This is a genomic window from Ancylomarina subtilis (assembly GCF_004217115.1).
Taxonomy (GTDB): Bacteria; Bacteroidota; Bacteroidia; order Bacteroidales; family Marinifilaceae; genus Ancylomarina; species Ancylomarina subtilis.
The window spans coordinates 730467-845809 of sequence record NZ_SHKN01000001.1; the positions used below are offsets into that span (position 1 = coordinate 730467).

97 protein-coding genes and 2 tRNA genes (2 of these 99 cut by a window edge) are annotated in these 115343 nt (G+C 37.2%); 36 read left to right on the top strand and 63 right to left on the bottom strand.

Annotated elements, in window-relative coordinates:
• Positions 1-283: the 3' portion of a hypothetical protein gene (locus EV201_RS03020; RefSeq protein ID WP_130305920.1), read on the top strand. Its footprint begins 29 nt before the window's first position; only the last 283 of its 312 coding nucleotides appear in the window; its start codon lies off the left edge, out of view; its stop codon occupies positions 281-283.
• A gap of 84 nt (positions 284-367) precedes the next feature.
• On the opposite strand, the gene EV201_RS03025 is transcribed toward EV201_RS03020, so the two are convergent.
• From EV201_RS03025 to mnmE, 11 genes are all read right to left on the bottom strand, one after another.
• Positions 368-1378 carry a hypothetical protein gene (locus tag EV201_RS03025; RefSeq protein WP_130305921.1) on the bottom strand — a complete coding sequence of 337 codons (1011 nt, stop codon included), beginning with the start codon at positions 1376-1378 and terminating at the stop codon, positions 368-370.
• Between the two features lie 12 nt (positions 1379-1390).
• The gene (locus EV201_RS03030; RefSeq protein ID WP_130305922.1) at positions 1391-1840 is read right to left on the bottom strand and encodes a hypothetical protein; all 450 of its coding nucleotides are present in this window, start codon (positions 1838-1840) and stop codon (positions 1391-1393) included.
• Between the two features lie 117 nt (positions 1841-1957).
• The gene (locus EV201_RS03035) at positions 1958-2341 is read right to left on the bottom strand and encodes a hypothetical protein (RefSeq protein WP_130305923.1); all 384 of its coding nucleotides are present in this window, start codon (positions 2339-2341) and stop codon (positions 1958-1960) included.
• Between the two features lie 173 nt (positions 2342-2514).
• Positions 2515-4308 carry a DUF3987 domain-containing protein gene (locus EV201_RS03040; RefSeq protein WP_130305924.1) on the bottom strand — a complete coding sequence of 598 codons (1794 nt, stop codon included), beginning with the start codon at positions 4306-4308 and terminating at the stop codon, positions 2515-2517.
• Between the two features lie 149 nt (positions 4309-4457).
• Positions 4458-5408 carry a BT4734/BF3469 family protein gene (locus EV201_RS03045; protein WP_130305925.1) on the bottom strand — a complete coding sequence of 317 codons (951 nt, stop codon included), beginning with the start codon at positions 5406-5408 and terminating at the stop codon, positions 4458-4460.
• Positions 5395-5691 (bottom strand): helix-turn-helix domain-containing protein, encoded by a 297-nt coding sequence (locus EV201_RS03050; RefSeq protein ID WP_130305926.1) that lies wholly within the window; start codon positions 5689-5691, stop codon positions 5395-5397. The genes EV201_RS03045 and EV201_RS03050 overlap by 14 nt, the downstream gene beginning before the upstream one ends.
• Entirely contained in the window at positions 5688-5990 is a 303-nt protein-coding gene (locus EV201_RS03055) for a helix-turn-helix domain-containing protein (protein ID WP_130305927.1), read from the bottom strand. Before EV201_RS03055 ends, EV201_RS03050 begins: the two co-directional genes overlap by 4 nt.
• A 205-nt stretch (positions 5991-6195) precedes the next feature.
• The gene (locus EV201_RS03060) at positions 6196-7212 is read right to left on the bottom strand and encodes a hypothetical protein (protein WP_130305928.1); all 1017 of its coding nucleotides are present in this window, start codon (positions 7210-7212) and stop codon (positions 6196-6198) included.
• Positions 7209-8303: a site-specific integrase gene (locus tag EV201_RS03065; RefSeq protein ID WP_130305929.1), complete on the bottom strand. Its 1095-nt coding sequence runs from the start codon at positions 8301-8303 to the stop codon at positions 7209-7211. The genes EV201_RS03060 and EV201_RS03065 overlap by 4 nt, the downstream gene beginning before the upstream one ends.
• The gene (locus EV201_RS03070) at positions 8300-8668 is read right to left on the bottom strand and encodes a helix-turn-helix transcriptional regulator (RefSeq protein WP_130305930.1); all 369 of its coding nucleotides are present in this window, start codon (positions 8666-8668) and stop codon (positions 8300-8302) included. The genes EV201_RS03065 and EV201_RS03070 overlap by 4 nt, the downstream gene beginning before the upstream one ends.
• A 213-nt stretch (positions 8669-8881) precedes the next feature.
• Complete coding sequence (gene mnmE, locus EV201_RS03075) at positions 8882-10279, bottom strand: tRNA uridine-5-carboxymethylaminomethyl(34) synthesis GTPase MnmE (RefSeq protein WP_130305931.1); 1398 nt, start codon at positions 10277-10279, stop codon at positions 8882-8884.
• 207 nt (positions 10280-10486) lie between these two features.
• Between mnmE and EV201_RS03080 the strand changes: the two genes are divergently transcribed.
• The 7 genes from EV201_RS03080 (at position 10487) to EV201_RS03110 (ending at position 16282) form a co-directional block, all read left to right on the top strand.
• A complete protein-coding gene (locus EV201_RS03080; protein ID WP_130305932.1) occupies positions 10487-10840 on the top strand; it encodes a hypothetical protein in 354 nt (117 codons plus the stop codon).
• Between the two features lie 201 nt (positions 10841-11041).
• Positions 11042-11123: transfer RNA gene (locus EV201_RS03085), tRNA-Leu, on the top strand.
• 376 nt (positions 11124-11499) lie between these two features.
• Positions 11500-11581 (top strand) — tRNA-Leu (locus EV201_RS03090).
• Positions 11582-11727: 146 nt separating this feature from the next.
• Positions 11728-12954 carry a threonine/serine exporter family protein gene (locus EV201_RS03095; RefSeq protein WP_130305933.1) on the top strand — a complete coding sequence of 409 codons (1227 nt, stop codon included), beginning with the start codon at positions 11728-11730 and terminating at the stop codon, positions 12952-12954.
• A 69-nt stretch (positions 12955-13023) separates the two neighbouring features.
• The gene (locus EV201_RS03100; protein WP_130305934.1) at positions 13024-14427 is read left to right on the top strand and encodes a tetratricopeptide repeat protein; all 1404 of its coding nucleotides are present in this window, start codon (positions 13024-13026) and stop codon (positions 14425-14427) included.
• Positions 14428-14500: 73 nt separating this feature from the next.
• Positions 14501-15436, top strand: coding sequence for a polyprenyl-phosphate transporter (locus EV201_RS03105; RefSeq protein ID WP_130305935.1), 936 nt, complete (start codon positions 14501-14503; stop codon positions 15434-15436).
• A 105-nt stretch (positions 15437-15541) separates the two neighbouring features.
• Entirely contained in the window at positions 15542-16282 is a 741-nt protein-coding gene (locus EV201_RS03110) for a shikimate dehydrogenase family protein (RefSeq protein ID WP_130305936.1), read from the top strand.
• 7 nt (positions 16283-16289) lie between these two features.
• On the opposite strand, the gene truA is transcribed toward EV201_RS03110, so the two are convergent.
• Positions 16290-17051 carry a tRNA pseudouridine(38-40) synthase TruA gene (gene truA / locus EV201_RS03115; RefSeq protein WP_130305937.1) on the bottom strand — a complete coding sequence of 254 codons (762 nt, stop codon included), beginning with the start codon at positions 17049-17051 and terminating at the stop codon, positions 16290-16292.
• Positions 17052-17616: 565 nt separating this feature from the next.
• Between truA and EV201_RS03120 the strand changes: the two genes are divergently transcribed.
• The 4 genes from EV201_RS03120 (at position 17617) to EV201_RS03135 (ending at position 21723) form a co-directional block, all read left to right on the top strand.
• Positions 17617-18288, top strand: coding sequence for a TatD family hydrolase (locus EV201_RS03120; RefSeq protein ID WP_130305938.1), 672 nt, complete (start codon positions 17617-17619; stop codon positions 18286-18288).
• Positions 18289-18350: 62 nt separating this feature from the next.
• The gene (locus EV201_RS03125) at positions 18351-19076 is read left to right on the top strand and encodes a tRNA threonylcarbamoyladenosine dehydratase (RefSeq protein WP_130305939.1); all 726 of its coding nucleotides are present in this window, start codon (positions 18351-18353) and stop codon (positions 19074-19076) included.
• A 172-nt stretch (positions 19077-19248) separates the two neighbouring features.
• Entirely contained in the window at positions 19249-19758 is a 510-nt protein-coding gene (locus EV201_RS03130; protein ID WP_130305940.1) for a methylated-DNA--[protein]-cysteine S-methyltransferase, read from the top strand.
• A gap of 174 nt (positions 19759-19932) precedes the next feature.
• Positions 19933-21723, top strand: coding sequence for a hypothetical protein (locus EV201_RS03135; RefSeq protein ID WP_130305941.1), 1791 nt, complete (start codon positions 19933-19935; stop codon positions 21721-21723).
• Positions 21724-21798: 75 nt separating this feature from the next.
• Here the strand turns inward: EV201_RS03135 and EV201_RS03140 are convergent, their stop codons facing one another.
• The 3 genes from EV201_RS03140 to EV201_RS03150 all read right to left on the bottom strand — a co-directional run bounded on the left by EV201_RS03140 (position 21799) and on the right by EV201_RS03150 (position 26506).
• Positions 21799-23109, bottom strand: a complete 1311-nt coding sequence (locus EV201_RS03140; RefSeq protein WP_130305942.1) for a citrate (Si)-synthase — start codon at positions 23107-23109, stop codon at positions 21799-21801.
• Between the two features lie 89 nt (positions 23110-23198).
• Positions 23199-25463, bottom strand: coding sequence for an aconitate hydratase (locus EV201_RS03145; RefSeq protein WP_130305943.1), 2265 nt, complete (start codon positions 25461-25463; stop codon positions 23199-23201).
• A gap of 542 nt (positions 25464-26005) precedes the next feature.
• The gene (locus tag EV201_RS03150) at positions 26006-26506 is read right to left on the bottom strand and encodes a metallophosphoesterase family protein (protein WP_130305944.1); all 501 of its coding nucleotides are present in this window, start codon (positions 26504-26506) and stop codon (positions 26006-26008) included.
• A 281-nt stretch (positions 26507-26787) separates the two neighbouring features.
• On the opposite strand from EV201_RS03150, the gene EV201_RS03155 reads away from it, so the two are divergent.
• The 6 genes from EV201_RS03155 (at position 26788) to EV201_RS03180 (ending at position 31803) form a co-directional block, all read left to right on the top strand.
• The gene (locus EV201_RS03155) at positions 26788-28362 is read left to right on the top strand and encodes a peptide chain release factor 3 (RefSeq protein ID WP_130305945.1); all 1575 of its coding nucleotides are present in this window, start codon (positions 26788-26790) and stop codon (positions 28360-28362) included.
• 83 nt (positions 28363-28445) lie between these two features.
• A complete protein-coding gene (locus tag EV201_RS03160; protein ID WP_130305946.1) occupies positions 28446-28820 on the top strand; it encodes a thioesterase family protein in 375 nt (124 codons plus the stop codon).
• A gap of 105 nt (positions 28821-28925) precedes the next feature.
• Positions 28926-29450, top strand: coding sequence for a DUF4251 domain-containing protein (locus EV201_RS03165; protein WP_130305947.1), 525 nt, complete (start codon positions 28926-28928; stop codon positions 29448-29450).
• A gap of 397 nt (positions 29451-29847) precedes the next feature.
• The gene (gene asnA / locus EV201_RS03170) at positions 29848-30885 is read left to right on the top strand and encodes an aspartate--ammonia ligase (RefSeq protein WP_130305948.1); all 1038 of its coding nucleotides are present in this window, start codon (positions 29848-29850) and stop codon (positions 30883-30885) included.
• Positions 30886-31030: 145 nt separating this feature from the next.
• On the top strand, positions 31031-31555 hold the full coding sequence (locus EV201_RS03175; protein WP_130305949.1) for an SRPBCC family protein: 525 nt from the start codon (positions 31031-31033) through the stop codon (positions 31553-31555).
• 41 nt (positions 31556-31596) lie between these two features.
• On the top strand, positions 31597-31803 hold the full coding sequence (locus EV201_RS03180; protein ID WP_130305950.1) for a YgaP family membrane protein: 207 nt from the start codon (positions 31597-31599) through the stop codon (positions 31801-31803).
• A 69-nt stretch (positions 31804-31872) separates the two neighbouring features.
• Here the strand turns inward: EV201_RS03180 and EV201_RS03185 are convergent, their stop codons facing one another.
• From EV201_RS03185 to EV201_RS03205, 5 genes are all read right to left on the bottom strand, one after another.
• Entirely contained in the window at positions 31873-33885 is a 2013-nt protein-coding gene (locus EV201_RS03185; RefSeq protein WP_130305951.1) for a monovalent cation:proton antiporter family protein, read from the bottom strand.
• Between the two features lie 231 nt (positions 33886-34116).
• On the bottom strand, positions 34117-34401 hold the full coding sequence (locus EV201_RS03190; protein WP_130305952.1) for a hypothetical protein: 285 nt from the start codon (positions 34399-34401) through the stop codon (positions 34117-34119).
• A 4-nt stretch (positions 34402-34405) separates the two neighbouring features.
• Entirely contained in the window at positions 34406-35113 is a 708-nt protein-coding gene (locus EV201_RS03195) for a hypothetical protein (RefSeq protein ID WP_130305953.1), read from the bottom strand.
• Positions 35113-35541 (bottom strand): nucleotide triphosphate diphosphatase NUDT15, encoded by a 429-nt coding sequence (locus EV201_RS03200; protein WP_130305954.1) that lies wholly within the window; start codon positions 35539-35541, stop codon positions 35113-35115. Before EV201_RS03200 ends, EV201_RS03195 begins: the two co-directional genes overlap by 1 nt.
• Before the next feature lie 110 nt (positions 35542-35651).
• Positions 35652-36089, bottom strand: coding sequence for a DUF4469 domain-containing protein (locus EV201_RS03205; RefSeq protein WP_130305955.1), 438 nt, complete (start codon positions 36087-36089; stop codon positions 35652-35654).
• 934 nt (positions 36090-37023) lie between these two features.
• Here EV201_RS03205 and EV201_RS03210 point away from each other — a divergent pair.
• Entirely contained in the window at positions 37024-37764 is a 741-nt protein-coding gene (locus EV201_RS03210) for a hypothetical protein (RefSeq protein WP_130305956.1), read from the top strand.
• 204 nt (positions 37765-37968) lie between these two features.
• Here EV201_RS03210 and EV201_RS03215 read toward each other — a convergent pair whose 3' ends face one another.
• The 4 genes from EV201_RS03215 to EV201_RS03230 all read right to left on the bottom strand — a co-directional run bounded on the left by EV201_RS03215 (position 37969) and on the right by EV201_RS03230 (position 44360).
• Positions 37969-38400: a DUF4469 domain-containing protein gene (locus tag EV201_RS03215; protein ID WP_130305957.1), complete on the bottom strand. Its 432-nt coding sequence runs from the start codon at positions 38398-38400 to the stop codon at positions 37969-37971.
• A 478-nt stretch (positions 38401-38878) separates the two neighbouring features.
• Positions 38879-41755, bottom strand: a complete 2877-nt coding sequence (locus EV201_RS16530; protein ID WP_242610450.1) for a fibronectin type III domain-containing protein — start codon at positions 41753-41755, stop codon at positions 38879-38881.
• Between the two features lie 345 nt (positions 41756-42100).
• Entirely contained in the window at positions 42101-42460 is a 360-nt protein-coding gene (locus EV201_RS03225; protein WP_130305958.1) for a TehB-like domain-containing protein, read from the bottom strand.
• Between the two features lie 103 nt (positions 42461-42563).
• Positions 42564-44360, bottom strand: coding sequence for an ABC transporter ATP-binding protein (locus tag EV201_RS03230; protein WP_130305959.1), 1797 nt, complete (start codon positions 44358-44360; stop codon positions 42564-42566).
• A gap of 273 nt (positions 44361-44633) precedes the next feature.
• Here EV201_RS03230 and EV201_RS03235 point away from each other — a divergent pair, with 273 nt between their 5' ends.
• Positions 44634-45410: a Mut7-C RNAse domain-containing protein gene (locus EV201_RS03235; protein WP_130305960.1), complete on the top strand. Its 777-nt coding sequence runs from the start codon at positions 44634-44636 to the stop codon at positions 45408-45410.
• Positions 45411-45634: 224 nt separating this feature from the next.
• Here the strand turns inward: EV201_RS03235 and EV201_RS03240 are convergent, their stop codons facing one another.
• Together EV201_RS03240 and EV201_RS03245 are read right to left on the bottom strand one after the other, a co-directional pair.
• Positions 45635-46177 (bottom strand): hypothetical protein, encoded by a 543-nt coding sequence (locus EV201_RS03240; protein ID WP_130305961.1) that lies wholly within the window; start codon positions 46175-46177, stop codon positions 45635-45637.
• A gap of 222 nt (positions 46178-46399) precedes the next feature.
• Positions 46400-47800 (bottom strand): ATP-binding protein, encoded by a 1401-nt coding sequence (locus EV201_RS03245; protein WP_130305962.1) that lies wholly within the window; start codon positions 47798-47800, stop codon positions 46400-46402.
• A 672-nt stretch (positions 47801-48472) separates the two neighbouring features.
• On the opposite strand from EV201_RS03245, the gene EV201_RS03250 reads away from it, so the two are divergent.
• On the top strand, positions 48473-49117 hold the full coding sequence (locus EV201_RS03250) for a PQLLE family protein (protein ID WP_479722810.1): 645 nt from the start codon (positions 48473-48475) through the stop codon (positions 49115-49117).
• A 72-nt stretch (positions 49118-49189) separates the two neighbouring features.
• Here EV201_RS03250 and EV201_RS03255 read toward each other — a convergent pair whose 3' ends face one another.
• The 3 genes from EV201_RS03255 to EV201_RS03265 form a co-directional block, all read right to left on the bottom strand.
• Positions 49190-51793 carry an ATP-binding protein gene (locus tag EV201_RS03255; RefSeq protein WP_130305964.1) on the bottom strand — a complete coding sequence of 868 codons (2604 nt, stop codon included), beginning with the start codon at positions 51791-51793 and terminating at the stop codon, positions 49190-49192.
• A 346-nt stretch (positions 51794-52139) separates the two neighbouring features.
• Complete coding sequence (locus EV201_RS03260) at positions 52140-53405, bottom strand: RidA family protein (protein WP_130305965.1); 1266 nt, start codon at positions 53403-53405, stop codon at positions 52140-52142.
• A 400-nt stretch (positions 53406-53805) separates the two neighbouring features.
• A complete protein-coding gene (locus EV201_RS03265) occupies positions 53806-54678 on the bottom strand; it encodes an SDR family oxidoreductase (protein WP_130305966.1) in 873 nt (290 codons plus the stop codon).
• Between the two features lie 160 nt (positions 54679-54838).
• Here EV201_RS03265 and EV201_RS03270 point away from each other — a divergent pair, with 160 nt between their 5' ends.
• Positions 54839-55204, top strand: coding sequence for a winged helix-turn-helix transcriptional regulator (locus EV201_RS03270; protein ID WP_130305967.1), 366 nt, complete (start codon positions 54839-54841; stop codon positions 55202-55204).
• A gap of 116 nt (positions 55205-55320) precedes the next feature.
• Here EV201_RS03270 and hemE read toward each other — a convergent pair whose 3' ends face one another.
• The 17 genes from hemE to EV201_RS03355 all read right to left on the bottom strand — a co-directional run bounded on the left by hemE (position 55321) and on the right by EV201_RS03355 (position 76317).
• Positions 55321-56352 carry a uroporphyrinogen decarboxylase gene (hemE, locus tag EV201_RS03275; protein ID WP_130305968.1) on the bottom strand — a complete coding sequence of 344 codons (1032 nt, stop codon included), beginning with the start codon at positions 56350-56352 and terminating at the stop codon, positions 55321-55323.
• A 94-nt stretch (positions 56353-56446) separates the two neighbouring features.
• Positions 56447-57436, bottom strand: a complete 990-nt coding sequence (gene hemB / locus EV201_RS03280; RefSeq protein ID WP_130305969.1) for a porphobilinogen synthase — start codon at positions 57434-57436, stop codon at positions 56447-56449.
• 80 nt (positions 57437-57516) lie between these two features.
• Complete coding sequence (hemC, locus tag EV201_RS03285) at positions 57517-58443, bottom strand: hydroxymethylbilane synthase (RefSeq protein WP_130305970.1); 927 nt, start codon at positions 58441-58443, stop codon at positions 57517-57519.
• 182 nt (positions 58444-58625) lie between these two features.
• On the bottom strand, positions 58626-59882 hold the full coding sequence (gene hemA / locus EV201_RS03290) for a glutamyl-tRNA reductase (protein ID WP_130305971.1): 1257 nt from the start codon (positions 59880-59882) through the stop codon (positions 58626-58628).
• Between the two features lie 245 nt (positions 59883-60127).
• Positions 60128-60415 (bottom strand): tetratricopeptide repeat protein, encoded by a 288-nt coding sequence (locus EV201_RS03295; RefSeq protein ID WP_130305972.1) that lies wholly within the window; start codon positions 60413-60415, stop codon positions 60128-60130.
• A 180-nt stretch (positions 60416-60595) separates the two neighbouring features.
• The gene (locus EV201_RS03300) at positions 60596-61468 is read right to left on the bottom strand and encodes a fructosamine kinase family protein (protein ID WP_130305973.1); all 873 of its coding nucleotides are present in this window, start codon (positions 61466-61468) and stop codon (positions 60596-60598) included.
• Positions 61455-61970 (bottom strand): low molecular weight protein-tyrosine-phosphatase, encoded by a 516-nt coding sequence (locus EV201_RS03305; protein WP_130305974.1) that lies wholly within the window; start codon positions 61968-61970, stop codon positions 61455-61457. The genes EV201_RS03300 and EV201_RS03305 overlap by 14 nt, the downstream gene beginning before the upstream one ends.
• A gap of 55 nt (positions 61971-62025) precedes the next feature.
• Positions 62026-62235: a zinc ribbon domain-containing protein gene (locus EV201_RS03310; protein WP_130305975.1), complete on the bottom strand. Its 210-nt coding sequence runs from the start codon at positions 62233-62235 to the stop codon at positions 62026-62028.
• Positions 62236-62358: 123 nt separating this feature from the next.
• A complete protein-coding gene (gene lgt, locus EV201_RS03315) occupies positions 62359-63159 on the bottom strand; it encodes a prolipoprotein diacylglyceryl transferase (protein WP_130305976.1) in 801 nt (266 codons plus the stop codon).
• Between the two features lie 70 nt (positions 63160-63229).
• Positions 63230-66526, bottom strand: coding sequence for a preprotein translocase subunit SecA (secA, locus tag EV201_RS03320; RefSeq protein WP_130305977.1), 3297 nt, complete (start codon positions 66524-66526; stop codon positions 63230-63232).
• Between the two features lie 149 nt (positions 66527-66675).
• Positions 66676-67065, bottom strand: a complete 390-nt coding sequence (locus tag EV201_RS03325; RefSeq protein WP_130305978.1) for a hypothetical protein — start codon at positions 67063-67065, stop codon at positions 66676-66678.
• Positions 67066-67166: 101 nt separating this feature from the next.
• Positions 67167-68189, bottom strand: coding sequence for a hypothetical protein (locus tag EV201_RS03330; protein WP_130305979.1), 1023 nt, complete (start codon positions 68187-68189; stop codon positions 67167-67169).
• A gap of 64 nt (positions 68190-68253) precedes the next feature.
• Positions 68254-69636, bottom strand: a complete 1383-nt coding sequence (locus tag EV201_RS03335) for an alpha-amylase (RefSeq protein WP_130305980.1) — start codon at positions 69634-69636, stop codon at positions 68254-68256.
• 359 nt (positions 69637-69995) lie between these two features.
• A complete protein-coding gene (locus EV201_RS03340) occupies positions 69996-70508 on the bottom strand; it encodes a ferritin (protein WP_130305981.1) in 513 nt (170 codons plus the stop codon).
• A gap of 159 nt (positions 70509-70667) precedes the next feature.
• A complete protein-coding gene (locus EV201_RS03345) occupies positions 70668-72272 on the bottom strand; it encodes a fumarate hydratase (protein ID WP_130305982.1) in 1605 nt (534 codons plus the stop codon).
• A 224-nt stretch (positions 72273-72496) separates the two neighbouring features.
• The gene (gene gshAB, locus EV201_RS03350) at positions 72497-74806 is read right to left on the bottom strand and encodes a bifunctional glutamate--cysteine ligase GshA/glutathione synthetase GshB (protein WP_130305983.1); all 2310 of its coding nucleotides are present in this window, start codon (positions 74804-74806) and stop codon (positions 72497-72499) included.
• A 122-nt stretch (positions 74807-74928) separates the two neighbouring features.
• Positions 74929-76317 carry an MATE family efflux transporter gene (locus EV201_RS03355; protein ID WP_130305984.1) on the bottom strand — a complete coding sequence of 463 codons (1389 nt, stop codon included), beginning with the start codon at positions 76315-76317 and terminating at the stop codon, positions 74929-74931.
• Between the two features lie 316 nt (positions 76318-76633).
• On the opposite strand from EV201_RS03355, the gene EV201_RS03360 reads away from it, so the two are divergent.
• On the top strand, positions 76634-78562 hold the full coding sequence (locus EV201_RS03360; protein ID WP_130305985.1) for a RecQ family ATP-dependent DNA helicase: 1929 nt from the start codon (positions 76634-76636) through the stop codon (positions 78560-78562).
• A 20-nt stretch (positions 78563-78582) separates the two neighbouring features.
• On the opposite strand, the gene EV201_RS03365 is transcribed toward EV201_RS03360, so the two are convergent.
• On the bottom strand, positions 78583-79287 hold the full coding sequence (locus EV201_RS03365) for a LytR/AlgR family response regulator transcription factor (protein ID WP_165389571.1): 705 nt from the start codon (positions 79285-79287) through the stop codon (positions 78583-78585).
• Between the two features lie 9 nt (positions 79288-79296).
• Positions 79297-80370, bottom strand: coding sequence for a sensor histidine kinase (locus tag EV201_RS03370; RefSeq protein WP_130305987.1), 1074 nt, complete (start codon positions 80368-80370; stop codon positions 79297-79299).
• A gap of 344 nt (positions 80371-80714) precedes the next feature.
• Here EV201_RS03370 and EV201_RS03375 point away from each other — a divergent pair, with 344 nt between their 5' ends.
• From EV201_RS03375 to EV201_RS03435, 13 genes are all read left to right on the top strand, one after another.
• Entirely contained in the window at positions 80715-81086 is a 372-nt protein-coding gene (locus tag EV201_RS03375; protein WP_130305988.1) for a MotA/TolQ/ExbB proton channel family protein, read from the top strand.
• 189 nt (positions 81087-81275) lie between these two features.
• Complete coding sequence (locus EV201_RS03380) at positions 81276-82589, top strand: MFS transporter (protein ID WP_130305989.1); 1314 nt, start codon at positions 81276-81278, stop codon at positions 82587-82589.
• Positions 82590-82865: 276 nt separating this feature from the next.
• Positions 82866-84089 carry an IPT/TIG domain-containing protein gene (locus tag EV201_RS03385; protein ID WP_130305990.1) on the top strand — a complete coding sequence of 408 codons (1224 nt, stop codon included), beginning with the start codon at positions 82866-82868 and terminating at the stop codon, positions 84087-84089.
• A gap of 219 nt (positions 84090-84308) precedes the next feature.
• Complete coding sequence (locus tag EV201_RS03390) at positions 84309-85133, top strand: carboxypeptidase-like regulatory domain-containing protein (protein ID WP_130305991.1); 825 nt, start codon at positions 84309-84311, stop codon at positions 85131-85133.
• Positions 85134-85369: 236 nt separating this feature from the next.
• Positions 85370-86503, top strand: a complete 1134-nt coding sequence (locus EV201_RS03395; RefSeq protein ID WP_130305992.1) for a PAS domain S-box protein — start codon at positions 85370-85372, stop codon at positions 86501-86503.
• A 382-nt stretch (positions 86504-86885) separates the two neighbouring features.
• Positions 86886-87881, top strand: coding sequence for an AAA family ATPase (locus EV201_RS03400; protein WP_130305993.1), 996 nt, complete (start codon positions 86886-86888; stop codon positions 87879-87881).
• A 141-nt stretch (positions 87882-88022) separates the two neighbouring features.
• Entirely contained in the window at positions 88023-88892 is an 870-nt protein-coding gene (locus EV201_RS03405; RefSeq protein ID WP_130305994.1) for a DUF58 domain-containing protein, read from the top strand.
• Positions 88893-88984: 92 nt separating this feature from the next.
• The gene (locus EV201_RS03410; RefSeq protein WP_130305995.1) at positions 88985-90016 is read left to right on the top strand and encodes a BatD family protein; all 1032 of its coding nucleotides are present in this window, start codon (positions 88985-88987) and stop codon (positions 90014-90016) included.
• A gap of 111 nt (positions 90017-90127) precedes the next feature.
• On the top strand, positions 90128-91120 hold the full coding sequence (locus EV201_RS03415; RefSeq protein ID WP_130305996.1) for a vWA domain-containing protein: 993 nt from the start codon (positions 90128-90130) through the stop codon (positions 91118-91120).
• Positions 91121-91233: 113 nt separating this feature from the next.
• The gene (locus EV201_RS03420) at positions 91234-92265 is read left to right on the top strand and encodes a vWA domain-containing protein (protein WP_130305997.1); all 1032 of its coding nucleotides are present in this window, start codon (positions 91234-91236) and stop codon (positions 92263-92265) included.
• 33 nt (positions 92266-92298) lie between these two features.
• On the top strand, positions 92299-93093 hold the full coding sequence (locus tag EV201_RS03425) for a tetratricopeptide repeat protein (RefSeq protein WP_130305998.1): 795 nt from the start codon (positions 92299-92301) through the stop codon (positions 93091-93093).
• 193 nt (positions 93094-93286) lie between these two features.
• Entirely contained in the window at positions 93287-95098 is a 1812-nt protein-coding gene (locus tag EV201_RS03430) for a BatD family protein (RefSeq protein WP_130305999.1), read from the top strand.
• 2 nt (positions 95099-95100) lie between these two features.
• A complete protein-coding gene (locus EV201_RS03435; protein WP_130306000.1) occupies positions 95101-95856 on the top strand; it encodes a tetratricopeptide repeat protein in 756 nt (251 codons plus the stop codon).
• A gap of 82 nt (positions 95857-95938) precedes the next feature.
• On the opposite strand, the gene buk is transcribed toward EV201_RS03435, so the two are convergent.
• From buk to EV201_RS03510, 15 genes are all read right to left on the bottom strand, one after another.
• A complete protein-coding gene (gene buk / locus EV201_RS03440) occupies positions 95939-97063 on the bottom strand; it encodes a butyrate kinase (protein ID WP_207224368.1) in 1125 nt (374 codons plus the stop codon).
• Positions 97064-97075: 12 nt separating this feature from the next.
• On the bottom strand, positions 97076-98221 hold the full coding sequence (locus EV201_RS03445; protein ID WP_130306001.1) for an acyl-CoA dehydrogenase family protein: 1146 nt from the start codon (positions 98219-98221) through the stop codon (positions 97076-97078).
• Between the two features lie 96 nt (positions 98222-98317).
• Positions 98318-100111 carry an acyclic terpene utilization AtuA family protein gene (locus tag EV201_RS03450; protein ID WP_130306002.1) on the bottom strand — a complete coding sequence of 598 codons (1794 nt, stop codon included), beginning with the start codon at positions 100109-100111 and terminating at the stop codon, positions 98318-98320.
• A 60-nt stretch (positions 100112-100171) separates the two neighbouring features.
• Positions 100172-102148: an acetyl/propionyl/methylcrotonyl-CoA carboxylase subunit alpha gene (locus tag EV201_RS03455; protein WP_130306003.1), complete on the bottom strand. Its 1977-nt coding sequence runs from the start codon at positions 102146-102148 to the stop codon at positions 100172-100174.
• Positions 102149-102157: 9 nt separating this feature from the next.
• Positions 102158-102946 (bottom strand): enoyl-CoA hydratase-related protein, encoded by a 789-nt coding sequence (locus EV201_RS03460; RefSeq protein ID WP_130306004.1) that lies wholly within the window; start codon positions 102944-102946, stop codon positions 102158-102160.
• Positions 102947-102977: 31 nt separating this feature from the next.
• The gene (locus tag EV201_RS03465; protein WP_130306005.1) at positions 102978-104585 is read right to left on the bottom strand and encodes a carboxyl transferase domain-containing protein; all 1608 of its coding nucleotides are present in this window, start codon (positions 104583-104585) and stop codon (positions 102978-102980) included.
• Positions 104586-104848: 263 nt separating this feature from the next.
• Positions 104849-105676: a mechanosensitive ion channel family protein gene (locus tag EV201_RS03470; RefSeq protein ID WP_130306006.1), complete on the bottom strand. Its 828-nt coding sequence runs from the start codon at positions 105674-105676 to the stop codon at positions 104849-104851.
• 58 nt (positions 105677-105734) lie between these two features.
• The gene (locus EV201_RS03475; protein WP_130306007.1) at positions 105735-106532 is read right to left on the bottom strand and encodes a (Fe-S)-binding protein; all 798 of its coding nucleotides are present in this window, start codon (positions 106530-106532) and stop codon (positions 105735-105737) included.
• A 37-nt stretch (positions 106533-106569) separates the two neighbouring features.
• On the bottom strand, positions 106570-107829 hold the full coding sequence (locus EV201_RS03480; protein ID WP_130306008.1) for a 4Fe-4S dicluster domain-containing protein: 1260 nt from the start codon (positions 107827-107829) through the stop codon (positions 106570-106572).
• A gap of 61 nt (positions 107830-107890) precedes the next feature.
• Entirely contained in the window at positions 107891-108856 is a 966-nt protein-coding gene (locus tag EV201_RS03485) for an electron transfer flavoprotein subunit alpha/FixB family protein (protein WP_130306009.1), read from the bottom strand.
• A gap of 49 nt (positions 108857-108905) precedes the next feature.
• Positions 108906-109655 carry an electron transfer flavoprotein subunit beta/FixA family protein gene (locus EV201_RS03490; protein WP_130306010.1) on the bottom strand — a complete coding sequence of 250 codons (750 nt, stop codon included), beginning with the start codon at positions 109653-109655 and terminating at the stop codon, positions 108906-108908.
• 92 nt (positions 109656-109747) lie between these two features.
• The gene (locus EV201_RS03495) at positions 109748-110887 is read right to left on the bottom strand and encodes an acyl-CoA dehydrogenase family protein (RefSeq protein ID WP_130306011.1); all 1140 of its coding nucleotides are present in this window, start codon (positions 110885-110887) and stop codon (positions 109748-109750) included.
• 81 nt (positions 110888-110968) lie between these two features.
• On the bottom strand, positions 110969-112219 hold the full coding sequence (locus tag EV201_RS03500; protein ID WP_130306012.1) for a thiolase C-terminal domain-containing protein: 1251 nt from the start codon (positions 112217-112219) through the stop codon (positions 110969-110971).
• Between the two features lie 344 nt (positions 112220-112563).
• Entirely contained in the window at positions 112564-114072 is a 1509-nt protein-coding gene (locus EV201_RS03505; RefSeq protein WP_130306013.1) for an SLC13 family permease, read from the bottom strand.
• A 205-nt stretch (positions 114073-114277) separates the two neighbouring features.
• A protein-coding gene (locus EV201_RS03510; protein ID WP_130306014.1) for a 3-hydroxyacyl-CoA dehydrogenase family protein crosses the window boundary here: on the bottom strand, positions 114278-115343 show its 3' portion. 266 nt of this gene lie beyond the right edge of the window; only the last 1066 of its 1332 coding nucleotides appear in the window; its start codon lies off the right edge, out of view; it ends in the stop codon at positions 114278-114280.

The following is a 115343-nucleotide window of genomic DNA, read 5'->3' on the forward strand; positions in this document are numbered from 1 at the left end:
TAAGTTAGTTGAAAGATTTGAAAATTATTTAGAGCAGGTTAGGGTAGATTCGCTAAGACAACAAGAAAGAATTCAGAACATGTTTGAGAAGGATAAGCAAAAGTCAGATGCTAGAATTCACGAATTAATAAAAGGGTTTAAACAGCCTAAGCTTGATCCTAATATAACCAGAATAATAGATAACATGAATAGAATGCAGATACTATACTCGCAAAACCTTACGAGGTGTGCAACACAGGGATTAAGAGTAAGGTTTGAAATTGTAAATGATGCAAAGATTTAATAGCATCAATTATGGGTACGTAGAAATAAGTGAAGCTAGAAAGCACCTAGAGTTAATACTTTAGGTGCTTTACTTTAGAGTGAATCAGTCATAGTATTCTATAGACCGTTCAATGTAATATTTAGGTGTTTTTTTAGGTGTAATCTCTTTTTTTACAAAATTGCCATTTTCATATACTGTGTCAAAATCAGGAGACTTTTTTTCTAACTTAACCTGTGTTACCCAATTTCCTTTATCGTCATAAGTATATAAATAGTCAATTTCTTTTACATATCCATTCCCTAGAATATGGCCAGTATCAGTTTCAATTACCTTAATCAAATTACTTTGTTCGTCATATTGATATGCAAATGTCTTCCATGGTTTTTCTCCACTAGCTATCATATTCTTTGATATTATATTGTTATTGCTGTCATATTTGTACCTTTCTTTTGTGAATCTACGTCCTTCATCACCTGAACCATATTCGTCATTAAAGGAATGAAATAACGAAAATTCTATTAGATTACTATTACCGTCGTACTTATAGTTTTTTTTATAAATAATCCCCTTACCTGCCCTGTAGCCAACTGTTAATATCTTGCGATCATTATCATCATAAACATATTCTATATAACCATAGGGACTCCCATTTGCATTATCGATAACTTTCTTCTTTAGAAGATTCTCATCATTATATATATAATTGGATATTTTCGCTAACTTACTACTGTTGTATTTATATTCGTATTCAGTAATCCTCTTATTATCCTTATCATATTCGTACCTATTATTGTAGAAAATAATATCACCATCTGTAAATAAATTTATTTTTTCAATACAACCTTGTTCATTAAAGAACAAAATATTGTCATTGTTTAGTGATGTTTCTTCAGGGTAGTACTCTTCAATTTCCTCTCTTTTTCTTTCTGCTTTTAGATATGTAACTGAATCTCCAATAAGTTTGCTTTTGCATGTATAGGAAAATTCTTTTATAGACTTGACTTTTCCTTTTAAATTTAGTTTGCTTATGTCGCTATTAGTCGACTGATGAGTGCAACCATACATTATAACTATCGAAAATAATGCAATTACTATTTTGTTTGATTTTTTCATCTTTTACTAAGCTTATAATTTATCAATTTTCACGTCTTGCTTTTGACCTATTTCTCTATAGCAAATCATTAGCATATGTAAATTTTCTGTATAAGTAAGACTAACAAAAGTCTTGTGTCTTTTATATGTATTATCTCCAACTCGTGAATATTTCTTCTCTAATTCTTTTTGGATTTTATCAAAATAATTCTTGTCAGCATTTAGGATAATATAGTCACCAGCTACAAGTTCGTCATTATTATTAAATTGATATGTAACTTTAGCTTTTTTTCCAAGCAACATATCATTAGTGGTAAGATCTCCAAATGCATCTATATGACAATTATCTAACTTGACTATCTCTTTTTTTGTTCCCCATTTATGTTCCCTGAAACCTGAATCTCGATTATTCAATAAATAGAATAAGACTGGTATTACTACCACCAGTACCACAACACTCAAAGCTAGTTTGTTTTTTTTCATTTCGTTTTTAGATTATCTCTTTTTAAACGCTATTATTAAAAAGAGAACTGCAAGGACAAATGTTATTACAATAATATTAATTGTTTAATCTAAGTTCTGATGGGCAATAAGGATATACTATTGTTTAATGTATTTTGCGTAATAGTCATTTTCTTCAGCTCCAACTCGTATGAAGGTTCTAGTATCTTTAAATATGAAATCTGCTTTTTTGTTATCTTCTTTTGTGATAGTAAGGTTTGGGTATTCTAAGGTGTATGAATAAGTTCCATCGGTATCAACGATCTTTCCATTTTTAGATGTGTATTGTTCAACTTCGGTAGAAGATATAAATTCATATACTTCATATGCAGTCCCACCATATATTATGCTGTAAGCTAAATCATATGTTTCCCATTTTGTATTAACTAACCTTTCGTCTAGTTTTGGAGTGACGTCTTCATCATCTTTAGAACAAGAAAAACAGATACTAGCTAAAGCTAGAATAAGCAATATTTTTTTCATTTTGTTTTATGTTATTTTAAATAATCTATAAATGTATTGATAATCAACGAAAATCTATCCTGTCAAGTTTGTCAAGTTCAATATTTATGAAAAAAAACAAAGTATCCTATTGAAATTTGAGCGAATTATTATTGGTACCCTCACTGAAAAGTGAGAGCACCAAGTTTTTATAATTATTCGTTTTTTGTGTAGGCGTTGTGTTCGTGCGTGAGCAGATTGGCTTCACGAAACTGTGTAATGTACTTTTCTGCTGTTTTATCTTTTATGCCCAATTTATTTGCGGTTTCGAGATAGCCTTGTCTGTTGAATTCTTCTGGGAGTGTGTCAAAAAACTTTAGTTTAGCTCCCTTTAGCTTATTGTTGGGGAGGTTCTGAAATACTGCCAGTGCGTGTTTCTCTAATGTAAAGACGATACCCAAAGCGGTTTGGTAATCGGTTTGGGTACAAATAATAGGGTTAGAAATATCGCCTGTCTCCAATATTCTGAGAGCCGATAACACCATGGCAATACGGAAAGTCACTAATCCTAGTCTACGAGAATTGGCGTTAAAATCGTTACCTACCATCATTTTATTACGAGTAAACAATACTTTAAACTGCTCGGTAAAATCTACGCCTTGTTCCTGGCTAAATTTAAAACTTATTGGCTTTGGTTCCTGGCTTAGCATTTGATTAAGTTCAAAAATACGCTTGCCTTTCTCTTCGAAAAATGCCACATAGTTGACTGAACGATGCGAGATAAATGGGTTTTTAAAGTCGCTGTAATCCTCGAAAGCATAGTAAAGGAAACGGCTAAAGAGTCCGTTCTCAACATCGGGCATCATATTATGAACTTGCTTGGGTGTGCCTGATAGGGCTATTGCCAAATGTGGGTCTTCAATTTCGATATGCTCATTGTCTTTTCGACGAAACATATTGGTGCTTTCGTGATGGAAAGCCTTGCGCAGAATGTCGCTAAAATTGCCCCATTCCTGTTTTAATGTTCCTGCGAGTGTATCGGCTTCAGTTTCGAAAATAAGTCCCTTAAAATCGTTATCTGCTAATGCCTGAATAAAAGCTGACGAGCTACTATTGGCTGGTATAAAGAACATTTTTCGCTTTGGTTGTTTGGGCTTCTCAGCTCCTTGTCTTTGCGTTTTGTTTAGGTTATTGTAGTCCTCCATTTCTCTTTCAAATTCCTCATACTCAGCCATTGATTGCTGAACGACATGCTTGTGAATTTCCTGACCGAAGGCTTTTGCCCACTTGAGCTTTCCTTTTCCTGATCCCGCTGGTGCTGTAATAAAAGCATAAAGATGAGGTGATACTGGCTCATCAAAATAGATACCTTCGATATTGGCTAGGCATGCGCTTAATACTGCAATGGATCCAATAAGAAATACATCTTTCTCGGTAGCATCCTGAAACATATCGGTGCTTTGGATTAGGATTTCGGGTAATTGCGTATAGATGTGAGCAGGAAAATTTGGGGTGTTGAAGATTACTTCTGAATTGATTACAGATGCACCCCTCCGACCTTCGGCCACCTCCCCTAAATTAGGGGAGGAAATAGGAATTGAAATATTGATGCCTGCGGATTTTGCAAGGTGGAATAAGGTTTTGATAGTGATGCCGTGTCCTTTTGCTTTTAGGCAATTGTCGTATTGCGTATTGCAATCATCGCTAGCATAATCAGTATTGAATCGGCTGAGGCGGTGAAAATAGTCGCGTCCTGATTCTGCGAGTTCGTCCGCCAGGGCAAAGCCTATGTCGCGCCAATCTGCATAATCGGCTGTAAGGTCAGTTTGGCTGGATTCGATGCGTTGGGTGATTTGCTCGATATCAGTATCGGAGACGCAAGGCATTGCGTCTGTACTTGGATCCGTGATTTGCTTTGTGGGATTCGAGACGTAGCGTGCTACATCTTTTCTTGAATCAGTGCTATCATCTATGTTTAGCCATTCTTGTGGCTTGAATATTTTTTTCATCGGTCTATTTTTAAAAGATTATTTGAAATAATGGTGAGCTCTTAGAAAATTGTACTGAATAGAATAAGAGAAAGGGTACGACTGCCCACCATGGTGACCAATGGGATGATACTGATTTCATTAAACTTGAAATTAGATACTTGAAATATTTATATGCTGTCATGATCTTTTGTATTTGAATGATTACTACTTGTGTATTTTGGATTGATGTATGCTTCCGAATCGTGAGGTAGAAAACACGATCTTGAAATATCTCTGCCTGATTTATCGACCTCGATATTGTAAGTGTGTTTGAGGTAATTGGCGATTGCTTGAAAATTCTCAGCATGAGTCGCCAATGATAAATCGATAGAAATAATCCACTTTAAGCCATCGCCCGAAGGTGAAACAAACATGAGCTCCGTTTCGAAATACTCATCGGCTAATAACAGCTTTTTGAGTTTGTCGAGATTCGGGATGTGATCGAAGTCGATGGTTAGTAAGCCTGAATGTTTTTTCAGGTCGGCATCTTTCCTTTTTGAAAATGTGCCTGAAAAGGTCACGTAATCGAAATTGGATGCTTTATACTTACGTGCTTGTTTGGGATCTTCAATTTTGCGAAGAGTTTTTGTTTTATCGGCAAAAGCATTCCCAATGATAATTTGATAAACATCGAGTAAATTCATCTCCAATGAAGGACGAATGTTGCTTATGGGCTTTTTGAAATATGAAAATCGAGTCATGCTCAGTTTTCTTTGAATCAAGTCTAACTCTTCTCCTGCATTTGAAGTTTGATTATCATCCTTATCGATATGCAAATTCAAATCATCATTGATTGCCTGTAAGAGTTCTTGCCCCTGTAACTTATAATAGAGCTCAGCAAAACCAAAGGCATCTCCATCGGGTATCGCCTTGTCAGAATCGGTATGTCTGGCACAATTATCTACTACTTTAACCATCAACGTTGATTTGTCTTTATTGAATGGGTTCGGACTTGGAGTGCAATCCTTCCCCGAAAGGGAAAGGACTGTTTTTCCAGGATAATACTGCCTAAGCAAATGAGCGTAAATATTTAGCCCGTAGCTAGTCTTATCGAGTATGGCTTTTCTACTTATTTGCATGGCGATCCGATTTTGATGGTGAATAGTTGGATTCCAACAAGCTTTCTATATCAGAAAGCTTGTAGTAGAATTTGCCATTGATTCGGCTGTAGGGAAGTGTTTCATTATCCCTAAGCGTTTGTAGGGTTCTTTTGCTGATGTGTAAAATATCCATCACATCTTGTCCATCAATCCAGGTTGCATTTAGCTTCTCGAGATTGTTTTTGCGAAAAACTTCGACATAGGCTTTTATGGTCTTGATCTCCTGAGAGAGTTCGAGCATCATTTTTACTATCTCTTTCATAGTCGAACCCTCCCCCTTTTAAGCATGTAATCGGCAGCCTTTTGATCCAACTCATCGCTTGAACTGGTGCGATTAGAAAGTAACCAAGAGTCTAGGTCTTTGCGATTGAAATAGATTTTTTTACCGTTTGGCTTATAGTGGGGTATTGCACTACTACTTGTAAGCTTATACAAGTGTGAGGCTGAGAACTCCAAATATTCGCAAGCGTCAGTGAAGTTCAGGACTTCTTTTTTGAGCATATTTTGCTCCTTAAGCATCTTCTCAATGCTTTCCAGTTTCTGTAAAATAATACTGTCCATTTGTATTTGTATTACAAATTAGAAATGGACTTAAGCGCTCAAGTCATTACTGATTATCAGTAACACTACAAATTTCGGAAGAAAGCAGAAGTAGTATAAATCGGGCATAGCAATACCACTCAAACCAACTAAATGCTAGCCTGTTATAAAAACAAGTGGTATTAACTATGTGTGCAAAATGGTATAAAAGACACTTAATACCATATTAACGAATGGGATATATTTTATCTAACCAGGGCAATTTGACTTTTGCATCGTTAATTTGCTCTTCGGTTATTCGTCTAAATTGCTGGGTGGTGTCAACACGATAGCGAGCATCCAGATATTTCCTAAAATCGATATCTGTACATCGCTTTTTTTCACCTAAAATATTCCTGCGGAAGTAGTTATTTTCTATGAGAACTTTATATATGGCTGCTAGCAATGTGTTATTAGACTGTTTTCTATTCTTTATAAAACAAGATTCAATATCAATTATGCCAAAATCGTATAGATTACATTCAACTTGGGCAAATGCGTCCTTATTCAAAATCATATCATAATCAATCAACGAATAACCAATAGGTTGTATGTCTCGGCGTATTGGTTCGAAAGAAAACTCTTCTTTAGGCTTCTTCTTTACAATCGGGGTTTCGATCTTCTTGGATGGCTTTATGAATGATGGTTCGGGGACAGATTCCTGAAAATATTTTAGATAAATATCTTCTTCATCTAATTTTTCGACCTTTAAGTACTCTTCAAATTGAACCTGTAAATTTAAATAAAGCACTATCAAATGCAATTTCAGATACTGATATATATAAGTTTCCTCACATAGAGTTGTGTCCTTAAGCTTGTGAGCCTGTTTAGGATCTATATTACTTATTGGGTAATTTAATCTTTCAATCTCACCAGCAATTTGGTTTAATTTATCAACAAGTATGTTTGAAAGAGTGGTATGAACCCACATTGCTTTTACATCCCCATCATTAGCATTAGACACTAGTTCATTAACATGATTAAAATACTTAATAGCTTCGTTCTTTATTAGATCTCGGTAATATTTTGACTTATCGGTATGTGGCTTTAAAAATCTAAGTTCATAAGCTGGTTGGTAATTAAAGTTTACCTTTTCAATACCCTTCAACAATTCACGATATTTATTCTGCGAAATTGAACGAGTTCTATATGGTCGTTTATTCAAAAAAAGAATACTGTGATATAATTCAAGTTTATTATTCATAAATCTAACTTAATACGATTAGCGGCTTCTTTTTTCTTCCCATCTATAATCTTGGCATAAACCTGAGTCGTTTTGAGATTTTTATGCCCGAGTAATTTTGAAACAGTGTAGATATCTGTTCCTAAAGTTAATTGTAGAGTTGCATATGTGTGGCGTGCACAATGAAAGGTGATATGCTTCTCAACGCCTGCCCTTATCATCCACTCGCGAATTTTTGCGTTATTGTATTCGCTGTACGTTAAGCCCTGGAAAACTTTATCATTGGCTTCTCCTCTTTTTCCTATCAATTTAATTGCATCTTCAGGTATCGGAAGAGTCTCCTGTCCTTTAGTTTTCTTTTGTCTGAATCGAATGTAATAGCCGTTATCTTTTGAATGCTGAATTTCAGACCAGGTCATTTTTTCAATATCCGAATATCGCAAACCTGTTAATGCACTAAATAAAAATGCAGTTTTCACAATCTCGACATCACACTTAGCATTCACAGCTCTTTTTAATTCTTCGAGAGTTAAAAATTCCCTTTGTGATTCAGCCTCTTTGATGCCTGTCACATTAACAGCAGGATTACGCTCAATAATGCCATCCTTCACAGCCTGTTTCAAAGTAGCTAACACTTTATTGAAGTAAGAAACACATGTATTTTGAGAAAGACTTCTGCCCTGCTTTGTTTTAGCTTCGTGCACAAAGTAGTGCTTAAGGTCTTCAAGCCATATGTTATCAATATCTGAAAAACTAACATCGGAGTATTCCCATTTTTTCAAGTAAGCAAGAGAACTCAACCAATTCCCATAATTCCCCTTACTCTCTTGACGCTTTTCGGTGAGCATTTCGAAATATAAAAGAAATCTCGAATCAGCTCTTTCAGCAGTTTTAAAACCAAATCTTTCGTTCTCGAACTCTAACAAACTTTTAGCTCTAATCTTATTGGCTAGATCAAGGGTCTGCTTGTTGGTCGCTCTTTCAAGCTTAGTACATGGCTCGGGAGTTAAATATAAACCTAAATAATCAAACTTGCGTTTGCCTTTATTATAATAGTCGAGATAAAGGCTGATTTTGCCATTCTTCTTACGCTGTCTTAAAGTCACACTCATGATTGAAAGAGTTTATCGATTACAGAACGTTTGATAATTGTACGTTTTCCAAGCTTTGTAGCTTGAATAGTTCCAGCTTTCATGAGTCTGTAGAAAGTTCGCTCACTAACGCCAAGTAGAGTGTAGGCTTCTTTGATGGAAAGAAAATCTTTTTGTTTTATCGCTTCAAGATGGAGGTCTTTTACAGAAAGTAATTTCTGCTTGTTGGTTTCTACAATTGCTCTACCAACTTTATTTTCTCTTTTGCGTTTTTTATAAGATTTGGCTGCACATTTCTGATTACAAAAACGAGTCACAGTCGTTTTAGCGGTAAATTCCTTACCGCAATGCTCACATATTTTTTGCAACTCAATTGTACTATTCATGCCATCAACTGCCTTTAGGTGTCCTTAACTGACATAGACTGTCAATTACTGCCATAATCTCACCGCGCCAATTTTCGGGCAACAAATTGGTGAAATGGGCAACAAATACACAACCAAAATAGTGAAAAAAGTGCAAAATGACAACAAATAAGAGAAAATAGAAAACAACAAACCCCTTAATATGAGCTATTAAGGGGTTTGTGTAGGTAGAACCTATTTGCCGATACAAAAGTTCTTGAAGATGTTACCAAGCACCTCATCAGTACTGATATCTCCGGTAATCTCGCCAAGGAAGTGTAGACATTCGCGAATATCCTGAGCCAGAAAATCGGTTGGGATCATATTTAGCAAACCGTCGTTTACACGTTGAATACTACCCCGTGCAGAATTTAGTGCTTCGAAATGGCGAGCATTGGTCACAATCACATCCTGCTCATTAATAGTATCCATATTCACCACCTTCAAAAGTTCGGAAGCCAACTCGTCAGTATGGGTTTGTTCTTTGGCTGAAATAAACATCAGCTTATCCTCTCCATTCAAGCCAATAAGTTGCTTGCTCAATGCTTCCGTATCCTTACACAAGTCAATCTTATTCAAACAAACAATAAGCTTTTGCTGATCACGATCGATAATATCGTTGACTTTAATAATGGATTCGTTTAGCATCTCTACCGGACGATTTGCATCAATTAAAAGCATTACAATCTGAGCTTGACGCATCTTCTGAAAAGTACGCTCAATACCCATGTTCTCAATCTTATCAAGAGTAGTCCGAATACCAGCCGTATCGATAAATCGGAAGGTCACCCCTCCCAAATTAATGGTATCTTCAATCACATCGCGGGTTGTTCCCTCAATATCTGAAACGATGGCTTTGTCTTCTTTTAGTAAAGCGTTCAAAAGAGTCGATTTACCCACATTGGTATTCCCAACAATGGCAACGGGAACCCCATTTTTAATGGCATTACCCAACTCAAAAGAATTCACCAATTTGTTGATGATAGTCTCAATCTCATTGACCAAAGCCTGTAGTTGCGTTCTATCAGCAAACTCCACATCCTCCTCACCAAAATCGAGTTCCAACTCAATCATCGAAATAAAATGCAACAAACGGCCACGCAAATTGGCAATCTCGTTTGAAAATCCGCCTCGCATTTGTTGCAGAGCCACCTTATGTGCCGATGCCGAACTCGACGCAATCAAATCGGCCACTGCCTCTGCTTGCGAAAGGTCCATCTTACCATTCAGAAAGGCACGCTGAGTATATTCACCGGGATTAGCCATTCTGGCTCCGGATTTAAGTAAAACCTGTAAAATTCGTTGTTGAATATAGGGCGCTCCGTGACAAGCAATTTCTGCACTGTTTTCACCCGTATAAGAATAAGGGGCCTTAAAAACCGTTACCAATACCTCATCCACAATCTCTTCCCCATCCATCAAATTCCCAAAGTGAACCGTATTGGCTTTTTGTTCGCTTAGTACCTTATTCCCTTTTGATTGAAATATCTTATCACATATAGTAAGTGCATTCTCCCCTGAAAGTCGAATAATTGCAATGGCTCCATGCCCCGCTGCAGTGGATATGGCACATATAGTTGATTGATCGATCATCTTCGTATAGCTTATTTTATTAAAATATGTGAGAGATAAAGCTCACATTCTATCACTTCTATTCCAGACCAATTGATTAAGCTGGAAATGAATCTACAAATATACGATAGATCATAAACATGAAAGCCAAATACCTGAAATTTATAAACTGTTTCTTTTTTTTCTATGTTTGCAAAAAGGAATTAATAAACATTTAAGACTTCATATATGAACACTATTAGCGGACGCTGGTCATTTACCGAAGATTTTGGATTTGGTAAAGATGAAGGTTTTGCAGAATTCACTCAGGAAGGTGAAAATATAAAAGGCGTATTGGTTTACACCGAAAGAATAGAAGGTGAAACCCCTTTTCGTGTGCAACAGGAAATCGAGGGCACTTTTAATGGCCAACAATTAAAAATTACAGGCACAGCTGTTGAAATTTTAGATGCCGAAGAAGAAATCGAATATCATTTAGACACCTGGGAAGGTATTTTAAATGACAAGAACCAGATTGTGGGACATTCTTATGACGATCATGAGTGTTTTGGTGTCTTTGTTATGGAAATGATTCAAGCGTAAAGTTAAAAAGGTTAAAGGATAAGGGAAAAAGAGTTTTACCTGAAAAAGTTTATCAAAAAAAAGATTGACTCTTTAAATACTATTTCACAAGCACTTACTTCCACAAAGCCCGTAAACACTGATTTTTCTGATAATTATTTTGCAAAAACATTTGGAGCTTATATAAAAACACACCATCTTTGCATCGCAATCAAGAGAAACGCGGATGTGGCGTAATTGGTAGCCGCGCTAGACTTAGGATCTAGTGCCGAGAGGCGTGGGGGTTCGAGTCCCTTCATCCGCACAAAAAGGATCAATACAAAAGTATTGATCCTTTTTTTATCTCAACATCCCAGAGACACTCCCAACCTTCCAAAATGAAGTTCGTAATTTATTAATGAGCGAGGCACAAGCGAATAAATATGCTAATAACGAACGTAGTGAAGAGTAATCTCGTATCCTTTTTTATTTTCACAAAACCATTCATCACCTCCCATCACCAATGAGCTACACTCCCACCTTATTTTCGTAAAAAAAAAATAAACAAAGCTTAACAATTGAATATCAACCCACTTCCCTCTATAAAGCCCATAAACACTGATTTTCCTGACAATTATTTTGCAAAAACATTTGGAGCTTAAAGAAAAACACAGCATCTTTGCATCGCAATCAAGAGAAACGCGGATGTGGCGTAATTGGTAGCCGCGCTAGACTTAGGATCTAGTGCCGAGAGGCGTGGGGGTTCGAGTCCCTTCATCCGCACAAAAGGATCAATACGAAAGTGTTGATCCTTTTTTTTATTCCCAATATTCCAAAGACGTTTAAGCATCCATCATTTCCCAAATTTATTTAATTAAACCCTCCTCCACTCCAAAAGACTTATCTATATTTGTTCCACTTAAAAATAAATGAAACCAAGCGCATTGAAAACACCCAAACAATATCAATTTATCATTCAATTAGGAAGAGCCTTGCACATCTATGGTGTCCCTTCTTATAAAATCCAGATTTATTTATCTGAGGTAGCTCAAACAAAAGGCATACGTGGGAGTTTTATGGACACGCCGACTTGGATAAACTATGTTTTTTATAGCGAAGACGAGGAAGAATCCTACAACTATATAGAATGCGTCTCTCCCGGAGGCCTAAATTTAGGTGCCCTATCAAGAGCCGTTGAAATCACCGATCAGGTACTTGCTGACAAGATCGATTTTGAAGAAGCAAGTTTGATGCTGCGATTGGTTTACAAACAAACTCAGAAAGTCAACCACATCATACTGTCACTTGCTTTCGCTTTAGGGGCTGCATCTTTTAATCTACTAATGGGAACCAATTGGATTTCATGTCTGGTTGCATTTTTCATGGGGATGCTCGTTTATGGCCTAAGCTACCTGGGACTAAAATCTCAATTTGTGAACAATACGCTTGAAGCACTTGCGGCATTTGTTGTAACAATACTTATTGGCTTATTATCCATATGGCTACCAACACTAAATATTCCGCTTACAATTTTGTCAGCCATCATCATCTTTATACCCGGGCTGGCAATTACAACTGCCCTGGAAGAGATTACTTACAAAAGTCTGGTTTCGGGTTCAGCCAAACTCTTTGATGCCTCAATCTCCCTCTTCAAGCAGTTCTTTGGTACCATACTCGGCTTATCTGTACTTCCCTTATTTATCGATATCAATATTGATCCAGTCGTATCCAACCTACCCCAATGGATCAGTCATTCAGGTATCCCTCTACTAGCCATATGTCTGCTCCCCATCTTTCAAGTCCGTCGAAAAGACATAATTTATGGCGTTCTCACAAGCATTATTAGCTATACAGTAACCGTTTTACTAGCACCCTCAGGCATTTTAATCAGCACATTTATTGGGAGTATTACAGTTGTTCTAATCAGCAACCTCTTTGCTCAAATCACAAAATCACCCCGACATGTATTTATCACTCAGGGTATTATCATGTTGGTTCCTGGTAGTAAAGCCTTTATCGGTATCAGTACGGTTTTTCTGAGCACACCTATCGAAAATGCAAGTAATCTTGGTTCTCAAATTGCTTACATTCTGATGGGAATCGTTGGAGGTCTTTTATTCTCAGGCAGTTTTAACACAAAAAAGATCAATTGTTAATAACTAAATCTTGAAATTTCCCAAATAAAAACTATTTTTGTTTCAAGAATTATCACTTCACAAAAATAAATGATAGATAATACTGATAATTATTTTGACGATGATGCTCTTGAATCTGTAGACAGATTCGAATCGATGCTCAAGAATAACAAGCCATGCTACTTCGATGTGCATGAGTTTGAAAACCTCGTCGACCACTACCTTGAAACACATAAACTGGCCAAAGCTTCCAAAGCTTCAGAATTAGCCATACAGCTACACCCATCTTCCATATCACTTCAGCTTAAACAAGCACAAGTGCTTATTAGCCGAGGGGAAGAAATAAAGGCGCTTAATATTCTTAAGAAATTAAAGGCTATAGAAAGCACCAATAAAAACATTTACATCCTTATTGGGAATATTTACAATATCCTTAAGAAACCTCAGAATGCAAAAATTCAATTCGATATCGCTTTGGATTTATGCTACGACGATAAGGAAGATTTGTTATTTCGAATTGCTGTATCTTTCGAACAATTGGGGTTATACGATTTGGCATTACCCTACTTTAAGGAAGTTCATCAATTGAATAGTGAGGATGCAGAAGTCCTTTTTGAAATTGCTTATTGCTACGAAAAATTACATCAAGATAGAGAAAGTATTGAAGCCTATCTGGCTTACCTCGACCTGGATCCCTTCTCAGACAATGCCTGGTATAACCTGGGTATTCTCTACAATAGAAACAACCAGGGACTCAAATCTATTGAAGCCTACGATTTTTGTATTGCCATCAACGAAAAACACAGCAAAGCCTACTTTAATAAGGCCAACGCCTTAGCTCTTTGCGACAAATTCGAAGAAGCCATCAAAAGCTACATCGAATATCTGGAATTCGAAGATGATCATGCCTCTACCTATTCATACATTGGTGAATGTTTCGAAAAGCTTGAGGAGTATGATCAGGCAATGCTCTACTACGAGAATGCTATTCAGGAAGATGAAACCTTTGCTGATCCTTGGTTTGGTATGGGTCTAATTCTGCTTTATCAGGATAAAATTGACGAAAGTTTAGTGTATTTAAACGAAGCCAAAAAGCTTGATGATACAAACCCGGATTATTGGTTTGCCTTAGGTTCGGCCTATGCACGATTGCCTGAAGCTCAAAAAACAGTTGAATGCTTCCGTGAAGCAATCAATCTAGATCCTTACGATCCAACCTATGCGATCACGCTAGCTGAGTTTTACCATCAAAACAATAAGGAAGAAGCTGCTATTGATATTTTACTCGAAAGTCTGGGCTGCTGCCCTGACGATATTCAACTTCAGAATAATCTGGCCGCATATTATATGTTAGCTTCTGACACCAATGCAGCAGAGCATTATCTACGTAAAGCCATGGCAGATCCTGAAAATAAGATCGAAGACATCTTCATTCAGTTTCCTGAACTGGAAAACAACAACAAATTCAAACAAATTATTAAGGCTAATCAATAGAATTAGCTTTTTTTTTAGGTCTTGCATTTTCAGCACGAAAATTCATTTAAGGCCATTCATACGCACAAAAACAATGACACGATCAATTAAAGATTATATTATAATTGCCCTGAAAGGCATGGGAATGGGAGCTGCAGATGTGGTTCCAGGTGTTTCAGGAGGAACCATTGCATTTATAACCGGTATTTACGAAGAACTTATCGAAAGTATCAAATCTGTTAACCTAAAATCTATAAAGCTTTTATTGAATTTTAAACTGGCTGATTTTTGGAAAGCTATCAATGGTAATTTCCTGCTTTCAATTATCCTTGGAATCGGAATTAGTTTCGTTTCATTGGCAAAACTAATCAAATACCTTCTTGAGCAACACCCAATTCTAATATGGTCCTTCTTTTTTGGTTTAATCGTCGCTTCAGCTTTTGTTGTTGCAAAAAAAATCACCGAATGGAAACTCAGAAGCATCATCGCAATGCTTATCGGTATAGGAATTGCCTATATGGTTACAGTCGTCACTCCGGCTGAAACACCCAATGCCTATTGGTTTCTTTTTCTTTCTGGTGCTCTGGCCATTTGTGCCATGATTCTTCCTGGGATTTCAGGAGCCTTCATTTTACTACTATTGGGTAAGTATGAATTTGTTTTATCTGCTTTAAGTCAATTTAAATTAGATGTGATTGCTGTCGTCGGTTTAGGTGCTGTTACAGGCCTGTTAAGCTTTTCGAATTTATTAAGCTGGTTATTGCGAAAATACCATAACATGACCATTGCCCTCCTGTCTGGTTTTATGATTGGATCCTTAAATAAGGTTTGGCCCTGGAAAGAAACCCTTTCAACCTTTACTGATCGACATGGGGTAGAAAAACCACTACTTCAGGGCAATATCTTACCACAAACCTTTGAGAACCTAACAGGTCAGCAGGCAAATTTACTGGCAGCAATTGGACTTGCGGTTTTGGGGTTTGCTTTAATTATCGTCATGGAAAAATTTTCACCTGAATCAAAAGACTAATTGGGTGATATAATAATGCAATAATTTGTTTATCAAAGAATAGAAACCTTCATCTTAAACTGTTCTGTTATTTATTTTTAACCTTTACACTTCAGCCTTATCATCATGAAAACATACGGCATTATCGGTAATCCTTTGGGACATTCGTTCTCGAAACAATACTTTACAGATAAATTTAAAGACGAAAAGATTGATGCTCAGTTTTTAAACTTTGAGATTCCAAGCATCGAAAAAATACTTGATGTTGTTAACGACAATCCGCAACTAAAAGGTTTATGTGTCACAATCCCTTACAAGGAGAAAGTGATTGCTTATCTGGATGAGATTGATCCTTTAGCCAAAGAAATTGGTGCCGTAAATTCAATTCAAATTAAACACAAAGATGGTAAGGTGTATTTGAAAGGTTATAATACGGACATTATTGGCTTTGGAGAGTCTTTAAAAAATTTTATCGAAGGGAAAGATTTAAAAGCGTTAATATTAGGGACTGGTGGTGCTTCAAAAGCTGTCGAAACAGCTCTTCGAAATATGGGTATCGACTTCACATCTGTTTCACGTAAGAGAAGCCAAAAATCAATCTCCTATGAAGACATTACTGAAGGAATCATCTCAACACACAAACTCATCATCAACTGCACACCACTAGGCACATTTCCCAAAACAGATGCGTGTCCTGATATTCCATATACACACTTAAACAAGGAGTATTACCTGTACGATTTGGTATATAACCCCAACACTACCCTTTTTATGACAAAAGGATTAGAACGAGGAGCCAAAGCTCACAATGGTCTAAAGATGCTTCACCTACAAGCCGAGAAATCATGGGAAATATGGAACGAATAAGAAAAGCTTAGATTTCTTTCTTCAAACCTTTCGGATACTCAATGGCACAAAGAAATAAGCCATGCCCTGGCACAGATGTTCCTGCATTACTCCTATTCTGACTCTCGATTACCTGACAAAAACCAGCTAGATCGAGTTTGCCACGCCCCACCTCAATCAAAGTTCCAACAATAGCTCTAACCATATTCCTTAAAAAACGGTCGGCACTAACCGTGAATACTAACTCATCGCCACGATCCTCCCATTCTGCCTTGTATATTTTGCAGATATTGGTTTTAGAATCTGTATGCAGCTTACTAAAGCTCGTGAAATCCTCGTAATTGAAAAGAAGTTTTGCTGCCTCGTTCATCTTAGCCACATCAAGCTGATGTGTCATATTCCAATGCGACTCTGAACGGAAAGGATTCTTATCCTTCGTAATAAAATATTGATAGGTTCTGGCTAAAGCATCAAAACGCGTGTGCGCTTCAGAATGGACAGGAAACATCGATTTTACAGCAATATCATAAGGTAAAAAACGATTCAAACGGAAAACCAGCTTCTCAGCCTCAACATCTCTAGCTTCATTCAAATCGAAATGAGCCATAAAATCACTGGCATGAACACCCGTGTCCGTTCTGCCACAACCAACAACATTAACCTCTTGATTCATAATTGTACTTAGAGCTTTATTCAAAACTTCCTGTACAGTAATGGCATTGGGCTGTACTTGCCAACCATGGTAATTGGTTCCCTTATAACTAAGTTGTATAAAATATCTTTGAGTCAAAACAGATGTGTGTTTATAATTAGCCCGTAATAAGGCACAAAAATAGCAATTCCATGGAGAATCTCTAAATCAATATTAAATATATGGAGGGTGCTAATATTTGGATATGGCTTAAAATAGGACATAAAAAAGCGCACTAGCTAATGGATTTTAAACTCCTATAAAACAGGATTTGAGTGCCCATCTGGTCAAGTTTCCCCTGTGTCCAAAAACAACCCGAAGGTTGGGGCCTGCTTTTGCAGACGTGTAGCTTTCTCGGTAACTTGTAAGTGTTGAGTTTAACAATCGATAACTAGTGCGATTATGCTTTTATCTTATATGTAAAGAACGTTCTATCTTGAGTGCAAAGTAAGTAATTTTTTCTGTGTTTACAAGGGATACAGAAGAAATTCCTCTAGTTTGATATAAAGCTTTTATGAGTCAACTTAAAACCTTACCTTTATTAAATGTGAAGTAATAAAATGAGGATCATAGGTATAAACCTAAATCCACCCTCCCAATCTGTTCTGCAATAAAAGATACATCTTCCGATATTTTTATATTTTTGCCGAGCTAATAAGTGATAATGCTGGAAACACCCTATATAGATACACACACACACCATTTGAATCATTCTGATGGTGTCATTTCTGTAATTAATTATTCCCCGGAAAAATTCAATCAGGATGAACATGCTGATTATCTAATTTCTTTAGGTATACACCCCTGGCATGTGGAAAAGAAAAATGCGGATTTAAATCTGGAGCTGGTTCGTGAATTTGCTTCAAACCCAAGTGTTATGGCGATTGGAGAAATCGGTTTGGATAGAGCTATTAAGACGCCATTGAGTCAACAAGAGCTGTTTTTCACCCAACAAATTGAAATCGCTGAAACCTATAAAAAGCCAATTATAATTCATGCCGTAAGATGTTTTCCGGAACTTATCTCAATAAAAAAAAGAGTAAAAGTATCAACTCCATGGTTGATTCATGGTTTTAGAAACAACTTGCAAATCGCTCAGGAGTTGTTAAAACACAATTGTTATATCTCTTTTGGTGAAGCCTTATTATTTGATAGAAAAAATCAAGATGTCTTTGTTGACATACCAATAAACAGAATATTCCTGGAGACTGATGAAAGCAAACACACCATCATCGAAATATATGAGAAAGCTGCCAGCTTAAAGAAAATGAAACTGGCCGATTTTAAAATTGCACTTTTAAAAAATTACAATACTGTATTTAAGAAACCGATTTAAAGCAAACTCGTTTTTTATGATTCAATAACAAGAACTTTAAATCTATAATTATTTGGATTAAGATGAATACTGAATGGTTGAGCAGAACAGAACTTCTGCTCGGAGAAGAAAGATTGGAGCAGGTAAAAAATGCTCATGTATTAGTCGTTGGACTGGGTGGTGTTGGAGCCTACACAGCAGAATTACTTTGTAGGGCCGGAGTAGGTCAAATGACCATCGTTGATGGAGATGATATTGAAGCTTCGAATATCAATAGACAAATGCCAGCCACAACTCAAACATTAGGCAAGGATAAAGCAGAGGTAATGGCAGAGAGACTACTTGCTATAAATCCAAATATAAAACTCAGGGTCATCAATGAATTCTTGCGTGATCAAAGAATGGTCGAAGTACTTGCTGAGGCTCAATACGATTATGTAGTCGATGCTATTGACACTCTTGCACCAAAAATTTTCCTGATTTACCACAGTCTTCAAATGAAATACAAAGTCGTGAGCTCTATGGGAGCCGGGGGTAAAATGGATCCAAGCCAAATCCAAGTCAAGGATATTTCGAAGTCATACAATTGCAGACTAGCTCGTATGCTTAGAAAGAAACTACATCAGAAAGGTGTTAGGAAGGGTGTTAAAGTTGTTTTTTCGCCCGAAGATGTCGATAAAAAAGCTGTGGTGATAGCTGAAAGCCAAAATAAGAAATCTAATGTGGGTACCATTTCGTATATGCCTCCAATCTTTGGTTGTTTTATTGCTTCAGTCGTCTTACGAGATTTAGCGAAAAATGAAGAATAGTATTTAAGTTTATAGGCCCTGTCTTTCTTTCAAGATGGGGCTTTTCGTTTTCAAACAAGTCCTAAACACAAGATTATCAATTTTAAAAACGCAAAAAATTAAATCCGTAAAATATACTTAATCCACCTTTTTCTTATCTTCGGTAAATCATCACACAATAAACCGAAAAAGAATGCAATACTATTTTGATATCCTCCCCTCTCCAATAGGAGACTTACTTATTTTAGCTCAGGAATTTGCCTTAAAAGAGATTGTCTTCCAGCCCAAAGATCAGGCTCACCAAATTCATCCGCAATGGATTCGCGGGTCAGAATTGATCGCACAAACTAAAAATGAACTTACAGCTTATTTTTCAGGCCATTTAAAAGAATTTACGGTACAAGTAAACCCCAGCGGAACCCCATTTCAAAAAAAAATATGGAAAGAAGTCATGTCTATTCCTTATGGAAAAGTCTGTTCCTATCAGGATGTTGCCAATAACATCAATCACGCTTCAGCTTGTAGAGCTGTTGGGAGGGCTAACGCCCAGAATCCAATTCCAATTATAATTCCCTGCCACAGAGTGATCGGTAAAAGTGGCAAACTAACGGGATACGCGGGAGGATTAGATCGGAAACAGAAGCTTCTGAGTGTTGAAGGAATTGAAACAGAAGAGAATCCCAATCAATTCAAACTTTTTTAATTAACATTTAAAGACATCTTATTCACTCATTCCTAAAAATACCTTAACAAAACAACTTCTTTTCATTATTCTATTTGATAAACTGGCTAAAAACAATACCTTGCGGGCTGTTCAAATCAAAAAAACAAAAAGTTGTTGTGACAAATGATAACAACGAACAAAAAACAAAACTAAATGACCAATAAAACTGCACATACATTCCATATTCCTGTCATGGGAACGGGATATACTGTGAACACACCATTACATGTAGCTCAGTATGGTATTTCATCAGTTGTTTCCATTGTGGATGATATGCTTCTAGAGAATTTACGTGAATTTTACAGCAAGCAACATAGCTTACCATTTCTACCCATTTCGGATAAGACCCTGGATTGCAGAGCTCAAAGAATCACGGCTTACCTTAACCTGATGGATAAAATGGTTAAGAATAAATTCGAAGAAGTCAAAGAATCATTTCTTGAAAAGGGAAAAGAATTTGAGAAATACATGGACTTACTTCCTGATGTTTCGTCCCTAAAAAAAGAAATTCAGAACAAACTAAATAACAACCCTATTGTCAAGGATATCAAAAACTGGTTGAATGACAATCTTCCTATGGGAACCATTGATGTTAACATCATGACCAAGGTAGATAAGGAAAATACATTTGAGGGAGAAAAACTACCCCATGAATACAACGATGCTCATGCAGCACTTAGAGGCTTTGCCAACAGTACACTTGAGTCATCTTTAGTTCTTTCAGCCGGTATGAATCCACGCCTGTATGGCTATTTGGAACAATTTGATGATTTCTTCCCAAACGAAGAGGGCTACATTAAAAAGAAGATCGTTCTCAAAGTGAGTGACTACCGCTCAGCGCTGATTCAAGGAAAATTTCTTGCTAAAAAAGGAATCTGGGTTTCTGAATACAGAATTGAATCGGGACTTAACTGTGGTGGACATGCCTTTGCTACAGAAGGCCATCTAATGGGTCCTATTCTAGAGGAATTCAAAGCAAATCGTTCAGACTTAATTGCAGATACAAGTGAGCTCTTGTTTGCTGCCCTTCAAACTAAAAATCGTCCTGTACCCAAAGAGAACCTGGAACTTAAAATCACCGCACAAGGCGGGGTCGGAACTGCCGACGAACAAGAGTTCTTAATGGATTATTATGGCATTGATTCAGTTGGTTGGGGGTCACCTTTTCTTTTAGTCCCTGAGGTTTGTGATGTGGATGAAAAAACGTTTAAAACCCTTGCTGAAGCGAAAGAAGATGATTTGTACTTGAGTCATTCGTCCCCACTTGGTGTTCGTTTTAATAATCTAAAAGGAAATACCCGTGATCAAGGAAAACTTGAAATGATTAAGGCTGGCAAACCTGGAAGCATTTGCACCAAACGCTTACTAGTGGCAACTAAGGAGTATACGGATGAACCCATTTGTACAGCCTCAAGACAATATCAAAATCTTAAGATAAAGGACCTAAAATCTCAAAACCTAAGCAAGGAGGAATTTGATGCTGAAATCTTAAAGATGAGTCAAAAATCATGTCTTTGTAAAGGACTATCGGCATCTTCGTATTTAGTAAACAAATTAGATACAACTGCTGATGGTGAAGGTGTCTCGATTTGCCCAGGACCAAACATGGCCTATTTTTCTGAAAAAGCGAGCTTTAAACAGATGGTTGACCACATTTATGGTCGTATGAATTTGATTAAACGCACTGATCGTCCCAATATGTTTGCAAAGGAGTTGAATATTTACATCGATTACCTAAAGGAACAAATTGCTGATTTAAAGGATCCTGATAAAAAAGCTCTTAGAAATCTTGAGAAGTTCAAAGGCAATCTTTTAGCTGGTATTGAATATTACAATTCATTATCAGAAAAGATAAAAGGTCAATTTGATCAATTCAAAGGCCATATTCAGGATGATATCACCAGATTAGAAACTGAACTAATACAGATCAAACTACTTTCTTAAAAACAACCATTTAGATACAAGAATCCCCATTTAACATCTGTTAAATGGGGATTTTTTAATACCAATGTTCAAGACTTATTTTTTAATCCCAACCATTTTCTCCAACATATCCGTAGTTACCGATTTGGGACGTTCCAAAGGATAACTTAAAGCTCTATCCCAGATAATATTGGCACAAATACCTATGGCTCTTCCAATACCGAATAATACAGTATAGAAATCATACTCCGTCACACCATAGTGCCACTGAATTACACCCGATTGCGCATCCACATTTGGCCAAGGATTCTTAGCTTTCCCATGTTCCTGCAAAATTGGAGGTACTACTTTGTACAATAAGTCAGCATACTTAAAAATCGGATCATCCGGAAGATGTTTCTTGCTGAACTCTCTTTGCAACATATATCGAGGATCGGTTTTTCTCAACACTGCGTGACCAAAACCTGGGATCACTTGCCCGGAATTCAACGTATCCCACACAAATTGTTGCATCTCTTCTTCAGTTGGAAGCTTATTATCCATCTTCTCCATCACTCCCTGTAGCCAACGTAAAACTTCCTGATTGGCCAAACCATGCAGTGGTCCTGCCAAACCATTAATCATTGCAGAAATCGAAAGGTAAATATCCGACAAGGAACTGGCAACCAAATGACCGGTATGAGCACTCACATTACCACTTTCATGGTCAGAGTGAATAATAAAATGCAAACGCGATACATCATCATAAGGCTTATCAATCCCCATCATATTTGCAAAATCAGCTCCCATATCCAGATTCGGATTGGATTGAATTTTTTCACCTTTTCGATATAGCTTATTATAAATGTAAGCCGCAATTTCAGGTAGTTTTGCCAATAAATTTAAGGCATCTTCATAGGTTGGTTCCCAATAGTCTTTCTTTTTAAGTCCAGCGTGATATTCACGATTAAATTCAGACTCACGATTTAAAGTCAGAATGGCTGTTGAAAATATTGCCATGGGATGACTTGATGTAGGGAAAGAGTCGATCACATCATAAACGTAACGTGGTACAATTCGACGTTTATTAAACTGTTCTACCACCTGCATCACTTCTTCTTCATTGGGGAAATCACCCGTCAAAAGCAAATAAAACAACCCCTCAACAAAAGGCATTTCAGCGCCTTTGGGCTTTGGTAAATGATCTATAACTTCTTGTAAGGTATACCCTCGGTAGCGAATCCCTTCTTCGGGATCAAGATATGAAATATCGGTAACCAGTGACTTTATACCCCTCATACCTCCAAGTACCTGTGAAACGGTAACACTATCAACCTGAACATCGCCAAATTCTTGTAACAGGCGTTTTGTTCTGGGACGGTGTTCTTTGATTTTTTTTGATAACTTGTATTTTAGAGTTCCTCTCATATAGCTAGTGTGTTAGTTTAGTATTGTTTCGTTTGATTTTGATCTATATTATTTTTATAGATAGTGTTCATTCAAATTTCATTTCTGTATTAACAATTTTGTTTTCGAATTAAATTCAATGCACTTCCTGCTTTAAACCATTCTATTTGCACATCGTTATATGTGTGACAAGCCTGTATTTCGTCCAGACTTCCATCTTCATGTTTTAATACCAGGGTGAGATTCTTACCGGCTTGAAAATCTTTCAAACCCAGAATATCGATCACATCCTTCTCCTGAATCTTATCGTAATCAGCCTTATCGGCAAATGTTAATGCTAATACCCCTTGTTTTTTCAGGTTGGTCTCATGAATTCGTGCAAAAGAACGAACAATCACAGCCTTAATGCCCAAATGACGGGGTTCCATGGCTGCATGCTCTCGCGAGGATCCTTCTCCATAATTCTCATCACCAACGACTATCGAGGCCAATCCTTTGGCTTTAATTGCACGAGCTGTTGTTGGAACTTTCTCATATTTTCCGGAAACCGGATTATAAATTGAATTGCTTTCATCATTAAAATAGTTGATTGCACCAATCAACATATTATTTGATATATTATCCAAATGACCGCGGAAACGTAACCAGGGACCTGCCATCGAAATATGATCTGTTGTACACTTTCCCTTAGCTTTAATCAGAAGCTTAAGTCCTGTGTAATCTTCGCCATCCCATTCATTAAAAGGTGCCAATAACTGTAAACGTTCCGAATCGGGATTAACCTCAACTTTAACAGCACTTCCATCTTCCTGAGGTGCCAAATAACCAGCATCTTTCACATCAAAACCACGTGGAGGTAATTCAAAACCTTGAGGCTCATCCAATCTAACTTCTACCCCATCTTCATTGATCAAAGTATCAGTCATCGGATTAAAAGTTAGATCACCAGCTATTGCCATGGCAGTTACCAACTCAGGTGAAGCCACAAAGCCATGTGTATTAGGGTTACCATCATTCCGTTTGGCGAAATTCCGATTGAAAGACGTGATAATAGAGTTCTTACGAGTTGGATCATCGGTGTGGCGTTTCCACTGACCAATACAAGGTCCGCAGGCGTTTGACATGATCACACCACCAATATCCTCAAATTCACTTAAAATACCATCTCGGGCAGTTGTATAACGAACCATTTCAGACCCCGGAGTAACGATGAATTCTGATTTCACCTTTAAATTTTTATCTTTTGCTTGCTTCGCTAATGAAGCTGCTCGAGACAAATCTTCGTAAGATGAATTGGTACATGAACCAATTAACCCCACTTCTAATTTTTGTGGATAATTGTTTCTTTTAACAGCCTCAGCAAAGGCTGAAAGCGGATGCGCTAAATCCGGAGTAAATGGACCATTGATGTAGGGCTCCAATTCTGAAAGGTTGATTTCGATTAACTCATCGTAATACTTTTCCGGATTCATAGCAACTTCTTCATCAGAACGCAAGTGTGGCATAATGGCATCAGCCAAATCAGCAATTTCCTCACGACCAGTGTGTCGCAAGTAGGTACTCATATTTTTGTCGTATGCAAAAATTGAAGTTGTCGCTCCAATTTCAGCGCCCATATTACAGATCGTCCCTTTCCCAGTACAAGACAGAGCATCAGCACCTTCCCCAAAATATTCAACAATTGCTCCAGTTCCTCCCTTTACAGTTAGGATACCTGCAACTTTCAAAATAACATCCTTAGACGAAGCCCATCCACTCAATTTACCCGTCAACTTCACACCAATTAACTTAGGCATTTTCAGCTCCCAGGCCATACCTGCCATCACATCAACGGCATCAGCACCGCCAACTCCAATAGCAACCATTCCCAAACCTCCGGCATTAACCGTATGCGAATCGGTTCCAATCATCATTCCACCAGGGAAAGCATAGTTTTCAAGTACCACTTGATGGATAATCCCAGCTCCAGGCTTCCAAAAACCAATACCATATTTATCAGATACTGTTTGTAAGAAATTATAAACCTCATTGTTTTGTAAAAGGGCATCCTGTAGGTCTTCATCTGCACCCACTGAGGCTTGAATAAGGTGATCACAATGTACGGTTGAAGGAACAGCAACTTTCGACTTACCCGCATTCATAAATTGCAACAGAGCCATTTGAGCTGTCGCATCCTGCATCGCAACACGATCTGGAGAGAAATTTACGTAGGCGTCTCCTCTTTTAAACGCTTGTAAGGATTCACTATCGTGTAGATGAGAATATAAAATTTTCTCACTTAAGGTCAGAGGACGACCTAAGTTGTTTCGGGCAGCCTCAATTCGGGCCGGCATATCTTTGTAGACAGATTTAATCAGTTCGAGATCAAAAAGCATGTTTTTAAAATTTTGGTTTGATATAAATAATAAAAGAGAAACTCTCTTTTATGTGGTTATTTTTTTCGAATCCCTAAATTAATAAAAAATCCCAAAATAAGACATAAGGATCTTCTTTTATTAAATTCTTAACAGCTGCTTTTCCCCTCGTACTTCAGTTCAAATCTTTCACCCAAAGCATTCACATATCTAAATATACTAAAAGCAAGTAAATAATTCAATTCAATGGAAGATTATTAACAACTAATGAATTGTGACATAGGAAGTCTACATAAATCAGCGATTATGATTTATGACTAACTCGACTTGAATTAGCTAGAAATCTTTGAATTGAAAAGTTTAAACAATGCTTAAACCCAGTTTCTGAAAAGATAAAATATTTGAAAAAAAGATAATGAAATTATTCTCTAATCGGGATGAAAAGAGGGAATATCGGTTAAAATTGGAAAGACAATTCTACACAAATAAGTAAAAGAATCAAGAGCCCATCATTAAAACCTCAAATGGGCACATAAAGTGAAACATTTGTAGTTTTGAGCCGACTATTTTCCTTTACGACCGAACTCAACGACTTCCAAATCCTTAATTTGCTTGCCATCTATAGTAAAACGGATTAAGGTTTGAACCTGATGAAAACCTTGCAAGCCAGCAGCTCCCGGATTGATGTGCAGCAAGTTGAGTTCCTTATCGAACATCACCTTTAATATATGAGAATGGCCTGAAATAAACAGTTGAGGTGGGTTTTGCCTAATTTGGTCGCGTATATTTTGATCATATCGCCTGGGATAACCACCTATGTGAGTGATCCAAACATCAACATCTTCGCATTTGAAACGCTGGTGTAAGGGATGTACCAAACGAACATCCTGCCCATCGGCATTACCATATACGGCCTTTAAGGGTGCACATTCAGCCAGGCGGTTTGCGGTTTCAATATTGCCTATATCTCCGGCATGCCAAATTTCATCACAGCCCTCAAAATGCTTAAATATATTCTCATCGAGGTATGCATGTGTATCCGAAAGTAAGGCTATTCTTTTCATTGAAGTCTCTTTGATTTTGACAGCTTAAAATTAGTGCAAATTATGCTTATCGTGTATGGAAAAACGAATAATAAATTCATGAGCGCACCATTCTGGTAGGGAACCTCAAGAAATTGACGAATTTAAGCCAAAGTCAAACTTAAATTCCAGCTAAAATGCTTAGTTTTGCATGCTTTTTTATATAGGATGAAATAGCAGCCAGATGTTTTGTGATGAAAAATCTCCCTAGAGTATCTTCACAAACCTGGTAAAAGTAAAATAGAAAGTAAACACAATTAGCTATGGCTTTTATAGACGAAATAAACAGACGACGTACCTTTGGTATTATCTCTCACCCCGATGCCGGTAAAACAACTCTAACTGAAAAACTTTTGTTATTTGGTGGTGCTATTCACGTAGCAGGTGCTGTAAAATCGAATAAAATTAAGAAGACAGCAACTTCCGACTTTATGGAAATTGAGCGACAAAGAGGGATCTCTGTTGCAACTTCGGTAATGGGTTTCGAATACAAAGGGCATAAAATCAACATCCTGGACACTCCTGGTCACCAGGATTTTGCTGAGGACACTTTTCGTACTCTAACGGCTTGTGATTCGGTTATTATTGTGATAGACGTAGCCAAGGGGGTTGAGGCACAAACCCGTAAGTTGATGAAGGTTTGTCGCATGAGAAAAACGCCTGTGATTGTTTTCATTAATAAAATGGACCGCTCAGGTAAGGATGCTTTCGATTTGCTTGACGAAATTGAAGAAGAGTTACAACTGAATGTAAATCCTTTGAGCTGGCCAATTAATATGGGACCCGATTTCAAAGGGGTTTATAATATCTATCACAAGAATTTAAGTCTATTTACACCAGCTACACAAACCGTTCAGGACACTATTGAATTCGACGACCTATCAAATCCACAGTTGGAAGAGTACATTGGTGACGATGCTGAGGTGCTTCGTGATGAATTGGATTTGGTATCCGGAGTTTATCCTGAATTTAATGTTGAAGATTACCTGAATGCTGAAATTGCACCTGTTTTCTTCGGTTCTGCACTAAATAATTTTGGTGTACAAGAACTTCTTGATGTTTTTGTTAAGATTGCCCCTTCTCCACTTCCATGTCAAACAGTTGAACGTCTGATTCAGCCTGAGGAAGAAAAATTCTCTGGTTTTGTCTTTAAGATCCATGCCAATATGGATCCGAACCACCGTGACAGAATTGCCTTCGTGAAAATTGTATCGGGTACATTCAAAAGAAATACCCCCTACCTTCACGTTCGCAATGGGAAAAAAATCAAATTCTCTAGTCCAACAGCCTTTATGGCAGAGAAAAAATCGATTGTAGAAGAAGCTTATCCTGGAGATATCATCGGTCTGCACGATACAGGAAACTTCAAGATTGGTGATACCCTAACTGAAGGTGAGAAAATCAACTTCAAAGGGATTCCTTCATTCTCTCCCGAACTTTTCAAATACATCGAGAATGCAGATCCTATGAAATCGAAACAATTGGCGAAGGGTATTGACCAATTGATGGACGAGGGTGTTGCCCAACTTTTTACCTCTCAGTTTAACGGTCGTAAGGTCATTGGAACTGTTGGTGCACTTCAGTTCGAAGTGATTGAGTACCGCCTATTGCACGAATACAGCGCTTCTTGTCGTTGGGAACACATCAACCTTCATAAGGCATGCTGGATTAAATCCAACGACGATGAAGAATTAAAGGAATTTAAGAAAGCCAAATACCAATATATCGCAAAAGACAAGCATGGACGTGATGTTTTCCTTGCAGACTCGGGTTATATGTTGCAAATGGCTCAAAACAATTATAAGAATTTAGAGTTCCATTTCACTTCGGAATTTTAAGCTGATGTGAAAATGTTCTGATGTGCGAATCTGATGATTCCACAAATTAACTCAAATCTCATTTACTAAATTACAAGATAATTATGTCTTTAGAAGAAGGATTAAATTTCACTCAGGAATTAACTGTTGAAGATAATAATACGGCTATCGCACACGGTTCGGGTAAATTACCTGTATTTGCGACACCTGCAATGGTCGCATTTATGGAAAACACAGCTGTAAAATGCATAGAAAAGGGCTTGGATAAAGGCTTGGATACAGTTGGAATTCAAATTGACACCAAACATATTAAAGCCACTAAAGTGGGTAAGAAGGTGACCTGTACAGCAACTCTAACGAAAGTGGATGGTAAAAAACTGACTTTCCAAATTGAAGCGACAGACGAAGATGGCCCAATTGGTTCATCACTCCACAAGCGCTATATCATCGATCCTATTAAATTTATGGAAAGAGCCTAACTAGTTAAAATATATAAAATTGCCCGTTCATATAAACTTTGAACGGGCTTTTTTTATGATCTGTTTTTTGATTATCTTATAAGTTGAAAATTAACAATCAGAGCCATGAAAACAATATTCAAAAAACTACTGGGTTCATTCTTATTAATCGTTCTGGTAACAAGCCTTTCAGCACAAAAAAAAGAGGAACGAAAAGCTCAAAAAATTAAAGTCTATCAAGAATGCCTGCAACTAATTAAAAGTGGCGAATTCAAATTCGAAGCTGACAAAGCTTATCCTCAAAGTGGATCTTACATCGATCTTACTACGAATTATGGCTTTATTAAAGTTTCTGAGAATAATTGTCTATGCGATTTACCTTTTTTCGGCCGCGCTTATCATGCGGATTATGGTGGTGATGCCGGAATGGATTTCGAAGGTGAAATGCTAAACAAAGAACTCACTCGTGATGATAAAAAAATGAAAGTGACTTATACCTTTGATGTCAAAGATAAAGAGGTTTTCACTGTAATTATCGAGGCGTTTTCAAAAAAATCGGTATCCACAATTGTTCGATGTAACAGCAAAGCTCACATCTCCTATTCAGGACAAATTGTGGAACTTAAAAAGGATGATCCAGATGCTGAATAAGCAGTATAATCCATTTTCATTTTAAGAAAATAGACAAAATCAATTTTGTTATTCAAAAAAACTTGTCTAGTTTAGCATCCACAAATAAAGAAATCTAATGAGATCATTCAACAACAATAATGCTTTTAATAATTTGATGACTAATTGTTCATCGAAAATGGAAAGCTTATAGTTGATTGTCAAAATATACCTACACTATCTAAAGCCTTCCCCTACCGGAAGGCTTTTTTTATAAACTCATATTGCAGAACCATGTCTTTTTTCAATTCAAATAATAATATCAATAATAATTTTCCCTGAGGGTGAGAAAAGATATCGACATGCACTTGTTTAGCCTTTCCTCACTACGGAAAGGCTTTTTTTATAATCTATTTTTAAAACTATTAACTGAAAAACCATGAAAGATTTAATTATTCCAAAGGATTACAAGAGTTCACTCGACTTGGATCAAACTGAAAAAGCAATTAAGCTCATTAAGGATCAATTCCAATTGCAACTGTCTTCAGAATTGAGGTTAAAAAGGGTTACAGCTCCATTAATCGTAATGAAACATACAGGTCTTAACGATGATTTAAACGGTGTGGAACGTCCGGTTGCCTTCCCAATTAAGGCTTTAGGAGATGACAAAGCTGAAGTGGTCCATTCACTTGCGAAATGGAAACGCTACATGCTTGGGGAACTTAGTATTCCTGCCGGACAAGGACTTTATACCGACATGAATGCCCTTCGTCCCGATGAGGATTTCACCAATATTCATTCCTTATATGTCGATCAGTGGGATTGGGAGAAAAGCATCACTAAAGAAGAACGAAGCTTGGATACACTGAAAGAAACCGTTAAACAAATCTATGCCGCACTGAAACGCACAGCCTATATTCTTCAGGAATACTACCCAAGTATTCAAGCTCAGTTACCCGAAGAGATCTGCTTCATTCATGCAGAAGAACTCTTATTACAATATCCCGAATTGAGCCCCAAAGAAAGAGAGACTAAGGTCGCCAAAGAATTTGGAGCTGTCTTTATTATCGGCATTGGAAGCGAAATGGTCAATGGCGAGCCACATGATGGTCGTGCTCCTGACTATGACGACTGGAGCACGCCTACTGTAAGCGGGTATAAAGGTTTAAATGGTGATATTATTTTATGGAACCCTGTGCTTGAAATTGCTTTTGAAATCTCATCAATGGGGATTCGTGTAGATGAAGAAGCTTTAGAAAAACAATTGATCCTTAGAGGTGCCGAAGAACGAAAAACGCTTATGTTTCACCAAAAGCTGCTGGCAGGAGAATTGCCTTATTCAATTGGTGGAGGAATTGGACAATCGCGTCTGTGCATGTTTCTGCTTCAAAAAGCTCATATTGGCGAGGTACAATCAAGTATCTGGCCTGAAGAGATGAGACAAAAGTGTCAGGAATCCGGTATTTTCATTCTCTAATAAAACATTATTATCAAAAGAGTTTTATAAGGTTAAAGACAAGTAAATTCCTGATTGAGAAAATTTTTCTTAAATTTAGGAGGCGCTTGTCTTTTTATTTAGGACTTATGCCAGCCTAACTTATAATTAACCAAAAACTTATTTTATGAAAAAAGCTCTTTTAATTGTAGGTATCTTAGTTGTTTTGGTATTGATTCTTCATCAGGTAGCTCCCAAACATTATCAAGTAGAACGTAAAGTTGTTGTGTCAACACAAATCGACACCGTATTTAAAAGTCTCTGTTCATTAAAAGAACAACAACTATGGTCCCCCTGGGCTGAGATGGATCCCAATATGAAAGTTGAGTATCGAGGTATGGATGGAGAGATCGGATCTGTTTCGCATTGGGTTGGTAACGATAAAGTTGGTGAAGGAGAACAGGAGATTAAAAAAATTGAAAGCAACACGTATATTGAAACAGAATTGCGCTTTCTTAAACCCTTTAAATCCACAAGTATCGGTTTCCTTAAACTAAAACCCGTAGACAGCCAGACTGAAGTCACATGGGGATTTAAGGGTGAGCATAAATTCCCAACTACAATTATCATGTTGTTTATGGATATGGATGAGCAAATTGGTCCTGATTTTGAAAAGGGACTAAGCAAATTCAAAACTTATATCGAGAAATAACGGTTTAAATTCAACATATTTTATCACTAAAAATTATACAAATGAAAAAAAATATGGGTCTTGTTGATCGTATCTTACGTTCAATAGTTGCTATAACATTAATTGCCTTGTATATCTTTGATGTTATCACTGGTACAATTGGTATAATCCTTGTCGTACTTTCTTCTATTATGCTTCTTTCAAGTATTATTGGCAATTGCCCTCCATACTCACTAATAGGCATTAATACATGCAAAAAGAAAGACTAATACCCTTTCATAAATCTAAATACTAAAGGCTGCTTATTGAAGCAGCCTTTAATATTTAAACATTCTTATTTAAATAAAGTCGCCTCCCTTAGGAGACTTAATCTTAGTTAAGAGTTTCATCTTGACACCTCTGAGCTGCCTAAAATCAGCTTCAGACTGTTGTCCCAATTTGAGTTTAACCTTCTCCAAACTCTCTTTTGAACCAACCAAAGTTAGAACATCTCCCCGCCTTAACCGAGTATAACCAGTTGAGATAATTGGATTCTCATTACGTTTGGTTGCAAGAATAATCACATCAGATGGCAATTTTAGGTCGCGCAAACTTAAACCATGTAGATCCGCATTTTGCATTTCAACATCCACTGTATCCTGACTTTCATCCATACCCAGAATGATAGATGTTGCGATTGGAGAGCGAACCAAGTGATCCATTAAACTAATCAGCATAGAAGCTGGTTCCACAATAAGGGCTCCTAATTCCTGAAAACGTTTCATGTATTTTCTATCGTGTAAACGCACGACCAAATGTCGCGTACCAAATTGTTCATAAGCCAATTCGCATATCTCTAGACTCTCTTCATCTTGATAAAAAAGAACAAAACTATCAGCAGAATCAGCCCCTATTCGTTTCATCTCCTCCATTCCAAAATCCTTAATATGAACGACCGGAATCCCCTGATATTCATGTGATGCTTTTTCCTTATCCCGGGTTGCCATCTTAACTAATATATCACTACTCATCAACTGTCTGGCCAGAGCCAGAGATTGCCCCTCTAAACCAAAAATAAATACTTTTTTATCGCGTTTTTCGTGTAAAACATCATGCTTACGATGACTTTCGCCTACCTTTAAAATTGCCCATTTAAAAAGCGGTGGCCCCACAATCTGATTAATAACAATTACTGTAATCAAAACAGTTGCAAACTCTGCTCCCCAATCCGGATATTTCTGGCTGACAATTGAAACCAAACCTAAAGCGACACCTGCCTGAGTGACATAAGGCGTCCATGATATTCGATTATACGATTTGGGATCACCTGCCAATCGTCCGCCTACATAGGCCCCAATTGCCATACTAAAAAGGCGAATAAAGAAAAATACAAGAGCAATACTAAAGGCTTCAGCAAAACTATCAAGAGAGAGAGAAGCACCTGTTAAGGTGAAAAACAGGATATATATTTTAGGAACGACACGTTCTATAATCTTATTAAATTCCCGGCGAGAATTACCAAAATTAACCACATAAAAACTTGCCAGGATACAAACCAAAAGAGGTTCCACATAAATATGAAATCCAAGATACTCCTGACTGTAATAATGTAACTCGTGCGCAAAAAGAAAAGAGAGGTAGCCAAGTATAATAAGAACAAAGGCTTTTAATCCTGTAGTCATATTCAGCCCCAAAACAAAATTCATTAGTTTACCCAAAACCCACCCCAGAAAGAATGACAGTAGCAACTCTCCCAGAAGAATAACCGTAAGAATAAAATCAATGGGGATTCCTGATATTAAAGCATCTGATATTGCAAAACAAAGAGTAAACAAAATGATAACAAGAACATCCTTTACGACCGTTACACCAATGGCCGTTTTTACAAAAGGGCCTTTGGCTCGCATTTCGTTAATAATTGCGATGGCTGAAACCGGCGAACGAGCTACAAAAATAACGCCGATCAATATAGCCATTGAAATTTTCACCTCATTCGTGAATCCTGACATAAACGGAATACGCTCACTCAAATAATAAATGGCAATGGCACTCAAAACAAAAGTGAAAAAAAGCTGTCCAAATGTCATCCATTTAATACTTTTCATACGCCCTTTCAATTCGGCTAAATAAAGCTCTGCTCCGGCAGCAAAAGCAATGAATGAGAGAGAAATATCATTTACAAAAGTAAGTTGATGTAAAGATTCGCCTGGTATCAGCTTTAAAACAAAAGGACCTGCGATGATTCCAATTATTAACAAGCCTGTAATAATAGGCAGTTTTACTTTCAAAAAATAGAGAGACAACCGACTAGCTGCAACACTTACGATTAAAAATCCGGCTAAAAAAGGAAGAATGTCGAAATAAGTATTCATCGGCAAATTTGTCTATTGGTGATTATATCACATAAGATAATTATTTTTTTCATTCTTTAAGATGGATAATCAGTCTTAAAGTCTCAAGCATGAATAAATCCGTTCTAATCTGAGTAAAAAAAAACGCCCAAACTTAATTCAAAGCCCGGGCGTTAATATATTCTATAAAGTTTAGTAGCAAACGATTTTTACACTTTGCGCTTTCATCATTCTTCAATAAAATAGGAAAAACTACAGAAGCTTTGCAAAACTGGGAATCTTCTTGGCCAATTTGATAGCAATATCGCCCAGATCCTTTATCCGACCAATCAATTGAGCCTGTGATAAATTCTGCTTTGATGCTTCTTCAACCAACGCTATCAAAGCCAAATAAGTTTCTTCAACTGTTGTATCCGGACAAAGCGCATCAATTTCATCCTTAGTCATTCCTTTTAACTCACCCAATTCTTTTTGGTATGTCTCATCAAAAGCTGCATCAGCTTCACCAAACAAATCATCAAATCTATTTTCAGTCATAATGCTATTTTTTAGATGTTAACTTCATAATTTTATTTGAAAGCTCCTGTAATTGCTTATATGCATCATCCGATTTCACATCAATCTCTTTCCCTTTTTTAAGAACCTCTTCAATCTGTTCAGACAAACTCGCCAATGAGTTGCTAACTAAAGTGTCCGCTCCAGTCAAGCCAACAATTGAAAGGGCCTGCTCCTGTTCCTCTTTTAATTTTCGAAGCGATTGCAGATAAACTGTAATGCTTGTATTTGCATTACTCACCTGCAGATAAGATTTATTTATAGCCTTCAATAGCTCCGTTTCCTGTATTAATATGGGTTTAAGCAATTCTGTCCTCTTTTTCTCAATCTGTTTACGAGCTGAGTTTAGAAAATCTGCCATTTCATCAACAGCGTTCTCCGACTCCAACTTCCCCACCTTCTGAGCAGCTAGCTCCAATGTTCCATATAGTGATGGCTCACCCTTTTTAAAAGATTGCAGTTCCTTATTCAAGACATAGTGAATCACAAAAGGAGCATAAACATCATCCACTAAAGTGTTGATATCGGTTTTTATTTTATTGAAGTATAGTTCGGCAAGATTCTGATGCGATTGTTGCAGAACCTGCAAATCGTTTCCTATGGTTTGTGATAAAAGAACGGTCTCTTTGGGAACAGATGCACATCCTGCAAGCAGGAAAATGAATAAAATGCTGACAAGGTTTTTCACTCTCATTAGTCTTTAATTTTAGATGAGGTTATTGGGTTATAATTGTTTCTTTTAAGATTCTGAATAGTCATAAAAATTGACTGGGGAAGATTGTTCCAGTCAAACCACTCCCAGCGTTCACACTTGTCAGGTTCCATCAAATTTACATCTCCGAAATCATAATCTGCCAGCATAACAATAGTGACATAATGCTTTTGCTCTTCCTGAAAAATATCATTGGTTACAGTTCCATATCGAACATTCTTTATTCTTAAGCCAGTTTCTTCAAGGATTTCGCGAATAGCACAATCTTCCCAGCATTCCTGATATTCCAAATGACCTCCCGGAAAGGCCCAGGTACCATCACCATGAGCATTTTTCCGCTTACCCAACAACACTCTCCCCTCTTTTATCACGGCAACTCCAACTCCTACTTTAGGACGCTTACTTTCCATATATTATGATTCAATTTTCAAGAACACTATCAAATTTACATAAAAAAACAACAAGCAAGAATTTTTATTTAAAATAAAGCAATCATAAAAAAAGCCAGCTTAGCTGACTTTTATTTTAAAACTATATTTAATAATTCCTTTAACTTAGCCCGGCGTAAGGCTTTATTACCTCTATGCAAAGTCCGTAATTCCAACTTATATCGACCAGAATCTATGTTCTCAGGAATTTGAAAAATCTGTCTACTGGGCCTATTCGTTATATATACTGAAACCCTGTATTCTGAACCTCCTTCTTTAAGAAGAAATATCCCCTGATAGTTATCAGTGCTATCAAATTTTAAGGACTTACCCCGGAGTTCAACGATAGAACCAGAACCTAAAGCTGAAAAAAGAGAATTTGTACCATACTTTTTGAAACTACTGATTTTAATCTTTAGATCATCAGTTATTCTATTATTTTCTTTACTATCACTCTTTAGGTGATGTAATTTATCCAAACAATTATCTGCTATTTCCTGCAAATAATCAGTATTCAAACAATATTCCATATCCTATTATTTGAAATTAAAAAAATACTGTCAATAAACTTATTTATAAAAAATAAATGAGAGAAAATGAGCAATCAAGGAAGGAGCAATATACTGCCCACGTGGCATTTTAACACCATACACAATCCAATTGATATGAATTTCTTTCACAGAAGAAATTTCCCTAATTTTTGCCCAACGGGGTCCAACTTTTTTTAAGGTTTCTATCTATGGCAGCTAAAATATTAAACTCTGGTCTAGCGTAAATTGATGTTCTAAACTGTATGATATTGCTTCGTCCTACTTTTCCCAGAGGATCCTTAGCTTCAATCGTTCTCTTAAAAAATTAGGACGTTGAGATGGTGTGTTGCTTATCCAACCATATAGCCTCATATCAGTTTGGCTCATTTTTGCTGATTTTAAAAGATATTAACTAGCTCACGAGTTCGATAATGTTTATCAATACAAGAGTTTGTTATCTCTCTTCCTTTAATACACGAATCACTCCAAAGCAGCTTGCGACTTACTAATTGTTATTCACAAGATAAAATATCAGGTGTTTTTTATTGCTCCTCAAGATCAAATATAACCTCTGCGCATATAGGACTCGCACCATATAAGAATAACATATTTATTATTATTACTTTAATAAAAAAACACTATATTTAACATCAAACATTACTTATAGATAATTACATTTGTTCGTACAGAACAAATACAACAAATTCATTGCGATAAAACACAAATAAAACTTAACACAGACTTTTAGTACACTCAGTAACGACCAAAACATTTGCAAGTATAAGAGATCTAAGTAGCATAATTCTTGTCATAATTACAACTTATGATGTTATATATTACTGGAACCCTAAACACATTAATAGCTATCCTACAGGATAATAGTCAGTATTTTCAATTATTTCACTAACACTAACGCAGTATTAATTTTAATCCTATGAAAACAAAATTATTCTTCTTTATCATTTTGCTTTGCAATTTTGCTGCAACAGCCCAAACCTATAATCCCGAAGGAAAAACAGGTCAAGAGGCATTACTACAAAAACAACTAGCCGAAGTTCAATCCTTCTTTAAAACCGCGGAAGAGAACGATGCCAATGTAGACCGTTACGCATACAACCGTTACGAAGGAAGTCCATATCTTGATAAAGAATTTCAGACAGGAAGTCTTATAAAAAAAGATAGTTCTATATTCGATAATCTGAAATTAAGGTACAATATCTACAATGACCGTGTCGAATTCTTAAAAAAGGACATTATAAAGATTGTGCCTAGTAGAAATTTCACGAGTAAAGTCATAATTGGTGAAAAAACATTTAAATTAAGCCAATACCTTATTAAGGGGCACCCTAAATTTGGTTATTTGGAACAATTGACGCAAGGTGATTGTTGCCTCTATTACAGACACAAAGTAAGTCTAAATCCGGCAGTACAAGGAAATGCATACCAGGAACCCAAACCCGCAAAATTTGTTAATGCCAAGGGTATGTTTTTTATTCAACTTAAAGATGAACCAATCATGCAAATAACAAAGAAAAAACATTTGATTGTTCAACTCTCAAACAATAATAATGACATACAGAAGTTTTATAAAAAAGAGAAAATTAATATAAAAATGAAAGAGGATTTTATTAAACTGGTTCAGTACTACAATGAACTAAATGAATCATCAAAATAAATAATAAAACAGAAGGTGTTGCTAGTGGGCAACACCTTCTGTTTTATTATCTATTTTTCTCTAATTTGTAAAATTATTTAAAACGACAAGACTTTTTAAGTTATTGCCTCAAAACCATCATCGAGGACTTATCTCCTGTATCACAGTCCTCTTCCCTGCGAAAAACCCACATAAAAAGAAAGCCAGCAATGCTGGCTTCACTCATTAAACGATTTTTAAGGTTTTTTTTAACTTCGCCCGACACAACGTTTTGTTACTTTTATTCAAGGCTCTTAATTCTAACTTATATCGACCTGATTCTAAGTCAACAGGAATTTGGAAAACCTGCCTATTAAGCGTGTTGCTTATATATAAAGAAACCCTGTATTCGGAACCGTCTTCTTTGAGAAGAAATATACCCTGATATGTATCTGTACTATCCAGTTCCAAAAACTCACCTTGGATTTCAACTATAGAACCTGATCCCAAAGCAGAGAAAAAAGAATTTGAATTAAAACTTTTAAAACTGTAAATTTTGATCTTTGGATCATTTGTTCTACCCAATCGTTTTTTACCAACACCTTTAAGAAGGCTCAACTTATCAAAACAATTATCTGCTATCTCTGTCAAATAATTTGTGTTCAAATAATATTCCATATCCAATTATTTGAAATTAAAAATTTATCAACTAAACATATTTACAATATCGTAAATGAGAGAAAAATGACCAATCTATTCAATTGGTCACATAAATATTGAATATTAAATCAATAATAGATACTTCTACATAAAAAATTAATCGACTATCTATTTTTTAGATACAATACACAAGTTAAAACATAAATATTTACAAAACAACTCAAATTTAAATCACTCACTTAATTATCAATCATTTACCTAAAAAAAAGACTCCGTTACAACTTAAACTTTCAAAATTCTTATACTATTAAATCACGATTCAAACAGCCCCCTTTTAAACCTATCTAAGTCCAGTGTTTATGGGTATAGTCAGTGATATCGAATCGTAATTTAAGCTCTGTTACAAAAAAAAATCCCCCACAATTCTATTTATATCCATAAATAAATCCCGATCTAATAATAGACCGGGATTTTTTTATTGAATTCAAATTAAATTTTATTCTTGTATCACAATCAGAGTTGATTCTGATCGTTCTAAGGCTTCCTTATCAATCCATTCAATTGAAACTGTAAAACTTAAAGCTGTATCCGGATGATCCTTCAAGAAAGGGCTATAATCTAGAACTAAAGACTGTTTCCCATCTTTTTCGATGACTTTTGAAGGAGAAATATACTGTCCACGGGGCATCTTAACACCATCAACAACCCAATTGATACGAATCTCTTCCATTGAAGAAATTTTGCCCATCTTAGCCCAGGTAGGACCAACTTGTTTTAAGTCTCTATCGATAGCAGCCATGATATTAAACGTTTGCTTGGCATCAACAGCTGTTCTAAACTGAATGGTATTGCTACGGCCTACTTTTCCCAGAGGATCCTTGGCTTCAATATAAAAGCTATATTCTGTATCCGACTCTAGGTGTGTTAATAAAATTGAATTATCGTTTGTATTCACATCACTATCAATCTGCCCCGTTCCTCTTGTATTTCCGCCATAGTTAATGTTCCTCTGAAGAGCCGTTCCATTTACATAGTAGGTGTAAACCAAATCGGTAGTTTCGGCATCAGTGGCAAAATTATTCTCTAACTCTAAAAAGCTAAAACCGATTTGTTTTATTCTCAAATCGCTATTCCAAACCGGAGCCTGATTAACCGGACTTGTAAAATCAGTGTTTTTTTCCAAAGCGACACTTCCGTCCGCATATTTTATAGTCAATTGCAAATCGTAATGCGTTTGTTCTGTCAGTTGAGTTAAAACTTTGGTTGTCACACCTTTTCCCCAAACTTCTGTTACGCCATTCAAACGAGCCTCAAAAGTCACATCATCAATCTCATTATTGCCAGTATTCTTCTGATAGAAATCATTTAAATCAATCACAACCTTGTTATATGTCTTGGGATCAATCTTCATTTCAAAATCTATGAATTCCATATATTGAAGCGTTTTAACATCCAACTCTTTATAATAGGTCTTTCCATCGCGTTTCCCAACAACTCTTACTTTATAGCTTGTGTTCGATTGTAATCCATTAAAGGTGTAAGTTAAAAAGTGCCCTGACTTTATTAACTGATCATCCAGAAAAAGCTCATAAGTATCATAAAAAGGTCTCTCGGTGAGACTCCAGTTTAATTCAAACGATCGATGACCTATATTTGTGACATTAAGTTTCACTTCAGGAATCGCTGCAGCTTTTGTCTTAAAAGGAATCGTCTTCTCTTTTTTCGTATCATTTTGTGATTTAGCCACAAGCTTTGCGGTATAATCCGTCTCCGGTTCCAAATTTTTAAAAGTAAACTCGTTTCCCCTTGCATCGTAACTATAAGCAATCCCATTTAAATAAACCTCGTAAGCAATCTCACCTCCTGATGGCAATTCCGAATTCGTCCAAACAAGCTTTGCCTGCGTTTCTGTAACATCCTGTATCTGCAATTCAAATTCACCCGGCACTTCATATTCTTTAGTCGTAAATGAAACTGTTTGCGTGCTTGGAAATATCACACTCTCACTTCGGGCTTCAATCTTGAAGGTATACGACTCTCCTGCCTTCAAGCCACTCGCCAAATATTTTCGTTCTACCAATCCTTTTTTAACAAGCACTCCATTTTCAAGGTAAACATTGTAGGTTACCTTACTGCCATCACTTGCGACACATTCGGTCCAAGTTAAAAGAGCAGAAGTTTGTTTTATATCCTGAGAACTGATTGTAAATTCAGATAAACTTGGAGCAACAAGAGTCGTAAACTCAGAGGTCTTTTCAAGAGTTTTACTATACGCATTTTTAGCCTCTATCTTTAGCTGATAAAGCTTTCCTGCTTCCAATCGGTCGAGTAAAACCTGATTGTCGTTGAAAGCTTCTCCCTTAAAAAAACCATTGACAAATACCTTGTAGCTAAGCACCTCGTTTTTATCGCCTGTTGTTTCCCAACGAACCAATGCTGATTCATAACTGATATCCTCAACGAAAACCCTAAAATCGGCAGGTCCTTCAGCATCCAAGGTTGTAAATTCAATGAGCTTTCTCTTTGTTTTACCATGTTCATTCGTTGCTTCTACAGTTGCAGTATATCGCGTATTAAAACTCAAGGATTTGAATTCATATTCAAAAACCTCAAGTCCATTGCCTTTCTCTACAGCATTCAACAGAACCCTATAAGTCAACTTTTCAGATTCTGATGATCCCCAAACGATTTTCGCTCCGTCATGTGTCACACTTTCCACCGAAAGGGTAAAATCACTGGGATCTGCATAATCATTTGTCGTAAGATCAAGCGTACTTTCAACAGTTTTATTAAACTCATTTTTACCAATCAGTTTTATATGATAGAGTTTATTTCCTTCCAATTCGGAAAAGGTATAAGTCGCAACAGCTAAATTTTCGGCTTTTAACACATCATCCAAATAGATTGCATAAGACAAAGTTTGAGTTGGATCAGAATTCTCCCATGAAACTTTTATTTTATCGGTTGTTAATTCATCCATTTTTAGATGAATAGCTCCCGGAGAAGGTGTGTCTTTTGTCTTTATTGTTTGTGAAACGACTACTTGTGTTTCATAAGTACTTTTGGCAATCACCTCTAAACTATATGTGGTTACTGCTTCCAGATCTTCAAATCGATAGCTTAATTTTTCCAAATCCTTGCCCTTCAACTCATCATTCAGATAAACATCGTATACAATCTTCGAGTTATCAGAAATAAGTGATGCTGTCCATTGAATTTCAGCAAAATCATAACTCATCCCCTTCACTGAAACATAAAAGTTAGTTGGATTTAATTTAATTTCCGCTTCAGGACTTGTTCCATCCTTGCTACAACTCAAAACCAAAACCAAGGCCATTACCATTAGCCATACAAACATCAATCTCACTCGCATAATTCTTTATTTATATTTACAACATCTTAAGGACAATCTAAACAATACCAACACGTACAATAGTTTCATTTTTTCAGCAGTAATTACTAAACAACGACTATTCTATTTAGCAATTCACTGGCATTATATTTTGAAAAGGGACGCAAAGAAAGTTTATTTCACCTAAAAAACAAAGACAGAATCTCCTCATGATTCTGATTTTACACCAATTAACATATTTAGACATACTAACACCAAAAAAAACCGACTTGCAAAAGTCGGTTTTCTGGATTTATAGATAGATAAATTGTTTCCGGAACTGGAAATTTCAACAGGTTTATTCGTAAAAAAGACGAAAACAGTTTCCTATTTCTTAAGAAATTGCTCTCCTGGCCTTTTATTTTCCTCAGGATGTTTGACATCAATCACACCACCAATAAGTGTATAAAATTCGACTCTAAAAGTAACTGGTCCTGTTATGACAACATGATGGTATCGTTCGGGATAAATAACGATTGGATGTTCCGGATCAGCATCGAGTGCCGGTCCATCTTCATCTTCCCATACATATTGACAGTGTCCTTTTTCAACCACCAATAAACCTATTTTTCCTTTGGGTGCTAAATGCGATTTCAGGATCGCTTCTTTAACGGTTATTTCTGTCATTGATGGCGTACTGCCAACTTTGACTGCCGATTTGGGTAATGATTCATTTTGATAATTCATCTTCTTATTTTTATTTAATCTCCATTAGAAACTCTCATCAAATCTAAAACCTTTTTCTCAATCATGAATATGATCCAAATCACATCCGGCATTTAATCATCACTTAAGTGGCATATTGCAGTTGAATTAGTTTGCTGTATTTTCCATCCGGAATCATCATCAGCGTATCGTGTGTGCCCTGTTCGACGATCTCACCTTGCTCCATAACGATAATCTCATCCGCATTTCTAACCGTAGACAAGCGGTGCGCAATTACAATGGAAGTTCTCCCTTTCATTAGTTTCTCCAGGGCTTCCTGAACCAGTTGCTCCGATTCAGAATCGAGAGAAGATGTGGCTTCATCCAGAATTAGAATTTTAGGATCTTTTAAAATGGCACGTGCAATAGCAATACGTTGGCGCTGCCCCCCCGAAAGCTGAGTGCCTCGCTCACCGACTATGGTGTCAAACCTCTCAGGGAAACGATCGATAAACTCCAACGCATTGGCCTTTTTCGCAGCCTGATAGATTTCCTCCTCAGAGGCGCCGGGTTTTCCATAGGCAATGTTTTCACTGATACTTCCTCCAAACAAAAAGATATCCTGAGGAACCAGAGAAATCTGACTTCTTAATGCGGATAGCGGATAGTCGTAACTATCAAGCTGATCGAAGAATAAGCTGTTTTGGGGTGGACGATGTAACATCAACAGAAGGGATGCCAAGGTACTTTTCCCTGCCCCGCTATGGCCAACAAGGGCAATCATCTTATTGCTCTCAATCTCCAGATTAATATGATTCAGAACCGCTTGCTCTCTTCTCGAAGGATAAGCAAAATTCAAATCCTTCAGGCTAATTTTCCCCTGCATTCTATATATGGGGTCAATCTCGCTGATATTCTGAATATCTTCAGGTGTTTCATCATAGATTTTAAACAAATCTTCGGTAGCACCAATAAATTTCTGAATGTTAGCATACACTGTAGCCAATCCACTGATGGTTCCCCCTACAAAAACGGAATAAATCACAAAGGAAAACAGATCGCCGGCCTGCATCTCTCCTGCTTGCAGTAAACGGGAGCCTTGCCACACCATGGCAGCAATGGCCCCAAACAAACCCAGAATAATAAAAGAGGTAAAGGCCCCGCGATACTTGCCTCTCGTCATGCCTAGATCGGCAATTTCGAGGGTTTTCTTTTTGTAACGGGCAATTTCAACATATTCGTTGGTAAAGGCTTTTACAGATTGAATACCCTGCAAGGTCTCTTCGATAATGGTGTTTGAATCGGCCAGTTTGGTTTGAACATCCTTAGAGAATTTCCGAATGAACTTACCAAAAAATCGTGCTGCAATCATGGTGGGTGGCAAAGTGATCAGCATAAAAGCCGTTAATTTTATCGATATAATACCCAAGAGGATAATCCCACCCGTGATTACAATAATCTGACGGATAAAATCGGCCAGAGTCGTTGTCATCGTATCCTGAAGGAGAATCACATCAGCTGATATTCTGCTGTTGAGCTCCCCCACTCGCCTGCGTTCGAAAAACTGCAAAGGCAGTTTGATTAGATGACGGTAGGTGGCCTGTCGCAAAGCTGCTAAAGATTTTTCGGTGACATTTACAAATAGGACGATACGGAAATAAGCAAAAGTGGCTTGAAGAACTAAAACAAGCGCAATCAGAATAGCCGTTTGATTCAGACTCTGCCCAAGAGTTGTGCTATTGCCCGTGTTTACCAAATCGCCAAGAAGCTTGGGAAAAGCCAGGCTGGCTAAACTCGATCCCAATAGAAAAAAAACACCTAAAAAGTATTGCCCTCGGTAGGGTTTAATGTACTTGTATAACCTTAAGGCTGATTTGATGCCTGATTTATTTATTTTCCCTTTGGGTACATTCGATGTATCTGCGCCGTGTGATCTTGCCATGCTTCAATTTCGTTATTTGGTATTATTCTTAATAATAACCAAAATTATTGAGAAAGCATTTATCTGAAATACATTTTTAATTGAATTCACCAGATAAATTCAAGCTCTGCAAAATATCACAGTCATCAAGAGAAATTTCATCATATTACTTCTGACCATCATCTGCCGTTCCCGATCGATTAAGTCAAAACGAATAGTCGTATCTTTATAAAGCCTCAGCTTGCAGCCAGCCCAAACAGACTACAGTTTAAATATGTCAGAAGGACGAAAGGAATGAATAAAAAAACGCCAACAGAAAACAACAAGGGCATTAAAAAGGAAATGACATTCCGTTTTTATGCCGAGCTAAACGATTTTCTGCCGCCCCATCGGAAACAAAAAGCCTTTGTACAGGCTTTCAAAACACCTATTTCCGTTCGCGAGACCATCGAATCGCTAGGCATTCCTCTATCTGAGGTCGACTTGATACGCGTGAATGATCTGTCTGTTGGTTTCAATCACAAACTGAAGGAAGGTGACTACATCTCTGTCTTTCCGGTTTTTGAAAGCATCGATATTTCAACGATCACCAAAGTGCGAAAATCAGCCTTACGCAACACTCTTTTTGTTGTGGATGCCCATTTGGGTAAACTGGCCAAATACCTGAGAATGCTTGGATTCGACACCCTTTACAGAGCAGATATACACGACAAAGAAATTATTGCCGTTGCCAAAAAAGAAAGACGCATTATCCTCACACGAGATAAACCCTTACTGAGATCGAAAGAGGTCAGTCATGGCTATTTTGTTAGATCCATCGAAAAGCATGAACAACTTAGAGAGGTCGTAAACAAATTTGATCTGAAAAGTCAGTTCCGCTCCTTTACGCGCTGCATGACATGCAACACGCCTCTTATAAAAGCTGACAAGGCGGAAATTCAAGATAAAGTGGACAAAGAGATAAGCAATAATTTTAAAGTCTTTTATTATTGCCCGCTTTGCGATAAGCTGTATTGGGAAGGCTCCCATTTTAAGCGAATGGAAGCCTATATCAGGAAATTAATTGAATAAAGAGATTTAAGGAACGCGGTGTAATCACTAAGCTGTACAGGTAAAACTGAAACGGATTAGTTTTATGACCACCCACACGATAAATTGACTTCGTCGAACTTCGTTTCGTGCGTTAGAAAGGGTTTGCATTCGCAAAGCACAAGCTACAAGCTTGCGCTAGCGGGAAAGCTGTTTTGCTATTTGCATTAATTCTTCAGATTTCATTCAATAAAACCAAATAACACTTAATTAGGTTTTGTCCCTCCTGAAGAGGACAACAACCAATCTATTTTTGATGGCCGACTTGGGCTTCCACCATTTCGCCAATAGTCTTTATCGTTTTGCTGATCCCCGTAAAAATACCCATCAGATTGCTCCATAGGTCTCTGTCTTGAATATTTACCTGTTTTATTATTATACCAATAGCCCTTCCACCAAGTTGTTCTTCCATCATGATTTCCCCAATAGGCCTGAGAACTTTTAGGACTGGGCATGGTATAACGCCAGCCTTGCAAATACATTTTAACTGCAACCACCAAAGTTTGCTTATCAACGCTAACACCACTTCGTAAAAAATTTGGGATCTGATTGTTTCCCAATTTTGAAAAATCAAAATCGTAGCTGACGCCCTTAAAATACTCCCATGTTTTGTTAGGATGCACAACAATCTTTCTCCCATTAGCCAAGCTCACAACTTGGTCTTGAGCCAAAGCCTGTTGCTGAAACGAAAAAATAAAAGCAAGTGTCATCAACACCAGCCAACTCATTCTCTTATTCTGTTTTTTCATATTAAAATTTTATTCTTAATTATCCTAAACAAACCCGACAGGTTAATTTACAAGATGTAAGTAAACCTATCGGGTTTCAAAAAAAGCCCCCGCTGCCGCACGATTGTATCGTGTGGTAGCGAGGATACGTTATGCTTTAATTTCTGCTATGCAGAACACGAGCTACAAGCTAGCGCTAGCGGTGTATATTTTTTGTAATCTGCTAATCCTAGCAGATTACAATCATGTTTTATCAATCATCCTATAAGAATAATTAAAAGCAGTTGCATTTTCATCTACCGGTTCAATTTTCTCTAATTTTCTTAATTTCTGGAATGCCTTCTTAATTTTATTAACATCATCTTCACCACTTAACTCTCTCACTAATCGATTCGTTATTGTTCTATTCTTAGAATCCTCTGAAAGATAATTTAGAATTATATCTTCCAAAGATGCTAGCTTTTTATGCTGAATTGTAATTTTTACTGAATTATCCAATTCTTCGATAATTGGATCTATCAACCCTGCCTTTTTCATCTCATTTTTAACGGTATCGAGACCTTCACCAATATCATGATTTACTGGGTCAGGCAGATTATGCAAAAGCCTAACTATATTAGGATTTCTCGAAAAACGTTCGTCATATATATTATTTAAAGTAATATATCCTGGTAGTTTCCCAGGACTTATAACTTCAATTCTATTATCAAATATTCTAATATGTATATCATCATTTAAGCTATAATCACGATGGATTACGGCATTAACTAAAATTTCATGAATTGCTTTGCTTGGATAAATTAGTTTTTCCAATCCCCCGTTAACTGTGATAGATGTATCCTTTAATAATTCATGTACTAACTTAATAGCCTCATATATTTGACTTTCTATTGGCCCATTTATTGTTCTAGGAGCTTCCTTTAATTGTTCCCTTTTATATGAATCATCGCTTGTCAAAAGGCGATATACTTTTATGGCACATCGAGTATCTAATGTCGCCTGAGGTTCTTCTTCAAATAATAAGGCACACGCTACATTAGGTTTTAGCTCTTTTTCACGGAGGCTTAATAATCTTTGTTTTTTAAGAAAAATTGGAACATCCAAATTCGATTTAACGCGCACCATGTACTCGAAAAGAATTTCATTGTATTCATATTCATCCACTTCTAAAATATCAATAGGTTGCTTTTCATAAACTAAAGCACCCTTTGCATATCCCAATTGAGTAATTCTATCTCCTTTAATCTTTTCTTTCCGTGCATTTATTCTCAAAAAACAATCACCATTAGAGCAATAATGAACTTTGGAACTTTTGGGAATATTTAAGTGTAGAACAAATCCCTGATCATTAAAATCTATAAACTCCACATCCACATTTTCTACGGCTGGTTCTGTTAATTCAAGTACGGTATGTAGAATATCATTTGCTTCTTCTTTTGTTTGAAATCCTTTTAATCTTCCTTTTTCTATTTTTGGATCTTCTACCCCAATCCAGATTTCGCCTCCGTCAGCGTTTGCAAAGGCGACAAATGTTTCTTGTAACTTAGAAGGCTTTATGTCTTTGCTTTTCAAATCATTAAAATGATCTTCATTTATTTCTAACAATTTATTATACTCATCTTTTCCAGGTTGTCTTGTTTCCATAATCTATTTTTTCTAATTACGTAATTAGTTTCTTTAGCTTGCAGCCAACTCGTTTATAACAAGTAAAAGCTTATTATTTCTCCAATAACTTATTTAAAAGTGATGCTATTACCCATATGACAGGCAAACCACAGCTCTTTTTCAAAGCATAATAAAAATAGACATAATTTCAATTAAAGAAGAACAAAACTATTAATCAAAATTAAATCAGAATGGCTCTACATAAATAAAGCATAAAAACAGGAACAAATAAACCAGCTGATTGAAGCTATCAGCACGTAATAGGACATTTCACACTGTCTGTTTCACCCTTGCAGAGTGCAACCTACCACCTACATCAACGACTTTACCCTCAGGGAAACCACTATGAGCAGCAAAACATCGATTTTACCGCCCAATATGCCAATTCTACCACGAAAACTGTCGATTCTACCTTCAGGGAATGGATTTTACCAGTCACTTAATCAATTCTACCGAAGACTTTATCCATCCTAAGCTATACCCGACTGTTTTACCATAAAAGAAAGATAAACAACGATCTATCTTCTTTAATTCACAAACTTATGTTTGTTTAAAATTTCATTTTATCATTCTAAATAAGTAATTTAAATCTCGGTTGAGTTAAACCTAAACTATTTTATCATCTTTAAAAATCAAAAGAAATGGTAACAAATCGATCAGAATCATTTTTTTTTAGAACGTGTCCGTATTGCATTGACCAATGCAGAAACACAGCCTAAAGTTAAAGCGGCCCTGGCCGAATTCGGTGTTGATGATGCCAAATTTACTGAGGGATGGCAAATTTATAATCTGGCTAAAGAGAATTGGGAGCTTAATAAGCAAGAAGAGTCGGAGACTCGCCTGGTATCGAATGCCTACCATACTGCCTACGGGGAGTTGGAAATGAAGTTTAAAAGACATCGTGACTTAAGTCAGATTCTGTGTAAGAGAGACCCGGATATACTCATACAATTGGGGGTTAAAGGTCGATTCCCGACCAAGTACAACGAATTCTTCGACAAGGTCAAGTTGTTCTATACAACTATTAAAACAGACACTGCTATTCAGACTAAACTGGCAATGATTAAACTCACTCCTGAAATTGCGACGGCTTGCCTGGCAGAACTGGATACCCTACTGGGTTTGCGCGCCGAATTCGATCGCGAGATGGGAGAATCTCAAGCTGCTACCGTATCGAAAAATACCGCACTTCACAATTTAAGTGATTGGATGGATGAGTTTGACACCTTAGCAAAAGTTGCCCTTTACGATACCCCACAGCGCCTGGAAGTTTTAGGTATTCTGGTTAAAAGCTAACAGCCCTCTATAACAAACAAAAAGCCGACTCGCAAAAGTCGGCTTTGTTTTGAAATTTAAGGCTTGAAAAATCTATTGCAGCAACTGTTCGTTTATTTTAGATCGGAACAATTCTCTATCAAAAGGTTTACTAATAAAATCGGAACAGCCACAGGCAAAAGCTTTGTTTCTATCTGCTTCGGTTGAATATGCGGTTTGGGCTATTATGGATAAATTCGGTCTAAACTCTTTTATGCGTTCTGTTGCTTCGTAGCCATCCATCTCAGGCATTTTTATATCCATCAGTATCAAATCGACCTGTGGGTTCGATTTGCAAATTGCAACAGCTTCTACACCATTTATAGCCCTGATAATATTCACTTTCATGTCTAAAAAGAATTTTTCTAATAAGACAAAATTAGAATCTTCATCCTCGGCAATTAAAACCGTTTTGGGCTTTGTAAATTCAGACTTCACCTCATTAAGAGGGAGCTTAGGTATCGCTTTCGAATTTACCGTTTTGTAAGGAAGGGTAAAATAGAATACCGAACCTTTATCTACTTCGGACTTTAGCCAAATATGCCCACCAAGCATCTCGACATAAGCTTTTGAGATAGCCAAGCCCAAACCTGAACCGCCGTATGTTCGGGCTGAAGTCGATTCGACCTGACGAAAGCGTTTAAATATCTCGGCGTGCATTTCGGCAGGTATGCCTATTCCGGAATCCTCTATATAAAATTCCAAAAAGTTGTCTTTTAATGTGTATCCAAAATTAACAAAACCTTTCTGGGTAAATTTGAGGGCGTTGCCCACAAGATTCGTTAGTATTTGTGTGAGTTTGGTTGAATCGGTAACAACAAGTGCTTGTTCGTCGGCTAAAGGGGTTTGTAAACAAAAGCTAACATCGGGATTTGTGTCGTTCGTAAAGAATTGTTCGTTTATGAGTTTACAGATTAAATTGATGTTGATTTCCGTTTCCTGAACTTTTTCCTGTCCGGCCTCAATAGAGGCAATGCTTATTATATCGGTGATAATAGAAAGCAATTGCTCGCTGCTTTGTATGATCAAATCGGTGAAATATTGACTCTCTTCAGGAGGTAAATCGGGGTCGTTAAGTAAACCTGAAAAGCCCACAATGGCATTCATGGGTGTACGTATTTCGTGCGAAATATTGTGAAGGAATGCTGTTTTAAGATGGTCGCTTTCTTCGGCTTTTTCCTTGGCTATAATTAATTCTTGATTCCTTTCATTCAGTTCTTCATTAATCTGCTGGTACTTTATATTCTGTGATTCTATTTTATCCGTTTTTTCTTGAAGTGATGCTTCTGCACTTTTACGATTGGTTACGTCATGGATAATTGAATGTAACACGTCATTGTTATCGATTCTAATTTTACTGCATAATATTTCAACATCCCTTATCGAACCATCCTTCAATTGATGTTTGGATTCGAATTGATTGTTATTTTCAAACAAAACACTCTCAATATTCTTCTTAATTTCCTGAGATGAAAGAACATCGAGTTGCCCAACTTTCATCTTTTTCAAATCTTCACAGCTCCATCCATAATAGTTGGCTGCAGATTTATTCGCATCAACAATATTATGAGTCTTGGGATCTACAAGAAATTTCACGGCTGCATGATCATCAAATATCTTCCGAAATTTCTCCTCGCTTTTATGCAATGTCTTTTCAGCTTCTTTTCTTTTTGCTTCTTCTCTTAAAAGATTTCTGACTTTAGTCAGCGAATAAAAATAAAATGAGAGGGCTATAAATAGCAAAGAAAAAACAAATATTAAACGATTACGAAGCCTGGACAGGGCCACATAAACATCTTTTTCCTGATAGGAAATCAGAATCGTCCAATAGGTATTGCCAAGTGGAATGCGATAAAAGGCGTAATATAAATCAGAGGCATTCGTTTTATCATCTCTATCCTGATGGGAAATTTTTCCTGTTCCCCTATTCTCATTTTTTATTTTCTCGAGCACCTTAGGGGTGGAATCATCATGCTCAGTCGTCTCAAGAATGGATTCTCCGGTGTGCCCGCTTATAGGGCAATATATTTCGATCCCCTTTTCGCTAAGTAGCCATGCATGTCCGTTTTTTCGGTTCTTGATTTTTCCAAGATACAGCTTTCCCAAGCCATCAATTGGGATTAAAACGGCAAGACTGCCCACAAAAATTTTGTTTTTAAACACAGGAACATGCAAAGCAATCGCTAAAAATCCTTGTGCTGCCATAAACACATCACTCAGAACAGGTTTTTGATTATCAAGAACTTGTTTAACATGATTTTGATAAGAGATGTCCCGCCCTATGGCTGATTGGTTATATGGATAAGTGTACAGAATGACACCTGTAGTATCGATTCTTGTAATAGCTGTAACAACACTTTTATGGGTTTCATAATAGTTTGCCATTAATGTTTTAGTCTCATCCGAGAAATCGATAACTTCCTGAAACTTCGCCAAAAAATCAAGTTCGGATTGGTAATCATCGAAGAAATAAGTAATGCCCTGAGATGCCGTTTCGGCTAATATGAGTTGTTCTTTATTGAAATCATTGATTGTATTGCTTTTAATATCTCCATAAATCATATAAAAGGTTAAAAAGAATAAGATTAATGCAATGGGGATAAAAAAATACCGATTAAGGGATATTAGTTTATTCATCTTAAATTTTCGTGTATTCATCCTCGATTTATTTTAATTTACAACACGGATGGAAGATACAGAAAAAGTCAAAATTATCACCAAATTACTGAACCAATCTCCAAAGCATGATGGTTTTGATGACTAAGCGTATCTATTTTTTCTATCAACTGCTGCATTCTTTTCAATTCCACGCCTATGAATCTCCTTCAAAAAGCCACTGAGTTCTGATCCTCTTCTTAAAACTCAGGGTCAATTAAATCTTCGTTCTTCATTACGATGTAAATCAGATATATAAAAAAAGCTTGGGCAAAACCCAAGCTAATGTTATACTTCCCAGTTATGATATAAGGCCTTTTAAGACATGAAATCATAAAAAAGGATCTCTTTATTTGGCCGGCGGTGTACCTTCAGCGTTAGAAAGAATGGCATCAATTTGAACCAAAGCATCCATAGGAATTGCCGAAACACCAATTGTTGTTCTTGCAGGAAGATCGCCTTTGAAGAATGTTGTGAAAACTTCGTTTACAGCATCAAGATCTGCGATATTTCTAAGTTGAATATTGATTTTAACCACATCGTCCATATTGTGCTTGATGCTTTCCACAATGGCCTTGATGTTATTTAAACACTGAGCAGCCTGCTCTTTTGCACCACCAGCTACGATTTTTCCCGTTTTAGTGTCTACCGGTAATTGCGCTGAAATATTGTTGTAATGTGAAAAGGCTACCGTTTGTGTCGATAGAGAACAGATTGGAGCATGATCAGTATTGTTTGCTTTAATCACAATGCCATGTCTGTCTTCAACAACCTGTGGAGGTGTACCATCACCGTGCGATACCGTTGCATCAATTTGAACTAAAGCATGCATAGGCAAAGCTTCGGCTACAACAACTGAGCGTGCAGGCATATAACCTACAGTTCTGGCGATAGACGAATCCGGGAAAAATGTTGTGTAAGCTTCGTTAACGGCTTCAATATCCGAAAGGTTTGTAAGGTGGATATTGATCTTAACGATATCGTCGAAAGGAACGTCAATCCCTTCCATAATGGCCTTGATATTTTTTAAACACTGTGCCGCTTGCTCTTTGACACCACCAACTACAATATTACCGGTTTTAGGATCGACAGGTAATTGAGCTGAAATATGATTGTAATGAGAAAAAGCTACCGTTTGTGTAGAGACAGAACTCTTGGGTGCATTTTCTGTGTTTCTTACAAGCTTAACTAAATCGCAAGGAGCTTGTGGTTGTGTCCCCTCGCCGTTTGAAATCAGGGCATCCATTTGTACCAAAGCATCATCCATAGGTAAAGCTGCAACAGCAAGCACTGTACGTGTTGGAAAATAACTCTGGAAAAATGTAGCATACACTTGGTTAACAAGCTTAATATCCATGATATTTTTAAGGAAAATATTGATCCTAACAACATCAGTCATCGTATGGTCGATACTTTCTACAATTGCTTTAATGTTTTCCAGGCACTGCTTAGCTTGCTCTGTGATATCACCAGCTACAATTTTACCCGTTTTTGGATCGATTGGTAATTGAGCTGAAATGTTATTGTAATGAGAAAAAGCAACACTTTGAGTTGATACAGTACACATCGGTGCATTTTCTGTATTTCTTGAATTTTTTATAATTACGCCATTCATATTAACTTCTTTTTTTAGTGTTTGTTACTGTTGTTTTTTAAGTGAGCGCCAAACATAGTTAAAAAAACAATGGTTATGCATAAAAACAATTAATTTCAATCTCTTACAAATAGAAGAACTCTAGCTAAAAATAGTCTGTCAAATTAGGGCAAAGAAAAAGCCGACTCATAAAAGTCGGCTTTCTTGTCTATTCTAATTGGATCATACATCTCCTACCTTCAACTCCACTTTATTTGCTATCTAATATACCAAAACCAGCCCCCTTTATGCAATAAAATATTTCATCTTGAGCCGCATGCTCCTGGTAAGGAATGTTTAGATCAGGATGGATGTGGTATACTCTTGTTTCGATAGCTTTTCAATCGCACTTATATCCATGGTCATTATTATTTACTGTAAATTATGAATATACTTCTCTTAAATAATCAGCCATCGAAGTCGCTTTTCGCCCAATCAACTGTTCCATTACCGAGTTGCAATGGTCAAGTTCTCCCTGCTCCATTGCCTGCGCAAAGCCTGCAAATAAGCTAATATACATCTCAGGCACACCTGCTTCGGTCATGGTTTTATTAAATTCCTCAACCGATGGTGATGAATAAGCAATCGTTTTTCCGGTAATATCCGTCAGGATACTAGCAATATCATTGTACGAATAGGCCTTATCCGAAGTAATATCATACGTTTTGTTTTCATGCCCCTTGCTGGTAAGAATGTGTGAGGCAACTTCTGCCATATCCTCACGAAGGGTAAAAGCCACCTTCCCATTACCGGCCGGTTGGTAAATAACACCTGTTTTCAAGACATTTTCACCCATAAACAAGGGCAGCATATCCATATATAAATTGTGCCTTAAGAACGTATAATTCATTCCGGATTCTTGTAACCAGATTTCCGTTTCGATATGATCAGCAACGACAAATGAAATAGGGGAAGCTGAGCTTTCATCTTTTCGCATAAAACTGGTGTATACAACGTGCTTTACACCGACTTCCTTTGCAGCATTTACAACATTTTCATGTTGTTTTGAACGACCTTCGAAGTCACTACCAGAGATAAAATAAAGCTTATCGATTCCCTTGAATGCAGTAAGAAGAGATTCGTAATTGGTGTAATCGCCAATTCGTACATCAATCCCCAGAGGTTTTAAATCACTGGCTTTCTCTTCATTTCGAACCAATACCGCTAAATTTTTAGCTTCCACCTTATTCAATAAGTGCTTAATAACTGATTTTCCTAATTGACCAGAAGCACCTGTAATTAAAATTTTATTCATTTTATTTGCATTAACTTATTAAACATCTATTGCTTACCAAAGTAGATTAACTTACTTTTGGTAAGTCAAAGGTAAACGGGACACAAGTTTCAAACAAGAAGGTACACCGAAGTGCCCTACTTACTCTGAGGAAACTATTGTTGAAAATCAATTTGATAAGATGGAAAATAATTTGGAAAAATTTTCGATTACGGAAAATTGCCCTGTAAGAGGGGTCTTAGACCACTTGGGAGACAAGTGGTCGATACTAGTAATGATGGTTTTGGGTGAAGTTGAAAAAATGAGATTTAATGAGCTGAATAAAACAATACCCGATATATCGCAAAAAATGCTGACCGTTACGCTACGATCTCTCGAAGCTGATGGCTTAATTAAACGTACCATATTCCCACAGGTTCCACCCAAAGTGGAATATGAAATTACCGAGAGAGGAAAATCCTTACTTTTTCACATTAACAATTTGACAAACTGGGCTATTAAAAACATGGCAGATATTAAAGAATCCAGAAAACTGTTTAATGCGTAAGTAACACTAATCATCAGCTTATTAGTGAATACTCAATAAATACAAATTTGTCAGTTAATGCCAAAATAAAAGCCGACTCGCAAAAGTCGGCTTTGTATTATTATCCTTAAGAGAGCTTATCTTCCCCAATCAGATGTTTTTACTTTATCAATGAGATATTGAACATTCTCAACAGGGATGTTTGGCAATAAACCATGTCCCAGATTGAAAATCCACTTGTGATCTTTACGACCATAGTTCAAATAGTATTCAAATTCCTGATCAATCGCCTTTTTATCGGCAAGCAGGATTCTAGGATCGAAATTCCCCTGAAGAATCATCTCCTCTCCTACAATAGGACGTACTTCGTGCAATGGTGTTTGCCAATCGACACTCACACAGTCGCACAAATCATAGTTTACCATATTGATACCTGTTCCCAAGCCTTTAGGCAGATAAATAGTCTTAACGCCTTTTGTACGCACCGCACCCAGTATTGCTTTTACCGATGGTAGAAACACCTCTTTGTACAATTCAATAGGAATCAAACCGGCATGCGTTTCGAACAATTGAAAAGCCTGTACCCCATGTTCTACTTGCTTGAGTGCATAATGAATACTCATTTCAGTAATACGGGTCACCAACTTTTTCATGGTTGATTTATCGCGATAAATCGCAGGCACAAAGTCAGGAAAATTCAGGTTCTGGCTAAATCCCTGGAACATATAACACAATGTGGTCAATGGTCCTCCGCAGAAACCAATCAAAGGAATTTCTGCTGGTTTGGTTGCCAAAATCTGATCGATTGCCTGATAAATATGCTCCAATCGCTCAGGCATATCCGTCAGAAAATGCAAGGGATCTTCCACATCCTTTAGGGCTGTTTTAAACGTAGGCCCCTTACCTTCGAAACTCAATTCCATGCCTAAGGCTTCAGGAATAACAAGAATATCCGAAAAGAGAATGGCCGCATCAACACCCAAATCGTGAACAGGAAGCAAAGTGACTTCTGCTGCTAACTTAGGCTCCTCCATCATATGTTTGAAACCATAGCTTTCACGCAGTTTCATGTACGAAGGCAAAACACGTCCGGCCTGGCGCATGAACCACACAGGTGGTCGCTCGCGCTTAATGCCATTGATTGTATCTAGAAAAATTGAATTTGTCATATAATTAGTCATCGGTTATCAAAAGTTATCAGTTGTCAAAAATTTATCGCTTATGCAAGCGGGCAATTGAAAACCGATAACAGAAAACTTAAATTTATCTCTTGTTTAAAATCTCAGCAACTTCCTGAGCATGGTACGTGATAATAATATCCGCACCGGCACGTTTAATCGATGTCATAATCTCCATCATCACACGGTTGCCATCAATCCAGTCTCTTTCCTGAGCCGCTTTCACCATAGAGAATTCACCACTTACGTTATAAGCAGCAACAGGTGTATTAAACTCATGCTTTGTACGGTAAATCACATCCAGGTAACTCAAAGCTGGTTTTACCATGACAATATCAGCACCCTCAGCAATATCCATCTCAACTTCACGAATCGCTTCGTCGCTGTTACGTGGATCCATCTGATACGTGCTTCTGTCGCCAAACTGAGGGGCAGAATCCGCCGCATCTCTAAAAGGACCATAAAATCCGGATGCATATTTAGCTGAATAAGCCATGATTGGAATTTTATCGAAGCAATTCTCATCCAAAGCTGCACGCATATGACCAATACGACCATCCATCATATCACTTGGGGCGACCATATCAACACCAGCCTCAGCCAATGATACAGCCTGTGCCGAAAGTGTTACCAAAGTACTGTCGTTGTCCACATCTCCATCGATAATGGTTCCGCAATGCCCGTGAGTGGTGTATTCGCAGTTACAGATATCAGCAATGATATACATTTCCGGCAATACCTCCTTAATCGCACGAGTTGCCTTCTGAACAATACCATGTTCGTGTGTCGCCACTGTTCCATCTTCGTCTTTCGACTCCGGAATACCAAAAAGCAAAACAGATTTAACTCCTGAAGCGTATAGATCCTTACATTTTTCTACCAATAAATCAACCGATAACTGATCGTTACCTGGCATTGATTTGATTGGGTTTTTAACCTTCTCACCCGGACACACAAAAAGAGGCATAATTAAATCAGCTGTTGATAGCGAGGTTTCGGCAACCATATCACGTACAACTTTGCTGTAACGATTTCTTCTTAGTCGTGTCTGAGGAAATAATGGACGTAAACTCATATTATAAATAGTGTTTATAGGTTATAAGTATGTTTATATATCTGAATTTAATGAGTCAGATTATTAATTTTATTTTTTTTTTACTGATAAAAATTGATGCCTTTTTCAGCACAAATCGCTTTCATTTTCTGAGCCAAGTCTGTAGATTTAGCAACGGAGTCCTCAACAGGAACTTCGATACTCTCGACAATGAAATCGCCTGATTGAAGATCGCCAACAATGGCAATCATATTCAGGAGATTGCCATCAACAACAGCATGAGCTGCCAAAGGAAATTTACAGCCTCCTTCAATTTCAGCCATAAAAGCACGCTCTGCCAATACTGCAAGCTCCGTTGGTTTGTGGTTTACCCTGGCAACTCTGGCAATGGTTTCAGCATCATCAGATCTGGTTTCGATGGCAATAGCCCCCTGTCCAATGGCAGGAATACACATATCCACATCCATTAGGCAATCTTCGCTGGCGGATTTTCCCATACGGTTCATACCAGCAGCAGCTAGTATAATTGCATCGTATTCGCCATCCATTAACTTTTGCTTACGGGTATCGATATTACCTCGAATATCTTTGAATACAATATCGGGACGGATATGCGCCAACTGTACTCGTCGACGAGGGCTACCTGTTCCCAAGACAAAACCTTCAGGCATGTCTTCAATCAGTTGTCCATCCCGAGTCAGAAACGCATCACGAGAATCTTCCCGTTCCGGATATGCAACTAATTTTAATCCTTTAGGATGAAAACTAGGCACATCTTTTAAACTGTGAACCGCAATGTCTGCCTCACCTTCCAGAAGTGCATGCTCAAGTTCTTTTACAAACAAACCGGTCGTTCCAAATTCGGTTAATGAGCGATTCAAAACGCGATCACCTTGAGTGCTAAATTTTTTAACTTCAAATTCGATATCCGGATTAGCCTTCTGCAGAAGTTCTACAGTTTGCATGGTTTGAGTATATGCCAGCAGGCTTGGACGGGTTGCAACGATTAATTTCTTCTTTGGGGACATAGACAAACTTTATTGTTTTCACCATTTTAAACGAGCTATTTTCGCTTTTATGGTCGTTGATGAATGTAAAACAGACGGATCTTTTTACAATAAAAAATCGTCTTTTTTTTCGTTCACCTAAGGTGTAAAAAAAAAGCCATATAAACATGTTTATACGGCTCAATATTTTAATAAAAAACGCTTTATTTTGATTCAGGTTCCTGGAAAATCATATTCAAAGTTTCCATTGGACTCGACTGTGTTTTATGATGATCTTTTAAGTGACTGATACAGGCTCTGGCAATCTTATTCATCAGATTTGATGTGATTTTTTCCACACGTTTCAACTCCTCATCACTCATTTTTGTGCGATGATATTCCAATTCCTTATCACGAATTTTATTCAAATTATCCTTAAGAGCGACAATAACGGGCGACAAGAACGTAATCTCCAACCAGCCATAAAACTCACGCATCGAATCATCAATAATTTCTTCAGCTTGAGGGATACAGGTTAAACGCTGCTGCATAGCTTCAGATGTTTGTTCTGAAAGTTCATCAACAGAAATAACCAAAACATTTTCAAGAGAATCAATTGCGGTATCAACATTACGAGGTACCGATAAATCAAGAATTAACTTACAATCTGTCGTATTCTCAAAATGCTCCAACAGTAAGGTTGGATGAGGGGCTCCTGTCGCTACAATAATCACTTCGGCCTTATTAACTTCTTCAGCTAAGTGCGACATAGCTCGATAATTAATATCGAATTTTTTGGCTAAAGCTTCGGCTCTCTCCACATTTCGGTTCACTAATGTCAGTGAGCGATTCGCCATGTGTTTTACCAAATTGCTACAGGTATCTTTTCCAATCTCACCTGTCCCAAAAAGCAAATAGTTTGCTGACTCCAAATCCGACACCTTATCTTTAATGTACTGTACAGCAGCATGAGAAACAGAGGCAGCCCCACGGCTTAAATCCGTTTCATTTTTAATTTTCTTACTGGCCTTAAATACAAATGAAAATAATCGATTAAGAAAAGAATTAATCATCTGATAGCTCTCAGATAATTGGTAAGCATTTTTCACCTGTCCTACAATCTGAAAATCACCAACAATTTGCGAATCGATTCCGGAACACACATGATAAAGATGCTTAATACATTCGCTACCCTGAATGGTATAACCATTATACCGAAAATCTTTTTCGCTTCCTTTGCAGTAGTTCAAAAAAAGTTTCTTTACCAAATCCATTTCTGAACTGTGGGCATAAACTTCTGTTCTGTTGCAGGTGGATAAAACGATTAGTCCTTCAACTCCGGATTCTTTTGCATCTCGAAGTAAAGCTTCCTGATCCATTTGAGTCAATGAAAATCGCCCTCTTACATCCAGTGCTGTTTTACGGTATGAAACACCTAAAACGAAAAATTTTTGTAAATTCTCTCTTATTTGCGATGACATAAATTAATCTAATTTTGAGTTCTTCGCTATAAAAACGGGTTCTGGTTTTGGATTTGAGTCCTACCAAATATATAATTAATTACCGAAAAATAACTATAAATCAGAATTCCTTTAACTATTCAGAAAGAACCAAAATTAGTTAAAAAACCCTAAATCTTTTAATTTCAGACATTAACATCCTATTAAACCAGATACAAACGACACTCCATTTTGCACAATATTTATCTGTTTTAGATAAATATTGTTTAAGGATTATGCATATCCTTATTAAAATAATCAAGAATGGTATTAATCATCTCAATCTTCACATTTGCTTTAGGATGTTCAGGTTGAATATCAATCACCTTGATATAAAAACTCAAAGCCCTTGCTAAATCGCCAAGCTGGTGATGAATTTCGCCAATCATGAAATTGGCCTCTACATGATTTGAGTCCAAATCAGTAATCTTCTGATAATCGCTAAGTGCTGACTGAAACTCTTCTGCTTCAAATTGTAACTTAGCTTTTGATAATATATCTTGAATTTCTTCCATCTTACTTATATGAATATGCTGCAAATCTAGTCATTTCAAGCCTCTTTGTCTATATATAAAGACAAGAAAATCGTTTTTTATTTTAGATGAATGTTTAAGCAGACTTTAAGGCATTATGACTGATTTAATTCCATAATAGATACGAAATGAAATATTGAGGAGAAAACAAGAAAATTTCACTTAATCGAGGTATGACCAGAGCAATTTCACAGCCTGCCCGTAGTAACTTGTCCCAAATAAATTAAGATGATTGAGAACATGATAAAGCATGTAAATGTTTTGACGATAGTCGTAGCCCTGAGGAAGGGGGTAGCTTTTCTGATAGGCGGAATAAAAACTGGCATGAAAACCACCAAAGAGTCTTGTCATGGCCAATTCGGCTTCGCGATGTCCGTAATATACAGCGGGGTCAATTAAACACGCTTTTGATTGTGAATCGCAAAGAAAATTCCCTGACCATAAATCACCGTGAAGTAAGGCTGGTTTTTCTTCGCTCCCTTCTAAAATCTCTTCTATTCTATTTTCCAAAAGAATAAAGCCATTCTTCAGTTCTTCTCCTGCCAAACCTTTTTCCTCTGCTAATTTATATTGATAGAGCAATCGCTTGTTGTAATAAAAGTCGCACCAGTTTTCCGCTTCAACTTTATTGCAGGTGTTGATTTGAGGCGTAGCCCCAATGTAATTATCCTGAGGAAAACCAAAGCGAAGGGCACCATACTGATGTAAACGAGCTAATTGACGACCAAAGTTTGAGAAAAAATCAGAGCCTTGCTCTCCAATATGAATCTGTTCCAAAAGTAAACAATCCTTATCAACAAAGAGCACTTCAGGAACACGAATACAGCCCGCTTTTTTAAGCTCCTGCAAGCCCTTTGCTTCTTTCTCAAAAACATCAGATGCAGAACAAGCCGTCTTTATAAAACAGGTGCTCCCTTTTTCAAAAGTCAATAATTCAGATTTTGAGATGCAGCCACCTCCCACAGGTCTTGCAGACACAACCTTCTGTCCTGCCCAATCTTCAACTTTTGATATGATTGATCTATTGTTTTCCATTCAGATCGTTTAACAAACCTTCACAAGCATCTTCAAGTAAGTCCAAAACCAACTCGAAACCCGCTTCGCTCCCATAGTATGGGTCGGGAACCGTATTGTAATGCGTATATTTCGAACAGTAATCAGTCATTTTAACAATCTTCTTCAAATCGGCCTTATCACGGGCCTGAGATTGTAAATCTGAAATATTCTGATCATCCATCCCAATAATCAGATCGAACTTATCAAAATCCGTTTGATATTTAAACTGACGTGAAATACTAGTCAAATCGTACGAACGACGAGCCGCATGAGCACGCATTCGACTATCCGCTCTTTCGCCCTCGTGATGACCAATAATACCAGCAGAATCACAAGTTAAATTCGCTTCATTGCCAGTCTTTTTTATTACGGCATTCATAACCGCTTCGGCACTTGGTGATCGACAAATATTTCCTAAACAAACAAATAATAAAGCTTTGGGCATTCTATTCTCTTTCAATGGATTCAACTTCTGATTCATAAACATCATTCTTATAAAAAGCCAAATTTACACTTTATTAGAAAAACTGATAAAATCAACCCGTGAAAAAATCAAAAATATTACCCAACTGACTGGTTGTTCCCTTATAAATTTCGGTGTATTTACAACGCGTACACGTCACGGTCGTAAATTTCTTGTTTTGAACATCGAATATTTTAGCAAATGCACCTCCTGTGGCACGAAACTCATCGGTTTCATAAGCCATATTTCCACATTTTACACAAATATATTTGGATTGATTCATAGGTTATAATTTAGATTCGAAAGTTAAATATAATAAAATCTGTGAATATTATGCCCAATAGCCGGATACTAAAAATGGTCAGTACTTTAAATACTGACCATTTTCTTTTGTTCAATTTCAGAACTATATTTTCTTTTTCTGATACGAATTGTAAACCAAATAAATCCCTAACAAAATAAAAGGTATACTCAGCAACTGCCCCATATTAAAAGTCATTCCTTCTTCAAATGCTTCCTGATTCTCTTTAATAAACTCGATAAAGAATCGAGCCGTGAAAATCAGCACAAAGAATGTTCCAACCAAACGACCGGCATATTCCTTCGCATTTGTTTTCCAATACATATACATCAGAATACCAAAACTCGTTAAGTAGCAAAGTGCTTCGTATAACTGAGCCGGATGACGTGGAGCCAATGGCTCATAAATTGAAGCTCTCACAAACTGAAATCCCCAAGGCAAATCAGTCTGCGTTCCGATAATCTCAGAATTCATTAAATTACCTGTACGGATAAAAAAGCCGGCTAATGCTACAGGAATTGCCACCCTGTCAAGCACCCATAAAATGGATTTCTTGCTCACTTTCTTCGAATAGAAATAGAGTGCTGCCAGAATTCCTATTGTCGCTCCATGTGATGCTAAACCACCGTGCCAAATTTTTAATATTTCGATAGGATGCTGTGAATAAAATTCCCACCCATAGAAAAAAACATGTCCTAAACGCGCACCGATCACCGTTGCTATTAGAGTATACATGAATAATTTCTCGAGCCATTCCAAAGGAATACCTTCTTTTTTGAACATTCGTTCGACAAGTTGATAACCCAACAGAAAACCGAGTGCAAATAGTAATCCATACCACCTTACGGCTATCGGTCCTATCTTAAAAATTTCAGGATCTACATCCCAATGGATTGATAGTAGCATACTTTTTAGATATTAAATATTTAATCTGAGAATTGAGAAGAAACGAATCGTCCCAATTCTCACAAATTCCTTAAGCTGGTATTCCTTTACCGTGACATTGCTTAAATTTCTTGCCAGAACCACAAGGACAAGGTTCGTTACGACCAACCTTCTGAACATTACGTACAGGTTCAGCTTTCTTAGGTTCTCTCTTAGCTCCATCGCTATTTAAATCTTCTTTCGAAGTTCTAAGGTTACTCATATCTGTGCGACGGCGCTCTTTAGCCTCTCTCACCTCATCATTCATCTGTAAAGGAATATGTCCTTTCATTAGAGTAGACACGACCGATTTGTTGGTATTCTCAATCATACTCTTAAACAGATTGAAAGACTCAAACTTATAAATCAATAAAGGATCTTTTTGCTCGTAAGACGCATTCTGTACTGATTGTTTCAAGTCATCCATCTCACGCAAGTGCTCCTTCCATGAATCGTCAATGGTTGCAAGAATAGCCACTTTTTCATAAGAACGAACCAATTCTTCAGCCTCAGTTTCGTAAGCTTTTTTCAAATTGGTAACCACTTGGAAATTCTTCGTTCCGTCAGAAATTGGAACCACGATATTTTCGTAGATCTCAGCCTTACTTTCATAAACATCCTTTATAACGGGATAAGCCTGCTTGCTGATGGTTTCAACCTTGCGCTTATGAACATCCAGAACGACTTCATAGAGTTTCTGACAAATATCTTCAGGTTTTTCTTTCATGAATTCCTCTGCTGTAACAGGTGATTCTACTGAAAGGATACGAATTAATTCCATTTTGAAATCTTCGAAATCACCACCGTAATATTCGTTAACCAGAGCTTCGCAAACATCAAACATCATATTTGCAATATCAACCTGGATACGTTCTCCATACAGAGCATGACGACGACGCTTATAGATCACCTCACGCTGAGAGTTCATCACATCATCGTACTCAAGCAAACGCTTACGAATACCGAAGTTATTCTCTTCAACTTTCTTCTGTGCTCGTTCAATTGATTTCGAAATCATAGAGTGTGAAATCACTTCACCATCCTCAATTCCCATTCTGTCCATCAACTTCACAATACGGTCAGAACTAAACAAACGCATCAAATCGTCTTCCAAAGAAACGAAGAATTGAGAAGACCCAACATCTCCCTGACGACCGGCACGACCTCTTAACTGACGGTCGACACGACGTGAATCATGACGCTCTGTACCGATGATAGCCAAACCTCCTGCGGCTTTTACCTCATCGCTTAATTTGATATCGGTACCACGACCCGCCATATTGGTTGCAATGGTAACGGTTCCTTTATGACCTGCTTCAGCAACAATATCTGCCTCACGCTGGTGCAATTTCGCATTCAGTACATTGTGCTTAATACCTCTTAGTTTCAACATTCGGCTCAAAAGCTCCGAAATTTCAACTGAAGTGGTACCCACCAATACAGGACGACCTGCATTAACAAGATTGCCAATTTCGTCGATAACTGCATTATACTTCTCACGCTTTGTCTTGTAAACCAAATCCTCTCTATCGTCACGGGCAATAGGACGGTTGGTTGGAATCACAACCACATCCAACTTGTAGATATCCCATAATTCACCCGCTTCAGTTTCAGCCGTACCCGTCATACCCGAAAGCTTGTGGTACATTCTGAAATAATTCTGAAGTGTAATGGTTGCAAAAGTTTGTGTTGCAGCCTCAACTTTCACACTTTCCTTGGCTTCAATTGCCTGATGCAAACCATCAGAATAACGACGGCCTTCCATGATACGACCTGTTTGCTCGTCAACAATCTTCACTTTTCCATCCATAAGAACGTATTCCACATCCTTCTCAAAAAGTGTATAGGCTTTAAGCAATTGATTCACGGTATGTACACGTTCCGATTTAACTGCATAACTTTGGATCATCTCATCCTTTGTTTTCAGTTTTTCTTCATCAGACATATCCGATTTCTCAATCTCTGCAACTTCAGATCCAATATCCGGAAGTACAAAGAAAGCAGCATCATCTGTATCACCACTGATCAAATCGATACCAATATCAGTTAACTCAATTGAGTTTTGTTTTTCATCGATAACAAAATACAAGTCATCTGTAATGATGTGCATGTTTTTGTTATTCTCCTGCATATAGAAGTTCTCAGTTTTCAACAATAAAGCCTTATTACCTTGTTCACTTAAGAACTTAATAAGGGGCTTCATTTTAGGCATCCCTTTGTAGGTTCTAAGTAATAACTTAGCTCCTTCTTCCTGCTCCTTCTTATCCTCACTTTTTAATAAACGCTTCGCATCGGTAAACATACTCATTACCAAGTCGCTTTGAGCCTTAGCTAATTTCTGTACTTTAGGCTTCAACTCATCGTATAACTGATGCTCTCCTCTTGGAATCGGACCCGAAATAATCAATGGTGTACGCGCATCATCAACCAAAACCGAGTCAACCTCATCGACAATTGAATAGTTGTGACGACGCTGAACCAAATCCTTAGGATTGGTTGCCATATTATCACGCAGATAATCGAAACCGAACTCGTTATTGGTACCAAAGGTAATATCGCAAGCATATGCAGCGCGTCTCTCATCAGAATTTGGTGTATGTTTATCGATACAATCTACTGATAAGCCATGGAACTGGTAAATAGGTCCCATCCACTCCGAGTCACGTTTAGCCAGGTAGTCATTCACAGTAATAACGTGAACACCACGCCCCGTTAGAGCATTCAAGAAAACAGGAAGCGTTGCAACAAGAGTTTTACCCTCACCAGTTGCCATCTCAGCAATTTTACCTTGATGAAGAACAATACCACCAATCAACTGCACATCGTAGTGAACCATATTCCATACAATGTCAGTTCCTCCGGCATTCCAGGAGTTGAACCAAACAGCTTTATCTCCTTCTATTTGCACATGATCAGCACGGGCAGCCAAATCTCTATCAAATTGTGTTGCTGTCACTTCAATCTCTTCATTCTCTGTGAATCGACGAGCAGTTTCCTTCACAATACAGAAAGCTGCTGGTAAAATCTGATTCAGAACCTCTTCGATTTTATCATCGATGGTCTTCTCAATCACATCTATTTTATCGTAAATCTCTTCTTTGGCATTTACCGCAAGAGAACCTTCTTCAATTTTTTCTTTCAAAGCTGCAATTTCATCTTTTTCAGCCTTGATATAGTCTTGAATTTTTTCTTTCAACAATTGGGATTCGGCACGTAAGCCGTCAATATCCAATTGTTTAATTCTTTCATACTCATTCTTAATGCTCGTTAAATATGGAGCTAATTCTTTAAGGTCTCTATCTGATTTGTTACCAAATAGTTTACCTAATGTTTTATCTACAAAACCCATCTGTTTATTTGTCTATTGATTTCTAAATGAAGTAATTGATTTCAAACACCAAATTCTATTGGCATAAGAAACAGCAATTACAATGAATAGCATACACATCATATTTAATTCAATCTTGAATCAAATAAATTTGTATTATTTTCGAAAAACTAGGCTAAACCTGGAGCTCGTATGCTATTGGATCCGGTGAGAAAAATAGATTTGTGCTGATAATTATAAGCCGTAATTGCTTTTGTAACACCAGTACAAACAGGTTCTGTTAAAGGAGCCTTATCCGGATTTAAATGTGGAAATTTGGGTAATCTCTTAATCAGCGGTAAACTCGGAGTTTTATCCGCATAGATTTCAGAAATATCCGAAGAATTTTGGGTAGGAACAAGTAAAGGCAGATTATAACAATCGTCCAAACTATCTGAATGATCGGCATACCAAGCAGCAAAACGTTGCACATCATCAACCAGTTCCTCATAATCAACATTAGGAACGGCCGATGCACACGCTGTTAGCACCGAAAAAACGACAATAAGATACCTGTTCATATCCATGGGAACCAAAAGTAATTAATTTTATTGAAACACCTAGAATATATCTGTTGAGTTTATATTATTTCACAAATATTATTTTTCACTACACAATAAAATTATTGATGCTTTGTTCGCTTAAAACGAATCTTCAAATTAGAATACATGCTATTCAAAGAATCGACCATTGATAATAAGTTCAATGTGAAATCAGGAGATTTAAAGGAACCATAATTCATTAAGGTCTCGTATCGCTGCCCCTTTTTCAACACATAGGATCCATCATCCAGAATCAGATAATCACCTTTCTCCTTAACCTTAGATTTAGGCATATACGTTTCGTCATTATCACTTAAACTCAACAAGTCCGGATGAAAATAAATGGCTTTTCTTCCATGATTGATTATCTTAAGCTTTAAATAAAGATTCTCGTCCAAAGTATAAAATTTTGCACTGTAGTTTGTGCCATCAATCAACATCTCAGTTTCAGACAAATGGACAGTCCCCGATTGGACATCTCGTCCTTCACCATTGGCTTTCAGCTTATCGTTTATGTCCAAGCCAGAGTATTTCTTAGACCTGTCCACTTCAAAAAAAGCAAACTTATCGTTTTTTCTTAAAATCGATAGATCAATTCTACCAGCTTTAATTCCATTGTAATTAATGGCCAGGCTTGGGCATTTGGCTTTTGATTTTCCCTTAAAATAATCTATCGTCAAGGCATACGAACTATCCAAGTCCCCCCTATAGTCAGTTCGGGAATACAAGAACCTGTTATTTATTGGTGTAAATTTCAAACAAAGCGTTTTCGAAGTGTGTGCAGGAATGAAAGTCTCCTGACTCTGATTTACGGGATGACTTCTGTGTCCTTCCTTAGTTTTCAACTCAAGTTTATAGGATGGAATTCGAATACCTTCTGAGGTCTGGTTATCTATTTCAGCATAAAAAAGCAAAGTATCTCCCATGATATTTGCTCTGAATTCAGATCTCAATTTAATCCCCTTAACCGATTCTTTCATTTCCTGATTGAATGCAATAGGATAATGTTTGAGTAGATTTTCCGGCAATTTAAAATCTGACTTCTTTTTACATGAACTTACAAATAATAAGCTCAGTAATAAAAAGGACACGTATTTTATCATATCTCAAGCTTTCTTAAAAGAAACTCTGCCATAGCAACTAAGACAGAGTTTCATTATAATTGAATTATTTAACAGACCAAACAGAATATCCCTTTGGTGGCACCTGAATCTTTACCCACTTACCACTCTGGGTAACAGGCTCCCAACTCGAATTCCCAGAATAATCCTTAATGGTTGTATTTGACCAGTTCGTTTCAACCCATCTTTCCTGCCAATTATCTGAATTATTTATATAAACAATCAGACCTGCACCATTGTATCCATTACGGCGTGCAACGTATTCATCATTATCGGCATAAAGTATAGATGTACTTCCTGAAGCTAAATTATTGTGTATCCAAATCAGATTGTTCATCATATCCTTATCCAGCCACTCTTCATAATCGCGGTAGAAAACACAAGGATATCCCTCATGTGTCAAAATGTAAGCATAAGCCAATTTCTTATTCCAAATCTCATCGGTATCATGATTGGTTACAAAAGTCACGGCTCTAAAAGCATTGCGCTTCCACATCATATCGTTATTCAACTTTGTCAGATCATTGCCATCAAAAGCATCATTCATTGCGTAATAACAGGCAAAATCGAATACAGATGAGTTTGCTTCATTTGCCCACCAATTCAGATAATCAACGTTACCATCCCACAATTCACCAACTGAGAAACCGCCTACCGAAGCGTTCCATTCCTTAACAACCCAAGGTTCAAACCCTTTTACGTAATCGAAACGCCAACCATCGAAGCCCATTTCATTTTTATAATACTTAGCCACAGAATTTGAATTTTTCCATAACCAATTCTGCACATTAGTCTTCTTATGACATAAATCGGGGAAACCACCAAACTTTGCCAAATCGTTGTTTTCAATATCATTGGGATGAAAATCATCATAAGAACGATTAAACATGCCTGATTTTGGTTGAAAATCGGTCCATGTATCATTCCCTGTGTAAGGATTAGCCTCTGATGCCCCGCCACTATTGTGATTGATAACGATATCAGCATAAACTTGCAAACCACTTTGGTGAGCTGTACCAATAAGAGATTTTAGTTCTGTAGTTGATCCGAAACGCGTTTCTACAGATCCCATCTGATCATACTCTCCAAAATCGAAATAGTCAAATGGATCATACCCCATTGAAAATGTACCATTCTGTGCTTTAGCTGCTGGAGGTAACCAAATGGCATTAAATCCCGCATCGGCCCAGTCAGCAACTTTGGCATCTACTGTATTCCACCAATTTCCTCCGGCAGGAACATCCCAATAAAATGCTTGCATCATGACACTCGCATTGCCCACCGATTTGGTTCCGTTGGATAAATCCACTTCACCAGATGGGGACACTTCCAGTTCTTCAGTAGATTCTTTTGAACAACTGATTAAAAATAAAAATCCCAAACAAAGAATCAGGGGAAATTTCAGTTTAAACCATTCCATTTTTTTCATAAATTAAAATTTACAGATTAGAAGTTCAACAAACGTTTGCAGAAAAAAATACAATTTCAGTAAACGTTTGCAGTAAATTTGATTTGTAATCATTTTCCATTAATCTGCTTTCAAATTGAAATCGAAAACAAAGATTAACCCTTCATATAATTAGCAAATACGCCTCAATATACATCAAATTATTACTTCTCCAAATCTCATATATCCCAATTTTCTATTGAAAATGAAAGAATAAAACACAAAAACAATTGAATGGATAAAGCTGAATTAAACTTAAAACACAAAACTGTAAATCTTAATTCAAAAAAGAAGCCTGCTAGAATTAACTAGCAGGCTTTACTCTAAAATTTGAAATTCAATTAGGCCTTTGTTGCATCAACAAATACTCTTGCTTTGAATTCTTTATCCATCATATACAGGCCTTGTCCCTGACAATTAAACATTTTCAATTGATCGATGATTTCTCCAACAGTCGCTTCTTCTTCAACTTGTTCATCAACAAACCACTGTAAGAAATTAACGGTTGCGTGATCTCTTGCATCCATAGCAACATTCACACATTCGTTAATCAAACCGGTTACTGTTTCTTCATGCTTTAGGGTTTCTTCATAAATATTTAAAACACCATCCCACTCTGAAGGAACTTCCGTAATCGGTTCAAGGATAACTCGCCCACCTCTTTCATTTACAAAATATTGCATCTTAAGCGCATGAGAAATCTCTTCCTGAAACTGTACATGCATCCAATTAGCAAAACCTGGCATACCATTCGCATTCAGGTAATTTGACATAGACAAATAGAAATATGCTGACCAAAATTCCTTATTTATCTGATTATTTAAGATCGCTTCTACATTCTTATTAAGAGCCATACTGTTATTTTTTTAATGTTCTGTTTTGTTTTTTCTGAATCAAAAATAAGGCTAATTTATGATTTAGGAATGATCATTATTGAATTAAATTCGAATATTTATTGACAAATTCATCGATTTCAACAGCCCAATGCTCATTCCCTATCTTTTCATAAACGATTAAAGATTTGCAAAAAAGTCATTCCCTTTATCATCTACAATAATAAATGCAGGGAAGTTTTCGACACGAATCTTACGAACCGCTTCCATTCCTAATTCAGGGAAATCAATCACTTCAATCGATTTGATGCTGTTTTTAGCCAATACTGCTGCTGGTCCACCGATAGATCCCAAATAAAATCCTCCATTGCTATGACAAGCATCAGTTACGGCTTTCGAACGATTTCCTTTTGCCACCATCACCATAGAACCGCCTACTTTTTGGAACACATCAACATATGAATCCATACGGCCCGCTGTAGTTGGCCCGAAACTACCTGAAGGCATGCCTTTAGGCGTTTTTGCTGGCCCTGCATAATACACAGGATGGTTCTTAAAGTATTCAGGCATCTCCTTACCTTCGTCAAGCATTTGCTTGATTTGTGCATGTGCAATATCACGAGCGACAATCAATGTTCCACTTAGACTCAAGCGAGTTTTAATCGGATATTTAGATAATTCCTTACGGATATCTTCCATAGGCTGATCCAGATTGATCTCAACTGCATCCTTTAAGTGTGGCGCCTCTTTAGGTAAATATTTAATCGGTTCTTTCTCCAATTGTTCAAGAAAGATACCATCTTCATTAATTTTTGCTTTGATGTTTCTGTCAGCCGAGCAACTCACACCCAATCCAACAGGACAAGACGCAGCATGACGAGGTAAACGAATCACTTTCACATCGTGAACGAAATACTTGCCTCCAAATTGAGCCCCAATCTCGCTATTGCGACAAATCTCTACAACTTTTTTCTCCCACTCCAGGTCGCGGAAAGCCTGACCTCCTTCATTACCTTCGTTTGGCAAATGATCGAAATAGCCAGTTGATGCCTTTTTCACTGTTGCCAAATTCGCCTCAGCTGAAGTTCCACCAATAACCAATGCTAAATGGTATGGCGGACAAGCAGAAGTTCCCAAATCCTTAATCTTCTCGGTAATAAACTTCGTCAAGTTCTCTTCGTTCAATAAAGCTTTAGTTTGCTGATACAAAAAGGTCTTGTTTCCAGAACCACCACCTTTAGTTAAGAATAGGAATTCATAAGCATTACCTTGGTTGGCATAAATATCAATTTGTGCCGGCAAGTTATTCCCCGTATTTTTCTCTTCAAACATACTGAATGGCACAACCTGAGAATAACGAAGATTACGCTCCTGGTAAGTATCATATACACCTTTTGATAAATGCATGGCATCATCGGTTCCTGTATAAACATCCTCACCTTTTTTCGCAACCACAATAGCTGTTCCTGTATCCTGACAAGTTGGTAATTCACCTTCAGCAGCAACCACCTGGTTTAGCAACATGGTATGTGCAACAAATCGATCGTTATCTGAAGCTTCCGGATCTTCAAGAATTGTTTTTAATTTCTCCAGATGCGCTGGACGCAAATAAAAAGAAACATCAGCGAAAGCCTGCTTCGAAAGCATTTCAAGTCCCTTAGGATCTACTTTTAGAATTTTTCTTCCATCAACATCGATAGTCGACACATATTCTTTGGTCAATAATCGATAATTAGTCGTATCCTTTGTAATAGGAAATGGTTTTTGGTAGTTAAAATCGGACATTTTTATTGCTTTAAAATTTGAATAGTCTATATCTAAATTAAGTCAATATTTGGATGGTATTTCCAAGTACAGCCTCACAAATTTAATCAATAATATAGTTTGATCTGGGTTTTATGAGATGATTCTACAACATTTTGGTTCTATAACATATTTTACTCACAGGTAAGGAAATTCTTTATTCAAGCATCAACTTCCTGACCTCATCTGTGATTTTTAAAGCAGAGTTAGAATCCTAAAGCATCCAAAACCTTCTCGTTTAAATATCGGTTCTTACCGATGTAAGGATAACAGTGAATATGGATGGCAGGATTGAAATTCATTTCAATTATTGCATAGTTTTCCTCAGTAGCCTCGGCGTTCACATCCAGAATCATCATATCCAAACCTGTGATTTCTACATCTAAAGCCTGGGTTGCTTTCACTGCAATATCTTTATACGACTGATGGATATCATCTGTAAAATCGATACTATCGCCTCCCGTACTAATATTTGAGTTCTCCCTTAAATAAACAATCTCGTCCTTTTCAGGAACTGAATCAAAAGTTAAGTTCTGATCGGCTAAAAACATAGCCTCGGCTTCCCCTAAACTGATTTTTTCAAGCGGTGTCACATAACCTTTACCCCGAAGCGGATCTTGATTTTTCAGCTCAACCAACTCGCGTATAGATTTTTGTCCATCTCCCTTAACATTGGCGGGCACACGGTGTAGAATTCCCACAACCTGATCTCCCATGACAAAAAATCGAAACTCTCTTCCAGGAACAAAATCTTCTATCAGAATACTATTATCATGTTCAAAGGCAATTTCAACAGCTCGCTGATAAACCTTTTCCCTATTATTTTCCTTCAGAATGCTAATACCTAGACCAAAATTGGTGGACTTCGGTTTAATCACAATAGCACGACCTTCAAAAAGTTCAAAATCAGAAAGCGCCTTCTCTTTTGATAAATAATTCATTCCACCCGGCACACTTATTCCTGATTCTTTCAGAATAGTCTTGGTAACCAACTTATTTTCCATCATAAGCACCGAACTGTAATTATCCAGAGATGTCCGAGTCGCCTGCATCACATACTCAACCTTATCTCCCTGCTTGAGACGGACAAAATTTTCATTCTGATCCAAAATTTCAAATTCAACCCCCCGACGCAATGCCGCTTTTAAAAGAAGTTGAGTTGAAAGTTCCAAATTCTCAAATCCATGAAATCGGAAACTGCTTAGTTCTGTATCAGCCTGATATTTCCTTGCCATATCCATATGAAATGCTATAAAACCATTCTTATGAATATCCTCTCTAATTTTTAATGATGTTCTTTCAAGAGAACCATTCAGTAGGTTTTCACAATATTTCATTGCTGAAACATAAGCTGCATTCTCCGACAATTGAGAAACAGTCATAAAATTCTGCATCTCCTTATAAATCTCACGACCAAAATCCTGAACAGAAATATCGTTTCCTTCGAAAGAGTGTAATTTCAGCTCTGACTTCAAACCATAACAGGCCACAAGATCCTGATTATTTGCTGCAATTATCTGTTGTTTTTCATCGTACACTTCGGGTTCGCAACGAAATAAACAATGCAATAAAAACAGATGAACCAGATACAAGCTGTCTTTTGAAATACCCACTTTCTCATATGGATTTAAATCCAGCAAACGAACCTCTACATGTGATATATCTTTATTTGCATCGAACTTAAGCCTTATGGGTAAATAAAGCTCCTCGTCCCCAACCAGTCTTCCTTCGGCAACCAAATTCGAAACTGATTTTGTAAAACCATCCAGACTATTGAAATCGACAAAAAATTCTTCTTCATTTCTATAGCCTCCCGAACTGGTCCGAATTGATACAGCGTTACCACAAGTTACTTGCTTTCTCTCACCCGTTTTTAATGACTTCATCTTAAAAGAAGGATCGGACACAGGACTAGAGCCCAAAAGCCAAACCAAAAACCAACGATATCGCATAAAATTACGCAGCATCTTCAAATACAAAGCTTCTCTGAATGCCTCAGCATCACCATCGGGACAGCAAATTTTCACAAGTTTTCTGAGCAGACGATCTGACAAAGAAAAATTATAATGAATCCCCGTTAACATTTGTCTTTCACGACCATAACGTTGTGCTAAAACCTCTCGGTATTTTTCCTTACTAACTCCCTTATCGCCGAATTGCGCTATGGGAATATCCTCCTCATTGGGCAACAATGGAGGTAATGACTGTGGCCATAAAAGTTCGTCACCAATATTCTGTGAAACAACATCATGCAAAGTTTCCAAAAACCCATGCACCTCTTCAATACTATCCAAGGGAGGGGTAATCATCTCAACTTGAGATTCTGAAAAGTCAGTCGTGATATAAGGATGTTTAAACTTATCACCCAGAATATTGGGATGTGGCGTGGTCGCCATCCGTCCGTTTTTATCCACACGCACATTTTCCTTTTCGATGCCAAACTTTCCATCACAAATACTGCTACGAATACTTTTGTTTTCTAACAGTTCAAACAGGTTTTTATGAATTGTTTTCATAGAATTATCATTTCTTATTTAACCTCCTGTTGTTCACGGAGGTGGTAGCTAAGCCATAATCTACAGGCTATTCACTACATCTATTGGTCGAATACTTTTTTTGTCTTACTCCTATTAAAAAGCTAACTATCAGTGATTGCTTTACCGAATTTAAAAACTTTTTCAAATCTCAAATTATTCTTTCTAAAATAAGCTTTTAAAATGAAAAACAGGATCACCCCCTTTAAAATACTTGTTCCACTGATGCTCCACCAAACTCCATTTAAACTGAGAAAAGTGAAAAAGCCCAACAAATAAGCACCAGGGACTCGCAGACTCGTCAAAACCACGCTCAATATAGCTGGCACATAAGTTTTCCCAACACCATGAAAAACGGCTGCAGCAATCATTTCCATACACATAAACAACTGTGAAATGGATAAAATCATCAGGTAATCTTTCCCCATTGCAATACTCTCTTTTTCGGGGACAAATATGGAAAATAAGGTTTCCGGAATTAGTACAAACATAAGTGTTGTCACCACCCCTACCGAAAATGCAATCTGCCAGGCAGCTTTAAATACTTTAGGTAATTCCTCCATCTTTTTTGCACCGTAATGCTTTCCAACCGTAATTGTGACGGCCTGCATAATGCCACCTACAATCATAAAGGTAAAGGCCTCTATCTGAACGCCAATCTTCTGAACTGCAATAGCCGTCGGTCCCCATTCAGCAATGATACGCCCCATTACAATATAAATAAGGGTAAACGAAATACGCTGAAATGCAGCTGGAAAGCCAACGATAAGAAAAGATTTGATTTTATCGAAATGTGGCAGATAGCCTTTAAACTTTATAGAAGAACAACGCTTCAAAGCAAAAATAAAATACAAAAGTGAAATGCTACGCCCGATAATTGTGGCATAAGCCGCCCCGTCTACGCCCAAATCAAGCACAAAAATAAAGATCGGATCTAATAAAATATTTAGTGACGTTCCAACGAGACTGGCCTTGAGCGAGGTTTTGGTCTTACCATGTGCATTAAAAACTGAGATAAACAGAAGATTCATGAAATTCAGAACCGCTCCCCAGGCAGCAATACTCAGGTAGGATGTAGCCATCTCGTTAACATGAACATCCTTCATGTGGAAAAAGGCAATAAATTCACTGGGCCACATCAAAAGTATGGATGTAAAAATTGCCGAAAGCAAACTCACTCCCCAAAGACCTGCTATGGTATAACGGCTTGCCCCCTCATGATCCTCAGCTCCTAAAGAATGTGCAATCTTAACGTTAACTCCTACCGTAATAACTGAAGCTAAAGCCCAGCCTAAATTGATAAAAAAACCTGCGGTTCCAACTGCTGCAACAGCACCACTCCCCAATTCCCCGACCCAAATCATGTCAGTAAGGTTGTAGGCTGTATGTAAAAGATGAGCTCCAATTATGGGTAGAGCCAGAATCATCAGATCTTTACCCACCTTAGAAAGAGACAATTGCCTCTGAATATTCTTTATTAATCTATTTATCATTCGTGCCTTACCTCTCTTCAGTCCTGGATGAGTTATAAAATCACGCTTCCGCGCATATTCTCACAAATGTATCTAATGCAATTCGATTGGCAAAATTCAACTAAATTTTAACTAATTATTAATTAAGCCAATTCAAAATACCAGATTCAGACTTACTAATTTAATTAGAATTTATTCACTAATGAAAGCAAAGCTAAGTCCAAAAGAATATCGTTTTGAAATTTTGTCAGTATCTCTAATATTAATCTGCCTATTTTATTAATTTCGTTGTTCAATAATCAATGAACTTCCGGAACGAATATTCAAACGCATCATCATGATACATCAGCTTCTTAAACAACAATTTGGCTTTCAAACATTCGGCAAAGGCCAGGAAGAAGTGATTACTAAAATTACCCATAGAGAATCTGCAATAGCTATTTTCCCTACGGGATCCGGAAAATCATTGTGTTATCAGTTGCCTGCGCTTACGCTTCCCAACCTAACTTTGGTTGTTTCACCTCTCCTGGCTTTGATTCAAGATCAACTTGATTTTCTACACTCAAAAAACATTTCAGCCGTTCGTATTGATTCCAGTCTCTCGAGAGAAGAGGAAATGGAAGTAATGAAAGGAATCAAAGAAAACAAGCATAAAATTTTAATGATCTCAGTAGAGCGCTTTAAAAATGAGCGTTTTCGACGCTTTTTAAAAGAGATTCCAATTTCCTTGCTTGTTGTGGACGAAGCCCATTGCATTTCAGAATGGGGACATAATTTCCGTCCGGATTATTTAAAACTTCCTGCTTATCAAAAAGAATTCAATATCGAACAAAGCCTCTTATTAACCGCAACCGCTACACCCAAGGTTATTGAGGATATGTGTTACAAGTTCGATATTGCAAGAGAGAATGTCAGCATCACAGGCTTCTACCGTTCAAACTTGAATTTGCAAGTAATTCCCGTCAAACAATCTGATAAAAACCAGGTTTTAGCTGAGACCCTTTCAAACAAAAAAAAGGAAGCCAGCATCATCTATGTCACACTGCAAAAAACGGCAGAAGATGTGGCTCACTTTCTGAGTTCAACGGGTATTGCTGCTACGGCCTATCACGCCGGTTTAAAAAATGAATTGAGGGAAGAGATCCAAAATCGTTTTATGAAAGGTGAAATCAATTGCGTTGTAGCAACCATTGCATTTGGAATGGGAATTGACAAAAGCGATATCCGTAACGTGATTCATTACGATCTTCCAAAATCCATTGAAAATTACTCACAGGAAATCGGACGGGCTGGTCGTGACAATCAAGCAGCCAACTGTTTGGTTTTAGCCAATCGGGATAATGTTAACATTCTGGAGAATTTTGTTTACGGCGATACGCCTGAATACGAAGGCATCAAAAAACTACTGGAAATTATTAAGAATGCAGGTGAACTCTGGGATGTCAGGTTGATGAATCTTCCTGCTCTTTGCAACATTCGAATGTTACCTATTAAAACTTTACTGGTTTATCTTGAAATAATGGGTATTCTTAAACCTCTAAACGCCTACTTTGCATCGTATCGCTTTGCTTTGAATATTGATGAACAAAGCATTATCAACAAATTCAAAGGTGAAAGAAAAGAGTTCATACAGGAAATATTTAATTCCTGTTCGAAGGCCAGAAAATGGTGGACGGTTGACTTTGATAACATCAAACAAAACCCCAAACTCGATCGTCAACGTATCATTGCAGCTTTGGAATATTTTAGCGAACAAGGCTGGCTGATTTTAGAAGCCTCACAAATGGCCGACGTTTTTTCTATACTTCAACCCCAGTTCGAAACTGAAAAATTGGCTTTGGATCTATTCGAAAAATTCAAATTGAAAGAAAGTGCTGAAGTCAAGCGTATCGAAAGCATGATTGCCTTATTTGAATCGGAATCCTGTTTGAGTACACGATTAGCCGCTTATTTTGGTGAAACATTAGCCATAAATGAATGTGGACACTGCTCTGTTTGTTCATCGGGAGGTGTCAAAGTGGCCCAAAGCGACGCATTAGCTCATTTGGAAACTTTCAATTTCAGTGATCTGACGGAAAAACTACGTTCCAGTCTTAAGGAGAAAGAAAGCCCGGAATTAATCACGAAGTTTTTATGTGGCATCTACACACCTAAATTCACAACGATTAAAGCTAAAGGAATGCCAGGCTTTGCACAACTGGAGCGCTATCGCTATCAGGATGTGATGAACTGGGTGAAAGCAAATCAAAAAGTTGGAAAAGTTTAAATATCTGATTGATATTTTGTTTACAAATTCATTTTCTCTTTTAAACTATTGCGATACGATCGGCCCACGGGAAACTCTTTCCCTTTTAAATAAACCCTATTACCAGAGATCGATTCTATTTTGATTAAGGGAACAATAAACTGACGATGAATGCGAATAAACTTATCCGATGGTAGCAATTCAATAAGATGAGAAAGGGTCTCCCGACTCACTAGCTTTTTCCCCTCATATCGACAGATGACGTAGTCACCAAAACTTTCAAAATATTCGAGTTTACTCAAATCTAAACGCACAATTTTCTTATCAACTTTTAAATTGAGAACCTCCTCTTTTAAAGGTAAACTCACGATCTGTTCTCTGCTTGACTTTTGTCTGTCATGGTAACGATTGATTGCCCGAGCCATTCTCTCAAGTGAAATGGGTTTCACGAGGTAATCGACCACATCCAAATCAAAAGCTTCCACCGCATAATTACGGTAAGCCGTTGTAAAGATAAGAGCAGGTGGCGTTTTTAATGATTTCAGGAATTGCAAACCATTAATCTGAGGCATCTCAATATCTGAAAAAATTAAATCAACCGGATGCTCCCTCAGAAAACTCATCGCCGATGGAGCGGATTGAAACCTGCCCACAATCTCCATTTCGGGAAAACTCGCCAAATGCCTTTCAATGACACGAATGGCAATGGGTTCATCATCTAACAACAGACATTTTATTTTTTGCATATCTATCATTTAAATTATCGTCAATCTCAATTCCACATCAAAACAGCCATCATCCTGTTTGATATTTAATTCATGCCTTGCCGGATAGATTAGTTCAAGTCGTTTACGAAGATTTTCCAACCCAATTCCCCCATTTCCTTTAGAAGCATTGGTGATTCGAATCGGATTTTTAATCCTAAAACAAAAATCATCGTCTAAATCAAGATGTATTGCAATAGTACTCGCCACATCATCTTTTCTATCGGTATGCTTAAAGGCATTCTCAACCAAAGGCAAAAGCAGCAAAGGCGCTATCATTTCGTTCATTTGCTTGCCAACTTCAAGATCGATATCCAGAAAAATTGCTTCACCAAAACGTCCCTTTTGAATGTTTGCATAATTTTCAACCAATTCAATCTCTTTATATATGGGAACAAATTTGGTATTGCATCCATAAAGCGTATAATCCAATATTTCAGAAAGAAGCATAATCATCCGAGGCGTTTCTTCTGACTTTTCAAGACTCAATCCATAAATACTATTTAAGGAGTTGAATAAAAAATGAGGATTGACTTGAGCTTTCAATAAATTTAATTCTGCCTCCTTAAGACGCAATTCAGTCTCTACCTTTATCTTATCCTGTTGTTCTCTTAATCGTTGTTCTTGCAAACTTCTTTGAAGCTGGCGATAGGCAACTCCAACCAAAATCACAAAGTATAAACCAACGAGAAAAAAACGCACATCCATGGTTGCAGGATCAATTCCCACAAGAGAATAATTCCAAACTAAAACAAAAAGACCTGCAATGATTAAAGTTTCAATACTCAGAGATAAACACAGCAGGTAAAATAGATACAAGCCAAACCTAAAATAACGCTTGGTTAATAAGTAACGTGGAATTATAAAATTATTTAAAATACGCGTACAAACGTAAGCAAGAGGCACAAAACAAAGACAAAAAATTAATGCATTATAATAATCCTGGCTATACAAACCGAAAAAGACAGATATAAACAAAAAAGCCATAGACCAAGTCAACAGAGATAGAGCTGTTCTTCTCCAGTTTACAAGATTCCTATTAAGCAAAGTTGAAATTTTCATCATAGCAGTTACGAAAATAGATATTTTAGTCTGAAGCAAAAACCTTTTACTTATGATATACGACAAACAGCCAAATTATAAGCTTAACGACAAAACAATATCATTTACATGATCGAAGAAACCTTTTACACATCACACACAAACCTCCAACAAACAAAGCATTATGATACAACATCATAAAATTCGTATAACATATGAAAACGATTGACTTGTATATAAAAAACAACTTAACCTTATTTATATGTTATTCATCTTAACTCTTTACCTATTAAACGCAATAAATTTGAAAAGAAATTAACAAGCGATAGGTTTGATTCGTATTTTTGTTTAACCTAAACTTTTAAAACATGATCGATCTTTTCTTTCAAGGCGGTACCCTATTCATGACTGTTATAGTGCTTACCGGACTGGGCGCCATTATATGGTCACTATTAACTTTAATCAAGTTTCTAAAACTTGGTTTTGTTACGAAACGACATTTAGATGCCATTTTATTCTTAGGAAGTATAAGTTTTTTCCTCGGCCTTCTTGGTCAAGGTATAGGCCTTTCAAATGCCCTTAATTCCATTCAAGATGTCCCATCAGTTTCACCAGCAGCAGTTGTTGGCGGATTAAAAGTAAGTATGATCCCACCTTTAACAGGTGCCATACTATTCTCTGTCGCGGGCATTTTCTGGTTCATTTTACATTACATGAATGCTAGAAAACAAGAAGCTTAGAAAGCCACTGGGACTAAAATAACCTACTAATTTAGCCACAATTTCAATATTGAGATTGTGGCATTTTTATGAAAGCCTTCAATTCAACACTTTTCAGCTACCCCATCATTCTTTTGGCTTTCCGACCTTTTTTCAACATAAATTTCTTCTTTCGGCGAATTTGGCTTCCTTTGTGCAAAATTTTATAATATGCCAATAAAACGTCATCCCAACTTACCTTTTGCGCCTTCCAAATTCCCTGTCTTTTACGGGTGGATGGCCATGATTGCTGCCACAATAGGAATCATTTGTTCTATCCCTGGTCAGACCATTGGAGTATCTGTCTTTACAGATTATTTAATAGATGCTTTGCAACTTTCCCGCGACGCCCTGAGCTCTGCCTATCTGATTGGTACGGCCATGAGTTCATTATTCCTAACCAAGGCTGGAAAAGTGTATGACCGATTTGGAGCACGATTCACCTCTATTCTTGCTGCAAGCATTCTTGCAATAACACTTTTGCTATTCTCTATAAGCGATCAGATGACTGCGAGTATTTCGTCCTTGACAAATATTTCATTTTCAACAATCAGTTTCATATTGGTATCTGCGTTATTCTTTATACTTCGTTTCTCCGGACAGGGCGTATTGACATTAGCATCTCGCAATATGCTGATGAAGTGGTTCAACAAAAGGCGTGGATTAGCCAATAGCATCTCCTCGGGTATTCAATCTTTCGGATTTGCTGTAGCTCCACTTTTTGTAGCAGGCATTATCCATAGCACCGATTGGAGCGCAGCCTACCTGATTATGGCAGCCATTATTGTTGCGTTTATCGTCTTTGCTTATGTTTTCTTTAGAGATAACCCTGAAGAATGTGGACTTATTCCAGATGGAAAAGTAATTGAAGAGAAAAAACAAAAAGCTTTTAAGGATAGTAACAAACAGTTCACACTAAAAGAAGCAAAGAAAACGCCTATCTTTTGGGTTTATGCGCTAGCCATTGCCTTTAGTGCTTTCTTCATTACAGGCTTCACTTTTAATGTGGTTTCTATATTCGAGATATCAGGTTATAGCGAACAGAAAGCATTAAGTATTTTCATTCCTGCTTCGCTAATTTCTATCGTTGCTGCCCTGGCAGGAAATGTAATAAGCGACTATATGCCACTTAAGCGTATTCTAATTATTTACCTTATGGGATGCTTGCTTTCTTGCATCGGATTATCTTGCCTTTCGCATTGGAGTGGTTACTACATTCTGATTCTTGGTAATGGTGTTATGGGAGGTCTTTTCTCTGTGCTGGCTTCGATTACATGGCCCCGTTTTTTCGGACAAGATCATTTGGGTGCAATTAGTGGATTAGCTATGTCTCTTATGGTATTTGGCTCAGCTATAGCTCCCCTATTCTTTTCTCGTATATTCACCCTAACAGGCAGCTACCAACTTGCCGGTATCGCTGGTGGGGTATTAGTTCTGATCCTACTTTTGTTCTCTTTAAAGCTGAATAACCCGCAGGAAGATTAATCGATAAGTATAAAGTGAAAAAGGTTAAAGGATAAAAGACATCCTATTAAGCCTTACAAATATATGAAGCCCAATTTCTATCATTAGAGATTGGGCTGCTCTCATTTCTGCCTCAACCAATTAACCCAATTGATTAAAATAGACTATCAAACTCACAAAAAATGAAAAAACTTTCAAAGTATTATTAAACATATATATCATTTCATTACATATTGATTTTTTAGCTTTTTTTGTTGTTACATAATAAATATTTACACTTAAAAACAACTTATTTTCATGAAAACAAAACTACTTTTATTACTCTGTCTGATAACTATATTAAACTTTTCGTGTAGTGATGACAATGACGACAAAATCATATTAACAGCTGGAGAGTTAAGTCTTACTGAAGGTCGGTTCGGAGATAAAATAACAATTACAGGAGAAGGCTTTAGTGAAATAAAAGAGGAAAATATCGTAACCCTTAACGAATTGATAATTCCTGTTGAAGAAGCCACTTCAACAAAGCTCATAATTACTATTCCTAAAGGTGCAACTACCGGTAAACTAAGTGTAAGAGTGGATGAAGCTAATATTGACTTTGGAATCTTTACTATACGCAAAGAAAAGCTTTTTGTTCTAAAATGCATTTTCGATAATGGGGGTGATTATATCATGACAATAGACCCGGAAACCGGGAAGGAAGACTTATTTGTAGAATTACCTAAAATTGAACATGATGTTGATCTAATGTACTCGTCTTTATGTTATCTCAGCAAAACAAATGAACTTGTTATAATGAAAAGAGCAGAATGGCCAGTTAAAGATTACTCTGTGCTCAAGATAAATATCGAAACCAAGACGATTACAGAAAAAGAATTCAAAGAAACACTTAATCTTGAAGACATCAATTTAATATCAGATAGGGAAAGTAACCTGTTCCTAATTAAGAACTTTCAATGGACTGAAGAAGACCACAACAAATCATCCATATATCGATTTGATATAGAAACCGGTGAGCAAAAATTACTAACGGAAGTAACAGAGGATTATATTTTCGGAACCAAAATTATTAAAGAAACTAACGAACTTCTTATAATTACCGATAACGATGGATGGGAAGATCGATCTACAAAGCTTATTAGCGTTGATTTAAATACTGAGAAACAAAAACTAGTCCCACTAAGCTATCCTAAAAGCCTTTATGGGTTTATCATTGGAACTGACAATAGCATCTATTTGGCAAACGAAACGGTATTTGAGCAACAAGTTGATTTATTAAAAATCAACACCCTCACTGGATCTGAAGAAGTTGTTATGGAGTTTTCAGACCCCAAATTATGGTATGGACGTCCGACTTTTTACGAAACGAATAATGAAATAATATATTTTTTAGATGACGACAACGATGTAACAAGTGGCATGCTCAAAATAAATCTTACTGATAAAACCACAAAAGAAGTCAACATCCTTAATACCGATGAATCCTATTATGGTAATGCTTCTAGTATTTTCATCTAACAGACTCTAATCACATTATAATGAAGACCTCTTAATTGAGGTCTTCTTTTTATTTTTACGCCTTCCTCCATAACAAATACCCAAATCTCAAGAAAACATTGTATTCCATCATATTAAATAAGCTTAAATACTGTTAAAAGTAAAACAATCATATTGTTTAATATTTCCAGCCTAACTACTTTAGAGGAGCTTATTAATAACCTGATCTCCTACTTATATATGATTCGAATTCTACTTTTTGTTTTGATTCTTTTCCTTTTCTGCAATTCATCAAGTGCAGCTACACTAACTAATGATTCCATCATCCGTATATCTGGCCAGATTGTTACAAAATCTGACTTAAGCCCCATCCCATTCTCACACCTTATTATTAAAGGCAAACGAAGTGGACAGATTTGTGATAGCTTGGGTATATTCCATTTACAGGTTAAACAATCAGATACACTACTCGTTTCAGCCTTAGGCTATAAAACTAAAGAATGGGCTGTTCCATTTATTTTCGGAAGCTCACTCTCCCAATTCTTCCAAATTCCTTTGGATGAAACCGCTTATTTACTCAATGAAGTTAGTGTATATGCATTGGGAACCTGGGACGAATTTAAAGCTGACTTTCGGAAATTAGAAATTAAAAATGAATATGCTCTCAATTCTCAAATAACAAAAGAACTGGCACCTTTCCAGACCAAAAAACCAAATATCGTTCCGCCTCAATATCGCCCTATTATCGAAGATCTTAGTGTTTGGGATGCCATTGGTACACCCGCCTCCTTTCTTTTCTCAAAATTCAGCAAGAAGGAAAAAAGAAAACGGAAGGTGGCTAAAATGATTCGAAATAAATGGCAAATAAAAATACTAAATCAGTATTACACCAGAGAAATTGTAGCCGCCAACACAGGCTTAAGCGGTGATGAACTAGACAATTTTATGGCCTATTGCGGCCCCAAACTAAACATTACTCAAACGACTAGTCAATACGATATACTGGAACAAATCGTAAATCACTATAAAACTTACACTAAACAAAAAAGAGGCTATCAGTTATAAGCACCTCTCCCACCATAATGACAAACATTAATTGTTTACCCTCACCCATTCAACACACAACAAACTAATAATCAATCATTCTAAATAAGAGACAAGCCAGTCTTTTATTTTGCAAACATCTCCTATATTCATAAATTGAGAGAGGCAAAGACCAAAGTGTTCAATGCCTTTTTTATCATTTTTCGATAAATCTGCATCTAATTTGCATTTATTCTTTCATTAACACTCCGTTAAAAATGGAAAATCAAACAGAACTTCTTTCAGAATTCAAATTCCAAGACGAAATAGCCCACACATCTGGCTCTTTATTGAATGATATTACAATCACAACATTACTTGAATCATTGGCTGAAGGTGTTATTTTCATAGACGAGTGGGGCCGAATTATTTTTATAAATGACCGTATGGCTAAACTAACTGGTTACGACAAACATGAAGTAATCGGACAACACATGAATCTTTTTATACCCTATAAGTTGCATCAAATACATCATTTTCATGTTAAAAGTTTCTTCAAGGCCCCGAAAATTCGCCCCATGGGAAAAGAGCTTGAACTGATTGCCAAAAGAAAAGACAATTCGACTTTTCCCGTTGAAATCAGCATCAGTTTCCTGGATATGAAATCGGGTAAATTGGGAATCGCTTTTTTAACAGATATCACGACCCGAAAAAAAGCTGAATATGAACTTAAGAAACGAAATCAGGAATTGGATGCCTTCGCACATACGGTTGCGCATGATTTAAATTCATCTTTGGCTGGTACGACTGGTTGCAGTGAAATACTTACAGACCCAAACTATAAACTCTCAAAAGAAGAACAGGACACGTATTTAAAAGAAATTGCACGAAGCAGTAGAAAAATGACCCATATTATCAGTGAACTTCTTCTTTTTGCAAGTATGAAAAAAGAAGATGTTGATGTTGTAGAAATCAATATGAAAGAATTAATCGACTCTGCCTGTGATCGATTAAAATATCAGATTATAGAAAGAGAAGTACAACTTGAAATTAGCGAAACAATCTCGAATTGTTTGGGATATTCCCTATGGGTTGAAGAAATCTGGTTAAATTTTATCAGCAATGCGATTAAATATGGCGGAACAAATCCTAAAATTAAAATATACAGTTCCAAAACAGACAATGGCTATATTAAATATAGCATTGAGGATAATGGCGAAGGCGTTGCTGATGAACTGAAATGTATTATTTTTAATGAGCATGATAAAAACAAAGACAAGCTCACAAAAGGCACAGGACTTGGCTTGTCTATCGTGAATAGAATCATTGAGAAGCTTGATGGCCACCTCTCTCTTGAAACCAAAATTGGACAAGGAAGCATTTTTAGTTTCTATTTAAAAGCACTCAAATAAAACAGACTCAAGGAACTCCTCCAATCGTAGTAATCGTATGACCACTACACTATAATATAGTAGCGTCACTATTACACAAAGTTTCGGTTACGACATCATCCCCTCAACTCATCCACAAAAATAAAGCTTAACAAAAATTAACGGCAAACAACTTTTATAAATAGTCCAAAAAATTATCTTTGTAGGGCACAAAAAATAATTGACATTTTTGTTGCCCTGAAAAGTTGTTCCAAATCATACTTTTTTTGAATGGAAGTCATTTGATTTCTGAAACAAGACTGTTTTATCAAGTTTTCTTCAGCATTTAACGGTCTTCAAAAATCAAAGTCTCTCCTTACCAATCAGATTGAATGTTTAATAACAAAAGCAAAATATATTTTTTATGATCCAGACAGTTGATATCAAAGAGCTAAACGAGCGTATCCAGCAGGAAAGTTCCTTCGTGGATATGATTTCTATGGAAATGAATAAGGTTATTGTTGGACAAAAGCATTTGGTCGAAAGCCTACTGATTGGCTTACTTTCCAATGGACACATCCTTCTTGAAGGGGTTCCCGGATTAGCAAAAACCCTTGCTATCAACACCCTTGCTACAACAATTGACGCAGACTTTAGCCGTATACAATTTACACCAGACCTTTTACCTGCTGATCTTGTAGGTACTATGATCTATTCTCAGAAAAAAGAAGAATTTGTTGTAAAGAAGGGACCTATTTTTGCCAACTTCATTCTTGCAGATGAGATTAACCGTGCCCCGGCTAAAGTTCAGGCTGCACTATTGGAAGCAATGCAAGAGCGTCAGGTGACTATTGGTGATCACACCTATAAATTACAAGAGCCTTTCCTTGTAATGGCAACTCAAAACCCTATTGAGCAAGAAGGAACCTATCCACTTCCTGAAGCTCAGGTTGACCGTTTTATGCTTAAGGTCGTTATCAACTACCCTAAAAAAGATGAAGAACAAATTATCATGCGTCAGAATCTACTAAAAGCATTCCCTGTTGCCACTCAAATTCTTAAACCTGAAGACATCATTAAGGCTCGAAGCGTAGTGAAAGATGTATATATGGACGAAAAAATTGAAAAATATATTGTTGATATTATTTTCGCCACTCGTTTCCCGGCTGATTATGGCTTAGAAAAATTCAAAGAGATGATTGCCTTTGGTGGATCGCCTCGTGCAAGTATTTCATTGGCATCAGCTGCTAAAGCATATGCCTTTATCAAGCGTCGTGGTTATGTCATTCCTGAAGATATTCGTGCCGTATGTCACGATGTCCTTCGTCATCGTATTGGTTTAACCTACGAGGCCGAAGCCAACAACATCACCAGCGAACACATTATCTCTGAAATTTTGAATACTGTTGAAGTACCGTAATTCAAGGTTAAAGGAAAGAAAGAGAAAATAAGGATACAGAAAAAGGATAAAGTGAAAAGATCTCAAGATCGTTCCCTTTCAACTCTAACCTTATACTTTTTCACTTTAACCTTTAAACTTTAACCTTTTCAAAATTGTAAAATGGAGACTAGTGAATTATTAAAAAAAGTCCGAAAAATCGAGATCAAAACCAAAGGCTTGTCTCGAAATATATTTGCAGGCGAATACCATTCTGCATTCAAAGGTAGGGGTATGACCTTTAGCGAGGTTCGCGAATATCAGTACGGCGACGATATTCGTAATATCGACTGGAATGTAACAGCTCGTTACAATACCCCTTTTGTTAAGCTTTTCGAAGAAGAGCGCGAAATGACCGTGATGTTGATGATTGACGTCAGTGGTTCCCGTGAATTTGGAACCATGTCAAAACTCAAAAAAAATCAAATAACTGAGATAGCTGCTGTACTTGCTTTTTCTGCTATTCAGAATAACGATAAAATTGGTGTCCTATTCTTTTCAGATACTATTGAAAAGTTCATCCCACCTAAAAAAGGGAAGTCGCATATTCTTCGAATCATTCGGGAATTAATCGATTTTAAACCCGAACATCGCAAAACCGATCTTAATAATGCCCTTCGCTACCTGACTAAGGCTATTAAAAAGCGCTGTACCACTTTTGTGATATCTGATTTTATAGATGATCAGGATTTTGAGAAAAGCCTGAGTATTGCCAACAACAAGCATGATGTCGTTGCCCTGAAAATTTACGATAAACGTGAAGAAGAATTACCTTCAATCGGTCTTGTAAGAATGCTCGATGCCGAAACCCGACAGTATCAATGGGTGGATACATCAAGTGCCAAGGTAAGGAACGCTCATGCCAAATGGTGGAAAGAAAATCAAGCTAAAATCGAAGAGACTTTTAAACGTTCAGGTGTAGATGTGGCAAATATCAGAACCGATCAGGATTATGTCCGATCACTAATTGCCCTATTTAAAAGAAGAGCTTAATAACAATTGAGGATTTTTGATTGATGAATGGATTTCGAATCGCAAATCTGTAATCAGAAATCTTAAGTAAGTTGAGATTTTAAAGAAATAAGATGATAGGATTAGAAACAATAAAGAAACAATTCAGAAAAAGCTTACTCCTTTTGGGTTTTGCCTTGCTGCTCAATCCGGCAACGGCTCAAAACCAAGAGGATGGTTTTACCTACAGTGTTGCTCTCGACACTAACGTCATTGCCATTGGGGATCAGATTCACCTAAACCTCTCGGTAGATCAACCCAAAGGTATAAATATTAGCTTTCCTGTTTTTACCGATAGTATTACCAAGAATATTGAAATCATTCGTCAGTGGCCATTGGATACCACTAAGAAAAAAAATGGTAGTCTGAAAATTAGCAAGAAATATCTGATTACGTCTTTCGATGGTGGCGTTCACAAAATTCCACCTTTCGAATTCAAGCTAAATGGAGAAAATATCAACAACATTATCCGTACCGATACCCTGCAACTGGGTGTACGAAGTTTTGAAATTGATACCACCAAAGCCAATTTCGATATTGCTATGCCAATTCATACGCCTGTCTCGTTTGCTGAGATTGCGCCTTGGGCTGGTGGCGGACTTTTACTCATTGCCATACTCTTTGCTGCTTATTATTTCTATCGCAGATACAAACGGAATCAACCTTTGTTTAAAGCAGAAGTTCCTGCCGAACCTGCTCATGTTATCGCATTTAGAAAATTGGAAGAAATAGACAATCAGAAACTCTGGCAAAAAGGCCATGTTAAGCAATACCATTCAGATCTGACGGACACCGTTCGTAACTATCTGGATGAGCGTTTTAACCTGGCAACTTTGGAGTCGACAACTGAGGAAACCATGGAGACAATTACCGAAGCCATCATGCCAAAAGATCTGATTGCTGACTTAAGAGTTATTTTGGAAAGAGCGGACTTGGCCAAATTTGCAAAATTTCAGCCTCTACCGGATGAAAATCAACTCAGTCTGAAATATGCATATCGCATTGTAGAAAATACACTAATAAAAGAAACTGTAAAAGACGAAACAGAAAAGGACGCTGAACCAATTGAATTAACAGAGGGTGAAGCAAAAAATATGACACCGTAAGCTACTATTGTTTACCGTGATAAGGTTAGCCAATATGAATTTTTATTTCACCTTAGTCTAACCTTTTTATTCTTTATCCTTTTTTTAACCTTTTACACTTGTACTTATAATATGAATAATCTAGATTTTGCAAATCCTGAATACCTTTATTTATTGCTGCTAATTGGTCCTCTTGTGGGTTGGTACATTTGGCGTGATAAAAAGGCTCATGCCAGTATACAGGTCTCTACTCTAAAGAGCCTGACTAAGGCTCCTAAGACTTACAAGTATTATTTCCGACACGCTCTACTTGTTTTAAGAGTATTGGCTATTGCTTTTCTGGTGATTGCTATGGCTCGTCCACAATCGAGTAACGATTGGAAAAATGTAAGCTCAGAAGGTATCGACATTGTTATGTCACTGGATATCTCGAGTAGTATGTTAGCTCAAGACTTCGAACCTAACCGTTTGGAAGCAGCAAAGGATGTGGCTACACAATTTATCACAGGTCGTCAGCAAGATAAAATTGGCTTGGTTATTTTTAGTGGAGAGAGTTTCACACAGTGCCCGTTAACAACTGATCATGCCGTTTTAATCAACTTATTCTCCGACATCAAATCAGGAATGATAGAAGATGGTACGGCTATCGGTTTAGGTTTGGCAAATGCCGTGAATCGCTTAAAAGATTCTGACGCCAAATCAAGAGTCATCATTCTTTTGACTGATGGGGTTAATAACCGAGGTGAAATTGCTCCTATTACGGCAGCTGAACTGGCAAAAACTTACGGCATTCGTGTTTATACAGTTGGTATTGGAACTCAGGGCACAGCCCCCTACCCTTTTCAGACACCTTTCGGCATACAAATGCAGAATATGCCTGTCGAAATCGATGAGGCAACTCTAACAGATATTGCCGAGCTTACAGGGGGGAAATACTTTAGAGCAACAGATAACAATAAGCTTAAAGCCATTTACGAAGAAATCGATCAGATGGAAAAAAGAAAAATTGAAGTGACACAATTCAGCACTAAAAAAGAAGCCTATAAAGCTTATGCACTTTGGGCTGCTCTTTTCCTTCTATTCGAAATTGCCTTTCGCAACAGTATTCTTAGAAACATTCCTTAACGAATTTAAAATTGAGGATTATTGATTTAAGATTAAAATAAAATAACCATTGAGTATTGAGATGTAAATCATCACAAAGCTAAAAGTCGATACTCATCTAATAATATTTGAAAATGAACCAGTTTCGTTTTGAACATCCGGAATATCTCTACCTCCTTTTTATTCTTCCTGCTCTTGTGGTACTTTACTACATCAGCTACAGAATGAAAAAGAAGGCTCTTCAGGAATATGGGGAGATGTCTATCATTTCACAACTGATGCCTTTTGCATCATTCACTCGTCCAATTTATAAATTCTCAATCCTGCTTTTGGCTTTTGCCTTTCTGATTATTGCCATCGCTGGTCCTCAGTTTGGTTCAAAATTGAGAAAGATAAAACGTAAAGGAGTCGAAATTGTAATCGCTCTGGATGTTTCAAACTCCATGTTGGCTCAGGATATTCAACCCAATCGTTTAGAAAGTGCCAAGCGTGCCATCTCTAAAATGGTGGATAATCTGAATAATGATAAAATTGGATTGATCGTATTTGCCGGTGAAGCTTATACACAATTGCCAATTACAACCGATTATTCTTCGGCCAAACTTTTCCTATCGGGCATCAATACAGATATTGTACCTGTTCAGGGAACGGCTATTGGAGCAGCCATTAACTTAGCAAGTAAGAGTTTCACACCCGATAGCGAAGCGAGTAAAGCCATCATCGTTATTACCGATGGTGAAAACCATGAAGATGATGCAGTAGCAGCAGCAAAAACAGCACTGGAACAAGGCATTGTTGTTCACACCATTGCCATGGGGTTACCAAAAGGAGCTCCCATCCCTGTTAAAGGTAAATCCGGTCAATTCAGACAGGACGAGAATGGAAATGTGGTGATCTCAAAATTGGATGAGAAAATGCTTGCCGAAATCGCTGAAGCCGGCGGTGGCAACATGATTAAAGCCAATAATACCACTACAGGATTAAATGCACTTTTCAAAGAAATTAACAAAATGGACAAAACCGAATTGGAACAAAGAATCTACTCGGCTTACGATGAAAAATTCCAATATTTCATCGCAATTGTCCTTTTACTTATTCTGATCGAATATCTGATTCTTGATAGAAAGAATCGACATTTAAAGGATATTCATTTATTCAGCAAATAGATATTAAAATCAGGATTGATTAAAAAGATTGACATGAAAACAAGAATTAGCCTACTCATATTAGCCTTACTTAGCCTTGCTTGTTTCAAAGCAAATGCCCAGAAAGAAAGAAAATTCATCAGAAAAGGGAATGGCCTTTTTGAAGATAAAAACTTTGAGAATTCGGAGGTCGAATATCGAAAAGCTCTTGATAAGAAAAATGCATCCTTTGAGGCTGCATTTAATCTGGGAGATGCCCTTTACAAACAAAAAAAATACGATGAAGCTCTTGAGCAATTTCAAACGCTCGCTTCTAAAGAAACAGATCCCCAACGTCTGGGTTTATTGCACTACAATATTGGCAATACCCTGCTTCTAAACAAAAAGATTGATGAGAGTATTGAAGCTTATAAAGAATCGCTTCGACATAATCCGGATTCAAAAGAGGCCAAATACAACCTGGAATACGCTCGTAAGATGAAGGAAAAACAAGAGCAACAAAAAAAGCAAAACAAAGATCAGCAAAACCAAGACAATAAAGATAACAAAGACAAAAAGGATCAGGATAAAAAAGATCAACAAAACAAGGACGATCAAAAGAAGAAGCAAGACGATCAGAAAAAAGATCAGGATAAAAAGAAAGATCAAAAAGATAAAGAGAAGCAAAAGCCTAACGAAGGCGACAAAAATAAAAAACAAGAACCTAAAGAGGGTAAAATCTCCAAAGAAGATGCTCAGCGCTTGCTACAAGCACTAGAAAATGACGAGAAAAAAGTGCAACAGAAAGTGCAAAAAGCCAAAGCTAAAGCACAACAAAAGAAAAAACAGAAAATAAAAAAGGATTGGTAAAACGCATTGTTAAATTAGATTTGAGATTTGTAGTTTAAAAGCCATTCTTAAATCATCAATAATAAGTTGATATTTGAACTCCCGATTGCATTCGGAACAGACTTATTAGGTGCTTAAGCCCTATTTTGCAAAATAATTCAGTAATTTTGATTTTGCATAAAATTTGAACCTTTAGAAAAATAAAACAAGATTGATGAAGAGACTATTTTTCTTATTACTTACATGTCTATTTATTAGTACTTCGGCCTTTGCTGATAAAACTAAATTTACTGCTACAGCTCCAAATGTTGTTGCCTTGGGAGAGCAATTTCGCCTATCCTACAGCCTGAATGAAAAAGGAACGAATCTGAAACTTCCCGCAATAAAAGGTTTTCAGATTTTAATGGGGCCTTCCACCTCAACGAGTATGAGTACGCAGTATATCAATGGCAAAATGACCTCAAGTTCATCCTATACATATACCTATGTATTGCTTGCTGAAACCGAAGGGAAATTCACTTTTGAACCAGCGGAAATTACAGTTGATGGTAAGCTTGTTAAATCCAATAGCCACACCATTGAAGTTGTACGGGAAAGCACTAAAAACAAACAACAAGGCACACATAGTAGTACATCCGCTCAGGCGCAACGTATCACTGAGGATAATTTATATATCAAGGTTAATGTTGATAGAAAGTCAGTTTTTATGGGAGAACCCGTAAAAGCAACTCTAAAAATCTACTCAAAAAACAAAAACCTTGTTAATATTGAACCTGTTAAACTCCCTACTTTTCAGGGATTCCTGACACAGGAAATTGAACGAGATTCACCCAGTACCCTTACCGGAGAAAATGTCAATGGTGAGATCATGTATACCTACGTTCGCAGTGAATACCTTTTATTCCCGCAACATGAGGGTGAAATTGTAATCGAACCCTGGGAAATGAATTGCATTGTGCAATTATCAGCACAAGCCCGTTCAAGAGGTTTCTTCGATGATTTTTTTAACAACTACAAAAATGTTCGTGTACCTCGCAAATCGAAACCTGTCACCATTAAGGTAAAACCAGTTCCTAATAATGCTCCTGCAAGTTTTGATGGTGCTGTTGGTCAGTTTAAGATAAGCACCAGTATCAATCAGGATTCCGTTAAAGTTGACGATGCCATTACCATGAAAGTAAAAATCTCAGGTAATGGAAATATGAAATTGATCAACCCTTTGAAATTTGACTTCCCTGCTGATTTTGAAGTTTACGATCCTAAAACGAATCAAAATATTGAGAGTACGGCTAAAGGAATGACGGGATCTACAACATTCGAATACTTAATTATTCCGCGTCATGCAGGTGATTTCACCATTCCAACCAACGAGTTTACATATTTTGATCCAAGAGCTAGAAGATATAAAACCAAACTAACACCTGAATTCAAGATTCATGTTGCTAAGGGTGAAGGTGGCGTCTCAAACACAACCATTAGTTCATTCACTAAAGAGGATGTTAAATTTATTGGTAAGGATATTCGTTTTATCAAAACCAATAATTTTGAACCCATCTACAAGGGAGAGATCTTTTTTGGAACCCTCAATTTCTATTTAGCTTATATCCTCCCTCTTTTTATATTCATTCTTGCTTTTGTTTTCAATCGTAAACGGATTAAAGAGAATGCTGATGTGGCTAAAATGAAAAACAAGCGGGCCAATCGTGTTGCCATGAAACGTTTAAAAGCAGCATCACAAAGACTTCATGCAAAAGAAAAGGAGGCTTTCTACGATGAAATACTGAAAGCCCTTTGGGATTATATTTCTGATAAATTTAACTTACCACTATCCGATTTAAGCAAGGACAACATCAATGGTATTCTAGTTGACAGAAGCGTGGATCAGGAAATCATCAGCGATTTCATGACAATTTTGGATACCTGTGAATTTGCTCGTTATGCGCCATCAAGTGGCTCATCCGAAATGGACAGTCTTTATCAGAAAACAATGGAAACAATTACCAAACTTGAAAAAAACATCAAGTAATTATGCAAAAATTCATTTATACTCTAATAGCCTTAGCTTTATCCGTTCAGGTTTTTGCCCAAATTCAGGCAAATCCAATTCAAGAAGCGAATGATCTTTATCAAAAAGGCGAATACGAGAATGCCATAAAATCATACGAATCTGTATTGGAAACTCGTATTGAAGCTCCGGAAATCTATTTCAATCTAGCTAATGCCTATTACAAAACGGGCCAAATAGCTCCTGCTATTCTGAATTATGAAAGAGCATTGCTTTTATCACCTGAGGATGAAGATATCAAGTACAATTTAGAATTGGCACAAAAAAATGTAACTGACAAATTAGAGGTTCTTCCTGAATTCTTTGTGAGTTCATGGGTTTCCGGCTTATGGAACAGTTTATCAGCCAATGCCTGGTCTTGGTTATCAATTGGCTTCTTTTTCTTCTTCTTGGCTTTAATGAGCTTGTATTTATATAGCAAGATAAGTCGAATTAAGAAATTGGGCTTCTTTCTATCAATCTTGTGTTTACTTTCAAGTTTGGTCTTTTACAATTTCGCCTCAAAGATGAATAAACAGCTGACTTCGAGAGAATATGCTATTGTTTTTAGTCCCAGTGTAACAGTAAAAGGTTCTCCTGATGAAAGTGGCACACAACTCTTCCTCTTACACGAAGGAACCAAGGTTAAGGTTATAGAAGAACTAGGAGACTGGCGAAACATCAAATTGAGCGATGGAAATCAGGGCTGGTTAAAAAAGGAAGATATTGAGATCATTTAGGGTCAGAACTCTAAGACAGAAAAAAATAAGGACAACAAAAATGTTGTCCTTATTTTTTTTATCCTTGCTTTCAAGCAAATATCTAATCATAATCTTTGATATCTGTTTCACCACGAAGAATCATCTGACCGTAATAGGATAAAGCACCAAGAACCTCTGCTCCTGGCATAACGTAAACAGGTGCAATAATCTCAACTCGATTGCGGATTTCGCTTACAAAGGTATCATCCTTGGCAAGCCCTCCGGTTATAATTATACCATCAAGCTTTTCACCATCAAAACAAACATGTAAGGATGAAATATACTTGGAAACCTGATAAGCCATAGCAGATAATACCTCTGCGGCTTTCTCATCACCCGCATCACGCAATTGGCAAACATCAAAGGCACTATGCGTTTTAAAGTATGAATAAAGCCCACCATCACCCGTTTGTTTTTTCAGCATCTCATCCATCGTAAATTTACCTGAATAACACATCCGGATCACATCGCCCATAGGTAAGGAACCTGAGCGAATTGGTGAAAAAGGCCCATCACCATCGTATGCCTGATTGGTGTCAATCACACGACCCTTTTTATGTGCTCCAATACTAATTCCACCTCCCAAATGAACGACAATCAAATTCATCTTTTCATACTCCGAATACTTAATCTTCGCGTACTTTCGAGCTGAAATTTTTTGGTTGAGTGCATGAAAAATTGAACGCCGTTTAAACTCAGGGCGGCCTGTGAAACGAGCAATATCCTGAAGTTCATCAACCACAACCGGGTCGGCAATATAAGCATGAGCACCATCAATAGCCTTGGCAATTCCATTGGCTAACAAACCACCCAGATTGACAACATCATCGCCAAATTCTGACGAACTAAGATCCTTTATCATCTTGGAATTTACACGATAAACACCCGATTCTACGGGCTTTAACAAACCTCCTCTACCAATAATCACTTTAATGTTTTTGACTTCAACATCATTCTCTTTCAACTCTTTAAGAATCACAGATGTGCGGAAATCAACCTGATCTTCAAATGAAGGATACATTTCTGTTTCTAAATCGTGATGATTAATTTTCTTAAGAAATAATGTCGAATTTCCCTGATAAACGGCCACTCTCGTGAAATACATTCGTGGATTAAGTGCTAAAACCAGATCTCTCATATTATTCGTGTTTAGTGTTCGTAACTTGCTTAAGACTTTCTTTTTCATCCCTTTTGGATTTTAACATCCAATATATCGTGATATGACTAAGCGTTGAATTTCTGAAGTTCCCTCTCCAATTTGTAACAGGCGCTGATCCCGATAAAAACGTTCAATAGGATATTCTTTCATCAAACCATATCCACCATGAATTTGAACCCCTTCGTCTGCCACTTCCTTAGCGATTTCAGAACAATATAGTTTCGACATGGCAGCTTCCTTTTCAAAAGGATAATTGTTATCCTTCAACCAGCAAGCCTTATAAAGTAAATTTCTGGCAAGCTCAATTTTAGTTGCCATATCTGCCAACTTAAAGCTATTGATTTGAAATTTTGATATCGGTTTACCAAATTGCTTTCGTTCTTTTGCATATTCCAAGGTCATTTCAAATGCCCCCTGAGCCAAGCCCAAACCCATAGCCGCAATGGATAGTCGTCCTGAATCCAGAGTTTGTAACATGATTTTAGACCCCATACCACGTTCACCAAGAATGTTCTTCTTAGGAACGAAACAGCCATCAAAAAACATCTGTGAGGTATCAGAAGCACGCCACATTAGTTTTCCATGCATCGCCTGACTCTTCCAGCCCGGGGTATCCTTCTCTACCAACAAACAAGTGAATTCTTTTTCATCCCCATTAATAGCAGAAACAGCCTGAACCGTCACTCCCATCGTTTGTGGATTTGATCCGTTTGTAATAAAAATTTTTGAACCATTAATCTCCCAAAATCTCCCCAAATCCTTAACAAAGGTCTTTGTTCCTCTCGAATCCGATCCTGCCTCAGCTTCGGTTAAACCAAAAGCCCAGAGTTCTTTACCCGAACAAAGTCCCGGTAAATATTTTAATTTTTGCTCTTCCGTTCCAAAATTATAAATGGGCCCAATGCCCAATGAATTATGGGCAGCAAGAGTTGCCGCATGTGAACCATCCACACGAGCCACTTCTTCCACGGCAATAATGTAGGATAGGTAATCGCTTCCATGTCCACCATATTTCTCCGGCAAATACATTCCAAAGAGACCCATCTCTCCCATTTTCTCTGTTATTTCAGGAGAAAATTCTTCTTTTTCATCCAGTTCGGCAGCGAAGGGTTTTATCTCTCTTTCAGCAAAATCCCGAACCGCCTTTCTTATAATATGATGTTCTTCTTTCAAAAAAGGATCCATATACTTATATTTTCATATTGATTATAAGTTAACAATAATTTGAGTATTAAACTTCAATCAATTCATTTTTTTAATTAATAATTTGAATACAATTCTCTAAATATCTTTCAGATAAGTTTTTGGGATAGGAAAAGATTGATTTAAAAGTGCAGAGGCCATTGTCTTGCCCTGAGCATCTATCATCAAGGATTTTGTTCCCCCTCCATCCAAAGATTCTTCCAGTAAAAAATTCAATGCCAACAGATTATCCAATTCATAACGTTTAACTCTCCCTTTACAAATACCTTTAAACATGCTTTTGATGATCTCAGGCGTCAATTTTGATTTCAAATAATGATAAATCTCCTCAGACCGAGCTAAAACACCAATATTAAAGGTATCTCCCTTGTCTCCGGAACGAGCCATACAGACCTCTCGTAATGGCACATCAATCATTTCCGAATCTGAATAATGATCTCCCTGAGAAGAATCAACTTGTGTGCTTTGTGGGATAAAATCTGCCTCATTTCCCAATACAGAATCAATATCATACGTTTCCTGAATATCTCCCTGAGAATCTAAAACATGCACTGTAGATTGAATCAATGTTTTGGGAATCAAAGTTGGCCAATAAGTAATAACCTGCTGATTTCTGGCTCTGCCTCCCGTTACTGCAACACCAGGAGGTCCACTTAAAATCAGCGGCGCAATACTGGTTGAAAATCGTTTAATCTTATCAAGATCATCATCGTAAACCGAGAAACGAAGGAGAATTTCATTGGGATCGATATCTTCAACCAAATTTTGATGACACGCATTATAACCAATATATTCCGTATTGGTTTTCTTATAATCTGTGTTCAAACGTTGCCAGAATATCTTTTCAAATTCACGAGCCTTATTCAGAACTCGACCTCCCGAAATTACAATAGAACTAACCGCCTTATAACCATCCTCATAAGCCATTGACACCTTTAAAAAGTGAGTTGAAGGATGCCCTTTCGCATTTTTAACCAAAACACGGTTCGGTGCCAACTCTTTTAGTTCCAGTTGACTAAAATCGGCAACCACATCCGGACTGATATAATGCTTGGGATCACCCATTTCATAAACCAATTGCTCACGAATGGTATCCCGACTAATTAAACCGCCTGTATTGGGATGCTTGTAAACTTCGAAACTGCCATCACGACTCATCTCTACGATGGGATAACCCATATTATCCCAAAGGCTTACCTTTTGCCAATCGGTGAAATTTCCCCCACTGGCCTGAGCACCACATTCAATAATATGGCCTGCAACCAAACCCGCAGCTAGTTTATCCCAATCATCCAGTTCCCAGCCGAGTTCATAAATCATGGGAGCCATGGTTATGGATGTATCCGTGACTCTACCGGCAAGAATCAAATCAGCACCACTATCGAGAGCTTTTAATAAAGGAGGAACCCCCAAATAGACATTGGCAGACTGAATATTTTCTTTGATTCCTTCAAAATCATCACCCGTTTCCATGTCAGTAAAACTGGCCTTTTCAGGATAAAACTCATCAATCCGATCGATAATGTTATCACCAATGACAACAGCAATTTTCAAATCGACACCCTTATGTTTTAATTCAGAAAGAATTTTGCGTGCACAAGCCAGAGGGTTAATCCCTCCCGCATTGGTAAGCATCCGCACTTTCTTTTCTTTCATCAATTCAGCCACATCAACAATCTGATCAACAAAATCGCCCACATAACCCATGGCTTCATTTTTCAATTGCTGTTTTCGAAGAATACTCATGGTTACTTCAGCTAAGAAGTCTGAAGAAATATAATCGACTTCTCCCCCTTCTAACTGACGTCTTAATACGCCAAGATCATCTCCCCAAAAACCACCGGCATTTGCAATACGAATTTTGTTTTTCATGATTCTATCATTTTATTAACATCGAAATATTATCCCGATTGTATCCGTTCATAATTTATCCTACACCTCAATCAACTTAATTAGTTCCATTTGACTTGTTACCTGCTCGCCTTCTCTAATCACAATTTCAGAAACCATCCCATTAAAAGGGGCCAATATACTGTTCTCCATTTTCATAGATTCCAAAATAAGCAGCACCTCGGACTTCTGAATTTTATCCCCGGCCTTTACATTAATTTTAACAACTTTGCCCGGAAGTGGGGCCAGAATACGATCACCTGCATGCCCATCACTTGCAAAATTTTCATTAAAAAGTTCATTCCCGGAATCAGACCAGCGTCTCAAAGACATTAAAATACCTTTACATGAGACATGAGCTTGATTGCATTCATTTTTTGAAATGTAAAACGTAAAAATTTTGCCATTATAAATCAGATTCACGCAATTTTCTTTCAAATTCAACTTTTCAAACGTATATAACACACCGTCAATCTCGTAAGTCAGATCATCCTTGAATGTGACATCAATCAACCTGTCTTCATGACTAATTTTGAAAGCTTTACGAGCATTTCGCCAAAAACCGATTTCTTCCCAAATATTCTGAGGTTTTCCAAGCCTTAAATCGTAATGAGAGAAAGCTGCGTAGAACAAAGACAGATCGATAGATTTTTGATCTTCCTTCATTCTCTGCTTAAGTTGCTGCTCGTTTTGCTTACAAAAATGGGTTGAAATTTGGTTCTTGATGTATTCTTCTGTTCCGATCAGATTCTTAAGAAAATGAATGTTGTTTTTAATGCCATGAATGTGATAGTCAGACAAAGCTTCTTTCAGACCATTAATGGCCAACACTCTTGTTTCATCCCAAACAATCAATTTTGATATCATGGGGTCAAAATCGGGATGAATTGTACCCGCTTTTGAGAGTGACGAATCAATACGTAGCTTCGTATTGCTCACACTAGGCTCCTTATAAAATTCAATATCGCCGGGTGCCGGAATAAAATCCAGATCAGGATCTTCGGCATAAATTCTAGCTTCAATAGCATGCCCACTTAAAACGATATCTTCCTGCTTCAATTGAAGCTTTTTACCGGAAGCAATTGCCAATTGCTGCTCAACCAAATCGACACCTGTAATCATTTCTGTAACGGGATGTTCAACCTGAATTCGGGTATTCATCTCAAGAAAATAGAAGTTTTGATTTTCATCCATCAAAAACTCAATTGTTCCTGCATTGGAATAGCCTAAAGCTTTGGTCAAACGAACAGCCGCTTGTCCCATTCGTTCTCTAAGTTCAGAATCCACGCTAGACGATGGCGCTTCTTCAATAATCTTTTGAAAACGTCTTTGTATGGAGCATTCTCTCTCAAATAAATGAATGGCATGTCCATATTTATCGGCTAGTACCTGAACTTCAATATGTCTTGGATTCTCAATATACCGCTCCAATAAAACCTCCCCATCACCGAAGTATTTCTCAGCCTCACGCGAGGTGGCAGTAATTGCAGATTCCAGATCGGATTCAGATCGCACAATTCGCATGCCTTTACCTCCACCACCTGCTGCAGCTTTCACTAATACGGGAAATTGCAAGTTTTTTGAATTCTTCAATAAACTCTCCTTATCGCCAATAATCCCTTCTAAAACAGGTAGATTCTGTAATACAGCAAATTCACGTGCATTAACCTTATTACCCATCAGCTCAATAGACTCCGCATCAGGTCCAACAAAGTCGATATTTGCCTCAAGGCAAGCTTTGGCAAAAGCAGGATTTTCAGCAAGAAACCCATAGCCCGGATGAATAGCATCAGCCTTATTTTCTATAGCAATCTTAATAATCTGTTGCTTATCCAAATAGGTTGATAAAAGATCATTTCCTTTGAGAGGGTAAGCCTCATCAGCAAATTGAACATGATCAGCCTCTTTATCCTTATCTGAATAAATAACCAAAGTTGAAATGCCCAATTTTCGGGCCGTTCGAATGATTCGAACCGCAATTTCACCTCTATTTGCTATTAGTAGTCGTTTATAATACATGTGTATCAATTATTTCACCCAATTTGGTTTTCTTTTCTCCAGGAAAGAATTCATTCCCTCCTGGCCTTCATCTGATTTTCTTAAATCTGCTATCATCTTGGCGGTATAAGTCATCGCTTCTTCATGAGTCAGACGATTACTCATATCGTAGAGCAACTTTTTACATTGCGAAACAGCAATAGGCCCACTCGAACCCAAATTGGTAATCAATTCGTCGAGCTTTGCTTTTCTCTTTTTTTCTCCCAAGGCCCAATTCACCAAACCGTATCTCATTGCTTCTTTTCCTGAAAAACGGATTCCTGTCAGCATAAGTTCTTTCGATTTGTATTCGCCCACACGTTTCATCACATAGGGTGAAATACAAGCCGGAACGATACCAATTTTCACTTCGCTCAGTGAGAAAACAGCATTCTTATCGGCTAGAACAAAATCACAGGCTGCCAACAAACCATTAGCACCTCCAATGGCTGCACCATGTACCAAAGCTATAGTTGGAAACTTACATGAGTAGATGGTATTGAAACATTGAGACAGCTTAAAACTCTCCTGAAAATTCTCCTCGTGAGTGTAATTCACGACTGATTTCATCCACTTCAGGTCAGCTCCTGCGCAAAATGAAGGACCTCTACCTTCGAGAATTAACAGTCGGATGTCTTTGTAATCCATTTTTTCAACCTTCGCAAAGCAATCAATCAATTCAGAAATCATTTCTTCATTAAAGGCATTATGTATTTCAGGTCGATTTAAATAAATATAACCAATCTGATTTTCTATCTTAAATTCAATTGTTTTATACATGATGTTCGTTTTATATTTTCACATCTAAAATTTACATACGGAAAACACCAAATTTTGGTTCACCATATTCCTTATTAAGTGAGGCTGCAATTCCCAAGGCCAATACCTGACGGGTTTCGGTCGGATCAATAATTCCATCATCCCACATGCGTGACGTGCTGTAATAAGGCGATCCCTCTTCCTCAAACTTATTTAAAATGGTCTCCCGGAGTGTATTCTTTTCAACTTCATCAAACTTCTGACCTCTTGACTTTAATTGTTGTTCTTTAACCTGAACCAAAACACCTGCTGCCTGTTCGCCCCCCATTACAGATATTCGGGCATTGGGCCACATCATCAGCAAACGAGGCTCATAAGCACGACCAGCCATCGCATAATTGCCTGCACCAAACGAGCCTCCTACAATAATCGTAAACTTGGGTACCTGCGCATTGGCTACTGCATGCACCATTTTGGCTCCATCACGAGCAATGCCTTGATGTTCATATTCTTTCCCAACCATGAAACCTGTAATATTTTGAAGGAATACCAAAGGAATCTTACGTTGGCAACACAACTCGATAAAATGGGCCGCTTTTAAGGATGTTTCTGAAAATATAATCCCATTATTGGCAATAATTCCCACAGGATACCCCATAATTTTTGCAAAACCGGTAACGATGGTCGGGGCATAATTTTCTTTAAATTCGTTAAAGGAACTCCCATCCACGATTCGCATAATCAATTCACGAGCATCAACCGGCTTTTTAAGATCCAGAGGTGCTAATCCATAAAGTTCTTCAGGATCGTAGGCAGGTTCAATAACTTCAGATCGATCAATGCTTTGTTTTTTTGGAATAGGAATCGATTCGAAAATATTTCGGCAAATCTGAATGGCATGCCTGTCATCTTCGGCAAGGTAATCGGCCACCCCGGATTTCGATGTGTGCACCTCAGCACCACCTAATTCCTCAGCCGTTACTTCTTCTCCTGTAGCCGCTTTCACCAATGGTGGTCCTCCGATAAAAATGGTTCCCTGTCCTCTGACAATAATGGTTTCATCACTCATGGCGGGTACATATGCGCCCCCTGCTGTACACGAGCCCATTACCATTGCAATCTGTGGAATTCCTTTTGCTGACATCTGAGCCTGATTGAAAAAGAATCGACCAAAGTCAAGCTTGTCAGGAAAGACATTTGCCTGTTCCGGTAGAAAAGCCCCACCAGAATCAACCATGTATATACAAGCTAAATGATTTTCCATGGCAATTTCCTGCGCACGGATGTGTTTTTTTATTGTAGACTCATTATAAGTCCCCCCTTTTACGGTTGCATCATTGGCAATGATGACACATTCACGCCCCTGAACCACGCCAATTCCGGTTATAATTCCTGCCGAAGGAAATTGATTGTTGTATTGATCGTAAGCAGCAAGAGGTGACAGCTCTAGAAATGGGGTGTTTTTATCAAGAAGAAGCTCTATTCGATCACGAGCAAGCAATTTGCCTCTGGATAAATGCTTTTCCCTTAACTTGGAATCAACGCCCTCTAATATCGACTTCAATTTATGACGGTAATCTGCAATAAGAGCTTGATAGGACTTCTTATTATCAAGAAATTCTTCCGATTGTGTATCTATTTTTGATTTTAAGCGGTACAATGTTTTTCATTTTTTGTGAGACATCTGAACATACGCGACGTTCATTATATTCATCAAGTCATTATATTCAGGAAATAACCCTTGAATATAAATCAAATTTAAACAAAATACTAACAGGTCTGTTTTTCTTAATTAAAAATATCAGACTCAAAGAACAACTTATTATCAAACCTGACTTCGAATCCCAAACAGGCAAAATTTCAATCAAATAATTCTACTTCATTTCGAATTATGCTATTACTCTCATTAACAGACTAACATCCCTACTTTGAAATGTGCACATCTCTTTGAGGAAATGGAATTGTAACATTATTATTTCTGAAAGCCTCATCAATAGCGAATCTCAATTCACTTTTAATATTTTCAACCAAGAAACTTTCCTTCACCCAAAAATACAACTGGAAGTCAAGTGAAGACTCCCCAAAATTGTTGAAACGAACAAAGGGCTCTGGCTTATTCGCAATCTTTTTATTTTCCTGTGCACAGTTTTTTAATAATTCACTCACCAACTTAACATTTGAACCATAAGCCACACCGACTTCAACAAAAAAACGGGTCTTAAAATCGATATGACTCCAATTGATAATTTTATCGTTTACAAACTTTGAATTAGGCACAATCATCACAATGTCATCACGGGTTTTAATTTTCGATGTTCTCAAACCAATTTTAATAACCCTTCCTACTGTTTCGTCATCCAACTGAATCACATCATTAATCTGGAGATTACGCTCTATTATCAAGACTAAACCTGAAGCGATATCATTAAAAAGTTGTTGAATTCCTAGACCAACTCCAACCAAAAGTGCCGCAATACTGGCAAGAAGAACTGAAATTTGAACACCTACGGTATCAAGTAGAACTATAACTACAATTACCCAAGTGAGATATTTTATAAACAAAAAGACTGACCAATAAATACCTTGATCACTCTCTCGCTTAGCAATAAACCGTTTAAATACCCGTTTCAAAATTCGTAACGCAATTATCGTTACCAAAACTACGGCTATCACAATCAGAACGCCATAAACGCTAAGCGTAAAATTCTTAGATGTAATCAAACTATAATTCAAAAAATCACTTATTCCCATTTAGATACATTTCAAAAAATGACACAGCTTCTATTTTAATTAAAATCTCTATGAACGATTAAAGATCTAAAGCTTGAGCAACAATTTCAGCCAAATCCAGATTTTCAACTTCGTCCTCTTTATTCTTAAACTTAATCCCATCGGTCAGCATAGTCATACAAAAGGGACATGCCGTTGCCAACTTATCAACCTTTTGTTCCAGAACATCCTCTATACGCTCTATATTGACTTCTTTGTCGCCCTTCTCGGCATCCTTGAACATTTGCGCACCTCCGGCGCCACAACACAGTGCCGAACTTTTACAGCGTTTCATTTCTTTAACCTCACCGTAAACTGCCTTTACAATATTTCGGGGTGCATCGTATATCTTGTTTCCCCTTCCCAGATAACACGGATCGTGATAGGTGATACTTTGGTTTAAAAAAGGATTTGAATCCAATTTTAAATTGCCTAGTTGAATCTGCTCATCCAAAAACTCTGTGTAATTAATCAATTCATAATTACCTCCCAAATCCGGATACTCGTTCTTAAGCGTATTATAACAATGCGGGCAGGTGCAAACAATTTTTTTTATACCATAGCCATTTAAGATTTCAATATTTTGCATGGCTTGCATCTGAAAAAGCATTTCATTTCCCGCGCGTTTAGCCGCATCACCTGTACAACTTTCCTCAGTCCCCAGTACGGCGTAATTAATCTTTAGATGATTTAAAATTTTAGCAAACGAGCGTGCAACCTTCTGATAACGCAGATCATAAGCACCTGCACAACCAACCCAATATAAATAGTCTACCTGCTTTCCTTCAGCAGCCAAATCAGCCATTACAGGAATATCAATTTTTGTGTCTGTTGTCATATAATATAAATAAGATAGTTCTTTTTTTAAGTTTCTTTTATTCAGCCCATTTCATCCTATCCTCAGGAGAATATTGCCAGGGAGCACCATTGTTTTCGATATTCGCAAACATGGCATTCAAGCCTGATGGTGCTGAGGCTTCCTCCATCACCAAATACCTGCGCATATCCATAATCAGATTTGGATGACTAATTTCAATAGGGCATTCCTGTGCACAGGCATTACAAGTGGTACAAGCCCAAATTTCTTCTTCACTGATATAATCTCTGATCAAACTCTTCGTATCCTCTTTCCCCTTGATTAAGAGGCTGCCTTTCTCATTCATTCTGTGACGTAAATCCACAAATATCTTACGAGGTGATAAGCGTTTACCTGTAATGTTAGCCGGACAAACATCAGTACAACGTCCACATTGCGTACAGGCCAATGAATCCATATAATTACGCCAGGTCACATCTTCAATATCTTTCACTCCAAAACGGGAAACGTCTTCGGTTTCGTCATAACTCGCTTCAGGATTAAGCATCAGTTGCACCTCTTTCGTAACCGATTCAAGGTTTGGATATTTGGTTAAAGGATCGAGATTAGATAAGAAAACATTCGGTATGGATAAAAAAACATGAAAATGCTTTGAATAGGGCAAATAGTTTGCAAAAACAAAAATCAGTAAAAGATGAATCCACCATCCCGATTCCTGAATCCCACCAAAATCAAGGCCAGTCCATTGTATAATCTGAGATGAAACGGGGTAAACACCTAAAACATGGTCAGAATGATTACTCAGATAACCCAGATTAAAAGCCAATAAGGATAACATCAAAAAACCAATAAAATAAAGTGAGAGTTGAGCATCCAGGTTTGCTTTCGGACCGATTTCAACGCCTTTAAATCGGCTAATATTCATATATTTCCTTCGGATGATAAACAACACAATAAAAATGAGAATGATAAAGGCAAATACATCTCCCGATGCCATCAAAACATCATAAAACCGATCTAAAAATGCAAATGACCGATCCGATCCTGTCAAACCATCAAAAACCATTTCGATACTACCAATTGTTATCACAAGAAATCCCCAAAAAACCAGTGCATGCATTAAACCAATAACAGGCTTTCTGAAGATTTTACGCTGACCGAATGCCACATTAAGCGTACGAGTCAAGCGTGCTGAGATATTTTTAATTGGATAAGCCGGTTTGGTTAGTTTAAAAAAAGCTCTTAAACGAAAAACAGACCAGGTAAAAACACCTAATGTACAAAGAAGAACAACTGTGAATAACGTTTGTTTTATCATGATGTCATTATTATAATTACGCAGAAAATAAAGAGTCAGGTTCAAACTGACTCAATTAATATCACTCTCCATTAAGAACAATCTCAGTTAATTTCGGAAGAATAGTCATGGCATCACCAATAACGCCATAATCAGCCACTGAGAATATAGGCGCCTCAGGATCGGTATTGATAGCGACAATGCATTTCGAGCGACTCACACCGGCCACATGCTGAATGGCACCGGAAATACCAACTGCAAAATACAGGTTTGGTGCAATAACCTTCCCTGTTTGTCCAACATGCTCTTCGTGACTTCGCCAACCATCATCAGATACGGGGCGAGAACAAGCAACTGCTGCACCTAGAGCTGCAGCAAAATCTTCTACGGGTTTCCAATTATCCGGCGATTTCATTCCACGACCTGCCGAAACAACAATATCTGCATCAGTTAAAATGATTTTATTATCTGAACTTTCAACCGACTTCACCTTTATCTTAAACAGATCGTCCTTTAATTCAGGTGTGAAATATTCAATCGCAGCTGTTGATGGATTCTCTTTTAAACCAAAGGAATTTTTAGAAAGAGTCAATATTTTCTTTTCTGAGTCTATTTGGACATAAGCGAAAGCTTTTCCGGAAAAGACCTGTTTTTTCACTACAAAAGGTTCTAATGATTTGGGGACATCGAGCACTGCTGCCGCCAATCCGGCCTGAAGCTTAACCGACAATCTGGGCGAGATGGCTTTTCCCGAATTGTTATCACTCAAAAGAACATGCGTGGCAGATTCTTTAAGAACGAACTGAGAAATAATTTCTGCATAAATTCGACTGCTAAGCGTATTTAAACGGGAATCATTAACCGAAATAATCCGGTCAGGTCCGTAAAGAGCCAATTTTTCCAATTCGGATTCATCGACTTCTCCAATTGAAAGAACCAGAGTTTGTGTATTTAGACGAGAGGCTAAATCTTTAGCATAGGAAACCAGTTCGTATGTTGATTTTTTGAATTTACCCTCCCAGTTTTTTGCAAATGCGATTACTGACATAGCGTATATTTTAAGAGATTATCTTTTATAAAAATGGATATCTAAAGGCTTACAGAACTTTAGCTTCTGACTTAAGCAAATCAATCAAGTCGTCCAATTGCTCGGCGTCTATCATTTTACATGATGCTTTAGGCTGAGGCAGTTCAAACTCCACGATTCGACTCAATGCCGTTAGCTCAACAGCTGGCACGACCTCCAAAGGTTTTTTTCTTGCCATCATAATACCACGCATTGCCGGAATTCGGGGTTCTTTTGCAATTCCTTTCTGAACAATCCCGACAAAGGGTGGATCCAATTGCAGAATCTGCTTCCCACCAGGAATCGCTCTATGAATGATCAATTCACTGTTATCGAAGCCCAATTGAGTCATTGATGAAATGGCAGGCCAATCCAAGAATTCACTAAGCATCCCTCCTACCGATGAACTGTTATAATCACTGGATTCTATCCCACTCAAAACAATGTCATAAGGCGTCTTTTTTATATAGTCAGCAATCTGACCCGCAACAAAATGAGCATCAAGAGGACTTGCATCGATTCGAATGGCTTTGTCAGCCCCAATAGCAAGTGCTTTTCTCAAAGTCGCATCGCACATGGCTTCGCCAACATTTATAACACAGACTTCTTCAATCGGTGTTGAAGCATCCTCTTTCAACTCAATGGCTCGTGTTAGAGCCAGCTCGTCCCAGGGATTAATGATCCACTGAATTCCAGCATCATCAATCTGCTTATTTCCTTCCTTAAATTTAATTTTGGTTGTAGTATCGGGAACATTACTGATACAAACTAATATTTTCATACCGTATTTATTTTGTGGTTAGTATTGATTCAGAGTCATTAACGTGAATAAAGGATTATAGTACTCATAAATCCTTAATTAAGATAATCAATCTAAGCTAATAATCCCCTAGAAATAATAATTTTTTGTATCTCTGACGTTCCTTCGTAAATCTGCGTCAACTTGGCTTCGCGCATCAATCGTTCAACATGATACTCTTTTACGTAGCCATTCCCACCATGAATTTGTACCGCTTCTGTAGTCACCTTCATGGCTGTTTCTGCCGCATAAAGTTTGGCCATCGCGCTAGCCTGTCCATAAGGTTTCCCCTGATCTTTAAGCCATGCTGCCTTTAAACAAAAATATCGAGCTGCCTCAATTTCAACCGCCATATCTGCTAACTTAAAAGCAATAGCTTGATGCTTGATAATCTCTTTCCCAAATGTTTTTCTTTCCTGTGCATACTGCAATGCCAATTCGTAGGCTCCTGACGCAATTCCCAAGGCCTGAGAAGCAATACCAATACGCCCACCTTCAAGCGATTTCATAGCTATTTTAAAGCCCTGTCCATCTTCTCCCAATCGATTTTCTTTAGGAATCTTTACATTATTAAACATGACAGAATGTGTGTCAGACGCTCGCATTCCCATCTTATTTTCATGAGGTCCAACACTAATTCCTTCTAGTTTTGAATCAATCAGAAAAGCATTAATCCCATGATGTTTCTTTTCCGGATGCGTGTGAGCTATCAAAAGATATGTGGAAGCTGTTCCTCCTGATGTAATCCAATTTTTTATTCCATTAACCAAATAATGATCTCCCATATCAACAGCTGTGGTTCGCTGGGAGGTAGCATCTGATCCTGCCTCAGGTTCTGATAAAAGGAAAGCACCAATCTTATCCCCTCGTGCCATTGGCTTTAAAAATTCTTCCTTTTGAGCCTCAGTGCCATATTTTTGAACACCCCAGCAGACTAAAGAATTGTTAACAGACATGATCACAGAAACAGAGGAATCAACTTTTGAGATTTCTTCCATAGCTAAAACGTACGAAATGGTATCCATTCCACCTCCATCATACTGGGGGTCGACCAACATTCCCAGAAAACCAAGTTCTGCCAATCGTTTCACTTGTTCTTTAGGATATATGGCATCTTCATCGCGCTCAATAACGCCTGGCAACAATTCACGTTGTGCAAAATCACGTGCTGCATCGCGAATCATCAACTGTTCTTCGGTGAATTCAAAATTCATAGTGTGGTTAATTTAAGGGTTAATAGTTTATTGTATTTGTGGTTATTTTACTTTTAAAAGATTCTAACAATTAATCGATTATCAATTCTTCGTTTTTTTATAAACAATAGAAACAAGAGTTTTATCGTCTCCTCCCATATTAATACTCAAAGCATATGGCCGACTCTCATCTATATTTATTTGTGCAGGTCCAGCTTTTCCAGTTAATTGCTCCCAGATGGTAACCGCCTGATGCACTCCTGTGGCTCCTGTCGGATGTCCCCATCCAATCAATCCACCAGTAGTATTTATAGGCATCTCTCCATCCCTTTTCGACTTGCCATCGATAACAAAATCGACACCTTTACCTGGCTCGGCAAGACCAATAGCTTCAATAGCCATTATTCCTGCAATGGAGAAACAATCGTGGAGTTCAATGGTGCCAATTTGATTCAAACGAACTCCTGCCATATCCAAAGCCTTAGCAACGGCTTGTTTAGTGGTTTCCAACGAGGTTGGATTTTCGGGATTCATCGTTATATCAGAGGTCATTTGAGCAAAACCAACAACCTCAACAGCATCTTCAGCCTTGTAACCCAGATTTTTTAATCCTTCTTCGGATACAACTGCAATTGCAGAAGCCCCATCTGAAACCTTTGAACAATCGAGAACTGTTAAATGGTCAACAAATTTTTTAGGATTCAATGGCATACTAAGCGCCATATCGTATAAATTCGATTTTTTATTTTCGGATTCCTGTGCGGTATGACAAAGTCTTGCGTTTTCTATAGCATTCGCATACCATTGCGACATGGCCATACGTGTGCGCTCTTTCCCATATTTTTGATAATAAGCGCCAGCCCTATCGCTAAAAACACCTGGAAAAAAATAGGCATGTCCATCTTTCCGGGATTGATTCCAACCAGCACCAGCTAAAATATCAGCACCATAAACCGCTTTTTTGGTATTCTGAACTTCAACACCTAAGGCAAGAACAACATCAGCCGTTTCAGCCAATACTGATTTTATGGCTGCTATTAATGCTAATCCGCCGGAAGCACATGCGCCTTCTACACTTATCGCAGGTTTAAATTTTAAGCCTGCATCAATTAATGGAAAAAAGGCGGGTAAATTGGCTTGATTGTTGAAACGGGCGGCCATAAAATTTCCAATAACCCCTTCATCCACTTGATCTGCACCCCCAATTTTTTCCAAAACGGCCTGTCCCGCTTCTTTAATATAACTCTCTAAAGGACGACTCCCTTTTTTAGGATTAAAGTCTGATCGACCCGTTCCCATTGAAACTGTATTGTAACCAGCAAGCATGTAGATTTTTCGGCGTGGAGATTTCATAGAGATTAGCATTTAATATTAGAATATTATTCGATCGAAACTGCAGCCTAAACCAAAGAAAACTTCAAGAACTAATGTGAAATCTGATATCAATTTGACAAGGCTTATTGTCCCAAATTATAAGTCGAAATATTTTTTCAGTGACTTAATTTAATAATAATTCACTTAAAATCAGAATCATCACGAATCTTATTTATAATAAATAAATATAACCAATCTACATAACTAGTAAAATCAGCATAAAGAGTGCAAATTGTTAATAAAAAAAAATCTCCTTTCATCTCTGTATAGAGACAAAAGGAGAATTGAAGAAATAGAACTCATTCAAGTCCTTTATAGTATTTTTAAACTAAAAATAGATTTGCTAAAAAGAGGCCAGTCAGAGATATTATACTTACTGCAATAGGATCTAACATAAAACCAACTCGAACCATATTACTAATTTTTAATTCTCCACTCGCAAAAATAACAGCATTAGGAGGTGTTCCCATCGGTAAAGAAAAAACACAGCTCATTGCCAATATCATTGGAGCAGCAAAGGCAACGGGGTTCATTCCGTAAGAAATCCCTATACTTGCAATAATAGGCAAGAAAATAGTTGCTAAAGCTGTATTACTCATAAGTTCAGTCATAACAACTAATATGAGCATTAATATTAAAGAAATAACTGTTACTGAGACACCTTGTATACTTGTAATATAATTTGCAAAAAAACTTAAAATTCCAGTATCCCCCAAAGCTGATGCGATACTTAAGCCTCCTCCAAATAAAATTAAAACACCCCAAGGTAATTTAGATGTGTCTTTCCATTCAAGAAGACGTTCCCCTGTGCCTTTAGAAGTAGGAATAAGAAAAAAGAGAACGCTTATAAACATGGCAATTGAAGTATCCCCAAGGTCTATATTAAAAAGACTATTGATTCCACTACGAGTAATCCACATAAAAGCGGCCAAAATAAAAAGAGCAAATGTTGATTTTTCTTCTCTGCCCATTTTTCCCATTTCTTCTAATTCTCGATCGACCATAGTAGTAAAGCTCTCAATTCGTCCCATTCTATTAGGGTAAACAACTTTTGTAATAAGAATATACATTATAAAAATAAGTGTAATTACAATAGGTAATGCAAATAGCATCCACTCTAAAAATCCAACTTCAACATTATAAGTTGTACGAATATATCCTGCTAGAATTGCATTGGGAGGTGTTCCAATTAACGTTCCCATACCTCCAATATTAGCTCCATAAGCCATTCCTAACAACATGGATATTTTAAGGTTTCGAATATTCTTTGGGTTCTCGTTGCTGTTTTTTGAAATCATAGCTACTACAGAAAGTATAATTGGCAACATCATAACAGCAGTAGCTGTATTGGATATCCACATACTTAAAAAAGCACTCGCAATAACAAAACCTAAAACAATAGAGTCTGCTCTAGATCCCATTAATTTAAGAATATACAAAGCTATCCGTCTATGAAGCGTCCATTTTTCAAGAGCCAATGCGATAATAAAACCACCTAGAAAAAGAAAAATAACCGATGAACTATATGGGATTGCAACCGATTTCATATCGAATATCGAGAAGGTTGGTAGTATAATCAAAGGTAGCAATGACGTTACTGGTAAAGGCACAAATTCTGTTATCCACCACACCAGCATCCAAATAACAAGAGCTACGACTTGATGTGTACGAGCATCCATGAATTCAAAAGGACTATAAATCATTGATAAACCAAACAAGATAGGTCCAAGAAGGTTAAAGACAACCTTTATTATATAACCAATTGATATCTCACGAGATCGGTTGTGATGAATCTTATCATCAGGTTTCCATCCTTTAGAAACTTCAGTCATATATTAAGTTTTAATTAGTGAAATTCAACTATAGATTAGTAAAATAATACTGCAGTATAGTTAAGATTATTGAATCTTCATAAGAAATCAACAATTTTATATAACAACAAGGACCATAGGCTATCAGAGAGAATAAGCCCTTATAAAACATAACAAAAAAAGCTCAACCGAAGTTGAGCTTTTTGTATTATGAATTAATAATTGTCTATTCGAAAAATGTGTTGACAGGACCATAGGCATGATAGAAACCCGTTTCCATAACCTTATTCACAGCATTTGTATCTGCTGCTACACCACCATCAACTAAAAGTTGACCAATTGCCTTTGATTGTTTCCCGTAAGAAACAGCCAATTGTGCCGCAGGGCTATTTAAAGTCTTCAACTCATTAAAGAAAGCTGTAAGGATATCTCCTCTTTCTTTTTCACGAATCACAGTTTTCCAGTTTAATTCCTGAGAAGGCTTAGGCTCAAAATAATCCGCATTAGCAGTCTTCACATCAGCAATTGCCTTATATGCTTTTGCTTCGATATCGTAAACAGCTACGATTCTTCCTTTTTCATACTGAAAGAAACCATCTTTTTGCGAACCATCAGAAAACTGACCGCCTGTTACACCAAGATCCATATATTGATTCAATATCTCATGAGATAATTTTTCCTGAGGGAAAGCAGCCTGCATACTCTTAAGAATAAAACACATCACATCAATCCCAACATAGTCCATCAACTGAAAAATTCCCATCGGACGAAGCAACAAATCACGACTGACAGTATCTACACGATAAATCGCATCAGCTAGAGGTGTTTCGTTGCCCATGCCTTTAGCTTGATCTAAAGCAAACAAAGCATCACGCATGAAGTGTCCGTTACCAATAAATCCAGCCACATCACGAGAGTAAACTATTATCTTTCTCATCGACTTAGCTAAAGCCTCTGAAAATTCAATGATATCCGGGTTGATGTTTTCAACAGGAATAATTTCAAGTAACTTTTGAATCACAGGTGGGTTATAAAAATGGAATCCAATAATATCACCATTCAGACCAGCTTCTTTATCGATTTCTCCCAAAGGAATTGATGATGTGTTGCTCAAGAACCAAGTATCGGGATTGTTTTGCTTGATTTGTGAAAACAATTTCACCTTCAAGCCCTTGTCTTCCTTAATAGCCTCGAATACCAATTGAGAATCGTAAGCTGTTTCAATACGAGTACTGGTTTTAATCATCGCCATTACATCATTTGCATAGGCATTAATCACATCCTCGTTTTCT

Excerpts from the sequence above, each read along its gene's own strand:
- EV201_RS03265 (WP_130305966.1), bottom strand. The coding sequence starts at position 54,678 with ATGAATAAAATTTTAATTACAGGTGCTTCTGGTCAATTAGGAAAATCA.
- EV201_RS03135 (WP_130305941.1), top strand. The coding sequence starts at position 19,933 with ATGACCAATAAAACTGCACATACATTCCATATTCCTGTCATGGGAACG.
- EV201_RS03430 (WP_130305999.1), top strand. The coding sequence starts at position 93,287 with ATGAAGAGACTATTTTTCTTATTACTTACATGTCTATTTATTAGTACT.
- EV201_RS03195 (WP_130305953.1), bottom strand. The coding sequence starts at position 35,113 with ATGAGAGTGAAAAACCTTGTCAGCATTTTATTCATTTTCCTGCTTGCA.
- EV201_RS03095 (WP_130305933.1), top strand. The coding sequence starts at position 11,728 with ATGAAACCAAGCGCATTGAAAACACCCAAACAATATCAATTTATCATT.
- EV201_RS03120 (WP_130305938.1), top strand. The coding sequence starts at position 17,617 with ATGCTGGAAACACCCTATATAGATACACACACACACCATTTGAATCAT.
- EV201_RS03105 (WP_130305935.1), top strand. The coding sequence starts at position 14,501 with ATGACACGATCAATTAAAGATTATATTATAATTGCCCTGAAAGGCATG.
- EV201_RS03470 (WP_130306006.1), bottom strand. The coding sequence starts at position 105,676 with ATGGGAATAAGTGATTTTTTGAATTATAGTTTGATTACATCTAAGAAT.
- EV201_RS03190 (WP_130305952.1), bottom strand. The coding sequence starts at position 34,401 with ATGACTGAAAATAGATTTGATGATTTGTTTGGTGAAGCTGATGCAGCT.
- EV201_RS03240 (WP_130305961.1), bottom strand. The coding sequence starts at position 46,177 with ATGAAAAAACAGAATAAGAGAATGAGTTGGCTGGTGTTGATGACACTT.
- EV201_RS03155 (WP_130305945.1), top strand. The coding sequence starts at position 26,788 with ATGGCTTTTATAGACGAAATAAACAGACGACGTACCTTTGGTATTATC.
- EV201_RS03450 (WP_130306002.1), bottom strand. The coding sequence starts at position 100,111 with ATGAAAAACAAAATTCGTATTGCAAATGCCGGTGGTTTTTGGGGAGAT.
- EV201_RS03365 (WP_165389571.1), bottom strand. The coding sequence starts at position 79,287 with ATGCAAAAAATAAAATGTCTGTTGTTAGATGATGAACCCATTGCCATT.
- EV201_RS03500 (WP_130306012.1), bottom strand. The coding sequence starts at position 112,219 with ATGAAATCTCCACGCCGAAAAATCTACATGCTTGCTGGTTACAATACA.
- EV201_RS03130 (WP_130305940.1), top strand. The coding sequence starts at position 19,249 with ATGCAATACTATTTTGATATCCTCCCCTCTCCAATAGGAGACTTACTT.
- EV201_RS03460 (WP_130306004.1), bottom strand. The coding sequence starts at position 102,946 with ATGTATAAAACAATTGAATTTAAGATAGAAAATCAGATTGGTTATATT.
- secA (WP_130305977.1), bottom strand. The coding sequence starts at position 66,526 with ATGGGTTTTGTAGATAAAACATTAGGTAAACTATTTGGTAACAAATCA.
- EV201_RS03050 (WP_130305926.1), bottom strand. The coding sequence starts at position 5,691 with ATGAAAGAGATAGTAAAAATGATGCTCGAACTCTCTCAGGAGATCAAG.
- EV201_RS03230 (WP_130305959.1), bottom strand. The coding sequence starts at position 44,360 with ATGGCAAGATCACACGGCGCAGATACATCGAATGTACCCAAAGGGAAA.
- EV201_RS03110 (WP_130305936.1), top strand. The coding sequence starts at position 15,542 with ATGAAAACATACGGCATTATCGGTAATCCTTTGGGACATTCGTTCTCG.
- buk (WP_207224368.1), bottom strand. The coding sequence starts at position 97,063 with ATGAAAAAGAAAGTCTTAAGCAAGTTACGAACACTAAACACGAATAAT.
- EV201_RS03385 (WP_130305990.1), top strand. The coding sequence starts at position 82,866 with ATGAAAACAAAACTACTTTTATTACTCTGTCTGATAACTATATTAAAC.
- EV201_RS03345 (WP_130305982.1), bottom strand. The coding sequence starts at position 72,272 with ATGTCCGATTTTAACTACCAAAAACCATTTCCTATTACAAAGGATACG.
- EV201_RS03410 (WP_130305995.1), top strand. The coding sequence starts at position 88,985 with ATGATAGGATTAGAAACAATAAAGAAACAATTCAGAAAAAGCTTACTC.
- EV201_RS03505 (WP_130306013.1), bottom strand. The coding sequence starts at position 114,072 with ATGACTGAAGTTTCTAAAGGATGGAAACCTGATGATAAGATTCATCAC.
- EV201_RS03445 (WP_130306001.1), bottom strand. The coding sequence starts at position 98,221 with ATGGATCCTTTTTTGAAAGAAGAACATCATATTATAAGAAAGGCGGTT.
- EV201_RS03025 (WP_130305921.1), bottom strand. The coding sequence starts at position 1,378 with ATGAAAAAATCAAACAAAATAGTAATTGCATTATTTTCGATAGTTATA.
- EV201_RS03215 (WP_130305957.1), bottom strand. The coding sequence starts at position 38,400 with ATGGAATATTATTTGAACACAAATTATTTGACAGAGATAGCAGATAAT.
- EV201_RS03310 (WP_130305975.1), bottom strand. The coding sequence starts at position 62,235 with ATGAATCAATCCAAATATATTTGTGTAAAATGTGGAAATATGGCTTAT.
- EV201_RS03395 (WP_130305992.1), top strand. The coding sequence starts at position 85,370 with ATGGAAAATCAAACAGAACTTCTTTCAGAATTCAAATTCCAAGACGAA.
- EV201_RS03035 (WP_130305923.1), bottom strand. The coding sequence starts at position 2,341 with ATGAAAAAAATATTGCTTATTCTAGCTTTAGCTAGTATCTGTTTTTCT.
- hemC (WP_130305970.1), bottom strand. The coding sequence starts at position 58,443 with ATGTCCCCAAAGAAGAAATTAATCGTTGCAACCCGTCCAAGCCTGCTG.
- EV201_RS03200 (WP_130305954.1), bottom strand. The coding sequence starts at position 35,541 with ATGGAAAGTAAGCGTCCTAAAGTAGGAGTTGGAGTTGCCGTGATAAAA.
- EV201_RS03055 (WP_130305927.1), bottom strand. The coding sequence starts at position 5,990 with ATGGACAGTATTATTTTACAGAAACTGGAAAGCATTGAGAAGATGCTT.
- mnmE (WP_130305931.1), bottom strand. The coding sequence starts at position 10,279 with ATGATCGATCAATCAACTATATGTGCCATATCCACTGCAGCGGGGCAT.
- EV201_RS03185 (WP_130305951.1), bottom strand. The coding sequence starts at position 33,885 with ATGAATACTTATTTCGACATTCTTCCTTTTTTAGCCGGATTTTTAATC.
- EV201_RS03420 (WP_130305997.1), top strand. The coding sequence starts at position 91,234 with ATGAACCAGTTTCGTTTTGAACATCCGGAATATCTCTACCTCCTTTTT.
- EV201_RS03030 (WP_130305922.1), bottom strand. The coding sequence starts at position 1,840 with ATGAAAAAAAACAAACTAGCTTTGAGTGTTGTGGTACTGGTGGTAGTA.
- EV201_RS03415 (WP_130305996.1), top strand. The coding sequence starts at position 90,128 with ATGAATAATCTAGATTTTGCAAATCCTGAATACCTTTATTTATTGCTG.
- EV201_RS03045 (WP_130305925.1), bottom strand. The coding sequence starts at position 5,408 with ATGCAAATAAGTAGAAAAGCCATACTCGATAAGACTAGCTACGGGCTA.
- EV201_RS03435 (WP_130306000.1), top strand. The coding sequence starts at position 95,101 with ATGCAAAAATTCATTTATACTCTAATAGCCTTAGCTTTATCCGTTCAG.
- EV201_RS03260 (WP_130305965.1), bottom strand. The coding sequence starts at position 53,405 with ATGAATGGCGTAATTATAAAAAATTCAAGAAATACAGAAAATGCACCG.
- EV201_RS03405 (WP_130305994.1), top strand. The coding sequence starts at position 88,023 with ATGGAGACTAGTGAATTATTAAAAAAAGTCCGAAAAATCGAGATCAAA.
- hemE (WP_130305968.1), bottom strand. The coding sequence starts at position 56,352 with ATGACAAATTCAATTTTTCTAGATACAATCAATGGCATTAAGCGCGAG.
- EV201_RS03360 (WP_130305985.1), top strand. The coding sequence starts at position 76,634 with ATGATACATCAGCTTCTTAAACAACAATTTGGCTTTCAAACATTCGGC.
- EV201_RS03235 (WP_130305960.1), top strand. The coding sequence starts at position 44,634 with ATGAATAAAAAAACGCCAACAGAAAACAACAAGGGCATTAAAAAGGAA.
- EV201_RS03225 (WP_130305958.1), bottom strand. The coding sequence starts at position 42,460 with ATGAATTATCAAAATGAATCATTACCCAAATCGGCAGTCAAAGTTGGC.
- EV201_RS03040 (WP_130305924.1), bottom strand. The coding sequence starts at position 4,308 with ATGAAAAAAATATTCAAGCCACAAGAATGGCTAAACATAGATGATAGC.
- EV201_RS03160 (WP_130305946.1), top strand. The coding sequence starts at position 28,446 with ATGTCTTTAGAAGAAGGATTAAATTTCACTCAGGAATTAACTGTTGAA.
- EV201_RS03380 (WP_130305989.1), top strand. The coding sequence starts at position 81,276 with ATGCCAATAAAACGTCATCCCAACTTACCTTTTGCGCCTTCCAAATTC.
- EV201_RS03270 (WP_130305967.1), top strand. The coding sequence starts at position 54,839 with ATGGAAAATAATTTGGAAAAATTTTCGATTACGGAAAATTGCCCTGTA.
- EV201_RS03390 (WP_130305991.1), top strand. The coding sequence starts at position 84,309 with ATGATTCGAATTCTACTTTTTGTTTTGATTCTTTTCCTTTTCTGCAAT.
- EV201_RS16530 (WP_242610450.1), bottom strand. The coding sequence starts at position 41,755 with ATGCGAGTGAGATTGATGTTTGTATGGCTAATGGTAATGGCCTTGGTT.
- EV201_RS03335 (WP_130305980.1), bottom strand. The coding sequence starts at position 69,636 with ATGAAAAAAATGGAATGGTTTAAACTGAAATTTCCCCTGATTCTTTGT.
- EV201_RS03485 (WP_130306009.1), bottom strand. The coding sequence starts at position 108,856 with ATGTCAGTAATCGCATTTGCAAAAAACTGGGAGGGTAAATTCAAAAAA.
- EV201_RS03305 (WP_130305974.1), bottom strand. The coding sequence starts at position 61,970 with ATGAATCAGAAGTTGAATCCATTGAAAGAGAATAGAATGCCCAAAGCT.
- EV201_RS03060 (WP_130305928.1), bottom strand. The coding sequence starts at position 7,212 with ATGAATAATAAACTTGAATTATATCACAGTATTCTTTTTTTGAATAAA.
- EV201_RS03150 (WP_130305944.1), bottom strand. The coding sequence starts at position 26,506 with ATGAAAAGAATAGCCTTACTTTCGGATACACATGCATACCTCGATGAG.
- asnA (WP_130305948.1), top strand. The coding sequence starts at position 29,848 with ATGAAAGATTTAATTATTCCAAAGGATTACAAGAGTTCACTCGACTTG.
- EV201_RS03425 (WP_130305998.1), top strand. The coding sequence starts at position 92,299 with ATGAAAACAAGAATTAGCCTACTCATATTAGCCTTACTTAGCCTTGCT.
- EV201_RS03375 (WP_130305988.1), top strand. The coding sequence starts at position 80,715 with ATGATCGATCTTTTCTTTCAAGGCGGTACCCTATTCATGACTGTTATA.
- EV201_RS03100 (WP_130305934.1), top strand. The coding sequence starts at position 13,024 with ATGATAGATAATACTGATAATTATTTTGACGATGATGCTCTTGAATCT.
- EV201_RS03255 (WP_130305964.1), bottom strand. The coding sequence starts at position 51,793 with ATGAATACACGAAAATTTAAGATGAATAAACTAATATCCCTTAATCGG.
- EV201_RS03475 (WP_130306007.1), bottom strand. The coding sequence starts at position 106,532 with ATGACAACAGACACAAAAATTGATATTCCTGTAATGGCTGATTTGGCT.
- EV201_RS03295 (WP_130305972.1), bottom strand. The coding sequence starts at position 60,415 with ATGGAAGAAATTCAAGATATATTATCAAAAGCTAAGTTACAATTTGAA.
- EV201_RS03455 (WP_130306003.1), bottom strand. The coding sequence starts at position 102,148 with ATGTATTATAAACGACTACTAATAGCAAATAGAGGTGAAATTGCGGTT.
- hemB (WP_130305969.1), bottom strand. The coding sequence starts at position 57,436 with ATGAGTTTACGTCCATTATTTCCTCAGACACGACTAAGAAGAAATCGT.
- EV201_RS03175 (WP_130305949.1), top strand. The coding sequence starts at position 31,031 with ATGAAAAAAGCTCTTTTAATTGTAGGTATCTTAGTTGTTTTGGTATTG.
- lgt (WP_130305976.1), bottom strand. The coding sequence starts at position 63,159 with ATGCTACTATCAATCCATTGGGATGTAGATCCTGAAATTTTTAAGATA.
- EV201_RS03080 (WP_130305932.1), top strand. The coding sequence starts at position 10,487 with ATGAACACTATTAGCGGACGCTGGTCATTTACCGAAGATTTTGGATTT.
- EV201_RS03125 (WP_130305939.1), top strand. The coding sequence starts at position 18,351 with ATGAATACTGAATGGTTGAGCAGAACAGAACTTCTGCTCGGAGAAGAA.
- EV201_RS03480 (WP_130306008.1), bottom strand. The coding sequence starts at position 107,829 with ATGATAAAACAAACGTTATTCACAGTTGTTCTTCTTTGTACATTAGGT.
- EV201_RS03325 (WP_130305978.1), bottom strand. The coding sequence starts at position 67,065 with ATGAACAGGTATCTTATTGTCGTTTTTTCGGTGCTAACAGCGTGTGCA.
- EV201_RS03180 (WP_130305950.1), top strand. The coding sequence starts at position 31,597 with ATGAAAAAAAATATGGGTCTTGTTGATCGTATCTTACGTTCAATAGTT.
- EV201_RS03495 (WP_130306011.1), bottom strand. The coding sequence starts at position 110,887 with ATGAATTTTGAATTCACCGAAGAACAGTTGATGATTCGCGATGCAGCA.
- EV201_RS03245 (WP_130305962.1), bottom strand. The coding sequence starts at position 47,800 with ATGGAAACAAGACAACCTGGAAAAGATGAGTATAATAAATTGTTAGAA.
- EV201_RS03145 (WP_130305943.1), bottom strand. The coding sequence starts at position 25,463 with ATGCTTTTTGATCTCGAACTGATTAAATCTGTCTACAAAGATATGCCG.
- EV201_RS03330 (WP_130305979.1), bottom strand. The coding sequence starts at position 68,189 with ATGATAAAATACGTGTCCTTTTTATTACTGAGCTTATTATTTGTAAGT.
- EV201_RS03355 (WP_130305984.1), bottom strand. The coding sequence starts at position 76,317 with ATGATAAATAGATTAATAAAGAATATTCAGAGGCAATTGTCTCTTTCT.
- EV201_RS03140 (WP_130305942.1), bottom strand. The coding sequence starts at position 23,109 with ATGAGAGGAACTCTAAAATACAAGTTATCAAAAAAAATCAAAGAACAC.
- EV201_RS03370 (WP_130305987.1), bottom strand. The coding sequence starts at position 80,370 with ATGATGAAAATTTCAACTTTGCTTAATAGGAATCTTGTAAACTGGAGA.
- gshAB (WP_130305983.1), bottom strand. The coding sequence starts at position 74,806 with ATGAAAACAATTCATAAAAACCTGTTTGAACTGTTAGAAAACAAAAGT.
- EV201_RS03490 (WP_130306010.1), bottom strand. The coding sequence starts at position 109,655 with ATGAAAATATTAGTTTGTATCAGTAATGTTCCCGATACTACAACCAAA.
- EV201_RS03210 (WP_130305956.1), top strand. The coding sequence starts at position 37,024 with ATGAAAACAAAATTATTCTTCTTTATCATTTTGCTTTGCAATTTTGCT.
- EV201_RS03070 (WP_130305930.1), bottom strand. The coding sequence starts at position 8,668 with ATGAATAGTACAATTGAGTTGCAAAAAATATGTGAGCATTGCGGTAAG.
- EV201_RS03165 (WP_130305947.1), top strand. The coding sequence starts at position 28,926 with ATGAAAACAATATTCAAAAAACTACTGGGTTCATTCTTATTAATCGTT.
- EV201_RS03340 (WP_130305981.1), bottom strand. The coding sequence starts at position 70,508 with ATGGCTCTTAATAAGAATGTAGAAGCGATCTTAAATAATCAGATAAAT.
- EV201_RS03400 (WP_130305993.1), top strand. The coding sequence starts at position 86,886 with ATGATCCAGACAGTTGATATCAAAGAGCTAAACGAGCGTATCCAGCAG.
- EV201_RS03300 (WP_130305973.1), bottom strand. The coding sequence starts at position 61,468 with ATGGAAAACAATAGATCAATCATATCAAAAGTTGAAGATTGGGCAGGA.
- EV201_RS03205 (WP_130305955.1), bottom strand. The coding sequence starts at position 36,089 with ATGGAATATTGTTTGAATACTGATTATTTGCAGGAAATAGCAGATAAT.
- hemA (WP_130305971.1), bottom strand. The coding sequence starts at position 59,882 with ATGTCATCGCAAATAAGAGAGAATTTACAAAAATTTTTCGTTTTAGGT.
- EV201_RS03065 (WP_130305929.1), bottom strand. The coding sequence starts at position 8,303 with ATGAGTGTGACTTTAAGACAGCGTAAGAAGAATGGCAAAATCAGCCTT.